Source organism: Magnetospirillum gryphiswaldense MSR-1 v2, from assembly GCF_000513295.1.
In the GTDB taxonomy this organism is placed as follows: domain Bacteria; phylum Pseudomonadota; class Alphaproteobacteria; order Rhodospirillales; family Magnetospirillaceae; genus Magnetospirillum; species Magnetospirillum gryphiswaldense.
The window spans coordinates 2,261,406-2,374,189 of the sequence record NC_023065.1 but is presented as its reverse complement, the minus strand read 5'-3'; the positions used below and the strand labels follow the sequence as shown (position 1 = coordinate 2,374,189).

105 protein-coding genes, 2 tRNA genes and 1 pseudogene (2 of these 108 cut by a window edge) are annotated in these 112,784 nt (G+C 64.4%); 54 read left to right on the top strand and 54 right to left on the bottom strand.

What is annotated here, in order from left to right; genetic code table 11:
* The 4 genes in view from terL to MGMSRV2_RS11140 are tightly spaced (at most 17 nt apart) and all read left to right on the top strand, a layout consistent with a single transcriptional unit that may run on beyond the window.
* Positions 1 to 1,013 carry the 3' portion of a phage terminase large subunit gene (gene terL, locus MGMSRV2_RS11155; RefSeq protein ID WP_024080467.1) on the top strand. Its footprint begins 475 nt before the window's first position, so the window shows 1,013 of its 1,488 coding nt (coding positions 476-1,488); its start codon lies off the left edge, out of view; it ends in the stop codon at positions 1,011 to 1,013.
* 17 nt (positions 1,014 to 1,030) lie between these two features.
* Positions 1,031 to 1,336 carry a hypothetical protein gene (locus tag MGMSRV2_RS11150; RefSeq protein WP_024080466.1) on the top strand — a complete coding sequence of 102 codons (306 nt, stop codon included), beginning with the start codon at positions 1,031 to 1,033 and terminating at the stop codon, positions 1,334 to 1,336.
* Complete coding sequence (locus MGMSRV2_RS11145) at positions 1,333 to 1,815, top strand: cell wall hydrolase (RefSeq protein WP_024080465.1); 483 nt, start codon at positions 1,333 to 1,335, stop codon at positions 1,813 to 1,815. Before MGMSRV2_RS11150 ends, MGMSRV2_RS11145 begins: the two co-directional genes overlap by 4 nt.
* 5 nt (positions 1,816 to 1,820) lie before the next feature.
* Positions 1,821 to 2,309 carry a 3TM-type holin gene (locus MGMSRV2_RS11140; RefSeq protein WP_024080464.1) on the top strand — a complete coding sequence of 163 codons (489 nt, stop codon included), beginning with the start codon at positions 1,821 to 1,823 and terminating at the stop codon, positions 2,307 to 2,309.
* On the opposite strand, the gene MGMSRV2_RS11135 is transcribed toward MGMSRV2_RS11140, so the two are convergent.
* The gene (locus tag MGMSRV2_RS11135) at positions 2,306 to 3,679 is read right to left on the bottom strand and encodes a tetratricopeptide repeat protein (protein WP_024080463.1); all 1,374 of its coding nucleotides are present in this window, start codon (positions 3,677 to 3,679) and stop codon (positions 2,306 to 2,308) included. The two genes, MGMSRV2_RS11140 and MGMSRV2_RS11135, sit on opposite strands and share 4 nt — an antisense overlap.
* 138 nt (positions 3,680 to 3,817) lie before the next feature.
* Between MGMSRV2_RS11135 and MGMSRV2_RS11130 the strand changes: the two genes are divergently transcribed.
* Positions 3,818 to 4,258: a hypothetical protein gene (locus tag MGMSRV2_RS11130; RefSeq protein ID WP_024080462.1), complete on the top strand. Its 441-nt coding sequence runs from the start codon at positions 3,818 to 3,820 to the stop codon at positions 4,256 to 4,258.
* A gap of 13 nt (positions 4,259 to 4,271) precedes the next feature.
* Here MGMSRV2_RS11130 and MGMSRV2_RS11125 read toward each other — a convergent pair whose 3' ends face one another.
* The 6 genes from MGMSRV2_RS11125 to MGMSRV2_RS11100 form a co-directional block, all read right to left on the bottom strand.
* Positions 4,272 to 4,754 carry a bactofilin family protein gene (locus tag MGMSRV2_RS11125; protein WP_024080461.1) on the bottom strand — a complete coding sequence of 161 codons (483 nt, stop codon included), beginning with the start codon at positions 4,752 to 4,754 and terminating at the stop codon, positions 4,272 to 4,274.
* On the bottom strand, positions 4,735 to 5,868 hold the full coding sequence (locus MGMSRV2_RS11120) for a M23 family metallopeptidase (protein ID WP_024080460.1): 1,134 nt from the start codon (positions 5,866 to 5,868) through the stop codon (positions 4,735 to 4,737). The genes MGMSRV2_RS11125 and MGMSRV2_RS11120 overlap by 20 nt, the downstream gene beginning before the upstream one ends.
* A 177-nt stretch (positions 5,869 to 6,045) precedes the next feature.
* Positions 6,046 to 8,067 carry a hypothetical protein gene (locus MGMSRV2_RS11115; protein ID WP_024080459.1) on the bottom strand — a complete coding sequence of 674 codons (2,022 nt, stop codon included), beginning with the start codon at positions 8,065 to 8,067 and terminating at the stop codon, positions 6,046 to 6,048.
* Positions 8,064 to 10,736, bottom strand: a complete 2,673-nt coding sequence (locus MGMSRV2_RS11110) for a DUF4159 domain-containing protein (protein ID WP_024080458.1) — start codon at positions 10,734 to 10,736, stop codon at positions 8,064 to 8,066. The genes MGMSRV2_RS11115 and MGMSRV2_RS11110 overlap by 4 nt, the downstream gene beginning before the upstream one ends.
* A complete protein-coding gene (locus tag MGMSRV2_RS11105) occupies positions 10,733 to 11,638 on the bottom strand; it encodes a DUF58 domain-containing protein (RefSeq protein ID WP_024080457.1) in 906 nt (301 codons plus the stop codon). Before MGMSRV2_RS11105 ends, MGMSRV2_RS11110 begins: the two co-directional genes overlap by 4 nt.
* Positions 11,635 to 12,630: an AAA family ATPase gene (locus tag MGMSRV2_RS11100; protein ID WP_024080456.1), complete on the bottom strand. Its 996-nt coding sequence runs from the start codon at positions 12,628 to 12,630 to the stop codon at positions 11,635 to 11,637. The genes MGMSRV2_RS11105 and MGMSRV2_RS11100 overlap by 4 nt, the downstream gene beginning before the upstream one ends.
* A 54-nt stretch (positions 12,631 to 12,684) precedes the next feature.
* Here MGMSRV2_RS11100 and MGMSRV2_RS11095 point away from each other — a divergent pair, with 54 nt between their 5' ends.
* Genes MGMSRV2_RS11095 through MGMSRV2_RS11085 form a run of 3 tightly spaced genes read left to right on the top strand, consistent with a single transcriptional unit; the run spans position 12,685 to position 15,124 of the window.
* Entirely contained in the window at positions 12,685 to 13,206 is a 522-nt protein-coding gene (locus MGMSRV2_RS11095) for a DUF1285 domain-containing protein (protein ID WP_052589108.1), read from the top strand.
* A complete protein-coding gene (locus MGMSRV2_RS11090) occupies positions 13,203 to 13,829 on the top strand; it encodes a CoA pyrophosphatase (protein WP_024080454.1) in 627 nt (208 codons plus the stop codon). The genes MGMSRV2_RS11095 and MGMSRV2_RS11090 overlap by 4 nt, the downstream gene beginning before the upstream one ends.
* Positions 13,826 to 15,124: a CCA tRNA nucleotidyltransferase gene (locus MGMSRV2_RS11085; protein WP_024080453.1), complete on the top strand. Its 1,299-nt coding sequence runs from the start codon at positions 13,826 to 13,828 to the stop codon at positions 15,122 to 15,124. The genes MGMSRV2_RS11090 and MGMSRV2_RS11085 overlap by 4 nt, the downstream gene beginning before the upstream one ends.
* Before the next feature lie 16 nt (positions 15,125 to 15,140).
* Here the strand turns inward: MGMSRV2_RS11085 and MGMSRV2_RS11080 are convergent, their stop codons facing one another.
* On the bottom strand, positions 15,141 to 15,575 hold the full coding sequence (locus MGMSRV2_RS11080; RefSeq protein WP_024080452.1) for a MaoC family dehydratase: 435 nt from the start codon (positions 15,573 to 15,575) through the stop codon (positions 15,141 to 15,143).
* A 166-nt stretch (positions 15,576 to 15,741) separates the two neighbouring features.
* On the opposite strand from MGMSRV2_RS11080, the gene MGMSRV2_RS11075 reads away from it, so the two are divergent.
* Genes MGMSRV2_RS11075 through MGMSRV2_RS11065 form a run of 3 tightly spaced genes read left to right on the top strand, consistent with a single transcriptional unit; the run spans position 15,742 to position 18,599 of the window.
* Positions 15,742 to 17,823 (top strand): methyl-accepting chemotaxis protein, encoded by a 2,082-nt coding sequence (locus MGMSRV2_RS11075; RefSeq protein ID WP_024080451.1) that lies wholly within the window; start codon positions 15,742 to 15,744, stop codon positions 17,821 to 17,823.
* Between the two features lie 51 nt (positions 17,824 to 17,874).
* Positions 17,875 to 18,153 (top strand): hypothetical protein, encoded by a 279-nt coding sequence (locus MGMSRV2_RS11070; protein ID WP_024080450.1) that lies wholly within the window; start codon positions 17,875 to 17,877, stop codon positions 18,151 to 18,153.
* A gap of 11 nt (positions 18,154 to 18,164) precedes the next feature.
* Positions 18,165 to 18,599, top strand: a complete 435-nt coding sequence (locus MGMSRV2_RS11065; RefSeq protein WP_041634388.1) for a hypothetical protein — start codon at positions 18,165 to 18,167, stop codon at positions 18,597 to 18,599.
* Between the two features lie 167 nt (positions 18,600 to 18,766).
* Here the strand turns inward: MGMSRV2_RS11065 and MGMSRV2_RS11060 are convergent, their stop codons facing one another.
* Entirely contained in the window at positions 18,767 to 19,393 is a 627-nt protein-coding gene (locus MGMSRV2_RS11060) for a LysE family translocator (RefSeq protein ID WP_024080448.1), read from the bottom strand.
* A 64-nt stretch (positions 19,394 to 19,457) separates the two neighbouring features.
* Positions 19,458 to 20,285 carry a pyridoxal kinase gene (gene pdxY / locus MGMSRV2_RS11055; RefSeq protein ID WP_024080447.1) on the bottom strand — a complete coding sequence of 276 codons (828 nt, stop codon included), beginning with the start codon at positions 20,283 to 20,285 and terminating at the stop codon, positions 19,458 to 19,460.
* Between the two features lie 103 nt (positions 20,286 to 20,388).
* On the opposite strand from pdxY, the gene MGMSRV2_RS11050 reads away from it, so the two are divergent.
* Entirely contained in the window at positions 20,389 to 21,276 is an 888-nt protein-coding gene (locus MGMSRV2_RS11050; protein ID WP_024080446.1) for an HpcH/HpaI aldolase/citrate lyase family protein, read from the top strand.
* A 10-nt stretch (positions 21,277 to 21,286) separates the two neighbouring features.
* Positions 21,287 to 22,342: a MaoC family dehydratase gene (locus MGMSRV2_RS11045; protein WP_024080445.1), complete on the top strand. Its 1,056-nt coding sequence runs from the start codon at positions 21,287 to 21,289 to the stop codon at positions 22,340 to 22,342.
* 50 nt (positions 22,343 to 22,392) lie between these two features.
* Here MGMSRV2_RS11045 and MGMSRV2_RS11040 read toward each other — a convergent pair whose 3' ends face one another.
* Both MGMSRV2_RS11040 and MGMSRV2_RS21070 read right to left on the bottom strand, forming a co-directional pair.
* Positions 22,393 to 22,848, bottom strand: a complete 456-nt coding sequence (locus MGMSRV2_RS11040) for a bacteriohemerythrin (RefSeq protein WP_024080444.1) — start codon at positions 22,846 to 22,848, stop codon at positions 22,393 to 22,395.
* Positions 22,849 to 22,865: 17 nt separating this feature from the next.
* A complete protein-coding gene (locus MGMSRV2_RS21070) occupies positions 22,866 to 23,204 on the bottom strand; it encodes a hypothetical protein (protein ID WP_024080443.1) in 339 nt (112 codons plus the stop codon).
* Positions 23,205 to 23,577: 373 nt separating this feature from the next.
* On the opposite strand from MGMSRV2_RS21070, the gene sdhC reads away from it, so the two are divergent.
* Genes sdhC through MGMSRV2_RS11015 form a run of 4 tightly spaced genes read left to right on the top strand, consistent with a single transcriptional unit; the run spans position 23,578 to position 26,948 of the window.
* Positions 23,578 to 23,958: a succinate dehydrogenase, cytochrome b556 subunit gene (gene sdhC / locus MGMSRV2_RS11030; protein ID WP_024080441.1), complete on the top strand. Its 381-nt coding sequence runs from the start codon at positions 23,578 to 23,580 to the stop codon at positions 23,956 to 23,958.
* 14 nt (positions 23,959 to 23,972) lie between these two features.
* The gene (gene sdhD / locus MGMSRV2_RS11025; RefSeq protein ID WP_024080440.1) at positions 23,973 to 24,356 is read left to right on the top strand and encodes a succinate dehydrogenase, hydrophobic membrane anchor protein; all 384 of its coding nucleotides are present in this window, start codon (positions 23,973 to 23,975) and stop codon (positions 24,354 to 24,356) included.
* A 5-nt stretch (positions 24,357 to 24,361) separates the two neighbouring features.
* On the top strand, positions 24,362 to 26,143 hold the full coding sequence (gene sdhA / locus MGMSRV2_RS11020) for a succinate dehydrogenase flavoprotein subunit (RefSeq protein WP_024080439.1): 1,782 nt from the start codon (positions 24,362 to 24,364) through the stop codon (positions 26,141 to 26,143).
* A 22-nt stretch (positions 26,144 to 26,165) separates the two neighbouring features.
* On the top strand, positions 26,166 to 26,948 hold the full coding sequence (locus MGMSRV2_RS11015; RefSeq protein WP_024080438.1) for a succinate dehydrogenase iron-sulfur subunit: 783 nt from the start codon (positions 26,166 to 26,168) through the stop codon (positions 26,946 to 26,948).
* A gap of 56 nt (positions 26,949 to 27,004) precedes the next feature.
* On the opposite strand, the gene MGMSRV2_RS11010 is transcribed toward MGMSRV2_RS11015, so the two are convergent.
* Entirely contained in the window at positions 27,005 to 27,700 is a 696-nt protein-coding gene (locus MGMSRV2_RS11010) for a hypothetical protein (protein ID WP_024080437.1), read from the bottom strand.
* Between the two features lie 147 nt (positions 27,701 to 27,847).
* Between MGMSRV2_RS11010 and MGMSRV2_RS11005 the strand changes: the two genes are divergently transcribed.
* Positions 27,848 to 28,780, top strand: a complete 933-nt coding sequence (locus MGMSRV2_RS11005; RefSeq protein ID WP_024080436.1) for a DHH family phosphoesterase — start codon at positions 27,848 to 27,850, stop codon at positions 28,778 to 28,780.
* Between the two features lie 85 nt (positions 28,781 to 28,865).
* Positions 28,866 to 30,020, top strand: a complete 1,155-nt coding sequence (gene zapE / locus MGMSRV2_RS11000; protein ID WP_024080435.1) for a cell division protein ZapE — start codon at positions 28,866 to 28,868, stop codon at positions 30,018 to 30,020.
* On the opposite strand, the gene MGMSRV2_RS10995 is transcribed toward zapE, so the two are convergent.
* Together MGMSRV2_RS10995 and MGMSRV2_RS10990 are read right to left on the bottom strand one after the other, a co-directional pair.
* Positions 30,013 to 31,329, bottom strand: a complete 1,317-nt coding sequence (locus MGMSRV2_RS10995; protein ID WP_024080434.1) for a sensor histidine kinase — start codon at positions 31,327 to 31,329, stop codon at positions 30,013 to 30,015. The genes zapE and MGMSRV2_RS10995 overlap by 8 nt on opposite strands.
* Entirely contained in the window at positions 31,329 to 32,759 is a 1,431-nt protein-coding gene (locus tag MGMSRV2_RS10990) for a sigma-54-dependent transcriptional regulator (protein ID WP_024080433.1), read from the bottom strand. The genes MGMSRV2_RS10995 and MGMSRV2_RS10990 overlap by 1 nt, the downstream gene beginning before the upstream one ends.
* A 170-nt stretch (positions 32,760 to 32,929) precedes the next feature.
* Between MGMSRV2_RS10990 and MGMSRV2_RS10985 the strand changes: the two genes are divergently transcribed.
* Positions 32,930 to 33,310: a hypothetical protein gene (locus MGMSRV2_RS10985; RefSeq protein ID WP_024080432.1), complete on the top strand. Its 381-nt coding sequence runs from the start codon at positions 32,930 to 32,932 to the stop codon at positions 33,308 to 33,310.
* Here the strand turns inward: MGMSRV2_RS10985 and MGMSRV2_RS22400 are convergent.
* A pseudogene (locus MGMSRV2_RS22400) lies at positions 33,291 to 34,355 on the bottom strand (methyl-accepting chemotaxis protein); the annotation flags it as partial. The gene MGMSRV2_RS10985 and the pseudogene MGMSRV2_RS22400 sit on opposite strands and share 20 nt — an antisense overlap.
* Positions 34,356 to 35,117: 762 nt before the next feature.
* Between MGMSRV2_RS22400 and MGMSRV2_RS10975 the strand changes: the two are divergent.
* Positions 35,118 to 36,079 (top strand): IS630 family transposase gene (locus MGMSRV2_RS10975; protein ID WP_144084247.1). Its coding sequence is split into 2 segments (ribosomal slippage): positions 35,118 to 35,466 and positions 35,466 to 36,079, totalling 963 coding nucleotides; the frame shifts between segments, so codons are not numbered across the junction.
* Positions 36,080 to 36,158: 79 nt separating this feature from the next.
* On the opposite strand, the gene MGMSRV2_RS10970 is transcribed toward MGMSRV2_RS10975, so the two are convergent.
* From MGMSRV2_RS10970 to MGMSRV2_RS10895, 16 genes are all read right to left on the bottom strand, one after another.
* Positions 36,159 to 38,027, bottom strand: a complete 1,869-nt coding sequence (locus MGMSRV2_RS10970) for an ATP-binding protein (protein ID WP_024080430.1) — start codon at positions 38,025 to 38,027, stop codon at positions 36,159 to 36,161.
* Between the two features lie 115 nt (positions 38,028 to 38,142).
* The gene (locus MGMSRV2_RS10965; protein WP_041633574.1) at positions 38,143 to 39,759 is read right to left on the bottom strand and encodes a hydrogenase maturation protein; all 1,617 of its coding nucleotides are present in this window, start codon (positions 39,757 to 39,759) and stop codon (positions 38,143 to 38,145) included.
* Positions 39,759 to 40,808 carry a hydrogenase expression/formation protein HypE gene (gene hypE / locus MGMSRV2_RS10960; RefSeq protein ID WP_024080428.1) on the bottom strand — a complete coding sequence of 350 codons (1,050 nt, stop codon included), beginning with the start codon at positions 40,806 to 40,808 and terminating at the stop codon, positions 39,759 to 39,761. Before hypE ends, MGMSRV2_RS10965 begins: the two co-directional genes overlap by 1 nt.
* The gene (gene hypD / locus MGMSRV2_RS10955) at positions 40,805 to 41,944 is read right to left on the bottom strand and encodes a hydrogenase formation protein HypD (protein ID WP_024080427.1); all 1,140 of its coding nucleotides are present in this window, start codon (positions 41,942 to 41,944) and stop codon (positions 40,805 to 40,807) included. Before hypD ends, hypE begins: the two co-directional genes overlap by 4 nt.
* Positions 41,941 to 42,171, bottom strand: coding sequence for a HypC/HybG/HupF family hydrogenase formation chaperone (locus MGMSRV2_RS10950; protein WP_024080426.1), 231 nt, complete (start codon positions 42,169 to 42,171; stop codon positions 41,941 to 41,943). The genes hypD and MGMSRV2_RS10950 overlap by 4 nt, the downstream gene beginning before the upstream one ends.
* A gap of 2 nt (positions 42,172 to 42,173) precedes the next feature.
* Positions 42,174 to 43,253 (bottom strand): Kae1-like domain-containing protein, encoded by a 1,080-nt coding sequence (locus MGMSRV2_RS10945; protein ID WP_024080425.1) that lies wholly within the window; start codon positions 43,251 to 43,253, stop codon positions 42,174 to 42,176.
* Between the two features lie 109 nt (positions 43,254 to 43,362).
* Entirely contained in the window at positions 43,363 to 44,262 is a 900-nt protein-coding gene (hypB, locus tag MGMSRV2_RS10940; protein WP_024080424.1) for a hydrogenase nickel incorporation protein HypB, read from the bottom strand.
* Complete coding sequence (hypA, locus tag MGMSRV2_RS10935; RefSeq protein WP_024080423.1) at positions 44,262 to 44,606, bottom strand: hydrogenase maturation nickel metallochaperone HypA; 345 nt, start codon at positions 44,604 to 44,606, stop codon at positions 44,262 to 44,264. The genes hypB and hypA overlap by 1 nt, the downstream gene beginning before the upstream one ends.
* A 3-nt stretch (positions 44,607 to 44,609) precedes the next feature.
* Positions 44,610 to 45,755, bottom strand: a complete 1,146-nt coding sequence (locus tag MGMSRV2_RS10930; protein ID WP_024080422.1) for a nickel-dependent hydrogenase large subunit — start codon at positions 45,753 to 45,755, stop codon at positions 44,610 to 44,612.
* Positions 45,755 to 45,988: a HypC/HybG/HupF family hydrogenase formation chaperone gene (locus MGMSRV2_RS10925; RefSeq protein WP_024080421.1), complete on the bottom strand. Its 234-nt coding sequence runs from the start codon at positions 45,986 to 45,988 to the stop codon at positions 45,755 to 45,757. The genes MGMSRV2_RS10930 and MGMSRV2_RS10925 overlap by 1 nt, the downstream gene beginning before the upstream one ends.
* A gap of 2 nt (positions 45,989 to 45,990) precedes the next feature.
* Positions 45,991 to 46,476 (bottom strand): HyaD/HybD family hydrogenase maturation endopeptidase, encoded by a 486-nt coding sequence (locus MGMSRV2_RS10920; RefSeq protein WP_024080420.1) that lies wholly within the window; start codon positions 46,474 to 46,476, stop codon positions 45,991 to 45,993.
* A 76-nt stretch (positions 46,477 to 46,552) separates the two neighbouring features.
* Positions 46,553 to 48,259, bottom strand: a complete 1,707-nt coding sequence (locus tag MGMSRV2_RS10915; protein ID WP_024080419.1) for a nickel-dependent hydrogenase large subunit — start codon at positions 48,257 to 48,259, stop codon at positions 46,553 to 46,555.
* A gap of 12 nt (positions 48,260 to 48,271) precedes the next feature.
* On the bottom strand, positions 48,272 to 49,456 hold the full coding sequence (hybB, locus tag MGMSRV2_RS10910; protein ID WP_024080418.1) for a Ni/Fe-hydrogenase cytochrome b subunit: 1,185 nt from the start codon (positions 49,454 to 49,456) through the stop codon (positions 48,272 to 48,274).
* A 6-nt stretch (positions 49,457 to 49,462) separates the two neighbouring features.
* Complete coding sequence (hybA, locus tag MGMSRV2_RS10905) at positions 49,463 to 50,446, bottom strand: hydrogenase 2 operon protein HybA (protein WP_024080417.1); 984 nt, start codon at positions 50,444 to 50,446, stop codon at positions 49,463 to 49,465.
* Between the two features lie 5 nt (positions 50,447 to 50,451).
* Positions 50,452 to 51,573 (bottom strand): hydrogenase small subunit, encoded by a 1,122-nt coding sequence (locus tag MGMSRV2_RS10900; protein ID WP_024080416.1) that lies wholly within the window; start codon positions 51,571 to 51,573, stop codon positions 50,452 to 50,454.
* A gap of 364 nt (positions 51,574 to 51,937) precedes the next feature.
* Entirely contained in the window at positions 51,938 to 52,291 is a 354-nt protein-coding gene (locus MGMSRV2_RS10895) for a hypothetical protein (RefSeq protein WP_024080415.1), read from the bottom strand.
* A gap of 201 nt (positions 52,292 to 52,492) precedes the next feature.
* On the opposite strand from MGMSRV2_RS10895, the gene MGMSRV2_RS10890 reads away from it, so the two are divergent.
* From MGMSRV2_RS10890 to MGMSRV2_RS10875, 4 genes are all read left to right on the top strand, one after another.
* A complete protein-coding gene (locus MGMSRV2_RS10890; RefSeq protein ID WP_024080414.1) occupies positions 52,493 to 54,607 on the top strand; it encodes a hypothetical protein in 2,115 nt (704 codons plus the stop codon).
* Between the two features lies 1 nt (position 54,608).
* Positions 54,609 to 55,913 (top strand): hemolysin family protein, encoded by a 1,305-nt coding sequence (locus MGMSRV2_RS10885; RefSeq protein ID WP_024080413.1) that lies wholly within the window; start codon positions 54,609 to 54,611, stop codon positions 55,911 to 55,913.
* A 148-nt stretch (positions 55,914 to 56,061) separates the two neighbouring features.
* Positions 56,062 to 56,493: a PAS domain-containing protein gene (locus MGMSRV2_RS10880; RefSeq protein WP_024080412.1), complete on the top strand. Its 432-nt coding sequence runs from the start codon at positions 56,062 to 56,064 to the stop codon at positions 56,491 to 56,493.
* Between the two features lies 1 nt (position 56,494).
* On the top strand, positions 56,495 to 58,423 hold the full coding sequence (locus MGMSRV2_RS10875; protein WP_024080411.1) for a DNA translocase FtsK: 1,929 nt from the start codon (positions 56,495 to 56,497) through the stop codon (positions 58,421 to 58,423).
* Between the two features lie 16 nt (positions 58,424 to 58,439).
* Here the strand turns inward: MGMSRV2_RS10875 and MGMSRV2_RS10870 are convergent, their stop codons facing one another.
* Genes MGMSRV2_RS10870 through MGMSRV2_RS10860 form a run of 3 tightly spaced genes read right to left on the bottom strand, consistent with a single transcriptional unit; the run spans position 58,440 to position 63,535 of the window.
* Positions 58,440 to 59,855: a nickel-dependent hydrogenase large subunit gene (locus tag MGMSRV2_RS10870; RefSeq protein ID WP_024080410.1), complete on the bottom strand. Its 1,416-nt coding sequence runs from the start codon at positions 59,853 to 59,855 to the stop codon at positions 58,440 to 58,442.
* Positions 59,852 to 60,847, bottom strand: coding sequence for an NADH-quinone oxidoreductase subunit B family protein (locus tag MGMSRV2_RS10865; RefSeq protein ID WP_041633573.1), 996 nt, complete (start codon positions 60,845 to 60,847; stop codon positions 59,852 to 59,854). Before MGMSRV2_RS10865 ends, MGMSRV2_RS10870 begins: the two co-directional genes overlap by 4 nt.
* 42 nt (positions 60,848 to 60,889) lie before the next feature.
* Positions 60,890 to 63,535: a glycosyltransferase gene (locus MGMSRV2_RS10860; RefSeq protein WP_024080408.1), complete on the bottom strand. Its 2,646-nt coding sequence runs from the start codon at positions 63,533 to 63,535 to the stop codon at positions 60,890 to 60,892.
* A gap of 184 nt (positions 63,536 to 63,719) precedes the next feature.
* Between MGMSRV2_RS10860 and MGMSRV2_RS10855 the strand changes: the two genes are divergently transcribed.
* Both MGMSRV2_RS10855 and MGMSRV2_RS10850 read left to right on the top strand, forming a co-directional pair.
* Complete coding sequence (locus MGMSRV2_RS10855) at positions 63,720 to 66,059, top strand: Tex family protein (protein WP_024080407.1); 2,340 nt, start codon at positions 63,720 to 63,722, stop codon at positions 66,057 to 66,059.
* Positions 66,060 to 66,063: 4 nt separating this feature from the next.
* Positions 66,064 to 67,293 carry an ABC transporter substrate-binding protein gene (locus MGMSRV2_RS10850; protein ID WP_024080406.1) on the top strand — a complete coding sequence of 410 codons (1,230 nt, stop codon included), beginning with the start codon at positions 66,064 to 66,066 and terminating at the stop codon, positions 67,291 to 67,293.
* 36 nt (positions 67,294 to 67,329) lie between these two features.
* Here the strand turns inward: MGMSRV2_RS10850 and MGMSRV2_RS10845 are convergent, their stop codons facing one another.
* From MGMSRV2_RS10845 to MGMSRV2_RS10825, 5 genes are all read right to left on the bottom strand, one after another.
* A complete protein-coding gene (locus MGMSRV2_RS10845) occupies positions 67,330 to 68,670 on the bottom strand; it encodes a DEAD/DEAH box helicase (protein WP_024080405.1) in 1,341 nt (446 codons plus the stop codon).
* 213 nt (positions 68,671 to 68,883) lie between these two features.
* Positions 68,884 to 70,443: a tetratricopeptide repeat protein gene (locus MGMSRV2_RS10840; RefSeq protein ID WP_024080404.1), complete on the bottom strand. Its 1,560-nt coding sequence runs from the start codon at positions 70,441 to 70,443 to the stop codon at positions 68,884 to 68,886.
* A gap of 76 nt (positions 70,444 to 70,519) precedes the next feature.
* Complete coding sequence (gene ligA, locus MGMSRV2_RS10835; protein ID WP_024080403.1) at positions 70,520 to 72,598, bottom strand: NAD-dependent DNA ligase LigA; 2,079 nt, start codon at positions 72,596 to 72,598, stop codon at positions 70,520 to 70,522.
* Between the two features lie 20 nt (positions 72,599 to 72,618).
* A complete protein-coding gene (locus MGMSRV2_RS10830) occupies positions 72,619 to 74,316 on the bottom strand; it encodes a sensor domain-containing phosphodiesterase (protein WP_024080402.1) in 1,698 nt (565 codons plus the stop codon).
* Between the two features lie 127 nt (positions 74,317 to 74,443).
* Complete coding sequence (locus MGMSRV2_RS10825; RefSeq protein ID WP_024080401.1) at positions 74,444 to 76,522, bottom strand: methyl-accepting chemotaxis protein; 2,079 nt, start codon at positions 76,520 to 76,522, stop codon at positions 74,444 to 74,446.
* 269 nt (positions 76,523 to 76,791) lie between these two features.
* Between MGMSRV2_RS10825 and MGMSRV2_RS10820 the strand changes: the two genes are divergently transcribed.
* The 8 genes from MGMSRV2_RS10820 to MGMSRV2_RS10785 all read left to right on the top strand — a co-directional run bounded on the left by MGMSRV2_RS10820 (position 76,792) and on the right by MGMSRV2_RS10785 (position 84,496).
* On the top strand, positions 76,792 to 77,937 hold the full coding sequence (locus MGMSRV2_RS10820) for an ABC transporter substrate-binding protein (protein WP_024080400.1): 1,146 nt from the start codon (positions 76,792 to 76,794) through the stop codon (positions 77,935 to 77,937).
* 65 nt (positions 77,938 to 78,002) lie between these two features.
* Complete coding sequence (locus MGMSRV2_RS10815) at positions 78,003 to 78,875, top strand: branched-chain amino acid ABC transporter permease (protein ID WP_024080399.1); 873 nt, start codon at positions 78,003 to 78,005, stop codon at positions 78,873 to 78,875.
* Between the two features lie 2 nt (positions 78,876 to 78,877).
* A complete protein-coding gene (locus MGMSRV2_RS10810; RefSeq protein ID WP_041634380.1) occupies positions 78,878 to 79,837 on the top strand; it encodes a branched-chain amino acid ABC transporter permease in 960 nt (319 codons plus the stop codon).
* Positions 79,834 to 80,595: an ABC transporter ATP-binding protein gene (locus tag MGMSRV2_RS10805; RefSeq protein WP_024080397.1), complete on the top strand. Its 762-nt coding sequence runs from the start codon at positions 79,834 to 79,836 to the stop codon at positions 80,593 to 80,595. Before MGMSRV2_RS10810 ends, MGMSRV2_RS10805 begins: the two co-directional genes overlap by 4 nt.
* Positions 80,595 to 81,299, top strand: coding sequence for an ABC transporter ATP-binding protein (locus tag MGMSRV2_RS10800; protein ID WP_024080396.1), 705 nt, complete (start codon positions 80,595 to 80,597; stop codon positions 81,297 to 81,299). Before MGMSRV2_RS10805 ends, MGMSRV2_RS10800 begins: the two co-directional genes overlap by 1 nt.
* 93 nt (positions 81,300 to 81,392) lie before the next feature.
* Complete coding sequence (locus tag MGMSRV2_RS10795) at positions 81,393 to 82,097, top strand: glutamine amidotransferase (protein ID WP_024080395.1); 705 nt, start codon at positions 81,393 to 81,395, stop codon at positions 82,095 to 82,097.
* Positions 82,098 to 82,174: 77 nt separating this feature from the next.
* Positions 82,175 to 83,290: a SpbR family protein gene (gene spbR / locus MGMSRV2_RS10790; protein ID WP_024080394.1), complete on the top strand. Its 1,116-nt coding sequence runs from the start codon at positions 82,175 to 82,177 to the stop codon at positions 83,288 to 83,290.
* A gap of 36 nt (positions 83,291 to 83,326) precedes the next feature.
* The gene (locus MGMSRV2_RS10785) at positions 83,327 to 84,496 is read left to right on the top strand and encodes a hypothetical protein (protein ID WP_024080393.1); all 1,170 of its coding nucleotides are present in this window, start codon (positions 83,327 to 83,329) and stop codon (positions 84,494 to 84,496) included.
* On the opposite strand, the gene MGMSRV2_RS10780 is transcribed toward MGMSRV2_RS10785, so the two are convergent.
* The 7 genes from MGMSRV2_RS10780 to MGMSRV2_RS10750 form a co-directional block, all read right to left on the bottom strand.
* Positions 84,497 to 85,450, bottom strand: a complete 954-nt coding sequence (locus MGMSRV2_RS10780) for a ChaN family lipoprotein (RefSeq protein ID WP_024080392.1) — start codon at positions 85,448 to 85,450, stop codon at positions 84,497 to 84,499.
* Positions 85,440 to 85,856: a DUF1850 domain-containing protein gene (locus MGMSRV2_RS10775; protein ID WP_041634378.1), complete on the bottom strand. Its 417-nt coding sequence runs from the start codon at positions 85,854 to 85,856 to the stop codon at positions 85,440 to 85,442. Before MGMSRV2_RS10775 ends, MGMSRV2_RS10780 begins: the two co-directional genes overlap by 11 nt.
* Complete coding sequence (locus MGMSRV2_RS10770; RefSeq protein WP_024080390.1) at positions 85,820 to 87,877, bottom strand: TRAP transporter permease; 2,058 nt, start codon at positions 87,875 to 87,877, stop codon at positions 85,820 to 85,822. The genes MGMSRV2_RS10775 and MGMSRV2_RS10770 overlap by 37 nt, the downstream gene beginning before the upstream one ends.
* 64 nt (positions 87,878 to 87,941) lie before the next feature.
* Positions 87,942 to 88,886, bottom strand: a complete 945-nt coding sequence (locus MGMSRV2_RS10765; RefSeq protein ID WP_024080389.1) for a TAXI family TRAP transporter solute-binding subunit — start codon at positions 88,884 to 88,886, stop codon at positions 87,942 to 87,944.
* Between the two features lie 155 nt (positions 88,887 to 89,041).
* Positions 89,042 to 90,325, bottom strand: a complete 1,284-nt coding sequence (locus MGMSRV2_RS10760) for a TRAP transporter large permease (RefSeq protein ID WP_024080388.1) — start codon at positions 90,323 to 90,325, stop codon at positions 89,042 to 89,044.
* Positions 90,322 to 91,023, bottom strand: coding sequence for a TRAP transporter small permease (locus MGMSRV2_RS10755; RefSeq protein ID WP_024080387.1), 702 nt, complete (start codon positions 91,021 to 91,023; stop codon positions 90,322 to 90,324). Before MGMSRV2_RS10755 ends, MGMSRV2_RS10760 begins: the two co-directional genes overlap by 4 nt.
* 62 nt (positions 91,024 to 91,085) lie before the next feature.
* A complete protein-coding gene (locus MGMSRV2_RS10750) occupies positions 91,086 to 92,093 on the bottom strand; it encodes a TRAP transporter substrate-binding protein (RefSeq protein WP_024080386.1) in 1,008 nt (335 codons plus the stop codon).
* Positions 92,094 to 92,260: 167 nt separating this feature from the next.
* Here MGMSRV2_RS10750 and MGMSRV2_RS10745 point away from each other — a divergent pair, with 167 nt between their 5' ends.
* The 6 genes from MGMSRV2_RS10745 to MGMSRV2_RS10720 all read left to right on the top strand — a co-directional run bounded on the left by MGMSRV2_RS10745 (position 92,261) and on the right by MGMSRV2_RS10720 (position 98,785).
* A complete protein-coding gene (locus tag MGMSRV2_RS10745) occupies positions 92,261 to 94,222 on the top strand; it encodes a PAS domain S-box protein (protein WP_242410667.1) in 1,962 nt (653 codons plus the stop codon).
* Positions 94,219 to 94,830, top strand: coding sequence for a response regulator transcription factor (locus tag MGMSRV2_RS10740; protein ID WP_024080384.1), 612 nt, complete (start codon positions 94,219 to 94,221; stop codon positions 94,828 to 94,830). The genes MGMSRV2_RS10745 and MGMSRV2_RS10740 overlap by 4 nt, the downstream gene beginning before the upstream one ends.
* A gap of 143 nt (positions 94,831 to 94,973) precedes the next feature.
* Positions 94,974 to 96,134, top strand: coding sequence for a Na+/H+ antiporter NhaA (gene nhaA / locus MGMSRV2_RS10735; protein WP_041634376.1), 1,161 nt, complete (start codon positions 94,974 to 94,976; stop codon positions 96,132 to 96,134).
* Between the two features lie 19 nt (positions 96,135 to 96,153).
* Entirely contained in the window at positions 96,154 to 96,603 is a 450-nt protein-coding gene (locus MGMSRV2_RS10730; protein ID WP_024080382.1) for a CBS domain-containing protein, read from the top strand.
* Positions 96,603 to 97,949 (top strand): ArsB/NhaD family transporter, encoded by a 1,347-nt coding sequence (locus MGMSRV2_RS10725; protein ID WP_024080381.1) that lies wholly within the window; start codon positions 96,603 to 96,605, stop codon positions 97,947 to 97,949. The genes MGMSRV2_RS10730 and MGMSRV2_RS10725 overlap by 1 nt, the downstream gene beginning before the upstream one ends.
* 365 nt (positions 97,950 to 98,314) lie before the next feature.
* Entirely contained in the window at positions 98,315 to 98,785 is a 471-nt protein-coding gene (locus MGMSRV2_RS10720) for a DUF192 domain-containing protein (RefSeq protein WP_024080380.1), read from the top strand.
* On the opposite strand, the gene MGMSRV2_RS10715 is transcribed toward MGMSRV2_RS10720, so the two are convergent.
* The 3 genes from MGMSRV2_RS10715 to MGMSRV2_RS10705 are packed head-to-tail and all read right to left on the bottom strand — an operon-like array spanning position 98,782 to position 100,120.
* A complete protein-coding gene (locus MGMSRV2_RS10715) occupies positions 98,782 to 99,261 on the bottom strand; it encodes a diheme cytochrome c (protein WP_024080379.1) in 480 nt (159 codons plus the stop codon). The two genes, MGMSRV2_RS10720 and MGMSRV2_RS10715, sit on opposite strands and share 4 nt — an antisense overlap.
* On the bottom strand, positions 99,258 to 99,665 hold the full coding sequence (locus tag MGMSRV2_RS10710) for a DUF1924 domain-containing protein (RefSeq protein ID WP_024080378.1): 408 nt from the start codon (positions 99,663 to 99,665) through the stop codon (positions 99,258 to 99,260). The genes MGMSRV2_RS10715 and MGMSRV2_RS10710 overlap by 4 nt, the downstream gene beginning before the upstream one ends.
* Complete coding sequence (locus MGMSRV2_RS10705; protein WP_024080377.1) at positions 99,662 to 100,120, bottom strand: cytochrome b561; 459 nt, start codon at positions 100,118 to 100,120, stop codon at positions 99,662 to 99,664. Before MGMSRV2_RS10705 ends, MGMSRV2_RS10710 begins: the two co-directional genes overlap by 4 nt.
* Before the next feature lie 192 nt (positions 100,121 to 100,312).
* Between MGMSRV2_RS10705 and MGMSRV2_RS10700 the strand changes: the two genes are divergently transcribed.
* The 12 genes from MGMSRV2_RS10700 to MGMSRV2_RS10650 all read left to right on the top strand — a co-directional run bounded on the left by MGMSRV2_RS10700 (position 100,313) and on the right by MGMSRV2_RS10650 (position 108,601).
* The gene (locus tag MGMSRV2_RS10700) at positions 100,313 to 100,609 is read left to right on the top strand and encodes a PepSY domain-containing protein (protein ID WP_024080376.1); all 297 of its coding nucleotides are present in this window, start codon (positions 100,313 to 100,315) and stop codon (positions 100,607 to 100,609) included.
* A complete protein-coding gene (locus tag MGMSRV2_RS10695; RefSeq protein ID WP_024080375.1) occupies positions 100,606 to 101,274 on the top strand; it encodes a response regulator transcription factor in 669 nt (222 codons plus the stop codon). The genes MGMSRV2_RS10700 and MGMSRV2_RS10695 overlap by 4 nt, the downstream gene beginning before the upstream one ends.
* The gene (locus MGMSRV2_RS10690; RefSeq protein ID WP_024080374.1) at positions 101,271 to 102,596 is read left to right on the top strand and encodes a sensor histidine kinase; all 1,326 of its coding nucleotides are present in this window, start codon (positions 101,271 to 101,273) and stop codon (positions 102,594 to 102,596) included. The genes MGMSRV2_RS10695 and MGMSRV2_RS10690 overlap by 4 nt, the downstream gene beginning before the upstream one ends.
* A 29-nt stretch (positions 102,597 to 102,625) precedes the next feature.
* A tRNA-Pro gene (locus tag MGMSRV2_RS10685) sits at positions 102,626 to 102,702 on the top strand.
* 36 nt (positions 102,703 to 102,738) lie between these two features.
* Positions 102,739 to 103,047: an ETC complex I subunit gene (locus MGMSRV2_RS10680; RefSeq protein WP_024080373.1), complete on the top strand. Its 309-nt coding sequence runs from the start codon at positions 102,739 to 102,741 to the stop codon at positions 103,045 to 103,047.
* 14 nt (positions 103,048 to 103,061) lie between these two features.
* Positions 103,062 to 103,138 (top strand) — tRNA-Arg (locus MGMSRV2_RS10675).
* Between the two features lie 176 nt (positions 103,139 to 103,314).
* Positions 103,315 to 103,458, top strand: coding sequence for a hypothetical protein (locus MGMSRV2_RS21430; RefSeq protein WP_024080372.1), 144 nt, complete (start codon positions 103,315 to 103,317; stop codon positions 103,456 to 103,458).
* 259 nt (positions 103,459 to 103,717) lie between these two features.
* Positions 103,718 to 104,740: an amino acid ABC transporter substrate-binding protein gene (locus MGMSRV2_RS10670; protein WP_024080370.1), complete on the top strand. Its 1,023-nt coding sequence runs from the start codon at positions 103,718 to 103,720 to the stop codon at positions 104,738 to 104,740.
* Positions 104,741 to 104,755: 15 nt separating this feature from the next.
* Positions 104,756 to 105,937, top strand: a complete 1,182-nt coding sequence (locus MGMSRV2_RS10665) for an amino acid ABC transporter permease (RefSeq protein WP_242410666.1) — start codon at positions 104,756 to 104,758, stop codon at positions 105,935 to 105,937.
* Positions 105,934 to 107,076, top strand: a complete 1,143-nt coding sequence (locus MGMSRV2_RS10660) for an amino acid ABC transporter permease (RefSeq protein WP_024080368.1) — start codon at positions 105,934 to 105,936, stop codon at positions 107,074 to 107,076. The genes MGMSRV2_RS10665 and MGMSRV2_RS10660 overlap by 4 nt, the downstream gene beginning before the upstream one ends.
* Positions 107,077 to 107,084: 8 nt before the next feature.
* Positions 107,085 to 107,828, top strand: a complete 744-nt coding sequence (locus tag MGMSRV2_RS10655) for an amino acid ABC transporter ATP-binding protein (protein ID WP_024080367.1) — start codon at positions 107,085 to 107,087, stop codon at positions 107,826 to 107,828.
* Between the two features lie 5 nt (positions 107,829 to 107,833).
* Positions 107,834 to 108,601, top strand: coding sequence for an alpha/beta fold hydrolase (locus MGMSRV2_RS10650; RefSeq protein WP_024080366.1), 768 nt, complete (start codon positions 107,834 to 107,836; stop codon positions 108,599 to 108,601).
* Here MGMSRV2_RS10650 and ugpB read toward each other — a convergent pair.
* From ugpB to MGMSRV2_RS10630, 4 genes are all read right to left on the bottom strand, one after another.
* Positions 108,591 to 109,925, bottom strand: a complete 1,335-nt coding sequence (ugpB, locus tag MGMSRV2_RS10645; protein ID WP_024080365.1) for a sn-glycerol-3-phosphate ABC transporter substrate-binding protein UgpB — start codon at positions 109,923 to 109,925, stop codon at positions 108,591 to 108,593. The two genes, MGMSRV2_RS10650 and ugpB, sit on opposite strands and share 11 nt — an antisense overlap.
* 225 nt (positions 109,926 to 110,150) lie before the next feature.
* Positions 110,151 to 111,188: a CobW family GTP-binding protein gene (locus MGMSRV2_RS10640; protein WP_024080364.1), complete on the bottom strand. Its 1,038-nt coding sequence runs from the start codon at positions 111,186 to 111,188 to the stop codon at positions 110,151 to 110,153.
* The gene (hisI, locus tag MGMSRV2_RS10635; protein ID WP_024080363.1) at positions 111,188 to 111,577 is read right to left on the bottom strand and encodes a phosphoribosyl-AMP cyclohydrolase; all 390 of its coding nucleotides are present in this window, start codon (positions 111,575 to 111,577) and stop codon (positions 111,188 to 111,190) included. The genes MGMSRV2_RS10640 and hisI overlap by 1 nt, the downstream gene beginning before the upstream one ends.
* Positions 111,578 to 111,608: 31 nt before the next feature.
* The gene (locus MGMSRV2_RS10630) at positions 111,609 to 112,541 is read right to left on the bottom strand and encodes a zinc ABC transporter substrate-binding protein (RefSeq protein ID WP_024080362.1); all 933 of its coding nucleotides are present in this window, start codon (positions 112,539 to 112,541) and stop codon (positions 111,609 to 111,611) included.
* Between the two features lie 70 nt (positions 112,542 to 112,611).
* On the opposite strand from MGMSRV2_RS10630, the gene MGMSRV2_RS10625 reads away from it, so the two are divergent.
* Positions 112,612 to 112,784: the 5' end (the start) of a Fur family transcriptional regulator gene (locus MGMSRV2_RS10625; protein ID WP_024080361.1), read on the top strand. It continues 292 nt past the right edge of the window; the window shows 173 of its 465 coding nt (coding positions 1-173); its start codon is at positions 112,612 to 112,614; the stop codon falls past the right edge of the window.

Below are 112,784 nucleotides of genomic sequence, written 5' to 3'. Positions count from 1 at the left end.
ACAGCGCGCCCAAACGCCAGGATCTGCGCGAACGCCTGGGCGAGATCGAATATGTGTTGGTCCCCGGCGGCTTGCAGCTTTACGTCGGCACGCCGCATTCGTTCTATACCATCTATGCCAGTCAGCCACGGCTGGAGGCGGGCGAGGAGAGACCCTTCCTCGACGGTTTCCATCGTCTGGAGCTGCCGCTTCTGGATAAGAACGGCGCCAGTGCCTGGCCGGAACGTTTTCCCGCCGACAAGATCGCCGGCATCCGCCGCCGCACCGGCCCCAACAAATTCGACAGCCAGATGATGCTGATGCCGGTCAACATCGCCGATGGCCGGCTGGACCCCGACCGTCTGCGCCTGTATCAGGCCGATCTAGTCTATGCCGAAGGCAACGGCCTGCCGGTGCTGAGCCTGGACGACAAACGGCTGGTCTCGGCGTCGTGCTGGTGGGACCCGGCCTATGGCGCGCCGGGCAAGGGCGATGCCTCGGTGGTCGCCGCCCTGTTCACCGATCAGGACGGCGGTTATTGGCTGCATCGGGTGCACTACCTGACCCACGACCCCGCCCGCGCCGATGAAGACGAAGCCACCCAGCTGTGTCGTCAGGTGGCCGGCTTCGTCCAAGATCTGCATCTGCCCTCTATCTGCCTGGAAACCAACGGCCTGGGCCGTTTCCTTCCCGGTCTGCTGCGGCGTGAACTGGCCAAGGCCGGCTATCCGTGCGCGGTGGTCGAGGTGGCCAGCCGCAAAGCCAAGGACCAGCGCATCATCGACGCTTTCGACGCGGTGCTGGCCGCCGGCGCCCTGTCGGTGCATCGCAGCGTATGGGCGACGCCGTTCGTGGCGGAAATGCGCGAATGGCAACCCGGCGGCAAATGCCGCGACGACGGCCTGGACGCGGTGGCCGGCTGCCTGCTGGCCCAACCGGTCCGCCTGGGCCGGCCCGGCGGCAAACTGGCCGAACGCGCCGATTGGCGCCCTGGTGGCGGCAATTTGCGGGCGGTCACCGAGTTTGAAGTGTAGTTTTTTGGAGAACAAAAATGGAACACTGGAGTATGAGCCCGCTGTGGTGGATCACTGCGGTGGAATTGCCTGTTCTGGGTGGTCTGTTCTGGCTGATCTGGCGCTCGCGCCAGGATGCCGATGACCGTCTGGACGATCTGGCCCATCGGCTGGAAGTGGGAGTGGGGCAGACGCGGGAATCCCTGGCCGCCTATAAGCTGGAAGTGGCGAAAAGCTATGCCACCACCGGCTATCTCAAGGACGTGGAGCGCCGTCTGACCGAGCATCTGGTCCGCATCGAGGCCAAGCTGGACAATGTGGGCGTGGCCGGAGGTCGGCCATGAACGCCCCGGTGATCCTGGTCGAGGCCGTCCCCGACGGCGAAAGCCAGACCCTGCCGGCGCCGCCTGGGTCCGCCGTCGATATCCTGGCCCGCACCTTGTGGGGTGAGGCGCGCGGCGAGCCGGTGCGCGGCATCGAGGCGGTGGCCGCCATCATCGTCAACCGGGTGCGCCATGCTCAGGCTCGGGGTGATCGCTATTGGTGGGGCAATTCCATCGAGCAGGTGTGCCAGAAGCCCTGGCAATTCAGCTGCTGGAACGAAGGCGACCCCAACCGGGCCAAGCTGCTGGCGGTGACGGAACGCGACCGCAGCTTCCGCATCTGCCTGCGCGTGGCGCGCCGTGCCGCCGCCGGCGTACTGGATGACCCCACTCGCGGCGCCACCCATTACCATACCCGCGCGGTGCTGCCGCCCTGGGCGCGTCACCGTCTGCCGTCGGCGGAAATCGGCAACCATCTGTTCTACAACGATGTGGAGTAACCATCATGATCCCAGCCCTGTTGGCCAGTATCGGCCTGCCCTTACTGGTCAAGGCGGTGGGCGGTGCCTTGGACAGTATCGACCATCCGGCGGCCAAGGTCGCCGCCGAGGCCCTTGGCCAGGTGGGCGGCGCCTTGCAGGCGGGTCAGGTCGCACCTGAACAGGTGGCCGAGGCCCACCGTCATCTGGAGCGCATGACCGAACTGGAAAGTACCGAGGCCAGTGCCGCCCTGGCCCAGATCAACGAATCGCTGCGCAGCGAAAGCCGGTCCGAGGATTGGTATGTACGGCGCTGGCGTCCCACCTTCGGCTATGCCATGGCCCTGACCTGGGTCGCCACCATGGGGGCGGTGGCGTGGGCGGTGGTCGCCGAGCCGGTGCAAGCCCCGATCATCATCGCCGCCTTGGTCAATACCAGCCCCATCTGGGGCGTGGCCCTGGGCGTCTTGGGCATCGCCGTGGTCAAACGCAGCCAGGACAAGCAGGGGCGTTAAGCCTTGGCTGCGCTCATCTTGTCGGCGGCCTGGGTCAGCATGATTTTCATCTGCGCCACCGGCGTGTCGAAATCGTCGGGATCGGGTTGGCGGAACAGGCGCATGGTCGGATACCACAGACAGGTGTCGCCCTGGTCCAGCCAGCGCCAATCCGACACATAGCGCAGCAACATCCAGGTGGGCTTGCCCAGGGCGCCGGCAAGATGGGCGGCCGAGGTGTCGATGGTCACCACCATGTCCAGCCCGTTCATCAGGGCCGCCGTATCGGCGAAGCTGGTGATGGCCGGCGACAGGTCACGCACCAAAGTGCCGATGCCGGTGGTTTTCAGGTCGCTGCTCCGTTCGCCCATTTGCAGGCTCCAAAACGCCATGCGCGGGTCTTCCATCAGCGGCAACAGCCGCTCCAATGGCCACGAACGGTCACGCGGCACCGTCTTGCCGGCCCAGATCAGCCCCACGTTCAAGACCGATCCAGGGGGGTGACCCAGGGGGCGGGCCAAGGCGCGCGGCGGGGTCAGATAGGGTACCGGGCCGGGCAGGCTGGCCGGATCAACCTCCAGCCAATGGGCCAGGCTCATGATCGGTATCCAGCAATCATGAGCCGGGGGTTGAGCCCCCTTGACGAAGACTTGAGCGATGCCGGGGATGGCGGCGAACAGCGATTGCAGTTCCGGCAGGCATTCCACCACCAGCAGGCCGCAGCGTTCGGCCAGCACCGGCAGGAAGCGGGCGAATTGCAATGCATCGCCAAAGCCCTGTTCGGCGGCGACCAGCACGGTCTTGCCGCGCAGATCCTGGCCGGGCAAGACCTGGGGCGTCGCAAAGGCCCGCTTGGGCGAGCGCGCCAGCCGCCACCGGGCTTCATAGCCGGCGAACCCACGCTGATAATCGGACAAATACAGGTCGGCCAAGGCCAGATCCCAGGCGTAATCGCCGCTTTCGGGCTGGGCTTCCACCAGATCGGCCATCATGGCCCGGGCTTCGCCGTGCTTGCGGCGGTCGCGCAGCAGCAGGGCCAGATTATAACGGAACGACAGATTGTCGGGCTGGGTTCGGGCGGCCCAGCGCAGGTGATCCTCGGCCTCGGCCAGTTGGCCCAGTTCACGCAGCGCATTGCCCAGATTGGAATGGGCCACCGCGTCGTCGGGGGCCAGGGCCAAGGCCCGGCGATGGCTGATCACGGCGGCGGCCACGTGGCCTTGCCGGCGCAGCGCCACCCCCAGATTGACATGGCCCAGCGGTACCCCCGGCGCCAGCAAGGCCGAGGTGGCGAACGCCGCCGCCGCCTGATCGGTCTTGCCCGCCGTCCACGCCTGGCTGCCCTCGGCCAGGGCGATCGCCGCCGCGTTCGGTTTTTTGTCCCCTTCCATCACGTCCCCCGTTCGGATGAGATCCGCATTGTGCCATCGCCGCCGATGGTTGCAAGCGGCCCCTTTTTTTGCCTAGCCCTTGACAATTAGAATTATTATCCAAATTAGAGCAATGTAATATTGATGTGGAGGTACTTCATGCTGATTCAAGGTTTTCCCGCCGATGGCGTCGTCACCGTCAACCGTGTGGTGCTGAAAGCGGGGTATGACGTGGACGATTTGCAGGAGCGGGTGGCGATGCTATGCGAGAACGTCAAAACCTATCATTCGGAAACCGGCTTCATCGGCGGCTTCGTCTGCTTGAATGCCGGCTTCATCTCGAATGAGGGCTCGACCATCGGCCAGACGGTTGAATCGCCCTTGAAGGATCGCGAAGCCCTGATCGTCACCTTCTGGAGCAGCTTCGCCGAGCATGAGCAATCGCACCGTTCCGCCACTTTCCAGCCCTTGTTCAAGGACGTGCTGGAATTGTGCGAGAACGGCAACGAAGAAACCGGCTATCACCTGTTGTGGCAGGGCAAGGCCTATGCGCCGGCGGAAGCCGTCGCTGCCCGCAAGGCTAAGGCGCAGTTTGCCTAGGCTTGCATCAAGCCTAGTTGACGGTGGCCGGAACCTCTTCGGCGGCGGCGATGGCTTCCGCCGCTTCGGCTGCCGCCATCACCTCCGCCGGCACGGCGGCGCCGTTGCCGGGCTTGGGTAAAGCCGCCTGTTCCACTGCCGGGGCGTGACCCTTGCGCAGGAAATGGCCTTCGACCTGGGCACCCGACTCGATTTCCAGGCTGTCATGCTGGATGTCGCCGGTCACATGGCCGGTGCGGCCGATGGTGATGTGGTCGGCGCTCAACTTGCCCGACACCTCGCCATGGATTCGCACCCGTTCAGCCTTGATTTCGCCGACGATGTGCCCGCCCGGTCCGATCACCAGGGTTTTACAGGTGATGTCGCCTTCGACGCGGCCATCGATCTGCATTTCGCCTTCGGTGATGATGTCGCCGACAATGCGGACATCCGCGCCGATGATGGAGACCACGTTCGCGGTGGCGGTGGGGGGGGTCTTACCGAGTTTTCGCAGCATCACGCCCTGCCGAAATGAATTTGATGGGATCACGGGGAACATCGTTGAGCCGCACTTCGTAGTGCAGATGCGGGCCGGTGGAACGCCCGGTATTGCCGACCAGACCGATGATGGTGGCCCGCGTCACCTTCTGCCCCGGCTGCACCTTGATGCGCGACAGGTGGGCATAGCGGGTTTCAAGGCCGTTGCCATGGTCGATGTCGACGGTCTGGCCATAGCGCGACTTTTCACCGGCATCGATCACCGTGCCGTCGCCGGTGGCATAGACCGGGGTGCCGATCGGAGCCCCCAGGTCGATGCCTTCATGAATGCCGGTACGATTGTTCAGCGGGTCGTTGCGGGTGCCGAAGCCACTGTTGAAGTCATAACCGCTGTGGATCGGCTCGGCCAGCGGCAGCCGCTGCAAGGTGGCCTTGACCCCGATCCAATGCTGGACCTTGGTGATCATCGTCCCCGCCGTGCCGTCGCCATCGACGGCGCCGCGGAACGGAATGAACGGGCCGCCCTGGCCGGGCGAACGCTTGCTGTCGGCGAACAGGCGCATGGGGTCCAGCCCCAGGCGGCTCAGGCGGGTTTCGGTTTCGCTGATACGGGCGCCGGCACTTTCCGCCACCTGCTGCGCCGCCTTGGCATAGGCCAATTGCAAGCGCGCCAGCGATGCTTCCAGATCGCGCACCTTTTGCCGGGTTTGGCGGGATTCGTCGGCCTCGGCCACCTGATCCTCGGTCGGGGCCAGGGACGGGCGCGGCGTTACCCGCACGCTGCGTTCGCGCGCCAGAACATCGGACGATTCGGCCAGGGTCTGCAAATTGGCGTGGACCGAGTCCACCTCGCGGGCGATGTCGCCCACCAGCTTTTCCGCCGCCACCAGCCGTTGCTGAGCGACGCGGTTGGTGGCCAGCATCTCGTCGAGCCGGCGTTCTTTTTCCGCCAGTTCTGTGGGGCGGTGGCTGAGCAGCGTGGTGCTGGTCCCGGCCCAGAACGCCAGTGCGGCAACGCCCACCAGCCCCAGCAATTGCAGGCGCCGACTGACGATGAAATGCTTGGCCTGGCCATCGGCATCGCGAACGAAAACCTGCCACTCAGGCAACAACCTGTGGACAATGTTATGCATCGCCCCCCGGCCTTGATCCCCGACTTTCAGGCCAAACGTCTTTTGCGGCACCAGCAGATTACCCCTATGTGGCGTGGCGGTTCGTCACATTCTGTCACCGGCGCAGTGTACTGGCGGAGACGGCGTTAATCTATAGGTAATGAGTCCGAATGATTGGTTAAATCGGTTTCGCCGATATCACCGGCTTTCCCGCTTCCATCCCAGCAATAGCGCCGCCGCCGCCAAGACCAGCAGCAGAGCCGGCGGCAGCAGGGGCGTTTGGTGGATGCCGTGAATGGCATAATCGCCCCTGCGCACCAGTCCCAGCCAGTGAGGTCCGGCCACGGCGCCGCCACCGCCCACCTGGCGCAGGTTGGGCAGGCCGTCGCTTTGGCCATAGCGGATCGAACCGCCATTGGCCTCGACCACCGGGGCCAGGATGTGGGGGGTGGCGGTGATTTCGGCCAGTTCGGGATTGGTCAGGCTGCCTTGAGCGGCCAGGGCGACATGGGTATCGGCCCGTGCCGTCCACAATCCGGGTTGGGGGGCGGCCAAGGTGGCGACCCAGGCGCCATCGCCGCGATCTTTCAGCGTCACCGCGACGACGGTGCCGTCGGGAGCGGTGATTTCGGCATGGCCGCCGCTGGTGGCCAGGGTGCGGCGGGTGACCTGCAATTGCCCGCCCTGGATGATCGCGCTCAGGGATTCGGCTTCCAGTTCGGGCTCGCGCATCAGCCAATGGGCCAGTCGGCGCAGCAATTCGTCGTGGGGGCCGCCGCCTTGATAGCCGCGCGCCCATAGCCAGATGGTGTCGGACAGAACCTGGGCCACCCGGCCCTGACCGACCTGATCCAGCACCAGAAGCGGCTTGCCGTCGGCGCCCTGCAACAGGGCGATACCGCGATTTTGCCGCACCGGAATTTGCCGCAGCCACGGCCCCCACAGCGCCGGCTCTGATAATCCGGCGGTGACCGGGTGGCGCCGTCCGGCCTCGGTCAGGGTGGGGACGAAGGGGGATTGGATCAACCCGCCTTCCGGGCTGGTGGGCAGGATGTCGCCCAAGGCGGACTCGACGATGCTGTCGGCTTCGGCGTATTCCGGCCCGGCGGCGGCGAGAAGGGCGCCGCCGCCATGGACGTATTGGGTCAGGAATTGATAATAAGGCGCCGCCATGATGCCGCGATGGCGATAGCGGTCGAACACCACCAGATCGAAATCCTTCAGTTTTTCCTCGAACAATTCCCGCACCGGAAAGGTGATCAGGGCCAGTTCGCGGATGGGGGTGCGGTCGTCCTTTTCCGGCGGGCGCAGGATAGTGAAATGCACCAGATCCACCGCCGCGTCCGATTTCAGCAGATTGCGCCATACCCGTTCGCCGGCATGGGGCTGGCCCGAGATCAGCAGCACTTTCAGGCGGTCGCGCACCGCGCCGATGGCGGCGGCATTGCGGTTGTTGGCCGGCATCAGGTCGCCATCGGTGACCGGTGTCGCCACTTCGACGATGACCGGACCGGCATGACGCACCGGGATGTCGATGGTGACGTCGCGGTTCAAGGGCAGGGTGGTGGACAGGAATTCGGCGCCGTCGATGCTTAGGGTGACCGGGGCGCTGCCCTTGCCGTGCGGGTCGTCCAGGCGCAGGCCGATCTGGGCGTTGCGCCCGACCAGGGCGAAGGCCGGGGTGCGGGTGATGATGGCGCGGCGGTCGCGTTCATCGGCGCTGCCGGTCAGCAGCACGTGCAACGGCGCCCCCAAGGCGGCGGCGGGCAGATCGTGGACGCGGCCGTCGCTGATCAGGATGATGCCCGCCAGACGGCGGCGCGGCAGATCGGCCAGGGCCGCTTGCATGGCGGCGAACACTTTGCTGTCGCCGTCGTGACGGCGGATTCGGACTTCAAGATTGGGCAGGGCGGCCAGCTTTTCCTGCACATGGGCCAGGGCTCGCGCGGTTTGTGCCGGGCGGTCGGCCAGACGTTGCGACGGGCTGTCATCGACCATCACCAGGACGATATCGGCAAGTGGCTGGCGTTGCTCGGCCACCAGACGCGGGTCGCTCAGGGCGAGCAGCACCAGGGCCATGGCCGCCAGCCGCCAGAAGCTGCCGGCAACCCGCCGCCACAGGCCGGCGGCGGTGGCCACAGCCGCCGTCAGCGCCAGGGCCAGCAGCCAGGGCAGCGGGATCAACGGCGAAAATTGCAGGTCGGCAAAGGCGTTCATCATTGGCCCAGGCGCTCCAGGATCGCCGGCAAATGCACTTGGTCGGCCTTGTAATTGCCGGTCAGCGCGTACATCACCAGATTGACGCCGAAGCGCCAGGCCAGTTCGCGCTGGCGTTCACCGCCGGGGACGCAGGGAAAGGACGGCCGCCCTTGGCCGTCCAAGGCCCAGGCGCCGGCCCAGTCGTTGCCGCCGACCACCACCGGCGAGACGCCGTCGGGGCCGTCGCCGCCGGTCTCCGCCACCCAGACGGCGCCGTCCCAGCGTCCGGGTAATTCCTTCAGCAGATAGAACGAGCGGGTCAGCACATGATTGCCGTCGACCATGATCAAAGGCGGCACCGCCAGACCTTGGGTCAGGTTGCGCAGGATGGCCGGATCGGCGGTATTGGCGCTTTCCACCCCGGTATCCAGGACGATCATGCCGCCCGAGCGCAGATAAGCGTTCAGTTTGTCCATGGCGGCGGCGGAGGGCGGCTTCTGCGCCGCACTCAGCGGCCAATAGACAATGGGGAAGAACAAGACCGGGTCGCGTTCCAGATCCACCGCCATGGGGGTGTCCAGCCGCGCGGTCGAGCGTTCCCCCACCAGCCGCGACAACGCTGTCAGCCCGGCCCGGGTCTTGCCGTCGACGAAGCCGTCGCCGGTATGGACGAAGGCCAGCCGGGTCGACAGCACCGCGCGCAGGGCGAAGGCGTCGTCGGTGTTCTCGTGCGGGGCGGCGCGGGCCTGGGGGGCGGCGATCAATCCCAGCATCAAAAGGACGGCGGCGGGACGGCGCCAGCCGCGCCAGACCACGGCGACCATCTGGTCGAGAACCAGCAGCACCAGGGCCGCCGCCAGCAGAGAACCGGACAGATCCAAGGCGGCGGCCCGCTGATCGATGGCGCGCACAGTGATGCCGGAAGGCAATGCCAGCGCCACCGGGTCGGCCAGACGCGGCCCCAGGTTGAAGGCGACACGGCCCTCATCGGGGCCGTACAGGCCGGGCGGATGCTGGGGCGAGGGGGCCAGGGCGGCATGATCCGCCGGCAGCGCCTCGACGACGCCGCTGGCCGGATGGCGGCGGCCGAAACCGTCGAGAACCTCGCTGGCGGCGAGAGTGCCGGAGGTGGTGCCGGCACTGTGCCCCAGGACGATCAACCGGCGCATCAGGTCGGGGAACACGCCCGACAGCGGCAGGTTGCTCCAGGCGGCGTTGGCGCTGGTATGGATCAGCACCAGCCAGCCCTGACCTCGGCGGGCGGCGGTGATCAGCGGTGTGCCGTCGCTGAGATGGGCCCAACCGCGCTCGGCCAGTTCCGGCGCCGGCTCGGCCAGAACCTGGGCGGAAATCCGGATTTCCGGGTCGAGGCGCAGGCCGGCCAGCGGCGCGTTTTCGGCAAAGCCGGCCAGGGCTTGCGGCTCGGTCCACGACATGGCCCCGCCCAGGGATCGCCCGCCGGCCCGCAAGCGCACCGGCAGCAAGCCGTCACCGGCCCCGCCCGCCGATACCATTCGCGCTGTTGCCGGTCCGGCGAAACGGACCAGCACACCGCCTTGCTCCACCCATTTCAGGATGTCGCCGGTGCCGTCGGGCAGCGGCAGGTCGGCGACGATCAAGGCGTCGGGGCGGCGCGACATCAGGGCGGACATTTCGCCTTTGATCAGTTCGGCATGGGGCGACAACGCCCGCTCGACGTAATAAAGCGGCGCCAGCAGCGGCGTGCTGTCATCGCCGCCGCCGGCCAGGGCGACCACGCGACGTTTCCAGTTTTCATCCAACAGCAAGGTGGTGGCGGCGCTGGTCTCGTTTTCGATGTCGACGCGGGTCAGGCGGTTGCGCACTTCCGCCGGCAGCCGCAACGGCACGGTGGCGCGGGTCTGGCCGGCGGCGATCAGCGCCTCTTCGCGCCCCAGCACTTGGTTGTTGCCATCCGTGGCGCGGATGGCCAGACGCTCGTCGCCCAGGCTGCCGGGCAGGCGACTGATGGTCAGCACCGGCGGGTCGCCGCCGCCCGCTTGTTGACGCAGGATGTGGCCCGTCGGCGCGGTCAGCACGGTGACGCCGCCGCCCAGGGATTGCAATGCCGTCGCCAGGGCCTTGCCGTGGCCGCTGTCGATGCCGTCGCCGATCCACATCACTTCGATGACGTGGTCGTGCCCCAGGGCCGACACCGCGCCGGCGGCGGCGGCATGGTCGGTGGGCCACGGCTTGGGCTCCAGCCCCTGGATCACGGCGCGGGCCGAGGTGGCGGTCATCGGCCCGAGGACGGCGATGGCCGCGCCATCGGTGGGCGGGGCGGTGGCCAGCAGATGAATGGGGCGGGCGCGGCGCCCGGCCTCGGCCAGGATGTCCAAGGCCGCTTGCCGCCGCTGGTCCCAGGCGCGGGCGGCGGCCCAGCCGTCATCGATCACCAGCAATAAAGGGGTGTCCGAGCGGGGCGGCGCCTCTGGGTGCAGGACGGGACCAGCGCTGCCGGCGACGATCAGAGCCAGGATGATCAGACGCAACAGCAACAGCCACCACGGCGTGCGGGCGGCGGTGTCGCGCTGGCCCTGCAGGCCGTACAGCCAGGTGATGGCGGGAAAGCGCACCAATCGGGGCGACGGCGGGATCAGCCGCAACAGCCACCACAGCACCGGCAAGGCCGCCAGGGCGGCGAGCAGCCAGGGAGTGGAAAAGCCGATCATCGGCCCAGGCCCCCCATACCATTACGCGGCAATGACAGCCGGCTATAAAGCGCCAGCAAGGCATGTTGCGGCGGCTGGTCGGTGTGGTGGATGGCGAAGCTCCAGCCGTGGGCGGCGGCGCTGGCGGCGATGGCATCGCGGTGGGCCCGCATTCTGTCGCCATAGGCTTGGCGCCAATCCTCGGCCCGGCGGCTGGTGATTTCGGCCTCGCCCTCGAGCCCGGCGAAGCGGACCGGCCCGGCATAGGGCAAGGTTTCCTCGGCCGGGTCCATGACCTGCAACAGATGACCGCTGGCGCCGTGCGCTGCCAAGGCGGCGATTTCGGCGGCGATGCTGTCGGCGGGGTGGAGAAAGTCGGAAATCAGCACGATTTCGCCATGACGCGGCGGGCGGTGCGGGCGGGGCAGGCCGGGGTGCGCCGGGGGGCTCAGCAGCGCCGTCGCCAGACGCGGCAGGATACCCGACCCTGAGGCGGGGGCGCTGCCGTCTTGCAGCAAGGCCACCCGTTCGCCGCCATTCAGCAGGCCGGCGGCCAGGGCCAGGGTCAGCAGGCGGGCGCGCTCGGCCTTGGTCGGCAATTGGGCCAGCGACCGCCACTCCATCGAGCCGGACGCATCGGCCCACAGCCAGATGCCTTGCGACGCCGCCCATTCGCTTTCCCGCACGTAAAGCCCCGGTCCCCGGGCCGAGCGCCGCCAGTCGATGGCGGTGGCGGCATCGCCGGGGATGGCGCGGCGATATTGCCAGAAGGTTTCGCCCGCTCCGGCCCGGCGGCGACCGTGGCTGCCACCGGTCAGCGACGCCGCCACCCGTTGCGCCGCCACCAGAAGCGGCGGCAGGCGGGCGGCCAGATCCTGGGCCTGGGCCTGGACAAGATGAGCGGGATCGGGGGTGGTGGTCACGCCACCGTCCCGATCAGGCGGGCGATGATGTGGTCCACCGACACGCCGTCGGCGCGGGCGGAATAAGACAGGGCCATGCGGTGGCGCAATACCGGCGGCGCCAGGGCGACGACGTCGTCCACCGATGGCGACAATCGTCCGTCCAACAGCGCGCGGGCGCGGGTGGCCAGCATCAGGGCCTGGGCGGCGCGCGGCCCCGGCCCCCAGGCGACATGGCGCTGCACCTCGGGCAGGGGGCTGGTTTCGTGGCGACCGGCGCGCACCAGGGTGAGGATGGCATCGACCACCGCCTCGCCCACCGGCAAGGTGCGGATCAACGCCTGCGCCGCCAGCAATTGCGCCGGCCCCATCACCGGCTGCGGTTGCGCCTCGGCGTTGCCGGTGGTGCTGACCAGCATGCGCTTTTCCGCCTCCCAATCGGGATAGCCGACATCGATCTGCATGAGGAAACGGTCCAGTTGCGCCTCGGGCAGCGGGTAGGTGCCTTCCTGTTCCAGCGGGTTCTGGGTGGCCAGCACATGAAACGGTGCCGGCAGATCGTGGTAATGGCCGGCGATGGACACCCGGCCTTCCTGCATGGCCTGCAACAACGCCGCCTGGGTGCGGGGGCTGGCGCGGTTGATCTCGTCGGCCATCAGCAACTGGCTGAACACCGGGCCCTGGATGAAGCGGAACGAGCGGCGGCCATCGGCGGCTTCCTCCATCACCTCCGAGCCCAGGATGTCGGCGGGCATCAGATCGGGGGTGAACTGCACCCGCTTTTCCGCCAGCCCCAGCACCGTGCCCAGGGTTTGCACCAGCCGGGTCTTGGCTAGGCCGGGGACGCCGATCAACAGGGCGTGACCCCCCGCCAGCAGCGTGATAAGACTTTCCTCGATGACCTGATCCTGACCGAAGATCACCTGGGCGACGGCGTCGCGGGCGCTGGCGATCAGGCGGTTGAGGTCGGCGGCCTCCTGCTCCGAATTAAGGCTGCTTCTGGGGCTGGTCACCGGGTTCTCCTGTCGGGGATGGCTCAAAACGGGCGGAAGAACGCCCAGGAGGTTGTGCACTTGGTCGAGAAACGGCTGAAAACCCGTCCCGAACCGGATCATTGCGGCGATCTGGGGATCCGCATCGACCGCGATGGCCGTTGGTTTTACCATGGCTCGCCGATCAATCGCAAAGAGATGGTCTGCCTGTTCGCGTCGGTTCTGCACAGGGACGAGGACGGCGCCTATTGGCTGGTGACGCCCGAGGAACAGGGCACCATCATCGTCGACGACGTGCCCTTCCTGGCGGTCGAGCTGTTCACCTGCCAATGCGGGCGCGATCTGGTGATCAGTTTTCGTACCAATGTGGATGAATTGGTGACCATGGATGCGGACCACCCGCTGCGCATCGCCGAATGCGCCAAAACCGGCGAGCCCATCCCCTATATCATGGTGCGTGACGGCCTTGAGGCGCGGTTGACCCGGGCGGTCTATTACGAACTGGTGGCCCTGGGCTACGAGGAAATCGTCAACGGCGAGAATATGTACGGATTATGGAGCAAGGGCACCTTCTTCCCCCTGGGTCGGCTGGAGTGACCCACGACGGGCTGCGCGCGCGTCTGGCCGCCGGCTTCAATCCGGCGGGGCGCGGCGATGCCATGCTGGAACGCCTGATCGACGGCGACGACGTGCCTGGCCGCACCGCCCTGGCGGAAGGGCCGCTGACCCCGGCCGCCGTGCTGGTGCCGCTGGTCGAACACGCCGATGGCATGACCGTGCTGCTGACCCAGCGCACGGCGCATCTGGCCCATCATCCCGGCCAGATCAGCTTTCCCGGTGGGCGGCTGGAACCGGCTGACGACGGCGATCCGGTGATCGCCGCCTTGCGCGAAACCGAGGAAGAGATCGGTCTGCCCCGCGACCGCGTCACCATCCTGGGCCGGCTCGACGATTACATCACCGGCACCGGTTTCATCGTCACCCCGGTGGTCGGGGTGATCGTGCCGCCGGTGGAAACCAACGCCGATCCGTTCGAGGTGGCCGAGGTGTTCGAGGTGCCGCTGAACTTCCTGCTCGACCCGGAAAACCACAAGCTGCACCGCCGGGTGATCGAGGGCCGCCACCGCCCGTTCTGGTCGATGACCTGGGACGAGCGGGTGATCTGGGGGGCCACCGCCGGTATCCTGGTCAATCTGTCGGAAGTCTTGGGGTCGTCATGAGAGCGCCCAATGACGGCAGCGAACCCATCGGCCAATTGTCGCCGCAGGCCTGGATGCAGGCGGCGGAAACCCAGGCGGTGATCAAAGCACTTACCGCCGACGGCGCCGAGGTGCGTTTTGTCGGCGGCTGCGTGCGCGATTCGGTGCTGAAACGGGCGATCAAGGATATCGACATCGCCACCCACGATCCGCCCGACCGGGTGATGGCACTGTTGGAGCGCGCCCATATCCGCGTCATCCCCACCGGTCTGGCCCATGGCACGGTGACGGCGGTGGTGGGCAAGGCCCATTACGAAATCACCACCTTGCGCGAGGACGTGGAGACCTTCGGCCGCCACGCCCGCGTCAGCTTCACCGACGACTGGACCGCCGACGCGGCCCGGCGCGACTTCACCATGAACGCCATGTTCGCCGACCCCCAGGGCCGCATCTACGACCCCTTCGGCGGCTTGGCCGATTTGGGCGCCGGCCATGTGCGCTTTGTCGGCGATCCCTTTCGCCGCATCGAGGAAGACCTGCTGCGGCTGCTGCGCTTCTTCCGTTTTTTCGCCCATTATGGCCGCACCTCGCTGGAGTCCCAGGCCATGGCCGCCTGCCGCAAGCTGGCGCCGCGTCTGGTGGAATTGTCGGGCGAACGGGTGGCGGGCGAGTTGATCCGGCTGTTGCAGGCGCCCGATCCGGCCCTGGTGCTGATGGTGATGAAGACCAACGGCATCCTGGCCCATGTCCTGCCGGAAGCGGTGGAGATCGGTCGGTTGAAGGTGCTGACCTGGCTGGAAAGCCGGGCCATGGTGCGCGACACCATCCACCCCGATCCGTTGCGCCGTTTGGCCGCCATGCTGTCCACCGATGCCGCCGGGGTCGCGGTCCTGGGCGAACGGCTGAAACTGTCGGCGGCGCAGACCGGGCGCATCCTGTCCATCGTCTGCCCCCAGGTGGACGTCCGCATGGACATGGATCGCCGCGCCGCCCGCCGGGCCTTGCGGCGGGTGGGGGCCGACACCTTCCGCGATCTGGTGCTGGTGGCCTGGGCCGAGCATCGCTCGCGCTCAGGTCTGCTGGATTCGCGCGAAAGCCGGATGTGGCAGGATTTGCTGGATCAGGCCGATCATTGGCAGCCGGTGGAACTGCCGGTGCGCGGTGCCGATTGCCTGGACTTGGGGGTTCCGCGCGGTCCGGCCATCGGTCAGTCCCTGGCCCAGGTCGAGGCATGGTGGGAAGAGGCCGATTACGCCCCCGACCGTGCCGCCTGTCTGGACCGGCTGCGACGGATCATAAAGGAAGGGGGCGCCTGAGCGCCCCCGCTGTTCATCAACCCTTGGACGGCACCATCAAGGTGGCTTCGCCGTCCAGCACGATCTTGCCGGCCACGGTGCAGGTGGTCTTGAAGGTGGCGAACTTCTTTTCCGGCACCAGGGTGGTCACTTCGACGCGGGCGGTGACGGTATCGCCGATCTTCACCGGCGCCTTGAACTTCAACAGCTGCGACACGTAGATGCAGCCCGGGCCGGGCAGCTTCATGCCGAACACGGTGGAGACGAAGGCCGCCGACAGCATGCCATGGGCGATGCGGCCCTTGAACATGGTCTGGCTGGCGAATTCCTCGTTCACGTGCACCGGGTTGAAGTCACCCGACACCCCGGCGAAAGCGGCGATGTCCGCCTCGGTGACGGTCTTGGCGAAAATGGCCGACTGGCCGACGCTCAGTTCCTCGAAATAATAGCCGTGCAGGGATTCGCCGCTCATGGTCATCTCCTAGGGGGTCATTGTGCGGTGCAGTCTAGTCCCCCGGCGGCAGGCTGACAATGCGTGGATCGGGACGAGATGGTTACAATTTATGACAAAATAGGTACTTTATATGCACATTAATATTTGATATAGATCAGTTACAAATTTTGGTGGTGGGGACCCCATGAGCATCCGTGCGATCATCAATGCCTTGCTGGGCTCGTTGGCGGTGGTGGCGATTTTGGCGGTGACCTTCATCGCCGTTGATTCCATGCATCAATGGCAGAGCGCCGAACGGGCGGCCCTGCAAGGTCGGTTGTCGGAACAATTGCTGAGCGCCGCCGGTCATTGGGCGGCGGAACGTGGCCTGACCGCCGGGGCCTTGGGGGGCGTCCAGCCGGCGACGGCGGACCAGCGCAAGGCCATCGACGAGCGCCGCCGGACCGGCGATGCCGCCATGACCGAGGCCTTGGCTGCCATGGGACAATTGGATTTCGCCGCCCGTGCCGATTTGACCACTCAGTTGACCGACCGCCGGCAGCGCCTGGACGAATTGCGCCGCAAGGTCGATGCCGCCTTGGCGGTCGAGGTCAGCGGGCGCGATGGCGCGGTGATCAAGGCCTGGTTCCCCACCGCTTCGGCGGCGATCGAAACCGGGCTGATGCTGCGGCTGGGACTGATTCAGGCCAATGCCCAGACGCCCTTGACCGCCATGACCGAGGATTTGCGTTCGCAACTGGCGGTGATGGGGGAATATGCCGGGCGTGAACGCGGCTATGCCAACGGCCTGATCGCCGCCGGTCGTCCCATGAATGGGGCGGACATGGCGGTGCTGGGGGAATTCCGCGGTCGGGTGCTGGGGGCATGGGAATTCGCCCGCATCCTGGCGCGGCAGGAAAACATGCGCGACGCCATGGGCGCCGCCACCGCCGATATCGAGGCCCGCTATTTCGGCGATTTCGAAAAGCTGCGCGCTTCAGTCTATGCCGCCGGGCAGGCCGGGCAGTCTTACCCGGTGGGGGGCAGCGACTGGTTCGCCGCCGCCAGCACCGCCATGACCACCATCGCCAAGGCCCAGGACGCCGCCGCCCGACTGGCGGTCAGCGTCACCGCCAGCCAGCAGGCCCAGGCCTCGCGCACCTTGATCCTGTCCATCATCGCCGCCCTGTTCGCCCTGGCCCTGTGCCTGATCGGGCTGGCGGTGACGCAGCGCCGGGTGATCGCGCCGGTGCGCGGCATGGAAAGCACCATGACCCGGCTGTCCGGCGGCGACCTCGACGCCCCGGTTCTGGGCGCCGACCGCCACGACGAAATCGGCGCCATGGCCCGCGCTCTGGCGGTGTTCCGCGATTCCATGCGTGAGGCCCAGGCCCTGCGCCGCGAACAGGAGCAGGCGCAGCAACGGCTGGCACAGGAACGCCGGCAGGCACTGCTCGACATGGCCGACACCCTGGAGGACAACGTTCAGGGCATCGTCGGCGAGGTGGTGAGCGCGGCGACCCAGTTGAACAGCCATTCCCTCAGCCTGTCGGCCTTGGCCCGTCAGGCGCAGGAGCAGACGCGGGCGGCGGCGGGGGCGTCGGAAGCGGCCTCGGGTAGCGTGCAGACGGTGGCCTCGGCCGCCGAGGAATTGTCGGCCTCCATCGCCGAGATCACCCGTCAGGTCGCCGATTCCGCCGGTTTCTCGCAGGCGGCGGTGGCTGAGTTGGCCCACACCAATGCCAGTATGGAAAGTCTGCTGGAAGCGGTGGGCCGGGTCGGCGAGGTGACCAGCCTGATCAGTCAGATCGCCAGCCAGACCAATCTGTTGGCGCTCAACGCTACCATCGAGGCGGCCCGCGCCGGCGAGGCCGGCAAGGGCTTCGCCGTCGTCGCCAACGAAGTCAAGGCCCTGGCCAACCAGACCGCCAAGGCCACCGATGAGATCGCCCAGCAGATCAGCGCCATCCAGGCCACCACCTCGGTGGCGGCAGGGGCCATGGATCAGGTCGGCGGCACCATCCGCCGCATCCATGAAACCGCCGCCGCCATCAGCGTGGCGGTGGAACAGCAAGGTGCCGCCACCGACGAGATCGCCCGCTCGGTCGCCCAGGCGGCCAGCGGTTCGCTCGAGGTCAGCGACAATATCGGCGGCATTTCCCAAGCCGCCAATGAAACCCATGCCCAGGCCGATCATGTTCACGACGCTTCGGATTCGCTGACGACGCAGGCGGAGCGGCTGCGCACGGCCTTGGGCCATTTCCTCGGCGGTTTGCGCGCGGCTTGACCTGACGGCGGGGCTGTGGCGCAATGCGCCCAGTTTCGCCGGAGGCCCGTTTTGTCACCCCGCATCATCGCCTGTCTGTGCTTGTCCCTGACCTTAGCCGGTTGTGCCGCCCCGGTGCCGTGGCAGCACCCGACCACGCCCAAGGACCGCTGGAAGTCCGAGTGGAATTATTGTGTCCGCTGGGCCGAGGAAGAGGTGGGCTATCGCGAAAGCGTAGTCGACAGCAATTTCCGCGATTACGACCGCGCCCAGGCGAAAAAGCGCATCAACGCCTATGTGGACATGTGCATGCGGGAACGCGGCTATGTGCCCGCCCGCCCCAGCCGATGAGGGACCTGTCCATGCGTTTCGCCGTTTTCGCCCTGTGCCTGTGCGCGGCCTTGCCCGCCGCCGCCGAGGATTTGCCGCAATTCCCGAAAATCGGCCCACCCGGCTCTCTGCCCGAGGCCATTTGCGATCAGTCCAAGGCCAGTGACGGGGCTTGGCTGCTCGGCCGCTGGGTCAGCCCGCAAAGCCGGTGGGAGTTCAGCCGCCAGGGCCAGGGGCTGGCCTGGGCACTGGACCGCAAGGGCAGTGTCGAGGACGGTATGGGCTGGAGCGCCGGTACCCGCATCGACGGCGGCGTCGAGCAGATCAGCCCGTGCACCTTCAAGCTGGATGCCGGTGGCGGTCAGTTCGCCCTGGATGGGGTGCTGACCGACGACGGCAAGATTTTCGCCGTCGCCGCCAATGCCAAGGGCAAGACCGCCCGTTTCATCCTGCGGCGCGAACGCTAGAGCCGCACGCCTGAAATCGGAACCACCTCCATAGGCAACACCCGTCACCCCCGCGCAGGCGGGGGTCCAGGAGTCACGCGCTGATGCCGACACGGTTCGCTGGATTCCCGCCTGCGCGGGAATGACGATTGAGACGTAGGGATGCATCGCATTTAAGGCTCGATGCTCTAAAACAATAACGACGCCAGGGTCAGGCCGCCCAGCCCCATCAGCAGGGCGCCGGAAATGTGGTTGAACAGCCGCATGCGTTCCGGCGTGAAGCGGGCGCGGATGGCGATGGTCATTTCGGTCAGCACCGCCCACCACAGGGCCGAGCCGGTGAAGATTCCGGCCACCAGTTGCAATTGTGTCGCCACGGTGGTGGCTTGGGCCGAGGCGCCCAGGGCGGCGAACACCCCGACCACGCCCAAGATGGTGCCGGGATTGCTGATGGTGATGACGAAGGTGGACAGGAAGTCCCGCGCCATGCCGGGGCCGCGCACGCCCTCGGGCGGGGCTTCCAGACTGGCGGCGGCGGCGCGCCAGGTGTGCAGGCCCAGACCCAGCATGAACAGGCCGCCGATGATTTTCAGCACATGGGTGTGGCCGTGGATGAATTCCGACACCACCCCCAAACCAAGGCCGACGACGGCGCCGAAGAAGGTGTCGGCCATGGCCGCGCCCAGGCCGGCGACGAAGGCGGCGATGCGACCGTCGGCCAGGGCCTTTCTGATGCACAGCAATCCCACCGGGCCGATGGGGGCGGCGATGGCGAAGCCGATGGCGATGCCGCGCAGGTACAGATAATCGCTCAAACCAGATGATCCTGGTGATGGAGTGTGGACGGCAGGAAAGCAGAAAGCGGCACGGCGAACAACCTTAGTATGGTTGCGATCCGAACCATTGCGGCGGGCTGACCACCGCGTCCTGCGCCGCCACCAGGGCCAGTTCCCGTTGCCCCAGCCGATGGGTGATGTCGAGCACCGCGAAAAGCCGCGACACCGCCGCCGCCAGCAGGTCCGGCGCCCCGGCATGGGTCAGGCTTTCGGCCAACAGCAAGCCGGCCAGCAGGTCGCCGGCGCCGTTGAGCGGCTGGGCGAAGTCCAGGCGCGGCGTCGTCACCAGCCAGGCGCCATCAGCGGTGACGCCGGCGCAGGCCATGCCGTCGGCCACCTCGAGGCTGGTGACCACCACCAGCCGTGGCCCTCGCGCCAACACGCTGCGGGCGGCGGTGATGGTCTGGTCGAGGCTGGCGACGGGCAGGCCGCTCAGGCTTTCCAGCTCGAAAAGATTGGGGGTGACGATCTGCGCCGCGTCCAGGATCGGGCCGGCCAGAACCTGGGCGATGCCGGGTCGCACATAGGAGCGGCCCTGGTCGCCCATCACAGGGTCGCACAGAAAGACGGCGCCGGGATTGGCGTTGACGGCGCGCAACAAGGCCGCGCCATTGGCGGCATCGCCCAGATAGCCCGACACGATACCGTCATGGCCGGTCAGGAAACCGGCATGGTCCAATCCGTCGATAATGCGGGCCACGTGTTCGGCGGCAAAGACGTCGCCGCCGAACACGCCATGGCCGGGATGGTTGGAAAACTGCACGGTGTTGACGGTGGTCACCTCGAAGCCCAGCCGCTGCAACGGCAGGGTCAGGGCCGAATTGCCCACATGGCCATGGGCCACGGATGAGGACAGCGAAAGAATCTTCATGAAAAAGGGGGCTCCGGCGACCTATTGTTGCGCTGCAACCTTGCCTAGCGTGGCGCAACTTGCTAGGTTCCCCAGCCTGATTTCTTTTGCAAGGGAATGTTCCATGGCCGCCACCGCCCGTCCTCGCCGTTCCGTCCTCTATATGCCCGGCTCCAACGCCCGTGCCCTGGAAAAGGCCCGTGGTCTTGCCGCCGACGGCCTGATCCTGGACCTGGAAGACGCCGTCTCCCCCGATGCCAAGGACGTGGCCCGCCAGCAGGTGTGCGACGCGGTCAAGGCCGGTGGGTACGGCGGTCGTGAATTGCTGGTCCGCGTCAACGGCCTGGGGACGCCGTGGGGCTATGCCGACGTCGCCGCCGCCGCCTCGTGCGGGGCCCACGGCATCCTGATTCCCAAGGTGGAAAGCGCCGACATGGTGCGTCAGGTCGAGGCCATCATGGTGGCCAACGGGGCGCCGGACGACATGGCCATCTGGTGCATGATGGAAACCCCCAAGGGTATGCTGCGGGCCGAGGAAATCGCCCTGGCCAGCCCCCGCATGGGTGGTTTCGTCATGGGCACCTCGGATCTGGCCAAGGATCTGCACTGTGCCCATACCGCCATGCGCCTGCCCATGATCACCTCCCTGGGTCTGTGCCTGCTGGCGGCGCGCGCCTATGGCCTGGCCGCCATCGACGGCGTCTATCTGGACCTCAACGACGATGCCGGTTTCGAGGCCCATTGCCTTCAGGGGCTGGAGCTGGGCTTCGACGGCAAGACCCTGATTCACCCCAAGACCATTCCCGTCGCCAATCAGGTGTTCGCGCCGTCGGCAAAAGAAGTGGCGTGGTCCGAGACCATCATCGCCGCCCATGCGGCGGCGGCGGCGGAAGGTAAGGGCGTGGTGGTGGTCGATGGCAAGCTGATCGAGAACCTGCACGTGGAAAACGCCAAGCGTCTGGTTGCCCTGGCCGCGCAGATCGCCCAACTCGACGCCGCTCTGGCCCAGTAAGGACATCGTCATGACCAAGACCAATTCCGGCAATTTCTTCGAGGATTTCCGCATCGGCCAGGAAATCCGCCACGCCACCCCGCGCACGGTGACCGAAGGCGACATGGCCCTTTACACCGCGCTCTACGGCTCGCGCTTCGCCTTCAATTCGTCGGCGGAATTCGCCCGCGATTGCGGCATGCCCGGCCAGCCGCTGGACGATCTGGCCGCCTTCCACGTGGTGTTCGGCAAGACCGTGCCCGACGTCTCCCTGAACGCGGTGGCCAATCTGGGCTATGCCGGCGGCAGCTTCGGCGCCCCGGTCTATGCCGGCGACACCATCACCACCACCTCGCAGGTGATCGGGCTCAAGGAAAATTCCAACAAGCAGACCGGCGTCGTTTATGTCCGCTCCACTGGCGTCAACCAAAAGGGCGAGATGGTGGTGGATTACATCCGCTGGGTGATGGTGAAGAAGCGCGATGTCAATGCCGCCGCCCCGGCGGAGCTGGTGCCCGATCTGCCCGATGCGGTGGCGGCCAGCGATCTGATCATTCCGCCGGGTCTGAACACCGGCAAGTATGACGACGTCCTGGCCGGGTCGCCCCATCGCTGGGACGATTACGCGGTGGGTGAAAAGATCGACCACGTGGACGGCATGACCATCGAGGAAGCCGAGCACATGATGGCCACCCGGTTGTGGCAGAACACCGCCAAGGTCCATTTCAACCAGCATACCGAGGGTCAGGGCCGTTTCGGTCGCCGGCTGATTTATGGCGGCCACATCATTTCGCTGGCCCGGGCGCTGTCGTTCAACGGGTTGGGCAATGCCTTCAAGATCGCAGCCATCAACGGCGGTCGTCACGTCAACCCGACCTTTGCCGGCGACACCATCTATGCCTGGTCGGAAGTGCTGGAAAAGTTCGAGATTCCGGGCCGTTCCACCCTCGGCGCCCTGCGCCTGCGCCTGGTCGCCCTGAAGAACCGCTCGGGCGCCGACTTCACCTTGAAGCTGGAAGACGGCAAAAGCTTCGACCCGGCGGTGGTGTTGGATTTCGATTACACCGTGCTGATGCCCCGCCGCTGAGGCTTGCGTGATGCAGCGGCCCGTCTGGCAACAGGCGGGCCGTCGGCGTTTCAGGCCCGCAGATAATCGCGCGCATCCATGTCCCAACTCAGCACATGGCCCATGACCAGCTTGCGGATGAAGCGCAGCAGGCGGGCTTCCAGCTTGGCGCTGCCCAAGGTGGTGAAGCTGGCGGTAATGGCCCGCAATTCCGCCTGCATCTGCCGGTGATCCTGGATGTGGTCGGTCAGGCTGGGGCAGTGGCGGCGGGTCATCAGTTCTTCTTCATTGGCGAAATGGGTGTCGACCAGTGCGCTCAGGTGGTGCAGTTCCTCTTCCACGTCCAGATGATGCCCGGCAGTGATCCAATCGGCATAAAACCGGTTGAGCACATGGATGATTTCCCGGTGTTCGTTGTCGATCATCGGATTGCCCACCGACAGCGTCTGGTCCCATTGGATCAGTTCGTCCACCGGGGACGGCACGGGTGGCTTGGCGCCCAGGTGCAAAAGGTCAAGCAGCGACATGGTCGCCTCCGCATGCTTCAGGTGGTCCAACTGGGGTGCGGTTGCAGATAGGGCACCTGATCGGGGTGAATCTCGCAATATTCGTGGCCGTCGCGGCTGACGAACTCGCTCCAGCCGCAGGCGGTGCATAGCAGCAATTCTCCCGCCTGCGCCCGGTGGTGGCTAAGCGGCGCGCCGCAATCATGACAATGGCGGCGGTCGGGCAGGGCCTCGGGGCTGTGGGGCGGCATGTGGGCGTTGACGTAGCGCACGATGTTCAGCAATTGGCGCCGCAGGTCGCGCACTTCCTGGCGCAACAACGCCACGTCACGATTGACGTTCACATTTGGCGCGGGGATGGGGTCGTTGCTGGTCATGGCGCTCTCCTGCTTTCTCTTTTTATTTGTTATCTATTATGCCACTTTCAATATTAGATTTGTGAGATTCTATTTTTGCGTGTTTTTCCTAAAATTTGATGCAAAAGCCGCGCATGGCGGAAATGCGTATGATTGGGCGGTTTTTCCTTTTGCTGCTGTGCACCGGGCAGTTCACGCATGTGCGCATGGCATGGCGGCGGGCGGCCGAGGGGCGACCCTACCCCCTTGGGCGGGGCATGGGTAGCTGGCCCTGCCAAAAAGTGTGGTCCTTTGCGTTGACTCGGGCGCGCCTAAACGCTAAACACGTGCCGCACATTGCCGCATGTAGGGGGCGTTTTTGCCCCGCACTTCAGAAGTCTCGGGGGCCCAATCCATGAGCACGCGCAACCGGCCGCTTTCTCCGCATCTCGACGTTTATCGCCTGCCTTTGCTGGCGATCATGTCCATCTCCCACCGCATTACCGGCGTCGGCTTGGCGATCGGTATGTTCGCCCTGGCCTGGTGGCTGTGCGCCGCCGCCTCGGGGCCCGCAGAATTCGCTGTCGCCCAAGCGGTGTTCGGCTCGTTCCTGGGCAAGCTGTTCCTGTTCGGTTGGACGGTCGCCCTGTTCTTCCATCTCAGCCACGGCATCCGCCACCTGTTGTGGGATTCGGGCTGGGGCTTTGAAATTCCGCAGGCGTATCTGTCGGCCAAGGTGGCGCTGGGCGCTACCGTGGTGTTGACGGTGATCGCCTGGATCATCGGTCTGGCCTAAGGGAGAACATTGACATGACCACCCTTCGCTCCCCCATCGGTCGCGCTCGCGGCCTTGGTTCGGCCAAGTCCGGCATGGGCCATCACTGGTCCACCATCGTCAGCGCCGTCGGTCTGATCCCGCTGTCTTTGTGGTTCGTGGTGTCCATCGCCCGTCTGGCCGGTGCCGACCACGCCGTCTTCACCGCCTGGATCGCCAAGGGGCCTAACGCCGCCCTGCTGATCCTGACCATCGGCCTGACCTGCTACCATGCGTCGCTGGGTCTTTCCATGGTCATCGAGGACTATGTGACCTGCAAGGCGAAGAAGTTCGCCGCCCTGCTGGCCACGCGCCTGATCGCCGCCCTGCTGGCGGTCGGCATGTCCGTTTCGATCCTCAAAGTCGCCATCGGAGGCTAACCGCAATGGCTGCGTACAAGATCATCGACCACACCTATGATGTCGTGGTCGTCGGCGCCGGCGGTGCCGGCCTGCGCGCCACCATGGGCATGGGTGCCGCCGGTCTGAAGACCGCCTGCATCACCAAGGTGTTCCCCACCCGCTCGCACACCGTGGCCGCCCAGGGCGGTATCGGCGCTTCTCTCGGCAACATGGCCGAGGACAATTGGAAGTGGCACATGTACGACACCGTCAAGGGGTCGGACTGGCTGGGCGACCAAGACGCCATCGAATACATGTGCCGCGAAGCGGTGCCGGCGGTGTACGAGCTTGAACATTTCGGCGTGCCGTTCTCGCGCACCCCGGAAGGCAAGATCTATCAGCGCCCGTTCGGCGGCCACATGTCCAATTTCGGTGAAAAGCCGGTGCAGCGCGCCTGCGCCGCCGCCGACCGTACCGGCCATGCCATCCTGCACACGCTGTATTCGCAGTCGCTGAAGCATTCGTGCGAATTCTTCGTCGAATATTTCGCTCTCGACCTGATCATGGAAGACGGCGCCTGCCGCGGCGTCGTCGCCTGGAACCTGGACGACGGTTCCCTGCATCGCTTCCGCGCCCACAAGGTGGTGCTGGCCTCGGGCGGCTATGGCCGCGCCTATTTCAGCTGCACCTCGGCCCATACCTGCACCGGCGACGGTCACGGCATGGTGTCGCGCGCCGGTCTGCCGTTGCAGGACATGGAATTCGTGCAGTTCCATCCCACCGGCATCTACGGCTCGGGCTGTCTGATCACCGAGGGTGCGCGCGGCGAAGGCGGCATCCTGCGCAATTCGGCGGGTGAACGCTTCATGGAGCGTTATGCCCCCACCGCCAAGGATCTGGCCTCGCGCGACGTCGTCTCGCGCGCCATGACCGTGGAAATCCGTGAAGGTCGCGGCGTCGGCGCCGGCAACGACCACATCTTCCTGCATCTGGATCACCTGGACCCGGCCGATCTGGAATTGCGTCTGCCCGGCATCTCCGAGACCTCGAAGATTTTCGCCGGTGTCGACGTGACCAAGCAGCCGATCCCGGTGCTGCCGACCGTGCACTACAACATGGGCGGTATCCCCACCAACGTGCATGGCGAAGTGCTGCGCCCGACCGCCGACAACCCCGACGCCACCGTCGAGGGCCTGATGGCCATCGGCGAGGCGGCCTGCGTGTCGGTGCACGGCGCCAACCGTCTGGGCACCAACTCGCTGTTGGACATCGTCGTCTTCGGTCGTGCCGCTGCCCTGCGCGCTGCCGAGACGCTGAAGCCCGGCACCACCCACAAGCCGCTGGCCAAGGATGCCGGCGACAACGCGGTGGCCCGCTTCGACCGTCTGCGCAACGCCAATGGTTCGCTGCATACCAGCGAAATCCGCTTGGCCATGCAAAAGACCATGCAGAACGACGCCGCCGTCTTCCGTACCTCGAAGACCCTGGCCGAAGGCTGCGCCAAGATGGAGCAGGTTGCCTCCACCTTGCCGCAGATCAAGATCAACGACCGTTCCACCGTGTGGAACTCGGATCTGGTCGAGGCCTTGGAGCTGGAAAACCTGATGGATTGTGCCCAGGCGACCATCGTGTCGGCGGAAGCCCGGCACGAATCGCGCGGCGCTCATGCCCACGAGGATTATCCGGATCGCGACGACGTCAACTGGCAGAAGCACTCGCTGGCCTGGGTCGAGAACGGCAAGGTGAAGCTGGACTATCGTCCGGTCCACACCTATACGCTGACCGACGAGGTCGAGTACATCAAGCCGCAGAAGCGCGTCTACTAAGGCCGGTCAAGGAGAGAAAGACATGGTCGAATTCGCCCTGCCCGCCAATTCCCGGGTACAGAACGGCAAGACCCACAAGGCTCCTGCCGGTGCCAAGAAGGTTAAGGCGTTCAAGATTTACCGCTACGATCCCGATTCGGGTGCCAACCCGCGTCTGGACACCTACGAGATCGATCTCGACGCCTGCGGCCCCATGGTTCTGGACGCCCTGCTGAAGATCAAGAACGAGATCGACTCGACGCTGACCTTCCGCCGCTCCTGCCGTGAAGGCATCTGCGGCTCCTGCGCCATGAACATCGACGGCGCCAACACCTTGGCCTGCCTGAAGCCCATCGAGGACATCAAGGGCGACGCCAAGATCTATCCGCTGCCGCATATGCCGGTGATCAAGGATCTGATTCCTGACCTGACCGTGCCCTATGCCCAGCTGGCGTCGATCAAGCCGTGGATGCAGACCCAGACCCCGCCGCCGCCCGATGGCGAACGGCTGCAATCGCCGGAAGAGCGGGAAAAGCTCGACGGCATGTGGGAATGCATCCTGTGCTTCTGCTGCCAGACCAGCTGCCCCAGCTACTGGTGGAACGGCGATCGTTATCTCGGTCCGGCAGTGCTGTTGCAGGCTGCCCGCTGGATCCACGATTCCCGCGATGAAATGACCGGTGAACGCCTCGATGCGCTGGAAGACCCCTTCAAGCTGTATCGCTGCCACACCATCATGAACTGCACCAAGACCTGCCCCAAGGGGCTGAACCCGGCCAAGGCCATCGGTTCGATCAAGACCAAGCTGTTGCAGCGCGGCGTCTGATCCGGTCTGAAACAATCAACCCCGCCAGAGTATCTCTGGCGGGGTTTTTTGTGTGCTCATTCCTCGAAGTGCTGGCCCCAGCTTCCCGGTGGCAGGGTGTACGAGCCACCCGACGGGTACAACGGCGCCTGGGATGGGGGCGCGGTCAGGATGGGAGCGGGAGCCATGTCCGGCTTGCCGGCGATGTCGGCGGGGGTCAGTGGGCGATAGGGGGCGACAGGGGGCGTCGCCGCCGGCGCGGCCATGGTCGGGGCGGCGGTACCCGTTGAAGTGCCATCGACCGGGTTTGCCGCCGGTGCCATCGGACCGGAGGGCAGGGTGGTGGGGACCGCCTGCTGCTGGGATTGCGGCAGGGCGATGCGCGGCTTCGGCTTCATCTTGCCGGTGCGCTTTTGCCATTCGGCGATCGCCTTTTCGTCGGCGGGGTTGATCAATCGGCCTTTGGCATCGGTCATTTCCGGGTGATAGCAGGTAAAGGTGGATTGATGCGGTGCGGTGATCCGGCACTGATAGCGCAGGGTCTTTTGGAACTGGCTGAAATACCCATATTCACCACAGGCATAGGCGGCTTCCGCTTCCACCTCGGCCCAAGGCGCGCTGTCGGCATGGCATATGGTGACAGTGCCGTTGGTGGTGATGGTGTTGGCCCGCTTGTCGATCAGGCTCTCAATCTCATGATCGACGAACGGCGCTTCGGCGCAGGAGGCAAGCATGGCGGCGATGGCAAACAGGGCAAATGGGGCGGCGCGCATGGCTGGCTCGCTGGGTATGGGATGGACGCCTCTCTTGTTTATCCCACCCCCGCCCGTGGGGAAAGAGGATATAGGGTCCAGACCTTGTTGTTCTAAAACGTTCGGCAGGGTAAGATTTGGACCTTGGTTGCGGGAAGGAGGAACAACATGTCCGACGGCAAGAAATTCCGTTTGGTCACGCGCAGTGATTTCGACGGCTTGGTGTGCGCCGTCCTATTGAAGCAATTGGACATCATCGACGATATCAAGTTCGTCCATCCCAAGGATATGCAGGACGGGGTCATCGATATCGGCCCCAACGACATCAGCACCAATCTTCCCTATGTGGATGGCGTGCACATCGCCTTCGACCACCATCTGTCGGAAACCATCCGCGTCGGCCAGAAGGACAACCACATCATCGACCCCAAGGCGCCGTCGGCGGCCCGCGTGGTCTATGATTATTACGGCGGTGCCGTGCGCTTCCCGGCGGCCTGGGACAAAATGATGGAAGAGGTCGACAAGGCCGACAGCGCCCAATACTCGCTGGATGACATCATTTCGCCCACTGGCTGGACGGTGTTGAATTACATCATGGATGCCCGCACCGGTCTGGGCCGCTTCCGTGATTTCCGTATCTCCAATTATCAGTTGATGATGGAGCTGATCGATTATTGCCGCAATCACAGCATCGAGCAGATCATGGCTCTGCCCGATGTCAAGGAACGGACCGATCTGTTCTTCGAACACGAGGAAAAGGCCAAGGAACAGCTGTTGCGCTGCTCCAAGGTGTACAAGAACCTGATCGTTCTTGATCTTCGCAACGAAGAGACCATCTACGCCTGCAACCGCTTCATGATTTATGCGCTCTATCCGCAGTGCAACATCTCCATCCACATTTTGTGGGGGCTGAAGCAGCAGAACACCGTGTTCGCCATCGGTCGGTCCATCGTCAATCGCTCGGCCAAGACCAATGTGGGCGAGTTGTGTCTGACCTATGGCGGCGGTGGCCACGAAAAGGCCGGTACCTGTCAGGTTGGCAACGATGTCGCCCCCAAGGTGTTGGAAGATCTGATCGCCAAGATCAACGCCGACGGCTGATCGCGTCGCATAAAAGCTGGAAAAGGGCGCGGGCACCCACCCGCGCCCTTTTCCTTTGCCCCCCTTTGGGGTAGGCTGCGCGGCCATGAATGAAGGCCCACTTTTTGAATATCGCAGCCGCCTGCGCGCGGGTCAGGTTCGTCCCGATCCGGCCCAAGAACTGGCGGTGGAAAAACTGCAAAGCCTGTCCAAGGCTGTTCGCGGCTATCGCCCCAGCGCCGGTGAAAAGGGCTGGCTGGCCCGCTTCGGCCTGGGCGGCAAGGCCGCGGTGCCGGCGGGTCTGCAATGGCATCCTGGCGATTGCGAGGACGGCAACCCGCGCCAGGGCCTGTACATCTTCGGCGAGGTCGGGCGCGGCAAATCCATGCTGATGGATTTGTTCTACGAATTCACCAACATGCCCGGCAAGCGGCGGGTGCATTTCCACGAATTCATGCGTGACGTTCACGCAGCCATGCACGAATGGCGCAAATCCGGCGGTGCCGATCCTATCCCGGCCTTGGCCAAGCAACTGGCCGACAATGCCTGGCTGCTGTGTCTGGATGAATTGCAGGTCACCGACATCGCCGATGCCATGATCGTCGGGCGTTTGTTCCAGCATCTGCTGGATAACGGCGTGGTGGTGGTCATCACCTCCAATCGGGCGCCCCAGGATCTGTACAAGGATGGCTTGCAGCGCCAGCGCTTCGTGCCCTTCATCGAGCTGATGGGGCAGCGTCTGGATTTGCTGGAGCTGAATTCGGAGCGGGATTATCGCCTGGGGCGCAAGCGCGGCCTGCAGGTTTATCACTTCCCCAATGGTCCCGCGGCCGAGGCGGAGTTGGACAAAAACTTCGCCCGCCTGACCGAGGGGGCGGCGGCGCGGCCCGATCAGTTGATGGTCAATGGCCGGGTGCTGGACATCCCGCGCGCCGCCATCGGCGTCGCCCGCTTCAGTTTCCGCGAATTGTGCGGGCGCCCCCTGGGGCCGTCCGATTACCTGGAGCTGGCCAGCCACTTCCATACCCTGGTGCTGTCGGGCATCCCGCTGCTGTCGCCGGAAAACAAGGACGAGGCCCGGCGCTTCGTCACCCTGGTCGATGCCCTTTACGAACATAAGGTGACGCTGATCTGTTCGGCGGCGGCGCCACCGGAAAGCCTGTACCCCACCGGTATCGGCGCCTTCGAGTTCCAGCGCACGGTATCGCGGCTGATGGAGATGCAGGCGGACGACTACATCACCCGCCAGCACATCAGCTGAAGCCGGGCAGGGTCAGGCGGAAGCGGGCGCCGCCGCTGGCGACATTCTCCGCGCTCAACTCGCCGCCATGGTCGCGGACGATGCCATAGCTGATCCATAGCCCGAGGCCGGTGCCTTGGCCCACCGGCTTGGTGGTGAAGAACGGGTCGAACACCTTGCCCAGGTTTTCCGTGGCGATGCCGGGACCGGAATCGGTGATCTCCACCACCACCGTACCGCTGGTGAACCGACCGCTGACGGTGATGCGGGCATCGTTGCCCTGGCCCTCCACCGCGTCGAGGGCGTTTTCCATCAGATTGACCATGACCTGATGCAATTGCCCGGCATGACCGGGCACCAGCAGGATTTCGGGCAGTTCGAGATGGGGAACCGGCGGCGCCTTGCGGCCCTTGATCACCCACTGAACGGCATTTTCGGCGATCTCGGCCAGATTGACCGGTTGGGCGGCGCCGCTTTGGCTGAACGACAGGCGCTTCAGCGACTTGACGATGTCGGCGACCCGCTGCGCCCCTTCCTGGGTGCCGGCGATCAGCGCCGGCAGATCGGCCATCAGCGTGTCGATGCGCAAGGATCGGCGCAAGGCCTCGCGTTCGGTTTCGTCGACGCCTTGGTGGATCACCCCCAGATAGGCCTCCAGCCGTTCGCGGTACTTGGTCAGCACGTGGACATTGCCGACGATGAAGCTGATGGGGTTGTTGAGCTCGTGCGCGACACCGGCGATCAGACGGCCCAGCGACGCCATCTTTTCCTGCTGCACCAATTGCGCCTGGGCTTGCTTCAACGCCTCGTAGGCGCGGCGCAACTCGCCTACCGGCCGTCCGGTCAGCACGGTGCCCGCGGGCAGGCCGCGATGGTCCAAAAGCGTGGCGCAGGTCAGCGCCACCGGGTCGGTGGTGCCGGTACTGCCGTGGACGAAGCGGATTTCGCGGTCCTCGCCGCTGGCCGCCTCCAGCCAATGGCTGACCGGGCCGGCGCCGGCGGCCAGCAGGGCGTCGATGGGTTGGCCGATCAGGTCGATCTCGGCCATGTCGGTGAGGCGGAGAAAGGCCAGGTTGACCTGTTGGATGCGGCCCTTGGAATCGCAGACCACCAGGATGTCCGATACCGACGACAGCACCGAGGTGATGAAGCGCTGGGCTTCCTCCAGCGCCGTATTTTTTTCCTCCAGTTCGATTTCATACTGGATCAGGTCGGAATAGACTTCCTCCATCTTGCGGATCACTTCGATCCACGCCGCCTCTTGGGCCTGGGCGATGTCGCCGTCGGCCAGTTCCGGCGCCACGGGAAGGGGAGGCTGTCGTCCGGCCATCAGTCCGGGCGCTCCAGCCCGTGGCGGGCCAACTTGGCCCGCAGCCCCACCCGGCTCAGGCCCAGTTCCTCGGCGACGCGGCTGATGTTCCAGTGATGGCGTTGCAGGGTTTCGGCCAGGATGCGGGCTTCGAGCAAATCCACCTGTTCGCGTAGGCTCTGGCCCTGGGGCTGACTGGCGCTGGCCGTCGGCTGGCGGTGGCGGATGCGCGGGCTGAGCAGTTCCGGGCCGATGATCGGGGCCTCGGCCAGGGCGACCATGCGCTGCATTTCGTTCATCAGCTCGCGCACATTGCCGGGCCAGTCATAGGCCGACAGCAGGGCCATGGCGGCAGGCGACAGATGGGTGACGGTCTTGCCGAAATTGCGCGCGGTGTCGGCCAGCAGCCGTTTGGTCAAGATGGTGATGTCGTCGGGACGGTCGCGCAGCGGCGGGATGTGGATGGGAAAGGCGGCCAGACGGTAATACAGGTCACGGCGAAAGTGCTTGTCGTGGACGTCCTGTTCCAGGTTGCGGTTGGTGGCGGCGATGACCCGCACATCCACCTTGCGGGTCAGGCGCGCGCCTAAGGGCCTGATTTCGCCTTCTTGCAGCACACGCAGCAATTTGACCTGGAAGGCGGGCGAGGTTTCGCCGATTTCGTCCAAAAAGATGGTGCCGCCATCGGCCTGCTCGAACAGGCCGATACGGTCCTCGTAGGCGCCGGTGAAGGCCCCTTTCTTGCAGCCGAACAATTCGGATTCCAGCAACTGGTCGGGCAGGGCGCCGCAATTCTCGACGACGAAAGGCTTGGTCCCGCGCGGCGAGTTGTAATGGATGGCGCGGGCCAGCAATTCCTTGCCGGTGCCCGATTCGCCGGTGATCAGCACCGAGATGTCAAAGGCGGCGACCCGGCTGGCCATGTCGATGGCCTCGGTCAGGGGCGAGTGCGGCGCATGGGCGATGCGGTCGAAATGGTGGGCGCGTTTCAACCGGCTGGTCTTTTGCGCCACCTGGCTTTCCAGCATGGCCGGCGCCACCTTCAGGTCCAGCGACGCCTGGGCCGAGGCGTTTTGCAACTGCCACAGCCGTAATCCCTCGCGGATGGTGCGGATCAGCTCGTCCGGTTCCCACGGCTTGGTGATGTACTGGTAGATGCCGGCCTCGTTGATGCCGGCGATGATGTCTTCCGACGCGGTATAGCCGGAAATGATCATGCGTACCGGATCGGGCCAGCGCTCGCGCACATTGCGCAGGAAATCGACGCCCTGCATCCCCGGCATGCGCTGGTCGCACAAGATGGCATGGACCATTTCCTGGTCCAGCACGTTCTCGGCCTCTTCGGCATTGGAGGCGGTCAACACCTGGAATTCGTCGCCGAGAACCCGGCGCAAGGCCTCTTGTGACTGCCGTTCGTCGTCGATAACCAGGATGATCGGCAGCTTGCTCAACGTCAGGGCCTTGCCAGGGTGGAACCACGGGCATTGTGGGTGGGAAGCGGCGCCCGAATCAAGGGGCCGTTGGCGAAAACGGGTCGGATGTTCATACCTCGTTCAAACTGGGCGCGAATGATTATCACATACCTTTGGTATGAGGAGTGTGCGGCTAAGACGAGGCACTCATGGGATCGGTCGGCAGCATCAGCAAGAACAATGGCGCCATGAGCGAACGGCGGCGCTACACCCGTTATGCCGGCGACGGCCTGATGGTGTGGGTGGATGGGCGGATTTATCCGGCCATCGACGTCTCGCTGGGTGGCGTCAGGCTGTCCGGGGTACAGCCGGTCAAGCGCGGTGCGGTGGTGAGCTTGAAGCTGATCCCCTGTCACGGCGAGGTGATGATGCTGGGTCTGGCCGCCATCGCCCAAGGCCAAGTCCTGGCGGTGGGGCCGTCGGGAACCCGCCTAGCCTTCGTCTCCCCCCGTTATTCGCTGGCCAAGACGGTGGTGCGCCATACCCGCACTCAGCACCTGGATGGCGTGTTCAGCCAGCCTGTTGGCTGACCTGGGCCAGGGACGTTCGCACCGATGCGACCAGGGATTGCCGTAAGTGGGCGATGCCGTCGGCAACTTGGGCCGACACCCCCGACACGTCGTCGGCAAGCGAGCCGGTGGTCGAGGCTTCTTGCGACACTTCATGGATGCGGGTGGCCACTTCCTGCGCCGCCACCGTGGTCTGGGTGACATTGCGGGCGATTTCCGCCGTGGCCGCGCCTTGCTGGTCGACAGCGGCGGCAACGGCGGTGGACAGGGTCTCCACCGAGCCGATGGCGCCGACGATGGCCTTGACGGCGGCCACCGCCTCACGGGTGATGGCCATGATCTGGGTGATCTGGGTGCCGATCTCATCGGTGGCCCGGGTGGTCTGGTTGGCCAGGGACTTGACTTCGTTGGCGACGACGGCGAAGCCCTTGCCGGCATCGCCGGCGCGCGCCGCCTCGATGGTGGCGTTGAGCGCCAGCAAATTGGTCTGGCTGGCGATGTCGTTGATCAACTGGGTCACTTCACTGATGCGACCGACGGTTTCCGACAAGCGGCCGATGGTGTTCTGGGCGGTGTCGGCGGTCTGGCTGGCTTCGGTTGCCGCCAGATGGGCGGTGTGGATGGAGTGGCGGATTTCGTCGATGGAGGCGCTCAGCTGTTCCGATGCCGCCGCCACCGTCTGGGCGTTGGCCAGGGCTTGGGCCGCCGCCGCCGCCACCCCTTGGGCATTGGCGTGAACGCTGCCGGCCGAATGCGCCATGCTGTCGGCATTGCCGGTCAGCCGCTGGGTGAATTGCGACACCTGGGTCACCGCCTGATCCGCCTGGGTTTCGATGCTGTCGGCCATGCGTGAAAGCGCTTGCTGCTTTTGCCGCTCCGCTTCCGCTTCCTGCTGCCGTTGAGCCTGGCGCAGCCGCTCGGCCTCGATGGCGTTGGCCTTGAACACCGCCACCGCCTTGGCCATTGCCCCCACTTCATCGGTGCGCCCGGTATAGGGGATGGTGCTGTCCATGGCGCCACCGGCCAGGGCGTGCATGATGCCGGTCATGCGGGTGACCGGACGGATCACCCCCAGGGCCATGGCGCTGACGCCGGCGACCACCAGGGCGATGCCCAGGCCGGCCACGCTCCAGGCCAGACTCATCAGGCTGGTCTCGCGTTCGCCGGCCAGCTTTTCGGTGGCGGCGTTCATGGCCTCGGCGGCGGTGACGATGGCATCGACCTCGGTGCGGTGGCCGGCATAGGCGCGGCTGAGGCGGTCATAGGATTGCCGCGCCGCCGCCATGTCGCCGGCCTTCAGCGCCGGCAGGAATGCGGAATCGGTCTCGGCGAAGAAAGCGGCGGCGAAATCATGGGAGTTCTTGGTCAGTTTGTCGCGGATCGGCCCGTCCAGCGGCGCATTCAGCCAGAACTGGTGGCGCAGGTCGTAATCGGCGCGCAGCTTGGCCAGACGGGCGGTGCGGGTTTCGGCGCTGGCCGGGTCGTTCAGGGCCAGGGTCGCTTCCAGATAGGCTTCGATGATGTATTCGGGCGGCGGCAGGATGTCGGCCACCAGATCCTTGCCCAGCACGATGCGTTCGTACAGCGGTCCGCCGACCTTCAACTCGTTGATGGCTCGCATGCCGGTGGCGGCAATGGCGATGATGCTGGCCAGGACGATGACGGCGAACAGATGAGTCAGGACCGAAATACGCAGGCGGGGCATCGACGATCTCCGACTTATGACTGATTAGAGCGGTTTCACGCCGAGCGGAATCGGTAGAGGATTCCCCCTGAGGTCATTTTGTGATTCAACATCTTCGGTAACAACGCTCCCGAGGATGATGCGATGACGTGGCGCTCAGGGCAGTCCTATTCTCAGGACTTGCGCGATAGAGTTTTGGCGGCTGTGGACAGCGGCATGAGCGCCTACGAGGTGGCGCCGCTGTTCCGGGTGAGCGTTTCGTACATCTACAAGGCCCAAGGCCGCCGCCGGGCCACCGGCGAGACGACGGTGAAGCCACGGCCTGGGCGGCCAGGACAGAAGCTGGCGGCTCACCTTGAGGCGTTGCAGGCGCAGATCAAGGTCGAGCCCGATGCCACGCTGGCTGAGTTGCGCGCCTGGGTTCTGGCCGAATTGGGCGTGTCGATCAGCGTCGGCGGCCTGTGGAACACGCTTGAGCGGCTCGACCTCAGTCTGAAAAAAAGAGTGCGCATGCTGCCGAGCAGGAACGTCCCGACGTAGCCGAAGGACGCATCGCCTGGCGAGCCGAGCAGCCGGCGCTGGACCCAACCCGCTTGGTCTTCCTTGATGAAACCGGGGCATCGACCAACATGACCCGGCGCTACGGACGGGCGCCGCGCGGTCAGCGGCTGCTGGCTGCGGTGCCGCACGGTCATTGGAAAATGACCACCTTCGTCGGGGCGCTCCGGCATGACGGAATCTCCGCCCCCTTCGTCATCGACAAGGCGATGAATGGCGCGATCTTCCTGGCCTATGTCGAGCAGGTCCTGGCTCCGACCTTGCGGCCCGGCGACATCGTCGTAATGGACAATCTGCCCGCCCACAAGGTGGCAGGGGTCAAGCAACTCATCGAAGCCCGAGGGGCCACCCTGCGGTATCTGCCGCCCTACTCCCCAGACCTCAATCCCATCGAGCTCGCCTTCGCCAAGCTCAAGAGCCTGCTGCGAAAGGCGCAAGCCCGCACCATCAACACCTTATGGGACGTGATCGGAAAACTCATCGACCTGTTTCCGCCCGAGGAATGCGCCAATTTCTTCGCCCACGACGGATATGGACGCTCGATGTGAAAATGCTCTAGTGAGCATGCGAAAGACGGTGCTCACAAAGCGTGCATAATCGCAAGATCACCAATGTGCAACATTATTGTCATGCGGAAGGCCGCGCGGCTCCGGCGGGTAGGGTGAAGTGGATGGTGGTGCCGTGACCCAGTTGGGATTGCAATCCGATGGTGCCGCCATGGCGTTCGACGATGCGCTTGGCGATGGTCAGGCCCAGGCCGTTGCCGGGATAGTCTTCCGGGCCGTGCAGGCGGCGGAACAGGTCGAAGACGCCGTCCTGAAACGGGGCATCGATGCCGATGCCGTTATCGGCGATGGCGATGTCCCAAAAATTCTGGGCGGCTTTGGCCGAAATGGAAAGCTGTGCCTGATTGCCGTGCGGCTGGAATTTCAGGCCGTTGCTGATCAGGTTGCTGAACAACTGGCGCAATTGTGCCGGATCGCCACGGACGACGGGCAGGGGCTGGCGGTGAATGGCGGCCTGATGTTCGCTCAGGCTGGTCCGCAACTCGTCCAGCACCCAATCCAGCACCTGATCGAGGTCGACCGACTGAAACGGGGCCGGGCTGGTGGCGGCGCGGGAATAATCCAGCAGACCCTGAATTTGTTCGCGCATGCGGATGGCGCCACGGCTGAGAAAGCCCAGATATTCCCGCCCTTCCGCCGACAGCACCGCACCATCGCTGCGGTCAAGCAATTGCGAGAAGCTGCAAATGGTGCGGCAAGGCTCTTGCAGGTCGTGGGCGGCCACATGGGCGAAGCGTTCCAACTCGCGGTTCGAGCGTTCCAATTCGGCCAATGATCGGCGCAGCAATTCTTCTTGATGTTTGAACTGGGTGATGTCGCGGGCGACGAAGATCATGCAATCCTTGTCGTCGACGCGGAATTGTTCGACCGAGACCAGGGCGTCGAAAATTTCACCATTCTTGCGCTTGGCCCGGCTTTGGAAATTGACCAGCCGGCCTTGCTGCATCAGGGCGGTGACCAGGGCGGCGCGGTCGTCGGGGCTGGCCCAGATGCCGAACTCGAACGACGAGTGCCCGATGACGTCTTCGCGTTTGTGCCCCAGATAGGTTTCAAAGCCGCCATTGACGTCGAGGAAGCGACCGGTGTCGCGTTCGCTGATGGTGACGATGTCGGGGCTGGCTTCGAAGATGGTGGCAAATTTCAACTGGGTCCGGCGTTTTTCCCAGGCTTCCTGCTTCAAGAGTTCCAGATCGCGGGCCATATCGCCGATTTCGTCGCTGCGCTCGGTATCGGGTATGACGCTTGTCGGGTCGCCTTCGTTGATGTGGTGCATGGCGCTGCGCAGCCGGGCCAGCGGTGCCGTAATCGCCACGGTCAGGATCGCGGAGATGAGCCCGCCTGAAATCAGTGCCACGGCAATGACGGCGATAACGGTTTCGCGCAATTCCTGGCGCAGGGTTTCCGAGGTGCCGACCCGTTCACTGGCCAGGGCGTTGGCGGCGATCATCACGTCGGTGATGGTTTCGACCACGTGGTCGAACACCCAATTACCATGGCGATGGAAGAAATCGTGGCCGGCGTCGATGTTGCCACTGCTGATGGCATCGACATTCTTGTCGATGAAGGTTTTCAGCGGCGGCCAGGCGGCCTGCACCGCCTGCAAATCCAGGCCGGGGGCGTCATCCCCGGCGGTGGCGGCGAGGTTCTGTTCGATGATCTCTTGGTGACGCCTGACCTCGGTGATCCAATAATCGGGCTCGGATTGGCCGGGGAAGGCCATATTGTGGGCCAGGATGCTCTTGATCTCGAAGATGCGGTTGCGCACCTCGCCCAGAGCGTGGCTGGTGGTGTAGGCATGGCGGTACAACTCGGCGGTGCCTTGGGCGGCGCGGTCGATGAAGATGACGCTCAACACCCCCAGCCCCGCCAACAGCAATTGCAGGACGACGAAGCCCAAGGCGATGCGATGCTTCAGGCGAATCAACGGCACGCGGATACCCCTTACCCATCCAGCCGGTCAGCATAAGGGCGATGGCGTCGCCACCCTAACTATCCTGAGTATAGGGGATAATACCTTGGTATTGTAAACTTCTTCGTGAGAAAATCTACTTTTGGCGATGACGGGCCAGATAGAGCGGGGTGCGTGACTTTGGCACACGGCGGATGAAGTTCCAGCGGGCGACATGATAGCTGGGGTCGAAGCCGTAGAAATTCAGCTTCATCCGTTCCAATTCCTCGGCCCGATAGTCAGCCAGCGGCTTTTCCGCCTCGTCGGCGATGCGGGCCAGCCGTTTCGCCGCCAGCTTGGCATCCATGTCGATGGCGGTGGCCAGGCTTTCCGCCTGGGCCACCACCCGGGCGCGGAACTCCTGCGGCGTGCCGGGGAAAATGCCATCGATCAGCCCCAGTTCCATGGCCTGGACGGTGCCCATGGGCAGGCGGGCCTGAACCACCTGTTCCGCCTTCAGCCGACCGCAACGCTTGGGCAGCAGATAGGTCCAGTATTCGGACCCGTACAGATTGCCCATGCCCTTGTAATGCGGGTTCAAGATGATGCCGGCACGGGCCAGCACCATGTCGGCGGCCAAGGCCATGAACACGCCGCCGGCCCCGGCATTGCCGTGCAAGGCGGCGATGGTCAGATGGCTGCCGCAGGTGATGATGGCCTGGCACAGATCGTTCATGGCGTTGATGTTGCGCCATGATTCGTCGGCGGGGCTGAGGGCGGCCTCGATGGTCGACAGATGGATGCCGTTGGACCAGAAATCCAGGCCGCCCATCAGGCAGATCACCTTGGTCGGGCGGCTGGTGGCGGTGACGAAGGCCTGATGCAGGCGCTGGCACTGATCGGTGCTCATGGCGCCGTTGTGGAAGGGGAAGTGCAGATAGCCGACCCCATGGCGTTCGTCGTACCAGATGTCGTGATGGCCGGGGATCACCGGCAAATCCGCTGCCCCGGGCAACACCTGGGCGGCGGGCAGTTTCAGCGAGGCTTTTTCCGCCCGTCGCATCCGCCCGATCCATACGGCGCCATCATTGGTGGCGCGCGCCAGTCGTCCATCCTGCTGGCCGATCCAGGTGCCGGGCGGACCCGACAGACCGTCGGCGGGGTGGCCGTCGAACAGGTAATACTCGCCGTCCAACACGCCTGGGCTGCCATCGGCGGCGCGCAGCTTGCGCAAGACCGTGGTGGTGTCGTCGCTTTGCCAGTCAATGGCGCGGTCGGCTTGGGTCATGGCCGGGCGCCAGAGGGTTTGGCCGGGGCGGTGGGGTGTTGGCTTGCCCAGGGCTTCCAGCACCGCTTCCACCGCCGCCTCGGTCACTTCGTTGCGGTACAGGCTGGACTTGGTCGCAGGGCGCAGGGGAAAGGTGCGGCTGGCCCAGACCGGGCCGGCATCCATCTCGGCCTCGGCCTGCAACACGGTCACCCCCCAGCTTTCGGCGCCATTCATGACGGCCCAGTCCAGGGCGGCGGGGCCGCGGTCGCCCACCGGGCCGGGATGGACCACCAGACAGGTGTGGTTTTTCCACACCGCCTCGGGGATGGCGCGTTTCAGGAACGGGGCGATGATGATGTCGGGCTGGGCCAATTCCACCGCCTCGAGGGTCACCGCGTCGTTGACGTCAAGCTCCAGGCTGACGGCGTGGCCGGCGGCTTCCAGTTCCACCCACAGACGTTGGGTCAGGCTGTTGAAGGAATGGGCCAATAACAGGATGCGCATCAGCAAATCCTCGGCAATTGCTCGCCCGCCAGCCAATCGACCACACGGGTGCCGCCCATGGCGGTCTTCATGCGGACGAAATGGTGGGGGTCGGCATCGCATCGGCCGATGATGGCGGCATCCACGCCCAACGGATGGGCGCGCATGGCCGCCAGCACCGCATCGGCGTCGGCGGGGCCACAGATGCAGATCAGCTTGCCTTCATTGGCCACATAAAGCGGGTCCAGGCCCAGCAGTTCGCAGGCGCCCAGCACCTGCGGCTTGATGGGGATGGCTTGTTCGCCGATCTCCATGCCTACCCCCGATTGGGCGGCGATTTCGTTCAAGGTGGCGGCCAGTCCGCCGCGTGTCGGGTCGCGCAACACCCGGATGCCCGGCGCGGCGGCGATCATGGCGGCGACCAGATGATGCAGCGCCGCCGAATCCGACAGGATTTCGGTGTCGAAGCCCAAGGATTCACGCTGGCTCATCACCGCGACACCGTGGTCGCCCATGCTGCCCGACACCAAAATGACGTCGCCGGGCCGCGCCAGATCGCCGGAAATATGGATGCCGGGCGGCACCATGCCCACTCCGGCGGTGGTGATGAAAATGCCGTCGCCCTTGCCCTTTTCGACCACCTTGGTGTCGCCGGTCATCACCGGCACACCGGCGGCTTTCGACGCGGCGGCCATGGATATGACGATGCGCTCCAGATCGGCCAGGGCGAAGCCTTCCTCGATGATGAAGCCCGCCGACAGGCCGATGGGGCGGGCACCGGCCATGGCCACGTCGTTGATGGTGCCGTGCACCGCCAAGCTGCCGATATCGCCACCGGGGAAAAACAGCGGCGAAATGACGTAGCCGTCAGTGCTCATGACCATGCGTCCGGCGGTGACGTCGAAGGCGCCCTGGTCGTTGCCCTGGGACAGCACCTCGTTGTCGAAGGCGGCGACGAACAACTCATCCACCAACTGGGCCATGGCCCGCCCGCCGCCGCCATGGGTCAAGTCGACACGGCCATGCTTGAGGTCGAGCGGGCGGGGATGGGAACGGCGGGGCAAGGTCATGGGGCGGGGGCTTTCGTGTCGCGGAAACGGCCATAGGTCCAGTGGGCGGCGCAGGCGCCCTCGGCGGAGACCATGCACGAGCCCATGGGGTTTTCGGGTGTGCAGATGGTGCCGAACAATTTGCAGTCGATGGGCTTTTTCACGCCTCGGAGGATGGCGCCGCATTCACACGCCTTGTTGTCGGCGACGCTGTCTTGGGGGACGTCCCAATGGCGCTCGGCGTCGAAGGCGGCATAGCTTTCCTTGAGGCGCAGGGCCGAATAGGGCACCAGCCCCAGGCCGCGCCATTCAAAGCTTTTGCGCAGCTCGAACATGTCGGCGACCAGGGATTTGGCCTTGGCATTGCCGTCGCGGGTGACGGCGCGGGAAAATTCGTTTTCCACCGCGAAGCGGCCATCATTGATCTGGCGCACCAGCATGCGCACCGCTTGCAGCACGTCCAACGGTTCGAAGCCGGCGATGACCACCGGGCGCTGGTATTCTTCGGCGAAATATTCGTAAGGCTGCGAGCCGATGATGGTCGACACATGGGCCGGGCCGATGAAGCCGTCCAGTTTGACCGTGCCAAGCTCGCGCACTTCCGGGCTGTCGAGAATCTGGGCGATGGCCGACGGCGTCAGCACGTGGTTGCAAAAGACGAAGAAATTGCCAAGGCCCAAGGCCTGGGCCTGTTTGATGGCGACGGCGGTGGGCGGGGTGGTGGTCTCGAAGCCGATGGCGAAGAACACCACCTTACGGTCCGGGTTGGCTTGCGCCAGCTTGACCGCGTCGAGCGTCGAATAGACCATGCGGATGTCGCGGCCTTCGGCCTTGGCCTTCAGCAGGGACAGGCGCTTGGAGCCGGGCACCCGCAGCATGTCGCCATAGGTGCACAAAATGACGTCGGGCTGACCGGCCAGCCAGATGGCGGCGTCGATGCGGCCCACCGGCAGCACGCAGACCGGACAGCCGGGGCCATGGACCATGCGCACATTGGCGGGCAAAATGTCTTCCAGGCCATAGCGGGAAATGGCGTGGGTGTGACCGCCGCAAAATTCCATCAGGTGATAGGTGCGGGAGGGGTCGGCCTCGGCCCTGATGCTGTCCGCCAGTTGGCGGGCCAGATCGCCGTCGCGGTATTCCTCGATATATTTCATGCGCTTGTCCCCGCCGCTTCCATCTGGGCGAACAGGGCCAGGGTCTTTTCCGCCTCGGCCGGGTCGACCTTGGTCAGGGCATAGCCCACATGGACGATGACGTAATCGCCCACGGCCACGTCTTCCACCAGGGCCAGCGAGATGGCCTTGGTGACGCCGCCCAAATCGACCTTGGCCTGATCGTCGTCCAGCAAGGCGACCACACGCGACGGCAGGGCAAGACACATGGCTAAATCTCCGTTCGGGCGGCGATCCACGCTTGGCCCAATGACAAGCCGGGATCGCCCGGCGACACATTGATGGCGGTCAACGCGGTCAGGCCGCGCTGATCCAGCGCCGTCACCAGACCGGTGACCAGCACTTTATTGAAGAAACAGCCGCCGCCCAAGACAATGGTGCGGCACTGGCTTTGATGCGCAGCCTGTTCCGCCCAGTGGGCCAGCCCGGCGATCAAGGTGCCGTGGAACAGATCGGCCCCGGTCCCCGGCTCGGGGTGATCGGCCAGATGGGCCAACAGCGGGGCGAAATCCAGCACGCCCTCGGCCAAAACCCAGCCGTCGGCCAGGATTCGCGGATCGGTGACCAGGGCTTCCAACGCCATGGGGGCTTGGCCTTCGAATTCGGCCAGCGGGTGGATGTCAAGCAGCCCGCAGGCGGCATCGAACAGCCGTCCGGCGGACGAGGTGGGCGGGCTGTTCAGGCCTTTGTCCAAAATGCTCGACAGCAGGCCAGCGGGTTTGATGTGCGGCCAGCGTCCGGTGATTTCGGCCCCGCGCCCCAGCTTGTGTAGCGCCGCGGCGGCCATGCGCCAGGGCTCGCGTGCGGCCCGATCGCCGCCGGGCTGACGCAAGGGGGCCAGATGACCCAGGCGCTGATAGGTGGCGCCGTGGCAATACAGCAATTCGCCGCCCCAGGCCTGGTTGCCGGGGCCAAGGCCGAAGCCGTCGAGTGCCAGGGCCAGCACCGGCGCATTGATGCCGTGTTCGGCGGCGATGCTGGCAGCGTGGGCATGGTGGTGCTGCACCGGGACGTGCGGCAGGTCCAGGGCTTGGGCGAAGCGGGTGGAGTGGAAATCGGGGTGCAGATCGTGGGCGACGCGGGTCGGGGTGGCGTCCAGTTCGGCCAGGATGGTGGTGACCGAATGGTCGAAGGCGTTGATGGCCTCGGGCGTGCCCAAATCGCCATGCACCACCGACAAATAAGCGCGGTCGTCCTTGGTGACGCAGATGGTGTTTTTCAGGAAGGCGCCCACCGCCAAGGTGCACGGTACCGGGGCGGGCAGGGCGATGGTCTGGGCGATGGCGGTCAAAGCCTGGGTATCCAGGATTCAATGACACGGATGGACACGGATGGACACGGATGGACGCCGATCAGAAAAACATCATCCGTGTTTATCCGTGTCCATCCGTGTCTCATTTCTATTGCCCCAGCGCCGCTTCCGCCGCCGCCAGCTTGGCTTTCAGGGCGGTGACCTTGGCGGCGATGGCGCGGCGGCGGCCTTCGTTGACCCAGGCCAGCCATTCGTCCATGCCCTGGCCGGACCGGGCCGAGACCTGCAACACCACGATGTCCGGGTTGACCCGACGCGCATAGTCGATGCACTGGGCCACGTCGAAATCCAGGTAAGGCAGCAGGTCCACCTTGTTGAGGATCATCATGGACGCGGCGGCGAACATGTCGGGGTATTTCAGCGGCTTGTCCTCGCCCTCGGTCACCGACAGGATGGCCACCTTATAGGCCTCGCCCAGGTCGAAGGCGGCGGGACAGACCAGATTGCCGACGTTTTCGATGAACAGTACCGAATCCTCGGCTGGCTTCAGCCGCTCGAAGGCGGTGGCGACCATGTGGGCGTCCAGGTGACAGCCCTTGCCGGTATTGACCTGGATGGCCGGGGCGCCGGTGGCGCGGATGCGGTCGGCGTCGTTGCTGGTCTGCTGGTCGCCCTCGATCACCGCCAGCGGATAGCGCCCGGCCAGGGCTTCCACCGTTTTGCACAACAGTGTGGTTTTACCAGAGCCGGGGCTGGATACCAGATTAAGGGCGAAGATGCCGCGCTCGGCCAGCCAGGCGCGGTTGACATCAGCCAGAGACTTGTTGTGGCCCAGGATGTCCTGTTCGATCTGGATGATGCGGCTTTGCGACAGGCCCGGCACATGCACGCCGGCAATGCCTTCACCAAAATGCACGTCGTCACCGTGATGGTGGTGATGGTGGCCGTGATCGTGGTGATGATCATGGGGATGGTCATGATCGTGGGGGTGGTCGTGATCGTGGGTGTGTTCCACCTGGGCGTCGCCGCAGCCGCAAACCGTGCACATCACTCCACCTCCAATTCCTTGATCCGCATGTCGCCGCCGCCGGTGACCTGCAAGCCCCAACCGCCGCAGATGGGGCAGGCCTCGCCCCGGCGGGGCAGGGTCACCGTCTTGGCGCAATCCAGGCAATAAGCTTGGCCGGGAATGGTGACGATTTCCAGCTTTGCCTCGGCGGCCACCTGCGATCCGCGGGCGATGGCGTCGAAGCAGAACAGCATGGATTCGGGATCGACCTGGGAAAGTTCGCCGATTTCCAGCCATACCGTCTTGACCTTGGCAAAGCCGTGGGTGGCGGCCTGTTCCTCCAGGATGCGCACCACGCCTTCGGTCAGGGACATTTCATGCATGGCTTACTCCAAGGTGATGGCGCAGGCCACGCACGGGTCGAGGGCGTTGATCAGCAGGCGGACCTTCCACTCCAGGTCCGGGTCGGCGGGCAGGCCGTGCAGCGCACGTACCAGCGGGCCTTCGGGGTGGAAGTTCCATTCGGTCGGCGCCAATATCTGATATTGGCTGATCTTGCCGTCGTTCAACACCACCCGATGGGCCAGCAGGCCACGTGCCGCCTCGGTCAGGGTCAGCCCCTCGCCGCTCAGGCCGGGCAGCGAACAGGCGGGCTCGGGTTTCAGGTCGCGCACCAGCTCTTCCATTTCGCGCAGACCTTCGGCCAGGGCGACCAGACGGGCCGCCAGTCGCGGCAGCAGGCCGGCACCGAAGCGATCCATCAGGTCGCTGATCAGCGGATGCCACGACCAATGGGCCAGCGAACCGGTCTCGAACACCCGACCGGCGCAATCGGGGCGGGCCAGATACTGGCCATCGCGGTCGGTGGCCATGCGGGCGGCCAGATCGGGCGGTCCCATTTCCGGCATGGGCAGGAAGGGGGCGGCACCGATACCGGCCCAACCCTTGGCCTGGACCAGACCGGGCAGGTGGGTGGGGTCGCGTTCCAGCCAAGCCTGGAAGGCGATGGGCAGGACCAGTTCGTCGATATCGTGTCCCATCAACTGGGTGATGGCCTGACGGGCCTGATCGATGGCGGCGCAGATGCGGCCGCAATCGGCGGTCAGGGTGCCGCCGCCGGGGCTCAGCCAGTCGCCTTGTGGATAAAGCGTGCCACGCAGGCCGGCCAGGGCGCCACGAATACGCTTGGCGTGGTCCAGGCGTGGCTGGCCGCCTGCCAGGGCCGGCCAGTCACGGGCAATGGTCAGGCTGTGTTCGGTCACCGTCTCGGCCAGCACCAGCAAGGTGCGGGCGGCTTTTTGCGCGGGACTGGCGGTGATGGCGGCGGCCTTTTCCATGGCATTCAGGCCGGTCACCGCCTGGGCGGTGCCGCACAGCGAAAACACCGTCGGCAGCAAGTGCAGAACTTCCGTCGGCGGGCGCTTGGCGAACAGGCGGGCGGCCTGGACCATGCGGGTCGAGCGGATCAGCACCGCCGCCACCGCGCCGTCGCGGACACGCAAGCTGACGGAAATGCCGGCTTCGGAAAACATCAGGCCAAGCCGTCCTCGAGCACCTGGGACAAATAGTCGATGGCGGCCAGGGCGGTTTCCTCTGGTACCTTCTCGGCGGCGAAATTGCCGCCGGCGCCCAGGATCAGGTAATCGCCGACCGCCACCGGCTCGTCCAGCATCATCAGGCTGGTCTGGCGGGTCTGGCCGAAGGCCTCGACCACGGCCATCTGTCCATCGATGGAGACCACCCGTGACGGTACCGCCATGCACATGGTCAGGCGGCCTTGGCCGTGGCGGTGATGCCGAACGCCGCCAACTCGGCCAGCAAGTCGTCGATCACCCGCGGCAGCACGGCGGCGATGGCCGGGGTCAGTTCCATGCTTGTCTCAAACGATGCCGGCTGTACTCCGATCAGCACCACCTTCTTGGGCGAGATGCCATGGAAACAACAGGCCGCCAGCACGTCGGACAGGCCGACCTGATGGGGTGAAATCTTGGTCTTGAACCAGGCGTTGATCTGGTCGTCGGCCAGCCGGGTGATGTCGCCCGGCTGCTTGCCGGGGCTGCGCATGCAATCGGCGATCAGCAGCAGGTCGGCATCGGCGATGCGGTCCAGGCAATCCATGCCCGAGGTGCCACCGTCGATGATCTCGACGCAATCGGGCAGGTCGTAACCATCGGCCAAAGCGGTGACCGCGTGAACCCCGATTCCTTCATCGGACATCAGGATATTGCCCACACCCAGAACGACCAGCCGCATTTATGCTTCCCTTGGTAAAGACTGCCGCCCCGGGGGGCGGGGCGGCAGCCAATCATACATCACTCAGGCAGGTTGATTACAAGGCCTTGACCTGCACGATTTCGCGCTTTTCGTCGTCGTGGACGTGCACGGCGCAAGCCAGGCAGGGGTCGAACGAGTGGACGGTGCGCAGCACTTCCAGGGGCTGTTCGGGATCGGCGATGGGGTTGTCCATCAACGAAGCCTCGTACGGGCCGATGGCGTCGTTTTCGTCGCGCGGGCCGGCGTTCCAGGTGCTGGGCACCACGCACTGGTAATTGGCGATCTTGCCGTCCTTGATGACGGTCCAGTGCGACAACAGACCGCGCGGCGCCTCGTGCATGCCGAAGCCCATGACTTCGCCCTTGGGGAAGACCGGCTTGTTGAAGGTGGTGTGATCGCCCTTGCCGATATTCTCGATCAGCATGGACCAGTTTTGCGCCAGCACCTCGGCCATGACGCCCGAGCGGATAGCGCGGGCGGCGTGACGACCGATGGTGGAATGCAGGATTTCCGGTCCCACCTTGCTGCCCAGCAGGGTCGAGACGGTGTTCAGCATCTGGGTGGCGTAGGTGGCGGTGGGCTGATGGCCGGCGGCCAGACCACACAGCACGTTGGCCAGCGGGCCGACCTGGGCGCGCTTGCCATAGAAGGTCGGCGCCTTCAGCCAGGAATACTTGCCGTCATCCTGGAAGTCGGTGTAGTGCGGCGTGGTTTCGCCCTTATAGGGGTGCAGCGCGCCGGGCTTGGAATAGGTGTACCAGGCGTGCTTGACCGATTCCTCGACGCCGTCGCGCAGGTACTGGTCGCCGAAGGCGGTGAACGGCTTGTACTGGGCCAGATCGGCGTCGGGGATGTGACCACCGGGGACCATGAACTGGGTGCCCTTGGAATCGGTGGGGAATTCCGGCGACGAGATGTAGTTGGTGATGCCCTTGCCGTACTTGGTCCAATCGGCATAGAAGGCGCCGATGGCGGCGACGTCGGGCAGATAGACCTTGCGGGTGAATTCGGACAGGGCGTCGATGTGTTCCTTGACCGCCAGCAGGCGCTCCACCGTCAGCACCGATTGCGAATCGGTGGCGATGGGATTGGCGACGCCGCCCACCGCCAGATTCTGGATGTGCGGCGACTTCGAGCCCAAGATGGTGACGATCTTGGAGGCATGGCGCTGGGCTTCCAGCGCTTGCAGATAGTGGGCGACGGCCAGCAGATTGACCTCGGGGGTCAGTTTCATGGCCGGGTGGCCCCAATAGCCGTTGGCGAACGGACCCAACTGGCCCGAGCCCACGAAGGTGGCCAGCTTTTCCTTGGTCTGGGCCATGACGTGGCGCGAGTTCATCGGCCAGTCGGACAGCGATTCGGCCAGCTTCGAGGTGGCTTCCGGATCGGCCTTCAAGGCCGAGACCACGTCGACGAAATCCAGCGCCGACAGGTGATAGAAGTGAACGATGTGATCATGCAGCGCATGGGCGCTGGCGATCATGTTGCGGATGAACTGGGCGTTGACCGGAACTTCCAGATTGAGGGCGTTTTCCACCGCGCGCACCGAGGTGATGGCGTGGACGGTGGTGCAGACGCCGCAGATGCGCTGGGTGATGGCCCAGGCGTCGCGCGGGTCGCGACCCAACAGGATCAGCTCGACGCCGCGCCACATCTGGCCGGAGGACCAAGCCTTGGTCACCTTGCCGTTATCGACTTCGACGTCGATGCGCAGATGGCCTTCGATCCGGGTGATGGGGTCGATGGTGATACGCTTTGACACGGGCGTGGCTCCTTACTTGGTGTGCGCCGCGGCCAGTTCGGCCGGCGTAAGCTTGTGGGTGTAGAAAACCGGGAACTTCCGGACGAAGACGATGTACAGCAGGATCTCGGCGGCGATGATGCCGATGGTCACCAGCAATTCCTGCACCGAGGGGAAGTAGCTCCAGCCGGCCCCGGTCTGGTAGGCGACCAGGAAGGCGTCCAGGCGGTAAAGCGCGCCGGCCAGCAACAGGCAGCAGGCGCCGATCCACAGGAACTTCTTGCTGGCGCGCTTTTGCGCCGACGAGAACAGCACCACCGGGGTGGCGAACAGGGCGATTTCGATCAGGAACATCACCGACTTGAGGCCCGAGGTGAAGATCGCCCCCAAGGCACCGCGCACGGCGAGGTCGCCGAAGCGGACCACCAGATAGACGATCATCATGGTGCGGATGATGGCGGCCAGCTTGCCCAGCTGCGGCATCTCGTGCTTGACCGAACGCTGGAAACCGCCGGACCCCAGCAGGGCCTCGAACACGACGATGGAAAAGCCCATGGTGATGGCGCTCATCAGGAACAACAGCGGCAGGATCGGGGTCTGCCACAATTCATGGATCTGATAGCCCATGACCACCAAGAGCGTGCCGAGCGAGCTTTGGTGCATGCTGGGCAGCAGCACGCCCAAGGCGATGAACACGAACAAAACCTTGTCCAGCTTCTTGCGCAGATGCAGCAGCTTGAAACGGGTCAGGATGGCCGGGGCGAACTCGACCCACAGCACCAGGATATAGGCCATGACGCACAGGGCGACTTCGAACATCACCGAATTGGTCTGCATGTAGCCGGGCACCAGGATGTGCCAGGCGTTCCACCAGCGGCCCAGATCGAAGATGATGGAAATACCGCCGAGCGTGTAGCCGAAGCACGAGGCCAGCAGGGCCGGACGCACCAGCGGGTGGTATTCGCCCTTGTTGAGGATGTAGGTCAACACCGCCATGGCATAGCCGCCGCAGGCGAAGGCGGTGCCGATGACCACGTCGTAGACGATCCACAATCCCCAAGGGTAGCCGTTGTTCAGATTGGTGACCGAGCCCAGGCCCAGGACCATGCGCTTGGCCAGCAGCACCACGGCGATGAAGGCCAGGATGCCGCAGATGATGGTGGTCTTGGAAAGGATCGAACCGCCCAGGGGTTCGTGCTCGTTATGGAATCCAGCCATGTCCGCTCACTCCTCCGGGTGTTCGTCGTCGATGTGGGACGCCCGCTTGGCCGCCCACACCAGTCCGCCCAGCACCACCGCCGGGGCGATCAGCCCCTTGTACAGGGTGTGCTGGATGCCTTCGGATTCCGAGGCGAACGATTTTTCGCGCAAATTGGGATAGCCCAGCTTGTCGAAGGGCACGCCGGCCATGTGGCGGAACTGGGTGCCGCCCACTTCGGTCTCGCCATAGACGTGGTTGACGTATTGGGCGGCGGGACGTTCATGGGTGTCGCCGGAACCGATGGTGCGGCGTTCGAACACATTGGCCTCGCCCGCCTTCATGGCGCGGCGGCGCGCGATTTCCTCGTTGATGGCGGTCAATGGCCCGAAGATGGTGGCGCCGGTCGGGCACACCTCGGCGCAGGCCGGGATCTTGCCCTCGGCCTGACGATGACGGCACATCTCGCACTTCTTGATCTTGGGCGTCGGCGTGTCGAATTCCGATTGCGGCACGCCGAACGGGCACGAGGCGACGCAATAGCGGCAGCCGATGCAGATATCGGCGTTATAGCCGACGATGCCGGTCTGCTTGTCCTTGGTCATGGCCGAAACCGGGCAGACCGAGACGCAAGAGGGATCGACGCAATGCATGCACGACTTCTTGATGAAGGCGAAGCCGTCCTTTTCCTGGTCCTTGTGATCGGCGGTGCCGTCGGCGTACAGCTTGATGACGTTGTAGGTCTTGGGGCCGATATCCAACGGCGTGTCCCACAGGGCGTCGCTGGTGTTCACGTCCGCCGGCAGGCCGTTGGCCTCCTTGCAGCCGGAAACGCAGGCCTTGCAGCCGACGCACAGAGTGGAATCGAACAACAGCCCCACCGCGTTGGGTGACATTTCCAGATTGGGCCGGGCTTGGGCGGGGGACGGAACCGACACCACCGCCGCTGTCGCCAGCGCGGCGCCGCCTCCGGCAGCCCCCTTGATGAAGTCTCGACGGTTGACACTCATGTCGATTACTCGCCGTCCTTGGTTTCGCTCTTGCCCAGATTGCCGGCGATCTTCATGCCGGCACCGATGGCCAGACCGGCCACACCGGCGACCACCGCCGCCGCCGCCACACTGGCACCGGCGCCCTGTTCCTCGACGATGCGGGGATAGCTGGTGGGCGGGTTGGTCTTGAGCGTCGCCAAAGCGTGGATGGGCTTCTCGAAGCCGATATGCTTTTCCGTGCAGCCGATGCAGGGGTGGCCGGTGCCCACCGGCCACGAGCCGGTGCCGACGTCGTTGAACAGGATGGACGGGCAATTGGCATAGGTTTCCGGGCCCTTGCAGCCCAGCTTGTACAGGCAATAGCCCTTGCGGTGGCCGGGATCGCCGAATTCCAGGGCGAAGCGACCGGCGTCGAAATGGCTGCGGCGCTCGCAATTGTCGTGGATCAGGCGGCCATAGGCGAAGGTCGGGCGGCCCAGTTCATCCACCTTGGGCAGGGCGCCGAAGGTGAGGAAGTGAACGATGGTGGCCAGGATGTTATAGGGGTTGGGCGGGCAGCCGGGGATGGTGACCACGTCCTTGCGGCCCAGGGCCTCGGCCACGCCGGTGGACCCGGTGGGGTTGGGCGGCGTCGACGGCATGCCGCCCCACGAGGCGCAGGAGCCGACGGCGACGATGGCGGCGGCGTGGGCGGCCACTTCCTTGGTCAACTCGTACGAGGTCTGGCCGCCGATCTTGCAGTAGATGCCGCCATCCTTCATGGGGATGGCGCCTTCCACCACCAGGATGTACTTGCCCTTGTTCTTCTCCATGGCCGCCTTGCGGGCGGCTTCGGCCTGATGGCCGGCAGCGGCGAACAGGGTCTCGTGGTAGTCCAGCGAGATGATGTCGAGGATCAGCTTTTCCAGGGTCGGGTGTTCGGACCGCAGCAGCGATTCGGAACAGCCGGTGCATTCCTGGTGATGCAGCCAGATCACCGAGGGGCGTTCCTTCTTGGTGATGGCGGCGGCGATCTGCGCGTCGGCGCCCTTAGGCAAGCCCATGGTGGCGGCCATGGCGGCGCAGAACTTGAGAAAATCACGGCGCGAGACGCCAAAGCGGGTCTCGACATCGGTTTCGAATTTGGCGGCGCTGTCGTCGTACATCCTAATCCCCACCTCTCCAAGGGCTCATCCGGCGCGAAGAGCGGGGGGCAGGGGACGGCCCTTTTGGGGTCGTTCCGCGTCGTTTGCCTCCCGCCATTCTTCTTCTCATTTGGCTGGAGGATAGTTCCGCAAGGACCGTGCCAACTCCATCGGGTAGGAAATGCTGCATTGCGGGGGAGGGTTTAGGCGGCGGAATCCCTGGATATCCGCATTGTTCAGGGGGCTTGCCGCGAGGGTGGGGTGGTTTTCCGAAGTGAAAGAAATTTATCCACACGTGGAAAGTTGGTTGCCATTTCGCCGATTCTCGCACAAACAAATCGCCGGGCCGGGGTGTCCCCAGGCCCGGCGATCCTGCGGTGGAAGGTCAGAGAGGCTTGCCGTTGCCATCCCGGCGGTCGTCGCGATTTTCCCTGCGGTCATCGCGGCGGTCTTCGCGGCGCTCCTTGCGCTCGTCCAGACGTTCCTTGTGGTCGTCGCGGCGTTGATCCACATGCGGCTTGCGGTCGTCGCGGCGATCCTCGGCGCGGTCCTTACGATCGTCGCGGCGATTCTCGGCACGGTCCTTACGATCATCGCGGCGTTGCTCCAGGCGATCCTTGCGGTCCTCGACACGCTGCTGGCGGTCCGGTGGCGCCGAAGAATCCTGCGCCAGGGCGACGGAACCCAGGCTCAGGCCGGCGGCCATGGCCAAGACCAGGGTGCGGGAAACTGACGGCATGGTTTTATCCTCTTCATCAATGGGTGAACGGGGCGAACCCGGCTTTCACGTTCAGGCGTCAAGATGCCTGCGCGGAATGGCGAAATTTGGATGAGATCGTGGCGGCGCCAAGGCAGCCTCATGTCAAATTTTCGTTGCCGTATGGACGCTGCCTTCTGTCCGGGTTAGCCTCTGTTCACCACTTTCGGATGGAGACCGCCCGTGACTGCACCTACCGCGCCGCATGTCTGGAGGTTCTTTCGGGCCGGAGGCTTTGATCAGGTTCGCATCGAGACCGGCGCCGACCTGCTGGCCTTGGACCAGTTGGACCAGAAATTGTGGGTGGCGCTGGCCTGCCCGACCACAGGTATCGAATTTGACCGCCGCGCCCTGGAATTGCTGGACACCGATGCCGACGGGCGTATCCGCGCCAACGAGATTCTGGCGGCGGTGCGCTGGCTTGGGCAGGTGCTGAAGCATGGCGACGAACTGGTCGAGCCGGGCAGTGCCGTCAGCCTGGACAGTATCGACGACACCACCGAGGAAGGCGCACGGGTGCTGGCCTCGGCCCGGCGCATCCTGGCCAATCTGGGCAAGGCCGACGCAATGTCCATCGATCTGGAGGACACCCGCGATACCGGGCGCATCTTCGCCCAGACCCGTTTCAACGGCGACGGCATCATCCCGGTCGAGGCCGCCGATACCCCGGATTTGCGTGCCGTCATCACCGACATCATGACGACCATGGGGGCGGAAAGCGACCGCTCGGGCCAGCTCGGCATCAGTCAGGACAAGGTGGACGCCTTTTTCGCCGAGATCGAGGCCTACAGCGATTGGCTGGGCGCCGGCGGCGACATCGCCGTCGCGCCCGAGGCTGGCGCCGCCCTGGAAGCGGTGCGCGACAAGATCGACGGCTTCTTTTTACGGTGCCGCATGGCGGTCTATTCCGATGCCGCCGCCCTGACCGTCAATCCGGCGGTGGAAACCTTTTTGCCACTGACCGCCGCTGCCACCAGCGATGCCCTGGCGGCATTGCGACCGCTGCCGCTGGCGGCGGTGTCGCCCCAGGCCGATCTGCCGTTGTTGCGCGGCATCAATCCAGCCTGGGAAGCCGAGATCACCGCCTTCCGCCGACTGGTCGCCAATGACCGCTTGTCGTTGTCGGAAAACGAGTGGCTGGAAATGAAGGCGCGGTTCGCCGCCCATGGTCAATGGCTGGCGAAAAAGCCGCAGACCCAGGTGGAGAGACTGGGCGACGAGCGCATCCGCGCCATGCGCTTTTCCGACACCAAAGCGGCTTTGGATGCGCTGGTGGCCGAAGACAAGGCGTTGGAGGGCGAGGCCAATGCCATCGACGCGGTCGAGCGTCTGGTGGTCTACCGCACGTACCTGTTCCGTCTGGTCAACAATTTCGTCAGCTTCAAGGAATTCTATGCGCGCCAGGACCGCGCCGTGTTCCAGGCCGGCACGCTTTATCTGGATGGCCGCAGCGCCGATCTGTGCCTCCACGTCACCGATGCCGCCAAGCACGCCAGCTTGGCGACGCTGTCGCGCATCTATCTGGTCTATTGCGATTGCGTCCGTCGCGGCACCAACGAGAAGATGACGGTCATGGCCGGCTTTACCTCGGGCGATTCCGACCAGTTGATGGTGGGCAGGAACGGCGTGTTCTACGACCGCCAGGGCCGCGACTGGGACGCCACCATCACCAAGCTGGTCGAGCACCCGATCAGCATGCGCCAGGCCTTCTGGTCGCCCTACAAGCAATTGGGCCGCTTCATCGGCGGTCAGATCGAGAAGCTGGCGGCGGCCAAGGCCCGAGCGACGGAAACCAATCTGCAAACCAAGGTGGCCGGTCAGGTGTTGGCCCCCGGCGCTGTTCCCCCGCCCAAGGAAAACTTCGACGCCGGCAAATTCGCCGGCATCTTCGCCGCCCTCGGGCTGGCGGTGGGGGCCATCGGCACCGCCATCGCCTCGGTGGTCACCGGCTTCCTCAATCTGACCTGGTGGCAGATGCCGCTGGCCCTGTTCGGCCTGATCATGGCGGTGTCCGGCCCCAGCATGGTCATCGCCTACATGAAGTTGCGCCAACGCAATCTGGCCCCTATCTTGGATGCCGCCGGCTGGGCGGTGAACGCCCGGGCCACCGTCAACATCCCCTTCGGCGGCTCGCTGACCGCCTTGGCGCAATTGCCGGCGGGGGCGGAACGCTCGCTGGTCGATCCCTTCGCCGAGAAAAAGCGGCCGTGGGGGGAATATCTCGTGTTGCTGGCGCTGATCGCCGGCGGAGCCGTCGCCGCTTGGCGTTTCGGCATGTTCAACAGGTTCATGGGCTGATATGTCACTCGCCTTCGAGATTGCGGTCATTGTTTTCCTGGTCGTGTTGAACGGCTGTTTCGCCATGTCGGAAATGGCCATCGTCTCGTCGCGTAAGGCCCGCTTGGCGGCACGGGCCGCCGATGGCAGCAAGGGTGCCCAGGCGGCCATGGAACTGGCGGAAAACCCCGGTCGCTTTCTGTCATCGGTGCAGATCGGCATCACCTTGGTCGGTATCCTGGCCGGCGCCTATTCCGGCGCCACCTTGGCCGGACATCTGGAAATCTGGCTGAACGGCTTTCCCATCCTCGATCCGGTGGCGGAAATCCTGTCCATCGCCCTGGTGGTCGGCGCCATCACCTACGCGTCCTTGATCGTCGGTGAGCTGGTGCCCAAGCAGATCGCCCTGGCCAACCCCGAGGCGGTGGCCATCGCCGTGGCCCGGCCCATGGCCGTGGTGGCGCGGGTCGCCCTGCCGCTGGTGTGGCTGCTGGAAGGCTCGAGCAAACTGGCCTTGCGCCTCTTGCGCATCAAGAAGTCCGACGACCAGACGGTGACCGAGGAAGAGGTCAAGGCGATGATCGCCGAGGGCACCCAATCGGGTGTCTTCGAACCCGAGGAACAGGAATTGCTGGCCGGTGTCCTGCGTTTCGGCGACCGCCGCATCAGAGGCATCATGACGCCCAGGAACGAGATGATGTCCATCGACCTGGACTGGGATCAGGATCGCATCATCCAGGCGCTGCGCGACAGCCCACATTCGCGTCTGCCGGTCTATCGCGGCAGTTCCGACGATATTTTAGGCGTGGTCCAGGCCAAGGATTTGCTCAACCGCTTCCTCGCTGGCCAGACGTTGGACTTGGCCGAGGCGATCAGGCCGGTGGACGTGGTCCACGACAATTCCCCGGCGTTGCAGGTGCTGGACACGCTCAAGCGGTCGTCCATCCATCTGGCCCTGGTGGTGGACGAATACGGCAGCGTCGAAGGCATTGTCACCGCCGCCGACATCCTGTCAGCCATCTTGGGCGGCCTGTCGGAACATGGCGAGGAATACGAAGGCGCCGTTACCCTGCGTCAGGACGGGTCGTGGCTGGTGGACGGTTCGGTTGCCGTCGATGTCGCCCGCGACCGCCTGGGCTGCCGGGTGATGGAAGGCGAGGACGGCGATTACGACACCGTGGCCGGTTTCGTCCTGTCGCGGTCGCGCAGCATCCCCAGCGCCGGCGATTTCTTCGTCTGGCAGGGCTGGCGCTTCGAGGTGGTGGACATGGATGGCCGCCGCATCGACAAGGTGCTGGTCAGCCGCCAGGACGAAGACGGCGGCTGATCTTCTGCCGTTGTCACGGGTTGATCGTCTGCCGTTGTCACGGCGGTTGATTCTTCGCCATTGTCATTGAGCCCGGAGGCAAGGTCGGCTACTCTCCCCCCAACAGCGATGTTCACGACCTGTTTCCACTCTTTCACGGTGCGAGGACATGAGTAGCGAACCCCTTCGTCACCCCGAACTGATCGCCCTTTATCAATTCTGGCTTTATCGCGGCGGCACCGAGGGCGTGCCCTCGGCGGCCGATCTCGAGCCGGCGCAATTGCGCCGCTGGCTGGACAATCTGGTGGTCATCGACACCCCGGAAGGCGGGCAATTGCGCTATGCCTATTATGGCGCCAATTTGACCAAGGCCTTCGGCATCGACATGGTCGGCAAGTCCATCGACCAGTTGGCGGCGCCGCAGCGTTCCATCCTGGCGCAGGAATACGAAGCGGTGCGCAGCCAGTCGAAGCCGGCGGCGCGCACCTACAGCGCCGATTTCGACGGCGACAACCAGACCTGGGAGCGTTTGTTGCTGCCGTTTTTCAACCCGGAAGGCGCGGTCGAGAAAATCCTGGTCGCCGTCTACAGACTGAGCTGAGATGACCAAAACCGCAGAAGACAGCATGAGCGCCGCCGATTTCAATTTCTGGTGCGCGGTCAATTCCAAGCCCTTCCGCTTGGTCCGCCACACCTGGGACGATGGCGCGACGGAATGGGACATCGAGGTGTTTCCCGGCCGGCCCGAGGCGACCACCGCCTATGGCACCGGCCAGACCGACGAGAAACTGGCGGCCATCGCCGCTTTCGCCTTCATCGCCGGGGTGGAATGGGGCGAATGCTTCGCCCGTGACCAGGACGTGCCGCAAGACGAATTGTCGCTGACCGCGCCGGATATGGCTGCGGACGACGATGACGACGAAGAAGAAGAAGAAGAAGAAGAAGAAGAAGATGGGGACGTTGACGAGCCGCCGGTGTCGGCGCTGCCCGTCGTCGTCGCCCCGCGCGGCGCCGGACCCTATCGCCTGCCGGCGGTGGACCTGCTGCAAGCGCCGCCGCCCCGGACCGAGGCGGTGGATGACGAGGAATCCCTGGCCGTCAATGCTCGCGCGCTGGAAACGGTTTTGCGCAATTTCAAGGTGCGCGGCGAAATCATGGAGGTCCACCAAGGCCCGGTGGTCACCTTGTACGAGTTCGAGCCGCTGCCGGGGACCAAGTCGTCCACCGTCATCAATCTGGCCGACGACATCGCCCGCTCCATGCGTTCGATCACCACCCGCATCGCCATCGTGCCGGGGCGTAGCGTCATCGGCATCGAGCTGCCCAACCCGGTGCGGGAAAAGGTGTTTTTCCGCGAAATCCTGGAAAGCAAGGCCTTCACCGAATTTTCCGGCCATCTGCCCTTGGCCTTGGGCAAGGACATCGCTGGTGAGGCGGTGGTCGCCGACCTCGCCCGCATGCCGCATCTGCTGATCGCCGGCACCACCGGTTCGGGCAAGTCGGTGGGGGTCAATTCCATGATCCTGTCGCTGCTCTATCGCTTCAAGCCCGAGGAATGCCGGCTGATCCTGGTCGATCCCAAGATGCTGGAGCTGTCCATCTATGACGGCATCCCCCATCTGCTGACTCCGGTGGTCACCGCGCCGGACAAGGCGGTGCGCACGCTGAAATGGGCGGTGCGCGAGATGGAAACCCGCTATCGCGCCATGTCGCTTTTGGGCGTGCGCAATATCGAGGGCTTCAACGCCCGCCTGCTGGAACTGGCGCGGACCGGGCAAAAGATGACCCACCGCATCCAGGTCGGCTTCGACAAGGGCACGCGTGAACCGGTCTACGAAGAACAGCCCATCGACCTGCGCCGGCTGCCCCATATCGTCATCGTCGTCGACGAAATGGCCGATCTGATGATGGTGGCCGGGCGCGAGCTGGAAGCGGCCATCCAGCGTCTGGCGCAGATGGCCCGCGCCGCCGGCATCCATCTGATCATGGCGACGCAGCGCCCGTCGGTGGATGTGATCACCGGCACCATCAAGGCCAATTTCCCCACCCGCATCTCGTTCCAGGTGACCAGCCGCATCGACAGCCGGACCATCTTGGGCGAATCGGGGGCGGAACAATTGGTCGGCCAGGGCGACATGCTGTACATGGCTGCCGGCGGTCGCATCACCCGTGTGCACGGCCCGTTCGTGTCGGATGCCGAGGTCGAACAGGTGGTCAACCATCTGAAGGCCCAGGGCGAGCCGGAATATCTGGACTCGATCACCGATGACGACGAGGCCGAGATGGAGGGCGGCGGCGCCGACAGCGACGGTGGCGGTTTCACCACCGGCGACGATCTTTATGATCAGGCGGTGGCCCTGGTGCTGCGCGAACGCAAGGTGTCCATCAGCTTCGTCCAGCGTCACCTTCAGGTCGGCTACAACCGCTCGGCCCGGCTGGTCGAGCGCATGGAGGACGAAGGCATCGTCACCCCGGCCAACCACCAGGGCAAGCGCGAGGTGCTGGGCCGGCGCGGCGGCGATTTCGACTGATAGCCCCTGGGGACTATCAATGCACCGTGCACACCATGCACGGGTCGAAGCTGCGGACGATATGCTGCACCATGACCGGGCTGGTTTCGCCGTCGCGCACTTGGGCGCCGACCAGCGCCTGTTCCAGCGGGCCGGGATTGCCGTCCTGGTCGCGCGGGCTGAAATTCCAGGTGGTCGGCGCGATGATGGCGTAGTCGCGGATGATGCCGCCATCGCAGCCCAAGCGATGCGACAGCGCCCCGCGCGCCGCTTCCACCAGCCCCAGGCCGGTGCCGCGCAAGGGCAGGGGGGATTCGACGCAAAACGGTTGGCCGGGGCGCAGATCGCGGACCCAGCCTTCCATGGCCACGACCAGCCGGGCCAGCTCCACCAGTCGCAGCACCACGCGGGCGGCGACGGTGCCGCCCGCGGGCGCCAGCGACCACGCCAACGGATCGCCGGCTACCAGATGGCGGGCCAAGGCGCCGGTTTCCATGCTGGCGCCGTCCAGGCGCGGCGCCTTGCACCACGAATAAGCCCCCGGCTTGTCGGCATCGGGGCGGGTGGGGGCGTCCATCCAGGCATGGCTCAAATCTTCGCTGACCAGGGTCGGGTCGAAGGCGGCTTTGTTGCCATTGATGACGATGCCGGCGGGCCACAGGCCGAAACTGCCGTATGAGATAAAGCGCGTCGGTCCCAGGCCCAGGCGGCCCAATTCCAGATCGCGGGCGATGTGCAGGAACAGGCGGAAATCACCTTGCTCCATGGGAGCGGCATCGGCCCAGGCGTTCAGGCTTTCAGCGCTGTCGAGGCTGGCGATATGTTCCAGCCGGTCGGCGAACAATGTGGTTTCCAGGGCGGCGCGGAAATCAGCGAGAATGCCCAGCAGGCGGATACGTTCACTGGTGTCGACGCCCTTGGTGACGCCGCCGGGCTGCAAGGCCAGGGAATGCGGCCATTTTCCGGCCAACAAGCCCATCAGATGCAGGAAACGGGCGCGCGCCGGCACCAGACTTTGCCCCGCTTGTCCACCTTGGGCGGCGAAGCGTCTTTGCGCCGCCTCGAACCACGGGCGGTCGGCATAAACCGGGCGGGCGAAATCGGGCATGAAGAACAAGACGAAATGGGTCAGGTGGTCGGCGGCGTTTTCCGCCGCCAGTACCAGATCGGTGACCAGCCGGCCATTGTCGGGCATGGCGATGCCGGCGATCTGGGCCAGGGCACGGGCCGCCGCCACCGATTGCGACACCGAACAGATGCCGCAGATGCGCGGCGCGATGACCAGGGCGTCTTCCGGCGGGCGCCCGGCCAGGATCTGCTCGAAGCCGCGATACAAGGGCGCGGTGACCTGGGCCGATTGCACCTGACCGGCGGAAATGTCCAGGCTGACTTCCAGATCACCTTCGACCCGGTTGAACGGGCCCATGATCAAGCGGGTGGGTTTGGCATTCATGACGATTGTTTCGGCGGCAGGCGGGCGGGGGGGATGATGACATGGTCGGCATGGGCGTTGGCGCGCACCCGTTTGGGCGTCGCCGATTTCGACAACGCCGCCAGGGCGACGAACCACGCCTTGGGCATGTCCACCGGCAGGCCGACCGGGATGCCGGCGATCTTGGCGGTTTCCTGGAACGGCGCGCCGGGGTCCTGGAAGCCGGGCGAAGTGCAGTTGATGCAGGTATAGCCGCCATCGGTGCACGAACCGAAGCCGTTCCAGCGGCGGATGTTGCAATCGCCCGGCGCCTGGGTTGCCTTGCAGCCCAGGTTTTCCATCAGACAACCGCGATCCGACGACCGCGCCGCCGACGCCTTGAACTCATAGAACTCGTTGCGGCTACAGCCATGATGGGCCAGGTGGTCGGCGAAACTGCGCGGGCGGCCCAGGCTGTCAAGCGCGCAAGCGCCCGACAACGCCAGCTCGGCCAGGGTTTCGATCAGCCAGCCGGGATGGGGGGCGCAGCCGGCGATGTTGATCACCGGCAGACCGGCGCGCCCGCGAAAATCCGGCCCCAGCAGGCCATGATCGCCATATTGCAGGCCGACCGCGTCGGTGGGGTTGGCCTCGGTCGCCGGAATGCCGCCGAAGGCGGCGCATGATCCCACTGCCACCACGTGCTCGGCCTGGGCGGCGATGGCCTTGATCCAATGGGTCATGGGCAAGCCGGTGCCCGACATCATCTGAAAGCGCCCCGATCCATGCGGGCCGGTCAGCGCCGCCCCTTCCACGCAAAGCGCATCGACCTTGGTCGTGCCGCTGGCGCACTCGGCCAGGATGGCAAGGGCATCGGCGCCGGTTTCCTCCGACAGTGACGGGTGCCACAGCAGGTGGATGCCGAAACGGGCCAGCGCCTGCACCAGCCCGACATCGTCGGCGGCCAGGGCCGACATGGTGCAGCCGCCGCAGGAACCGGCTTGAAGCCAAAGGATGGAGAAAGGGGTGCTCATGAAGGCCAGCTTAGGCTGGCCTTCATGAACCATGCAACAGCGCTATTCGGCGGCGGCGGGTGTGGGGGCGTCGGGCGCCTTTTCCACCGGAGCCGGGCGCGAGGGCAGGGTCGAGATGACCGAGCTGACCAGGGCCGCCAGGAACGGCATGGATTGCACCACCAGCACCACCGCCCACAGCCGGATTTCCGGGTCTTGGGCATTGGGGCCGGGGATCAGCACCGCCACCGCCGCCGCCCAATGGGCCAGCATCAGGGTGGTTTCCTCGGCGGTCATCTTCACCGCGTCCTTCAGGCCGACCTTTTCCGCCATCTTGGGCGTGCGCATGAACGGCGTGTGCTTGGTGAAGATACCCTGCCACATGGCCCAGGCGATGGCATAGGTCAGGCCCATGCCGGCCACCGCCGACAGCAGACGCTGTTTCCAGCCGCATTTCACCCGAGTGGTGTAGAGGAAGATGTGGTGGATGATCTTGGCGATGAACACGCCGACCGTGGGCAGGATGAAGAAGGCCAAGGGCGTGTCGAAATAACGCGGCGCCAGCACCATGCCCGCCGTCCAGAACAGGCTGGTCAGGCAGAACATCAGATAGAAGCCGTCGGCAAACCACGGCAGCCAGCCCGAGACGAAGTGGTATTTCTGTCCCGCCGTCAGGCCGGTTTCCTTGAACGGAATCAGGCTCTTCCAATGGGCCTTCAAGATCTGCACGGCGCCGTAAGCCCAGCGGAAACGCTGCTTCTTGTAGGCCATGAAGCTGTCGGGCACGAGGCCGTGGCCCATGCGTTCCTGGATATAAACCGATTCGTAGCCCAGCTTCATCATCCTGAGGCCCAGCTCAGCGTCCTCGACGATGCACCATTCGGCCCATTTGCCGGCGTCGTCCATGGCCTTCTTGCGCACCAGGGTCATGGTGCCGTGCTGGATGATGGCGTTGGCTTCGTTCCTGAACACCATGCCGATATCGAAGAAACCGGCATATTCCCAGTTGATCATTTCCTTGAACAGGTCGCGTTCCCAGTCGCGGTGATCTTGCGGCGCCTGCACGTGGCCGACCTTGGGATCCTCGAAATAGGGCACCAGCGACGACAGCCAGTCGCGGCGGACCTGATAATCGGAATCGACGACACCGATGATCTCGGCTTCCGGGTCGGTGACCGACAGGCCGAAATTAAGGGCACCGGCCTTGGCTCCGGGCCAGGGTGCCAGATGATAGAACTTCACCTTGTCGGGGAACTGGGCGCAATAGGCCTCGACCGGCTTCCACACCTCTTCCTTCTTCGTGTTGTTGTCCAACACGATGACTTCAAAGTTGGGGTAGTCGAGCGCCAACAGACTGTCGAGGGTCAGCTTGACCATCTCGGGCGGCTCGTTATAGCAAGGCAGATGCAGCGACACCTTGGGATAGCGCTTGATGACGTCGCGCGGATGCGGTTTGAAGCCGCGCTTGAGCCGCCCTGACCATGTCAGCTCGGTCACTTCGATGCCGTTGATCAGCACCACCACCAGCAACAGCAATTGCGCCGGCAGCAGGACGAAGATCATCAACTCGGTGGCCGGAGCCAGATCGCGCACCACCGGCGTCGACATGGTCCAGATCACCAAGGTGGCGGCGAACTGCACCAGCATGCCGAAGAACACCTTGCCGGCGAGGCGCAAATCCTTCCAGCGCATCAGGAACCACACCACCGGCAAGAAGGCGATCAAGGTGGCGGCGGCGGCCTGGAACGGCCATTCCTGGAACTCGATGACCGGGCCGATCCAGTCGAATTTGGGCGTGCGTTCGACGCTGAAGATGCCCCAATGCTTTTCCGACGCGGTCCCGTCCAGGTTCACTTTCCACGGCTGGTCGAAGGCCTCGACCACGTTGTAATCAAGCCCTTCCTCATTGGCCCAGTTGAGGAAGCGGCGCAGGAACAGGGCCTGGTTGACCAGACTGGGCTCGGCCCGACCATAGGACCGGCCCGCCGACGGCCAGCCCACTTCGCCGATGAACAAGGGCTTGTCGGGATAGGCGGCCTTGACCTCGTGTACCATGCGCTGGGTGAAGGGCAGGGCTTCGTCGATATTGACCCGCTCCCAGAACGGCAGGGTGTGGATGGTGATGTAATCCACTTCCTGGGCCAGTTCAGGGTGTTCCAGCCAGATCGACCACGCTTCCGCCGTGCTGATCTTGACGCGGGCCGGCACTTCGGCGCGGACGCGGCGGATATAGCGGATCATCTGCTCCGGCGTCAGGCGGTGCAGGGTCAGGTTTTCGTTGCCGACAATGATGCGTTCGACGTTGGGATTGTCGCGCGCGATGCGGATGATGTTGGCGATCTCGCGCTCGTTGCGGCCCAGACGTTCGTCCAGCCAAGCGCCGGGCAGCGCCTTCAGGCCGTGCTTGCCGGCCAGTTCGGGCACCTGGTCCAACCCTTCCAAGGTGGAATAGGTGCGGACCATCTGCACCGTGCCCGACAGCATGGCCAAGTCTTCGTCCATCTCCTCGCGGGTGGCGAGTAGGGTGTCTTCCATATGCGGCATCAGCCGGGCGATGGTCGGATCGTCGTCGGCGCGCGACGGCGAGAATGATACCGACTGGATGGTGCCGGACCACGGCAGCCCGGTCTTGGGCTGGTTGAGCGCGGACCAAAAGCCCAGATTGGCGAGCATGATGACGAGAAGGACCAGAAAGCCGGAAAAACGCATGGAATCTGCAATCCGCCAAGGAGGAATATATCACCCGGACAGTATTCCCTATGGAATCGGCTGTCCAGAGACCACGATGGCAGCACGGGCATGCGGCAAAATTGGGGCGGGGTGATTAGACTTCCCCCCACGGGCTGGGCGCGCTAAACAACACGGTTCAAGCTGAACCATCAATGGATGCTCGATGACCGCTCTTCCCTCCATCGCCGCCCGTATCGCCCAGGAACTGGGGGTGCGCGAAGCCCAGGTGACCGCCACCATCGCCCTGCTGGACGAAGGCGCCACCGTTCCCTTCGTCGCCCGTTACCGCAAGGAAGTCACCGGCGGCCTGGATGATACCCAGTTGCGCACCTTGGACGAGCGGCTGATCTATTTGCGTGAGTTGGAAGACCGCCGCGCCGCCATCATCAAATCCATCGACGAACAGGGCAAGCTGACACCTGAACTGGCTGCGCAGATCGTCACCGCCGACAGCAAGGCGCGGCTGGAAGACCTGTACCTGCCCTATAAGCAAAAGCGCCGGACCAAGGCCCAGATCGCCCGCGAGAACGGGCTGGAGCCGCTGGCCGATGCCCTGCTGGGCGATCCCAATCTGTCACCCGAGGCGGAAGCCGCCAAGTTCGTCACCGAAGCCGTGGCCGATGTCAAAGCCGCGCTGGACGGCGCCCGCCAGATCCTGATGGAACGCATGGCCGAGGACGCCGATCTGCTGGCCGCCCTGCGCGACCTGCTGTGGGACAAGGGCGTGGTGTTTTCCACCCTGGCCGAGGGCATGGCGGAAAAGGGCGCCAAGTTCAGCGACTATTTCGATTACCGCGAAGCGATCAAGGCCATCCCGTCCCATCGCGCCTTGGCCCTGTTGCGGGGGCGCAACGAAAACGTTTTGAACCTGAAACTGTTGCCCGGCGACGAAGCCGCCACCCCGGAAGGCCAGGTTTTCAAAGGCCCGGGCGAGTGCGAGTTGAAGATCGCGCGCGCCTTCAACGTCGCCGACCGGGGCCGCGCCGCCGATTCCTGGCTGGTGGAAACCGTGCGTTGGGCCTGGCGGGTGAAGATTCATCTGCATTTGGAGTTGGAGCTGACCGGGCGCCTGCGTGAAGCGGCGGAAGAGGAAGCCATCAGCGTCTTCGCCCGCAATCTGCGCGCGCTTCTGTTGCAGGCCCCCGCCGGCCTGCGCCCGACCCTGGGGCTTGATCCCGGCATCCGTACCGGCGTCAAGGTGGCGGTGGTCGACCAGACCGGCAAGGTGGTGGACACCAACACCGTCTATCCGTTCCCGCCCAAGCAGGACGTCATGGGCTCGCTGCTGACGCTGGCGGCTTTGTGTCGCAAGCATAAGGTGGAGTTGGTGGCCATCGGCAACGGCACCGCCAGCCGCGAGACCGAGCGGCTGGTGGTCGAGCTGATGAAGCGTCACCCGGAACTGAATTTGCAAAAACTGGTGGTGTCGGAAGCCGGCGCCTCGGTCTATTCGGCATCGGAACTGGCGGCCAAGGAATTCCCCGGCCTCGACGTCAGCTTGCGCGGTGCCGTCTCCATCGCCCGGCGCTTGCAAGACCCGCTGGCCGAACTGGTCAAGATCGACCCCAAATCCATCGGCGTCGGCCAGTACCAGCACGACGTCAACCAGTCCCGCCTGGGCCGGCAATTGGATGCGGTGGTGGAAGATTGCGTCAACGCCGTCGGCGTCGAGGTCAATACCGCCTCGGCCCCGCTGTTGGCCCGTGTCGCCGGCCTCAGCCCCGCCGTCGCCGCCAATATCGTCGCCTTCCGCGATGCCAACGGTCCGTTCGACAGCCGCTCCGGCCTGAAGCAGGTGGACCGGCTGGGGCCGAAGGCGTTCGAGCAGGCCGCCGGCTTCCTGCGCGTGGCCAACGGCAACAACCCGCTGGATGCCTCGGCCGTCCACCCGGAAGCCTATGATGTGGTCAAGCGCATGGCCACCGCCACCGGCCGCAATCTGGCGGCGATGATCGGCGACGTCACCTTCCTGCGCGGGCTGAAGGCGGCTCAGTTCACCGATGACCGCTTCGGCGAGCCCACGATCAAGGACATCCTCAAGGAACTGGAAAAGCCGGGCCGCGATCCCCGCCCCGAATTCAAGACCGCCTCGTTCAAGGACGGGGTGGAAACCATGCAGGATTTGCAGCCGGGCATGATCCTGGAAGGGGTGGTCACCAACGTCACCAATTTCGGCGCCTTCGTCGATATCGGCGTGCATCAGGACGGGCTGGTCCACGTGTCGGCCCTGGCCGACCGCTTTGTCAAGGACCCGCACGAGGTGGTCAAGCCCGGCGACGTGGTCAGCGTCAAGGTGTTGGAAGTGGATTTGAAGCGCAAGCGCATCGCGCTGACCATGCGCAAGAACGACGCCCCAGCCCAGGCGCGACCGCAGGAACAGCAGCGCGATGCCCGTCCGGCGCCCAAGGCGCGGATGGAAGCGAAGCCCGCCGGCAATGGCGGTGGCGGTCTGGGCGGCGGTGCCTTTGCCGAGGCCTTCGCCCGTGCCAAGAAAAAGGGGTAAGCCCATGCGGCCGTTGGCGATCCTGGCCCTGATGCTGTGTGCCGCCGCTCCGGCACGGGCGGCAGGCCCTGCCGGGGCCAGTGATCCGTCCATCGTTATTGGCTTCGTCGCCACCCGCTCGGGCGGTGGGGCGGTGGCCGGGCTGGACGGCGTCGACGGCTTTACCCTGGCCTTGCGGCAATTGGGTGGACGCTTCAGCAATCAGGAAGTGCGGGTGGTGGCGGTGGACGACAAGGGTTCGCCCGATATCGCCCGCAAGCAGGCGGCGCGCCTGATCCAAAGCGAACGGTTGGACATGATCGTCACCGCCGTGTCCATGCCGTCGCTGGCGGCCATGCAGCCGGTGCTGGCGCAATCAAGGCTGTTCGTGCTGAACCTGGAGATGCCGCCGCCGGCGGTGGCCGGGGCCGAGTGCAATGCCAACATGTTCACCTTGGCGCCGCCCTTGGATGCCGCCCATGTGCTGCTGGGCCAGCATCTCAACGCCGATGGAATCCGCAAGCTGGTCGTTGTTGCCCCCGAAGCCGGTATGGCCGATCTGGCGGTGACGGCGCTGAAATCCAGCTTTCCCTTTGACGTCACGGTTCTGCACGCCAAACGTGGCGCCGCCACCTTTGATCGGGAATTGCGGCGTATCGGCGAAATCAGGCCGGATGCGGTCTATTCCCTGTTGGCGGGCGGCATGGGGGGGGCGTTCATCCGTGCCTACGATGCCGCCGGTGGCAAAGAGATGGCGCCACTTTATGTCTCCTCCGACGCGGTGGCCCGGCCCTTGTTGCCGGCCATGGGCGACGCGGCGCTGGATGTGCGCGCCGTCGCCAATTGGACGCCCGATCTGGACAGTCCCGGCAATAAGCGTCTGGTTGGCGATTTCGACGGTGAATTCGGCAGGCCGGCATCGGAGCGGGCGGCGCGGGGCTTTGACGCTGCCTTGTTGTTGGACGCGGCAGTCAAGGCCAATAACGGCAAGACCCATGATTCCGAGGCCATGCGGGCGGCTCTTCGGCGGGCCGAATTCCCCTCGGTGCGCGGATTGTTTCACTTCAACCACAATCATCAGCCGATCATGCCCTATCACCTGATCAAGGTGGGGCGCGACGCCAAGGGGCGGTTGACGCATGAAACCATGGCCACCTTGTCGCGGGAATGGCGTGATCCGCATACGGCGTCCTGCGGATTGCACTGGCCGGAAGAATACGTGACACCGGTCCCCAAGCCGACCAAAAAGAATTAGGGCGCGAACCGCTGGGGTTCGCGCCCTTTTCTTTACTTAGCCACGCTTGCTGTGGCCGTGGCCGCCGGGGCCGGCAGCATGACGGCGCTGGCCGCCGTTGCCGCCGCCGGGGGCGCCACCGCCACCCGGACGACCCGCGGACGGGCCCTTGGGGCGGTTGCCGCCGACGAACGGACGGGCACCGCCGCCGCCACGCTTGGGCGGGTTGCCCTTGCCGCTGGCGAACAGACGGGCCACCGGCTCGGCATGGTATTCGTGTTCGATATCCACCGGCACCGGCTGCTGGATGATCTTTTCGATCTGGCGTAAGTAAGCCACTTCCTCGGCGTCGCAGAACGACACGGCGATGCCTTCGGCACCGGCGCGCGCGGTGCGGCCGATACGGTGGACATAGCTTTCCGGCTCGTTCGGCAGCTCGAAATTGATGACGTGGGTGACGTTGTCGATGTCGATGCCGCGGGCGGCGATGTCGGTGGCGACCAGAGCCTGCACTTCACCCGAGCGGAAGGCGTCCAGCGCCCGCTGGCGGGCATTCTGGCTCTTGTTGCCGTGGATGGCGTCGGCGGTGACCCCGTCCTTCATCAGCTGCTCGGCGACGCGGTTGGCGCCGTGCTTGGTGCGGGTGAAGACGATGGCACGCCCCACGCCCTTGCCGCGCAGCAGGTCCAACAGCAGGTTGCGCTTGTTCTCGCGGGTGACGAACAGCACCTTCTGTTCGATACGTTCAGCCGTCGACGACACCGGGGTGACCTCGACGCGCACCGGGTCGCGCAGCAGGAAGCTGGCCAGATCAGCCACCGCCTTGGGCATGGTGGCCGAGAACAGCAGGGTCTGACGACCGGTGGGCAGCAGGGCGGCGATCTTGCGCACCGGCTGGATGAAGCCCATGTCGAGCATGCGGTCGGCTTCGTCCAAGACCAGGGTCTGGATGCCCGACAGGTTGACGAAGCCTTGGTCCATCAGGTCGAGCAGGCGACCGGGAGTGGCGACCAGCACGTCGACGCCGCCATTGAGGGCGCGGACCTGCGGGCCCTGGCCGACACCGCCGAACACGCAGGCGCGGCGGAAACGGATGTTGCGGCCATAGGTGGCGAAACCGTCATTGATCTGCACGGCCAGTTCGCGGGTCGGCGTCAAAATCAGGTTGCGCACGGTCCGGGGCGCAGCGCGACGCTTGTCGCTGGCGATGCGGTGCAGGATGGGCAGGGCGAAGGCGGCGGTCTTGCCGGTGCCGGTCTGGGCGATGCCCAGCATGTCGTGGCCGGCCAGCAGATGCGGGATGGCCTGTTCCTGAATCGGGGTCGGCGTGGTGTAACCCTCGGCGTCGAGGGCAAAGGTCAATTCTTCGGCCAGGCCGAGGTCTTTGAACGAAGTCATAAGGCTCTTTCACAATGGATCGCGCGCCACCGGTCGATCCGGCGGCGGGATTTTTGGCGCCCGAAGGGTGCGCGACCAGCGGGAGGGGGGCCTATTTTTGCGGAAATGGCGCCCGGAAACATGTCCGGCGCCAGCGCACAGGCGCAAAAAAGGCTGACTGCTTATAACAGGATCAGTCGCTGCATTGCAACACATGCTTTGGCGATGGTTGGGTCACCGCCAATCCGGGTCGATGACGGCACGGCCCTTGCGTTCTTCCAGCAGTTTCTGCACATGGCCCAGATTGCGCGCGGCCACCTGGGCCGGGCCTTTCGAGCCATGGGCCTTGAACACCGCGTGCGCGTCCTCGAAGGCCTTGGCCGCCTCGTCCAGATGGGCGACGCCGCCGCCGTGGCGATCCATCAGGAACAGGGCCGAACCCAGGGTGTTGAGCGTCGAGGCCCAGGCCAGCGGGGTGCGGTCGCGGGTGCGCACTTCAAGCACCAGATGGCAGGCGTCGATGGCCCGTTGCAGAACCTCGGGGTTCTTCAGTTGCTCGCCATAGACTTCCAGCACCTGGGCAATGGAATTCATGATGTCGGCCCAGCGGGTCGGTGCCTCGGCCCGGCTATGAACCTGAAGCGCCGCCTGCAGGCAACCCAGGGCCTCGCGCAGCAAGTCGCTGTCGCCGGTCAGCAGGTCAAGACGGTGCAGCGCCACCCCCAGCCGGGTCTGGGCCGCCGCCCATTCCTGCGGCAAGGTGGCTCGGGGCAGGTTTTCCGCGGCTATGCGCCAATGCTTGACCGCCAGTTGCAGATAGGTCAGCGCCTTGTCCTTGATGCGTTCGGCCCGTGCGGTCAGCGAAGCGGCCAGATATTTGTGCAACAGGCCGTTTTCCCAAGCCGGGTCGTTGCGGCCCTGGCGCTTTTCCGCCGCCAGATAGGCGTTGAGCGCTTTTTCAAACCATTCATCCGCCTGTGACGGCGGTACCGCCAGGGCGGTGGCGGTACAGACATGGGCATGGGTCAGCAGGATGCTGCGCTGCTGGCCCATGGACAAGGACACCGGCGGCTTGACCGCCAGGGCTTCCAGCGGCTGGGTTGCCGGCGGCAGCAGGCGGCGGATGGCGGCGCGCTGCATTTCGTTGGCCGGGTCGGCGGCGGCCAGGGTGGCGGCATAGAGCATATGGATTTGCGGCTCGCCCAGATTGAGCGGCAGTTCCAGGCGAAATTGCGGGCCGAACACCGCTGGCTTTTCCTCGTCCGGCAGGTTGCTGCCGGCGAAGCGCAGCACATAACCGTCCTTGGAGACGTCGCCCCACACCAGCAAATCGGCATTCTCGTCGACCAGGACATGGCGGGTATTGATCAGAAGGGCGCTGACTTGGGCCGGGTCTTGGGCATTTTCCAGCAGGAACGGGCGCGGCAGCGGCTTGACCTTGAGCGTCTGGCGCAAATCCAGCGCCTTATAGATCTGCTGCGAGGCGGCGCCATCGGGATTGTCGCCGTTCATGGCGGCGACGATGATGGTGAACACGGCAGGCTCGGCCCGTGGCGTCGGAACCGGGTCGGGGTTTTCCTTGGCCGGAACCTTGGGGTGCAGCATCTTGGCCACCGCGTCGAGCAGGCGGGCCAGACCGCCGCTGCCGCCGGGGATGTCCTCGGACGCGGGCGGTTCGGGCTGGGCTTGCGGCTGTGGTTCGATGCGCGCCGGCAGGTTGCGCGTGGGCGCACCGGCCCCAGGCCGGGTCAGCGGCTTGGTGAACTTGGTCCGGGGATCCTCGGGCGTGCTCATCGGGGCGGGTTCAGGCTATCACAGTCCAATTCGTCAGACTGCCCGTTTGTGGTTACCAAGCGGTGAAGATGCGGGCTTAACTGATCAGTTCCAGCCATTGCTGTTCACTGAGCACGGTCAGGCCCAGCTTTTCCGCCTCGGCCAGTTTCGAGCCGGCGCCGGGGCCGGCGACGACGTAATCGGTCTTCTTCGACACGCTGCCCACCACCTTGGCCCCCAGCATCTCGGCCCTGGCCTTGGCCTCGGCCCGGGTCATGGCCACCAATTCGCCGGTGAACACCACCGACTTGCCCGAAACCGGGGAATTGCCGGCTTCGATCTTCTGGGCGTCGTTGATGGTCAGTTGCGCGGCCAGATCGTCGAGCGCGGCCACATTATGATCCTCGGCGAAAAAGGCCAGGATGTCGTTGGCCACCGCCGGGCCGATATCTTCAATGGAAATCAGGTCGTGATAGCTGTCGTTCTCGCGCGGTACCGCCGCCAGCATGGATTCGCGCCAGACGGCAAAGCTGCCGTAATGCCGGGCCAGCCGCTTGGCCGTGGCCTCGCCCACCTGACGGATGCCCAACGCATAGATCAGCCGTTCCAGCGCGATGGTGCGCCGGGCGGTGATGGCGGCAAACAGCTTGGTGACTTTCTTCTCGCCCCAGCCCTTGTAGTTTTGCAGCCGCTGCAGCCGCCCGGCATTGGCGGCTTCCAGGCGGAAGATGTCGGCCGGCTTGTTGATCCATTCGCCTTCACACAAAAAGTCGATGTTCTCGTCGCCCAATCCCTCGATGTCGAAGGCGTTGCGGGAAACGAAATGGCGCAGCCGTTCCTTCACCTGGGCCTTGCACGCCAAGCCGCCGGAACAGCGGCGGATGACCTCGTCGCCGGTTCTGACTGCATGGCTGCCGCAGACCGGGCAGGTGTCGGGGAAGATGAATTCAGCGGCGCCGCGCGGCTTGTCCATGACCACGCCGACCACTTGCGGGATGACGTCGCCGGCGCGCTGGATGATGACGGTGTCACCCTCGCGCACGCCCTTGCGGATGATCTCGTCTTCGTTGTGCAAGGAGGCGCGGCTGACCACCACACCGCCCACATTGACCGGGGTGAGATGCGCCACCGGGGTCAAGGCCCCGGTGCGGCCCACCTGGATTTCGATGCGCTCCAGCAGAGTGGTGGCCTGTTCCGCCGGGAATTTGTGGGCGATGGCCCAGCGGGGCGAGCGGCTGACGAAACCCAGGCGTTGCTGCCAGTCGAAGCGGTCGACCTTATAGACCACACCGTCGATGTCGTAATCGAGGTCCGCGCGGGCCGTGCCGATGGCGGCGTAGCGGGCCAGCAAGTCCTCGGCCCCGTGGCAGGTCTGGATGCGGTCGTTGACGGGAAAACCCCAGGCGCGCAGGCGGTCGAGAAAGGCGGAATGGCTGTCGCCCACCTCGCCGATCACCTCGCCCTGGGCATAGGCGAACAGCGACAAGGGCCGCGACGCAGTGATGGTTGGGTCCAATTGACGCAAGCTGCCGGCGGCGGCGTTGCGGGGATTGGCGAAGGGCTTGTCGCCCGCCGCTTCCTGGCGCTGGTTCAGCGCCAAAAAGTCGGCCTTGGTCATATAGATTTCGCCGCGCACCTCGATGAGGGCGGGGGCGTCGTTGAAGCGTTCGGGGATTTTGCCGCTATCGATCAGGGTGCGGATATTGGCGGTGACGTCCTCGCCCTCGCTGCCGTCGCCACGGGTGGCGGCACGGACGAAGTGGCCGTTCTCATAGCGCAGGCTGATGGACAGGCCGTCGATCTTGGGTTCGGCGACAAAGGCGATGGGCAGGTCGGGGGGCAGGGCGAGAAAGCGGCGGATGCGGCCCTCGAACTCGCGCACATCGTCTTCGGAAAAAGCGTTGTCCAAGGACAGCATGGGCACGCCGTGGCGGACCTTGCCGAAACCGTCGGCGGCCGGGGCGCCGATCTTGGCGGTGGGGCTGCCCGCCGCCAGTTCGGGAAAGCGCGCCTCGATGGCCAGCAGGCGCAGCTTGGCCGCGTCATAGGTGGCGTCGTCCACCTCGGGGGCATCGGCCTGGTGATAGGCCAGATCCCAACGGATCAGCTTTTCCCGCAGGGCGCTGGCCTCGATGCGGGCTTCAAACGGGGTCAAGGCGTCGATTTCTATGGTCATGGGCCAGGGTTATAGCGCCGTCAGACCGCATTCATCAACCCGGGTTCATTGGTGCCGGCTTGCTTGATATGTTCGGTGAAGTATTTGATACGCTTGGCCGCATCGACAGCCGGCTGGCCGAAATAATAGCCCTGGGCATAATCGATGCCGACGGAACACAGATTGGCCAAGGTGGCGGCGTCTTCCACGCACTCGCCGACGGTGACGATGCCCAGATCGTGGCACAGGCCGGTCATCGCCTTCAGCACCGATCGGCCCTTGGGGTCGGCGGCATCGAGGATGAAGTCGCGGTCGAACTTGGCGAAATCCACCGGCAGGTTGCGCAGCAATTCAAACGCCGCCCCGCCCGAGCCGAAATCGTCGAGCGAGATACGGGCGCCCAGCTTGCGGATACGGGCCAGCAGGCGCTTGGCTTCGTGCAGATTGTAAATCTGCGCCGCATCGGTGATTTCCAGCACCAAGCGACCCAGCACCGGGCGGTTCTCCTCCAGCATTTTCAGCAAGGCCTGGTAGAAGCCGGGATTACCCAGCGAATGGCCGGAAATGTTGATGGAAAGATGGGCCAAGGTGGAAACCGTGCCGGTCTCCTTCATCAGTTTCAAAGCCTTGGCCACGGTGATCAGGTCGAACTCGCCGATCAGGCCGACATCGGTGGCGAAGGGGATGATCTGCGGCGGCGAGAACATGGTGCCGTTATAGGTGATGCGGCTGAAGGCTTCGTATTTCAACACGGCGCCGGTGCGGACGTTGACGATGGGCTGGAACAGGAAGACCAGCTTGTCGTCGCCCTTGATCATCTTGCGGAAATTGCGCACCCGGGTCAGGGTGTCGCTGACCGCCAGTTGTGCGCCTTCGGCCAGCGATTTCAGGCTGAAGGCGGTGCTGTCCTTGACGAAATTGTTGATGATATAGCCAAGCGCCTTGGCGATATCGTCGTCGGACAGGGTGGAATCCTCCATCTCCAAGGTGGCCGAGCGCATCTTGACGGTGGCGCCCTTGTTCTTGTCGATGAAGCGGTCGGCGACCATGGTGACGCGCTTGTGGATTTCCGCCGCCGGCATCTTGTCGTCATGCACCAGCCCGAACGAGGTGGAACTGAGCGAGCCCGACGAGGCGCCGCGGAGCGAGCATTCCTCGATGGTGTTGTGCATGGTCGACAGAAAGCTTTGCGCCACCTTGGGATCGAGCGCCCGCAGATTGCTGCCCGACAGGTCGAACAGGGTCATGGTGTAGTCGGTGCCGATGCGATTGGCTTCGTTCAGGCGACCGCGCACCATGTCGATGAACTGGCTTTTGTGGTCGATCTCGCCCGAGATGCGTTCGACCTCGACCGAGGCCATGGGCGGAACACGCGACAGCACCAGATGGAAGGTGTTGGGCAGATGCGGCAGGCGGATGCCGGCCAGCCGCATGCGGGTGACCGCACCGCCCGATCCCATCAGGGTGAACGGCGTGTGGTCCAGGCGCGAGGTATTCTTCAGGCGCAAGATGCAATCGTCGAAACGCTTGCGGTCGCGGGGGAAGATGAATTCCGACAGCGACCGGCCCATCATGTCGTTGTCGGACAGGCCGTACATGGCCTCGCCGGCACCGGTGGAAAAACCGATGATGCCATCACTGTCTATTTCCAGCAGCAAATCTGCGCCGGCAAACGCGAAGGCGATGAAGCGGTCACGCTGTGCCTTCAGTTTGTCGACGAGCGACGAATCGACGCCCATCTCACCCCTCCCAACCCCAGATTAGGTAGTCCCACCCCACCTAATGCTGAAATTTAAAGGAATCTTAACGTGTGCGCAAGGAGTGCGCATCAGGGGCGCACCCGATTCGTCATATTTTGTCTAAAATTCAGGCGGCGCGGATGCGATCCATGAAATCGGTGAATTCGCGCCGTAATTGATCCGCCTGGGCCGACAAATCCTCGACCGCACCCAACACCTGCGAGGCGGCGTGGTCGGTCTCGGTGGCGGCTTCGGCCACGCGGTCGACATTGTCGACCACCGCCGCGCTGCCGGCGGCGGCTTCCTGCAGATTGCCGGCGATGCGGCGGGTGGCGGCATCTTGCTGGGTCATGGCGGCGCTGACCGCCAGACTGATTTCCTCGACCTGATGGACGATTTCGCCCACCTGATGCAGCGAGCGCACCGAGTCCTGGGTGGCTTGCTGGATGGCGCCGATCTGGCGGATGATCTCGTCGGTGGCCTTGGCGGTCTGGGTGGCCAGCATCTTCACTTCGTTGGCGACGACGGCAAAGCCCTTGCCGGCCTCGCCGGCACGGGCTGCCTCGATGGTGGCGTTCAAGGCCAACAGGTTGGTCTGGCCGGCGATGGCGCTGATCATCTTGACGATGTCGCCGATCTGATCGGCGGCGGTGACCAGTCCCTGGACCTGGGAATCGGTGTTACCGACCACCCGCACCGCTTCTTCGGTGATCTGGCTGGTCTGGCCGGTGCGTTCGCGGATGGCGGAAATGGACGACGACAATTCCTCGCCCGCCTGGGCGGCTTCCTGCACGCCCCGGGTCGAGGCCTCGGTGGCGGCGGCGGCGGTGGTCACCTGTTCCGAGGTCTGGCGCGAAATGCGCATCATGCTCTCGGCGGTGCCGCGCAAGGTGGTGGCGGCGCGGCTCAGGCGTTCCAGGATGTTGATGACCTGCTGGTCCAAGCCGGCGACCAGGGATTCGACGATCTCCTGGCGCCGCGCCCGCTCGGCGGCGGTGCGTTCCTGGTCGGCCTGCAATTGGGCATTGGCCTGACCATTTTCACGAAATACCACCACGGCGCGGGCCATGTGGCCGATTTCGTCGGCATTGTCGGTGTGGGGCACCGACGTGTGCCACAGCCCGCGGGCCAGCGAGGCCATGGCCTCGGTCAGGCTGCGGGCGGGTTGGGAAATGCCGTGGCCCAGGCGCCAGGCGACGATGCCGCCGATGATCAGGCACAGGACACCGATGCCCATGGTCCAGCGGGTCAGGTGGTTGACCTCGGCCAGGATGCTGGATTCGGGGACCGACACCAGGAACGACCATGTTTGGTCGGCGGCGGAGAAATGAATGGGAACGATGTGCAGATAATGGCTGACCCCGCCCACCTGGGCCATGCCGCTGAACGGCTTGCCGGCGATCAGGGCGGCGCGGGCGTCTTCCGGCAGGTCGGTGGCGGCCTGCGACGTCTTGGTTTGATCGGGATGGGCGATGTAATGGCCCTGGGGGGACAGGATGGCGGCCAGGCCGTCGCCATAGGGTTTGATGCTGGTGACCAGTTCCGACAGCCGGTCCAGCGTCAGGTCGATGCCGGCGACGCCGATGACCTTGCCGTCCTTGAGGATGGGGAAGGCGGCGGTGGTCATGGTCTTGTTGGTATATTTGTCCAAATAGGGCTCGACCACCGCTTCCTTCTTGGCTTGGGCGGCGACGCGGTAATAATCCTCCTTGGCGATGGCCTCGAAGGTCTCGCCCTCGCTCATATTGGGCTCGACGCCCTTTTCGCCTTTCACCCACAACAGGCTGACCCGACCGGTCACCGGCAGGCCCAGGCGTTCGCCGGTGCCGGTATCGACGTATTGCGCATCCATGCCGTCGAAGGCGTTGTCGGCCATGTCGATCCAGGCGGCGGAATAAAGCGGATTGTGGCTGACCACTTGGGCCAGATAACGGTTCAGCGCCCGGCGATCCAGGTTTTGCGCCAGCTGCTGGGCACGGACCAGGGCAGCGCTGCCGCGCGCGCTTTCCATGGCGGCGGTGACGTTGGCGGCGATGGAGGCGCCGTGACGGTTGGCGATTTCGCTGGTCAGGGCGATGGCGCCGTCATAGGCGGTCTTGCGGCTGAGCCACAGGGTCGAGGCGATGATGGCGGCGGCACTGAAGACCAGGATACCCAGCGTGCTGGCGATGATCTTGCCCTTCAGGCTTTGCGTGACCTTGACCACCCCGGTCCTCCCCTAAATGTATGATTGTGTCTAACGCTAAAGTGTTAGACGGGGTTTTGCCACCATACGAAGGCTAGGGATACATATTTTGTTGATTCTAAAATCGCCCCGCAATCTTCTGCATTTGCTGAACTATCGCCGACCAAGTCCGCTCAGGCTTGTTGGTTCGATTCCACAAAGTGCGGGTAAGTCATTGCTCTTCGTCGCTTTAGCCTTTTAAATCCAGGGGCGGCAAACATAAGCCGTGCAAAAACGGGAGGAGATTACTCATGCGCAACCTCGTGAAATGGGGTGTTGCGGCTGTTGCCGCGTTTGGATTTGCCGCCACCGCCCAGGCCGCCGATCCGGTGAAGATCGGTGCGTTCCTGTCGGTGACCGGCCCGGCGTCGTTTCTGGGCGAGCCGGAAAAGAAGACCCTGGAAATGTATGTGGACCGGCTGAACAAGCAAGGCGGCGTCCAGGGTCGCAAGATCGAACTGACCGTCTATGACGACGGCGGCGCCCCGGACAAGGCGGCGACCTTCGCCAAGCGTCTGATCCAAAGCGACAATGTCGACATCCTGATCGGCGGCACCACCACCGGCACCTCCATGGCGGCGATCAAGATCGCCGACCCGGCCGGGGTTCCGTTCATTTCCTTGGCCGGCGGCATCGACATCGTCGATCCGGTGAAGAAATGGGTGTTCAAGACCCCGCACACCGACCGCATGGCGGCTGAGAAGGTGTTCTCGGACATGAAGAAGCGCGGCCTGACCAAGGTGGCGCTGATTTCGGAAAATGCCGGCTTCGGCAAGTCGGGCCATGACCAGTCGCTGCTGGTCGCCCCCCAATACGGCATCGAGATCGTCGCCGACGAGGTCTATTCGCCCAAGGACCCCGACGTCACCGCCCAGCTGACCAAGATCAAGAACACCGCCGGTGTCCAGGCCATCTTCAATTTCGGCTTCGGCCAGGGCCCGGCCATCGTCACCAAGAACTACAAGCAATTGGGCATCACCCAGCCGCTGTACCAGTCCCATGGTGTCGCCTCCAAGGACTTCATCCGTCTGGCCGGCGATGCCTCGGAAGGCGTGCGTCTGCCCGCCGCCGGTCTGGTCATCGCCGAGCAGTTGGCCGCCACCGACCCGCAAAAGCCGGTGGTCACCGCCTTCAAGAAGGATTACGAGGCGGCGTTCAAGTCGGAAGTCTCGACCTTCGCCGGTCATGCCTATGACGGTTTGCAGATCGCCTTGGCGGCGATTCAGCGCGCCGGCACCAGCGACAAGGCCAAGGTCCGCGACGAGATCGAGAAGACCTCGGGCTATGTGGGTACCGGCGGCATCGTTTCCATGTCGGCCACCGACCACATGGGTCTGAACCTGTCGGCCTTCCACATGGTGGAAATCGTCAAAGGCGACTGGAAGATGGTCGATTAAAGGTTGAATGACGGCGCCCGCCGGCGCGGGCGCCGTTTTTTGCCTTCTTGTTCAAGGGATGTTTCATGGCGGAACTGCTGCAATATCTGTTTGCCGGACTGACCTCGGGGGCCATCTATGCCTTGGCCGGCTTGGGTTTCGCCATCATCTACAACGCCAGTCACGTGATCAATTTCGCCCAGGGCGAATTCATCATGATCGGCGGCATGGCCACCGCCACCCTGACCGCCGCCGGCGTGCCGCTGCCGGCGGCCATTCTGGCGGCCATGGCCCTGACCATGCTGGTGGGCGTGGCCTTGGAAAAATTCGCCATCGAGCCGGCACGCAATGCCGACGTGGTCACCATCATCATCATCACCATCGGCGCCTCGATCTTTCTGCGCGGTGCCGCCCAGGTGGTGTGGGACAAGGAATTCCACGCTCTCGCCCCGTTTTCCGGTGAAACCCCCATCCGCATCCTGGGCGCCACCCTGATGCCGCAAAGCCTGTGGGTCTTCGGCGTGTCCATGGCCGCCATCGCCGCCCTGTGGTGGTTCTTCAACCACACGCTTTTCGGCAAGGCCATGCTGGCCACCTCGTTCAACCGGCTGGCGGCGCAGTTGATGGGCATCGGCGTGAAAAAGGTGCTGCTGGTCAGTTTCGCCCTGTCGGCGCTGCTAGGCGCGGTGGGCGGCATCGTCGTCACCCCCATCGCCTTCACCAATTACGAAGCCGGCATCATGTTGGGACTGAAGGGGTTTTCGGCGGCGGTGCTGGGTGGTTTGGGCAACGGCATGGGGGCGGTGGTCGGCGGTCTGATCGTCGGCATCGCCGAGGCCTTGGGCGCCGGTTATGTGTCGTCGGCCTATAAGGACGCCATCGCCTTCGTCATCATCTTGTTCGTGCTGTTCTTCATGCCCAACGGGCTGTTCGGCAAGAAGGGCGTCGATCGGGTATGAGCATGACCAAGTCTTCCCTGCTGACCGCCCGTGTCGGCGGCATGGCGCTGCTGTCGGCGGTTCTGGCCCTGGCCCCCCTGGGTTTCGCCAACGCCTATTATTACGACGTGGCGGTGGGGGCGCTGTTCAACGCCATCATCTGTGTCGGCCTTAATCTTTTGATCGGTTATGGCGGTCAGATCAGTCTGGGCCACGGCGCCTTTTTCGCCCTGGGGGCCTATGGCAGCGCCATTGCCACCAGCCGGTGGGGGGTGCCGCCTTTGGCCGCCATGGTTGCCTCGGCCACCCTGGTCGGGCTGATGGCCTTTGTCATCGCCCGCCCCATCCTGCGTTTGAAAGGCCATTACCTGGCCATGGCCACCTTGGGTATCGGCATGATTATCTACATCGTCCTGAAGACCGAGGCCCAGTGGACCGGCGGCCCCGACGGCATGGGCGTCGATCCGCTGGCGGTGGCCGGGCTGGCGCTGAGTACCGACCGGCAATGGTACTGGCTGAGTGCCGCTTTGCTGCTGCTGGCGGTGTGGCTGTCGCTCAATCTGGTGCAGTCGCCGGTGGGCCGGGCGCTGCGCGCCGGTCACGGGGCCGAGATCGGCGCCCAGGTGGTCGGCGTCGATACCAGTCATTATAAGGTGCTGATGTTCGTGGTCTCGGCGGTGTTCGCGTCCGTCGTCGGTTCGCTGTTTGCCCACAAGAACGGTTTCATCACCCCGGACATCGCCAGTTTCCACCGCTCCATCGAATTGGTGACCATGGTGGTGCTGGGCGGCATGGCCTCCATCTTCGGCTCGGTCCTCGGCGCCTTCATCCTGACCGTGCTGCCGCAGATGCTGACCGCCTTCGACGATTACGAGGCGATGATCTTCGGCGCCATCATGATGGGCACCATGATCTTCCTGCCCAAGGGCTTGCTGCCCAGCCTGATCCTGCTGATCAGGAAGCGCATGGGGGGACGGTCATGAGCCTGCTGGCGGTGGACGGCCTGTCCAAGGAATTCGGCGGTGTGCATGCGGTGCAGGATCTGTCCTTCTCCGTCGAGGCCGGCACCATCCATTCCATCATCGGCCCCAACGGCGCCGGCAAGACCACATTGTTCAACCTGATCACCGGCATCTATACCCCGAGCGCCGGGCGCATCACGCTGGACGGCACCGACATCGCCGGCAAAAGTCCCAGCCAATTGGCTCGCCTGGGCATGAGCCGGACCTTCCAGAACCTGCAAATCTTCTTCAACATGAGTGCGGCGGAAAACGTCATGGTCGGCGCCCATCTGCATGTGGATCGCCGCTTTTGGCCGTCCCTGTTGCGGCTGCCGTCCATGGTTCGCGGCGATCGCGCCTGTCGTCAGGAATGTCTGCGCCTGCTCGACTTCGTCGGTCTTGCTCACTATGCCGAGGCCGAGGCTTCGGCCATGCCCTATGGCGCCTTGAAGCGGCTGGAGATCGCCCGCGCTCTGGCGGCACGGCCGAAGCTTCTGCTGCTGGACGAACCGGCGGCGGGGCTGAACGCGACCGAAAGCCGCGAGATCGACGAGGTGATCAAGAAGGTGGCCGGCCAAGGCATCACCGTGGTGCTGGTGGAACACGACATGAAGATGGTGATGGGCATTTCCGACCATATCCTGGCGCTGGATTACGGTCGCAAACTGGCCGAGGGCACGCCCGCCCAGGTGCGCGCCAATGCCGACGTCATCGCCGCCTATCTGGGAGCCCATGCCTGATGCTGTTGGAAATCTGCGGCCTGACCAGCCATTACGGGCGCATCCAGGCGTTGGACGATATCTCGGTGACGGTGGAGCAAGGTGAACTGGTCGCCCTGGTCGGCGCCAACGGCGCCGGCAAGACCACTTTGTTGCGTTGCCTGTCCGGGGTGCAGCCGATCAGCGGCGGCTCCATCCGCTTCGACGGTGCCGACATCACCCGGGCCTCGCCGGAAAAGCGGGTGGCCTTGGGCATCGCCCAGGTGCCGGAAGGGCGCCAGGTGTTCGGCCCCATGAGCGTCGAGGACAATCTGCGCCTGGGCGCCTATCTGCGTCAGGGTCGGCAGGTGGCCGACGATCTCGAGCGCATGTACACGCTGTTCCCGGTTTTGTTCAAGAAACGGGAATTGCCCGCCGGCACGCTGTCGGGCGGGCAACAGCAGATGCTGGCCATCGCCCGCGCCCTGATGAGCCGCCCGCGCCTGCTGCTGCTGGACGAGCCCAGCATGGGGTTGGCGCCCTTGCTGGTGGCGGAAATTTTCGACGTGGTGCAGAGCTTGCGCGGCGACGGTGTCACCATTTTCCTGGTCGAGCAAAACGCCCATGCCGCGCTGACCCTGGCCGATCGCGGCTATGTGCTGGAAACCGGATCGGTGGTGATGACCGATCAGGGCCACGCCCTGTTGGCCGATGAACGGATCAAACAAGCTTATCTCGGTCTGTAATCGGCAATACTTTTACGTGTTCTGTGTGCGTAAAAACGCGTGGCGGGACGGCTGTGATCATGGTTCAATACGGCTTGCTTGGACCGAGGGGCCATGAAGACCTGTATTGCCATTCGTCACGTCGCCTTCGAGGATCTGGATCTGCTGGAGCCGGTGCTGCGCCAGCGCGGCTTCCAAATTCAGGTGATTGATGCCCCCTTGGGTGGTCTGGATGACGTCGACCCGCTGGCCGGCGATCTGCTGGTGGTGCTGGGCGGTCCCATCGGTGTTTACGATCATGGCGCGTTTCCCTTCCTCACCGCGGAAATCGAGATGGTCCGTCGTCGTCTCGACGCCGACCGCCCGACCTTGGGTCTGTGTCTAGGGGCGCAGATCATGGCCGCGGCCCTAGGGGCGCGGGTTTTCCCCAATCCCAACGGCAAGGAAATCGGCTGGTCTTCCCTGTCGCTGACGCCCGAGGCCGCCACCTCGCCCTTCTCCCAGTTGGGCACGGCGCCGGTGCTGCACTGGCATGGTGACACCTTCGATCTGCCCCATGGGGCGGTGCGTCTGGCCTCGACGCCGCAGACGCTCAACCAGGCCTTTGCCGTCGGTCAATGCGGGCTGGCCTTGCAGTTCCATGTGGAGGCCTCGACCATGGGGCTGGAACGTTGGTATGTGGGGCATGTGGGGGAAATCGCGGCCACCGATGGCGTGTCCGTCACCGGTTTGCGCGCCGCCGCCCAGACGGAAGGGGCGGCCATGCAAAGGATCGGGCCGGCCATGTTCGGCGCTTGGTTGGATCAGGTCTGCGCATAGCTGTTCAGTGGTCGGTAACCAATGTATATTATAAGCAAGGGTATCGGCGCAGGCCAAGAAAGCGGAAGAAGACGGCAGTGGAAGAAAAGCTAAGAGAGGAAGACGTCGCCCGGCTGCTGGCCAATCCTTCGGCCGACATCCGTGCCGAGATCGCCGACAAGATCGCCGGGCAGCACCAGGGGTTGAGCCAGACCCAGCGCAAGCTGGCGGAGGACATCTTCCGCCTGATGGCCAAGGACGCCGAGGTGCGCGTGCGGGAGGCGCTGGCCCGTCAGCTCAAGGAAAATCCCACCGTTCCCCACGACATCGCCGCCAGTCTGGCCCGCGACGTGGAATCTGTGTCGCTGCCCATGCTGCAGTTTTCCGAGGTGCTGACCGACGAAGATTTGATCGAAATCGTCAAAAGCCAAGGGGCCGAAAAGCAGGTGGCGGTGGCCAAGCGCGCCCATGTGTCGGCGGGATTGGCCGATGCCCTGGTCGACACCCACAACGAAAGCGTCGTCGCCACCTTGGTCGGCAATGACGGTGCGGAAATCGCCGAGGCGACGTTGCAGCGCGTGGTCGACGAATTCGCCCAATCCGACGCGGTGGGTGGTCCCTTGGTGTCGCGCCGTACCCTGCCGGTGACGGTGGCCGAGCGGCTGATGACCCGGGTGTCGGAAAACCTGCGTCAGGCATTGATGGCCCGGCCCGACATGTCGCCGGAAACCGCCACCAATCTGATGTTGCAGGCGCGTGAACTGGCAGTGCTGGGATTGGCCGATGCCGATACCGACGTGCTCAAGCTGGTCGATCACCTGTATCGCAATGCCCGCCTGACGCCCTCCATCATTCTGCGCGCGGTGTGCATGGGCGACATGACCTTCTTTGAAGCGGCCATGGCCAAGCTGGCCCGCATCAAGCTGGAAAACGCCCGCACCCTGATCCACGATGCCGGTAAGCGCGGCTTCGAGGCCCTGTTCGACAAAGCCGGCCTACCCAAGGCGTTTTATGCCGCCATGCGTGCCGCCATCGACGTATCCTATGAAATGGAATATGACGGTGGTCCCAATGATCGGGAACGCTTTTCACGCCGCATGATCGAACGTATCCTGACCCAATACGGCGATTTGGGTGTCGATTTTGAAAACGACGATCTGGAATATCTGCTGGCCAAGATGAACCAATTGCCAGCGACCACTTTAAGCGAATAATCATTCCGGAAGGAATGCAGGGGAACTGGGACGGGCATGGCGGACAAGGGCAAGCCAGCGGCGAGCAAGCCGGTGGACAAGGATGCTGAGCAGCGCAAGGACATCATCCGTACCATCAAGGGGCCGGTCATGGCCCGTTTGCTGGAGATGGTGCCGGCCTTCGCCGCCTATGACGACCCCTATGGCACGATCATGAGCACCCCCGACCTGTTGAGCGCCTGCCTGCAATTGGTGCGCACCCGGCGGGAAAAGTTTCAGGAATTCCTGGTCGACATCGCCGGCAACCCGGTCAGCACCGATGACGTGCCGTTGCGCTGCGGTCGTTCGCTTGATCAGATCGTCGGCATGGTGGTGCGTTCAGGCACCAAGGCCTATTCCGACAAGCGCTGGGGTTCGAACACCAGTGCGGTGCACAAGGTGCCCGTCAATCCCGTCCAAAAAGGCCTGCTGGACAAGCTGAAGGAACTGGTTGGCGGCAAGTGGAGCGATTCCGAGGTTCCCAAGCCCAGCCCGACCCAGGGCGACAGATTCTATGTGGCCATCAAGGACCATCTGGATTTCGACTGGCAGGTACCGCTGATCCCCTATTTCGCTGAATTGCCGGTCAAGCTGATCAACGAATTGGGCCGTGGCGTCACCTCGTTGCGGACTCCTGATGGCATCGCCGCCTTGGCCGATATCGGTCGCCATTCCATGGACCAGGCGCGCAAGATCATGTCGGATTCCATGATGCGCGAAATGCTGGATACCCAACCGCTGGCGGCCAAGGGCGTGGCCTTCCTGGGCAAGGATCGCTACGAATTCCTGCATGGTGCCGTCTACGAGAAGATGGGCGAGAATTTCTGGGAAATGTGCGTCGATTGCGACCGCCTGGAAGCCATGGAAATCCAGAACGCCAAGGATCTGGAGCAGATGGCCGAGTGGCTGCATCTGATTTCCGGCGATACCATCACCCAGATCGTCACCTATTTGCAGTTCCACCAGATTCCCATTTTCCTGGGGGTGGCGCAGGAGCGTCTGGGCGAACAGATCTTCTCTGAAATCTTCGGCCCGCCCGGCAACAAGAAGCTGATCAAGATGTTCTGCGAGAAGGTGGCGCGTACGCCGCTGGATCTGGCCGATCCGCTGGAAGACCTGAAGCGGCGCCTGCCCGACGTCTTCAACGCTTATCTGCGCTCGCCGGTGGATTTCGAAAAGGGGCTTTAATCAGTCCTTTTTCTTGTCCAGATGCCGCTTGAACGCTTCGCACTGGTCGGTGCGTTCGGCCTTGGGCGTGAACCACACCGCATCGAACGGCAGATGGTCGGTGTCATAGACTTCCGCGTGTTGCGCCGGTTCGGTTTTGCCGGGCTGGACCTCCAGGAAGGCCAGCGCCAGCACGTGCTTCCCTTTGGCCATGCTCGCCAGATGCACTGGCACCGCCCGATCGTTCCGCACGTGCCCGGCTCCGGCGATCAGCACGGCGCGTGGCGCCTGGGCCATGGTCCAGGCCATGGCGGCATCACGGGCGCGTTGGACCCGGACCATGGCCGGCAGCGCCCGCTCGGGCAGCATGTTGCAATGGCCGGCCTGGATGTCGGCCTCCATGGCTTGGCGCTGGCCGGGATCTTGCGGTGTTTCCAGGCCCAGCTTGTCGCGCCAGGGGGTGGGGATGTCGCCCTTGGCGATGGCACGGCTGTCGTCCTTGGATAGATTGGCCGTTGCCACGGCGGCACCTTCTTCCAGTGCCGCCTTTGCGATGGGGCGATAAAGTGCCCAGTCGGGCCAGCCCGATTTGTCCCAGCCCACCGCCGCCCCCAGGCCGTCGGCATCCTTGGGGTGGGCTGCCAGATGGGCCTCTAGCGCAGGGCCTTGGCTGCGGTCGAGCATCTCGAAGGCGAGCAGCGGTTTGGGCGAGGATGGCACCATCAACCGCCCCACCATCCAGGCCTGTAAGGCGTGGTGGTCGGCATTGTCGTGGGTTTCCCCCAGCAGCACCATGTCCGCCGCTGCCGCCTGTGCCGCCAGTGCGTCGGCGGTGATGAAGGCCTTGCTGGCTGGCTGCCATATCCTGCCGACCAGCGGATGGTCGCGTTCCAACGGTGCGGTGGGGGCGGGTGGTTCCGCCGCTTGAACCGGCAGGGCAAGCAACAGGGCGACGGCAACGGTACTAAGGCGCATGGCAGGGTTCCAAGGTGACCGGGTTGGTGCCGGCAATGTACGCCCATAAGGGCCGACAGTCGCCCCCGATGCACAGGACATGATCGGCCACCGCGTCCGATCGGCCCAGGATCAGCCGGGGCAGGGGGGGCACGCCGGGCCGCCATTCATACCAGCCGTCGCGCAAACGGGCGCCCTCGGGCGGCTCCATGCCGGCGCCGCTGCCCTTGATGCGGGCCAGGGTCAGGCTCAGGCCGGTGCCATCGGCCCGCCAGTCTTCCTGCCATTCCACCTTTTCGATGGAATGGACCCAGCGCAGACCGAAGCGCCCGTCGGGCAGGTCCAACCGCACAATGTTCACCCCCGCAGCCAGCATCAGGCACAATCCGATCACGCCGTCACCACCGCCTTGCGGCTTTTGCGCCATTGCCACACCACGAAAGCAGCGGAGACGGCGAAGCCCAATTCGTCGGTGATGGGCAGGGCGGCCACCAGCAGGCCAGCACCCAGCGTTGCCCACAGGCGCTCAGGCCAGTTCAGGTCGGTGAAGAAATGGCCGATGGCCGCCCCGCCCCACAGGGCGATACCGACCAAGGCCTTGAACACCATATAAGCCACCAGCAAAACCGAGGGATCGCCTTGCAGCATCAGCGCCGGTTCATAGACGGCCATGAACGGCACCACATAGCCGGCGGCGGCGATGCGGGTGGCCAGCCAGCCGATTTCCATGTGACCGGCCCGGGCGATGGAACTGGCGGCCAAGGCCGCCAGGGCCACCGGCGGGGTCAGATCGGCCATGATGCCGAAATAGAACACGAACATGTGCGAGACGATCAGCGGCACCCCCATTTGCAGCAAAGCGGGCGCGGCGATGGAGGCGGTGATGATGTAATTGGGAATGGTCGGCAGGCCGGTGCCCAGGATGATGCAGGCGATCATGGTCAGCACCAGGGCCAGGAACAGATTGCCGTCGGCCAGGGCGACGATGGCGCCGGCGAAGCTCGACGCGATGCCGGTCAGGGTGGTGACGCCGATCAGCACGCCGACCAGGGCACAGGCAACGCCGACGCCGACGGCATTGCGGGCGCCGTCGGCCAGCGAGCCCATGATGGTCCCCAGCACGGCGCGGCCCTTGACGAAGAACAGGCAGGGCAGGGCCAACCCCAGCACCAGGATGGAAATCAGAATCTCGGCCCTGAAGCCGGCCTTGTTCAAGGCGGCGGCGCTCAAGGCCAGGCCCAGCCAGAACACCCAGCGCAAGAGCCCGGTGGGGATCGAGCCGGCAAGCGCATGGCCGATGATCAGCAAGGCCGTGCAGCCCAGGCCGATGACACCGGCGAATAATGGCGTGTAGCCGGAAAACAGCAAGGTCACCAGGGCGATCAACGGCAGGAACAGATACCAGCCCTCGCGCACCGCCTTCAAGGCGCTGGGGCATTCGGCCTTGGACAGGCCCAGCAATCCCTGTTTGCCCGCTTCCAGGTGCACCATCCAGAAGGCACTGGCGTAATAAAGAACGGCGGGGATGATGGCGGCCAGGGCGATCTCGGCATAAGGCACGCCGATGGTCTCGGCCATGATGAAGGCGACGGCGCCCATCACCGGCGGCATGATCTGCCCGCCCATGGAGGCGGTGGCCTCGACCGCGCCGGCGAAGGCCGGGCGATAGCCGAACTTGGTCATCAGCGGAATGGTGAACTGGCCGGTGGTCAGCACGTTGGCGACGCCCGAGCCGTTGATGGTGCCCATGAAGCCGGACGAGATGACGCTGACCTTGGCCGGTCCGCCCTTGGCCCAGCCCACCAGCCCCAGCGACACGTCGTTGAACAGCCGGATCATGCCGGCATGTTCCAGGAACGAGCCGAACAGGATGAACAGGAAAATATAGGTGGCGGAAACGAAGGTGGGGGTGCCGTAAATACCTTCCGGCCCCAGGAATAACTGGTCGATCAACTGGTCGAAGCCGAAGCCGCGATGGGCCAGCGGCCCCGGCAGCAACGGCCCCAACAGGGCATAGGGGATGAATACCCCGCACATGATCGGCAGGGCTAGGCCCATGATCCGCCGCGCCGCCTCGAACACCAGGGCGATGACCACCACGCCGACCACCAGATCGGCGGTGGTGGGGTCGCCCGAACGCACGATCAGATCTTCCTCGAACACCCAGTGGTACAGCCCCAGGGCAAAGCTCGTCGCCGCCAGTACCCAGTCGTACCACGGGATATGGTCGCGGGCGTGGGACTTGCGCAGGCCGAACAGCAAAAAGCTGGTCAGCAGCAAAAAGCCCACATGGACCGAGCGCACCACCTGGGTCGACAAGGGGGTGAAGGTCGCCGTCCAAATCTGGAACAGCGAGAAGACGATGCCGACGATGAACACGGCGCGGGCGGCGTTACCCTGCAAGAAACCATGGGCGCCCTGGTCGTCGGTGATGGCGGTGCCGGTCATGAAGAACCCCGCGAAAAGTCAAGAAAAGAGCGGCGCCGGACCACCGGTCCGACGCCGTCCAGGCCTACTTCAGCAAGCCTTTTTCGCGGTAATACTTGGCGGCGCCCGGATGCAGCGGCACCGGGCTTTTCACCGCCGCTTCGCTTAGGGTAATGGCCTTGGCGGCGGCGTGGGCGGCCTGAAGCTGATCCAGGTTCTCGAACAGGCCCTTGGTCATGTCATAGGCCAGTTGGTCGGACACGCCGGCATGGGTGACCAGGAAGTTCTGCACGGCGGCGGTGGGCACATCGGCGGTCTGGCCGCCATAGGTGCCGGCGGGGATGGTGGCGGTGATGTAGGCGGGGTCGCCGACCTTGGCGATGGTTTCCATCGGGATGGGGACGATGACGATGGGCACCGAATTGGACAGGTCGCGGATGGAGGCGACGCCCAGGCCGGCGGATTGCAAGGTGGCGTCGATCTGGCGGTTTTTCATCAGATCGACCGATTCGCCGAAGGGCAGGTATTCGACCCGGGCGAAATCCTTATAGGTCATGCCGGCGGCGGCGAAGATGGCCCTCGCGTTCAGCTCGGTCCCCGATTTCGGTGCCCCTACCGAGATCTTCTTGCCCTTGAGATCGGCCAAGGTCTTGATGCCGGAATCGGCGGCGGCGACGATCTGGATGTAATTGGGATAGATGCCGGCGATGGACCGCAACTTGTCCTGCTTGGCCTTGAACCCCACTTCCTCGTTGCCGTCCCAGGCCTGCGACAGCGAATCGCCCAAGGTGAAGCCGATCTCGCCCCGGCCCTGGCTGAGCAGGTTCAGGTTTTCCACCGACGCCTTGGTCGCCTGCACCGACGCCTTCACGTCGGGGATTTTGCCGTAGATGTTGGAAAGCGCCACGCCGAGCGGGTAATAGACGCCGCTGGTGCCGCCGGTCAGGACATTGACGAATTGTTCGGCCCGAGCGGGCAGGGAGATGGACAGCGACACCGCGACAAGGGCGGCGGGAATGATCCTGCGCATGAAATCCTCCGTGTTCGATTTTTCAGAATTATTTTCGAATACGGTAACCCGAGTACGGGGCTCAGGCAAGTCACTGGTAAGACCACGTTTGAATGCGCAAGAAAAAGGGCCGGTTCCAAGAACCGGCCCGGTAAATATTGCAGTGCAATACTGGGTTACATCATGCCCAGGGTCTTGGGCAGCCAGATGGACACCGCCGGCACATAGGTGACCAGCATCAGGAAGCCCAGCATGGCCAGCAGCCATGGCATGACCGCCACGGTCAACTCGGAGATACCCATCTTGGTGATGCCCGAGGCGACGTAGAGGTTGAGGCCCACCGGCGGGTGGCACATGCCGACCTCCATGTTGACGACGATCAGGATGCCGAAATGGATGGGGTCGATGCCCAGCTTCATGGCCACCGGGAACAGGATGGGGGCCATGATCAGGACGATGGACGACGGTTCCATGAAATTGCCGGCGGCCAGCAACAGCACGTTGGTGACCAGCAGGAAGGCGATGATGCCCAATTCCTTGCCGACGATCCAATCGGCGATGGCTTGGGGGATGTTCTCGTTGGCGAGGACGAAGGAAAACAGCACGGCGTTGGTGATGATGTACAGCAGCATGGCCGACATGGACGCCGACGACAGCAGGATCTTGGGCACGCCGCGAAGCGGCATGTCCTTATAGACGAACACGGCGACGAAGAAGGCGTAGACCGCGCTCATGGCCGCCGCTTCGGTCGGGGTGAAGATGCCGGAATAGATGCCGCCGATGACGACGACGATCAGCATCAGCCCCCACGAGGCGTCCTTGAAGGTACGCAGACGCTCGCCCCAGCCGGCCTTGGGCAGACGGGGATAGCCGTTCTTCCAGGCGCGGTACCAAGTGACCACGCCCAAAAGGGTGGCCAGCATCAGGCCGGGAACGACGCCGGCCATGAACAGGGCGCCCACCGACGAATTGGTGGCGACCGCGTACATGACCATGACGATGGACGGCGGGATCAGGATGCCCAGCGCGCCCGAGGTGGTGATGACGCCGGCGCCGAACGAACGGGGGAAGCCCTGCTTGATCATGGCCGGCAGAATGACCGAGCCGATGGCGACGACGGTGGCCGGCGACGAGCCGGAGACGGCGGCGAACAAGGCGCAGGCGATGACGCCGGCCAGACCCAGACCACCATGCCAGTGGCCGACCATGGAGGTGGCGAAGGCGATCATTCGTCGCGCCACGCCCCCGTGGGTCAGGAAGTTACCGGCCAGGATGAAGAACGGGATCGCCATGATCTCGAACTTTTCGATACCGGTGAACAGCTTCAGCGCCACCGATTCGATCGGCACGTTGGTCATGGTGAACAGGAAGGTCAGAACGGTCAGACCCAGCGAGATGGAGATGGGCATGCCGGTCAGCATCAGGACCAGCAACAGCCCGAAAATTACCAAGGCGCTCATTCGCCCTTCTCCTTCTTCTCGCCTTCATGGTGGGCGATGTCCTTGGGATGCAGGCCGTCGTCCATCTCGAACCAGTTGATATCCTGCGCCGCGCGCTGTTCGTCGGTGGTGTCCTCTTCCAGCCCTTCCACGTGACCGTGGTCGTGGTGCGGCAATTCGCCGGTCTTCAGGAAGGAAACGCAGACCTGGACGAAGCGGAAGCACATCAGGGCCGAGCCCAGCGGAATGGCGGAATAGACGATCCAGGTCGGCCATTCCAGATCGGGGGTGGTCGGGCCTTCATACATGTCCTCGGGGGCGATGCCGAAGAAATTGAAGATGCTGTAATGGGCGCCGTTTTCCCAGACGAAGGTACCGCCCAAGGTGGCGACGGTGCCGGTGAACAAGGCCCCGGCGAGCAGGCCGAAAACGATGAACTTGCCGCGCATGCGGGCGTCGAGCCGGTTGATCACCACGTCCACGCCCACGTGAATGCCGGTGCGCACGCCATAGGCGGCGCCGAACTTGGCCATCCACACGAACATGATGATGCACAATTCCTGCGCCCAGGCGAAGTTCCAGCGACCGACGAAATCGTACAGGAAGGACACGCCCGAGGCGTATCGGTGCATCACCGCGGCGAAGATGATGGTGGTCGCCGCGGCCATGAGGAAGGCGATCAAGACCTCCTCAAGGTGATCTAGGGCTTTGTTGAACATGCTTGCTCCGCACAAAAGAAGGGGGGCGCCTTCCCCAAGGCTCCCCCCTGTTACTTAGATGATCAGTTCTTGAAGCCCAGCTTGGCGGCTTCGGCATAGACGGCCTGGATGATGTCCTTGCCGACGCGGCCTTCCATCTCGGCATGAACCGGCAGCAGGGCCTTGCGCCAGGCTTCCAGTTCTTCCTTGGTCGGCTGATAGAACTCGGTCTTGCCCGAGGCCTTCATGGCGGCCAGGGCGTCGTCGTTTTCCTGCTGGGCGATGGCATTGGCGAAACGCGAGGCTTCGTTCATGGCGCCTTCAAGCACGGCGCGAGTGTCGGTCGGCAGGCCGTCCCAGAACTTCTTGTTCACGATCACCGCATAGCCCAGATAGCCATGATTGGTGACGGTGGCGTGCTTCTGCACTTCGTGCATCTTCTGGGTGTACATGTTGCTGGGCGGATTTTCGGTGCCGTCGACGACGCCGGTCTGCAGAGCCTGATAGACTTCCGAGAAGGCCATGGATTGCGGCAGGGCGGCCAGGGCGCGCATCTGCGCGTCGAGAACCTTGGACGACTGAATGCGCAGCTTGACGCCCTTCAGGTCGGCAGGGGTCTTGATCGGCTTGTTGGCGGACAAAACCTTGAAGCCGTTATCCCAATAAGCCAGACCGCGGATGCCCTTGGTTTCCAGCTTCTTCAACAGGCCCTGGCCGACGGGACCATCGGTGACGGCGCGCAGCACTTCCTTCGACGGGAAGATATAGGGCAGGTCGAAAACCTCGAATTCCTTGACGCCCAGCGGGCCGAACTTGGCGAGCGAGGGGGCCAGCATCTGGACGGCGCCCAGTTGCAGGGCTTCCATCTCTTCCTTGTCCTTGTAAAGCTGGCTGTTGGGATAAACCTCGACCTTGACCGCACCCTTGGTGCGCTCTTCGGCCAGCTTCTTGAACATCTCGGCGGCCTTGCCCTTGGGCGTGTCCGGCGCCACCACGTGGCTGAACTTGATGACGATGGGATCGGCGGCCAGGGCGCTGCCCGAGGCGACGACACCGGCGACCAGACAGCCAAGCAGGGTACGGAATTTCATGGGGATTCTCCTCCCGAGAAGTTTTGGTAAGCTTTATCCGGCGGATTGTCAGAAACTTTCGTTCACTGAGCTATTGTGGATATCCGTCAAATGAGCATCATGCAGGGATGAAACGGCGGCGATCCGCCAACTTTCCCTTGAATTTCCTTGCTGAAACCGGAGCCCGCGTGCCCAACGGACTGCCTTCCCGCCCCGCTTTTCAGGCCATGCCGTCCATCGCCATGGTGCTGGTGGTCATGCTGCTGGGCGTTCTGCTTTGGTTGCTGCACCGCAGCGATCAGGAGGAAGAGCGGCTGACCCTGATCAAGGACATCTTGTGGGTCGAGCAGAACATCCATTTCCACTTGACCTCGGACGAGGAAAAACTGGCCCAACTGGCCGGTGATCTGGGCCGCCGTTCGTTGTCGCTGGAGATCTTGGAAAATTCCGCCCGCGCCCTGATCGCCAACAACCCGGAATTCGAGCGCCTGCTGCTGCGGGACATCGATGGTCAATTGGCGGTGGCGGTGCCGCCCAGCCTGGGCGAGCCGTCGGGGGTGGCGGCGGGCGAGGCGGCGCCGTGGTGGCCAGCCTTCCTGCTGGCGCGCTCCACCGGTCGGGTGGCGTGGAGTCCGCCTTACATCGTGCCTGGGCGCGGCGCCGCCTTCGAGGCGCATGTACCGGTCTATCAGGACCATGCCTTCGTCGGCATGCTGGTGGCGGTGGTGTCGGTGGATGCGGTGTTGACCCATCACGTGCCATGGTGGGTGGCGGAAAAGTACAAGATCGAGATCGTCGATTCCGGCGGTGTCGTGCTGGGGGCCAAAACCGGGGTGGAACTGGCCCAGCCCGGCACCAGCCATCAGGTGCGGCTGGAGCCGCCGGGTCAGGGACTGGCGGTGGTGGCCACCGTCTATACCGCCGAGGGCAAGCTGGTCCGCAACGTCCTGGCCGCCGCCATCTTCATCCTGGCGCTGCTGGCCCTGTCCAGCTTGGCCCTGGCGCGCCGCCACGTGCGCCGGCGGCTGGCGGCGGAAAAGGCGTTGGGTGAGGAACACGCCTTCCGGAAGGCGATGGAGGATTCGCTGACCGTGGGCATGCGGGCCCGCGATCTGGATGGCCGCGTCACCTATGTCAATCCGGCCTTTTGCCGCATGGTCGGCTGGCAGCCCGAGGAATTGGTCGGCATCGTCCCGCCCATGCCCTATTGGGTGCCGGAACTGCTGGATGAAACCATGCGCATGCACCATAAGGTGCTGGCCGGCAACGCCCCCCGGGACGGTTTCGAAATCCAGTTCCGCCGCCGTTCGGGCGAGGTGTTCTGGGCCCTTATTTACGAGGCGCCGCTGATCGATGCGGGCGGCCAGCACACCGGCTGGATGGCCTCGGTGGTGGATATCACCGAACGTAAGGCGGCGGAGGAACTGGCCCATCAGCAACAGGAAAAGCTGCAACGCACCTCGCGCCTGATCACCATGGGCGAGATGGCCTCGACCCTGGCGCATGAATTGAACCAGCCGCTGTCGGCCATCGCCTCTTACGCCACCGGCTGCCTCAATCGGCTGGGGGCGGCGGGGTTCAGCCCCGAGGAATTGCGGGCCCCCTTATCCAAGCTGGTGGCCCAGGCCCAGCGCGCCGGCCAGATCATCCGCCGTGTCCACGATTTCGTCCGCAAGTCGGAACCGCAATTGCGCCGCTGCTCTTTGCAAGAATTATTGACCGATTCGGTGGCCTTCATCGAACTGGACGCCAAGAAAAACGGCGTCGGCATCGCCCTTGATCTGCCGGTGGGGGCGCTTGAGGTGGACGGCGACAAGGTGTTGCTGGAGCAGGTGGTGATGAATTTGGCCCGGAACGGCATCGAGGCCATGAACCAGATGAAGGGCGGCAAGCGCCGGCTGGACGTGACCTTGCAGGAGCAGGATGGCCAGGCCCTGGTGCGCATCCGCGATTTCGGCAGCGGCATCGCCGCCGAGGTCGAGGCCAGTCTGTTCCAACCCTTCTTCACCACCAAGGAAGAGGGCATGGGCATGGGGCTCAACATCTGCCGCTCCATCATCGAATTCCATCGCGGTCGCCTGTGGTTCGAACCACATCCGCAAGGCGGCAGCGTCTTCGTCTTCTCGTTGCCACTCAGGAGTCCGGCATGAGTATCGACAGCGTCTTTATCGTCGATGATGACGAGGCCATCCGCGACGCCCTGTCGTGGCTGTTCCAGTCGCGCGGGGTGCCGGTGCGGGCCTTCGACTCGGCCGAGGCCTTCCTGACCCATTGGCGCACCGGCATGTCGGGCTGTCTGCTGTTGGACATCCGCATGAGCGGCATGAGCGGGCTGGACCTGTTCGACCGCCTGCGCGACGCACAATCATCGTTGCAGGTGATCTTTCTGACCGGTCATGGCGACGTGCCCATGGCGGTGTCGGCGTTGAAGAAGGGGGCGCTGGATTTCGTCGAGAAGCCGTTCAACGACAATGAACTGGTCGACCGGGTGATCGAGGCGCTGGCGGTGGCGGCACAGCGGCGCGAGCGCGAGGCGGACAGCGCCGGTATCGCCAGCCGTCTGGCTGCCCTGACCGCGCGTGAGCGTCAGGTGATGGATCTGGTTTTGGCCGGCAAACTCAACAAGGTGATCGCCGACGATCTGGGCATCACCATGCGCACGGTCGAGGTTCATCGCGCCCATGTGTTCGAGAAAATGGGGGTGAAGACGGCGGTGGAACTGGCGCAATTGCTGTCGTCGTTCCGGGCGGAACGCTAAAAAAGGCGCCAGCTTCGGATATCCGACATTTCCAGTCGGGCGATACGCACTTATCTGTGGGGCGGCCTTTGGCCCAAGCACCAGACAGGCGAGGACGAATGAGCCAGGAAAAACATAGTCACGATCACGCTGCCGGGGGCGGCATGTTGGCGGCGCTGCACGCGTTCCTGCGGCTGGAATCCGCCGGTGGCATCATTTTGGTGGCAACCATGCTGTTGGCCCTGGTGGCGGTCAACTCGCCGCTGGCCATGCTGTATCAAGGTCTCCTTGACGCGCGGGTCATCATCGGCTTTGGCCCCTTGGTCATCGACAAGGCGTTTCTGCTTTGGATCAACGATGGTTTGATGGCCGTGTTCTTCCTGCTGGTGGCGCTGGAAATCAAGCGCGAGGTGTTGGAAGGCGAATTGTCGACACCGCAGCAGATCGCCCTGCCGGCCTTCGCCGCCGTTGGCGGCATGGCGGTGCCGGCGCTCCTCTATGCTGGCTTCACCTGGCATGATCCGCTGGCCTTGCGCGGCTGGGCCATTCCCTCGGCCACCGACATCGCCTTTTCCCTGGGCGTATTGTCGTTGCTGGGGCGCCGGGTACCGCTGTCCTTGCGCATCTTTCTCACCGCCTTGGCCATCATCGACGATCTGGGCGCCATTCTGATCATCGCTTTCTTCTATTCCCACGATCTGTCGGTGGCTGCCCTGGGTGGGGGGGGCGCGGCGGTGGCGGTACTGATCTTGTTCAACCGCTATCGCGTGGTCAGGCTGACGCCCTATCTGCTGGTCGGTGCCGTGCTGTGGGTCTGCCTGCTGAAATCGGGAATCCATGCCACCATTGCCGGGGTTGTGGTTGGTCTGTGCATTCCGCTGCGCGGTGCGGGCGCGCCGTTGCACCGGCTTGAGCACGGGCTGCATCCGTGGGTCGCCTATGGCATTCTGCCCCTCTTCGCCTTCGCCAATTCCGGCCTGTCCTTCGCCGGCATGAACGTGGCCGCTCTGGTCGATCCGGTGTTTTTGGGGATTGCCGTCGGCCTGTTCGTGGGCAAGCAGGTGGGCGTGTTCGGCCTGTCGTGGCTGGCCATTCGGCTGCGTCTGGGGGCCATGCCGACGGGCGCCACGTGGCGGCAAATGTACGGTGTGTGCATTTTGACCGGTATCGGCTTCACCATGAGCCTGTTTATCGGCGGCTTGGCCTTTCCCGACGGAAATGCCATGGTGGAAACGAAATTGGGGGTGATTGCCGGTTCGGTGGCCTCGGCCCTGACCGGATGGGCATTGCTGGCCTCCGCCCCCGGCAAAGATAACCAAGCATGACAGGGCAAGGAGCGTGGCCATGAGTTGCCAAGCCATCATTTCAAATCCGCCGGCGATCTTGGAGAAATCCACCACCGTGGCCGAGGCCTTGGCCATCCTGCGGGAAAAGGGCGTCAACGCCTTGCCGGTGACCGATGCCAAGGGGCATTTCCTCGGGGTGTTCGGCCTGCGCGAACTGATCGTGCTGCTGCTGCCCCGCGCCGTCCGCCTGGGGGTGGAAATGGGCGAGTTGGGTTTTGTCTCCGATACGCTTGACGATCTGCGACACCGTCTGGGCGCCTTCGCCAAGGACAGCATCGGCAAGCACATGGCGCCGCACCGGGCGGTGCGGGCGGAAACGCCGTTGGTCGAGGCGCTGATGCTGCTGTACCGGGGTGATTCCTATCTGCCGGTGGTCGATGGTGCCGGCAAGCTGATCGGTATCGTCAGCGCCAATGATGCCATGACCCGTGTGGTGGAGGGGATCTGATGCACGGTGAAGCGCATGCCTGGGTGCCCCAGGTGCTGTTCGGCTTGAATGCCATGTGGGTGTCCACCCTGGTGCTGGTGGCCACCTATGCGGTGATCATGAGCGAAAAGATGAATCGCGCCATCGCCGCCCTGCTGGGGGCGGGCGCCATGATTCTGCTGGGGGTACTGAACCAGGAAGCCGCCATCCGCGGCGTCGATTTCAACACCATCGCGCTTTTGATCGGTATGATGCTGGTGGTGGCCATCACCCGCCGCTCCGGTGTGTTCCAGTATGTGGCCATCTGGGCGGCCAAGAAGGTGCAGGCCAATCCCGCCGGCATCTTGTTCATGTTGCAGATCGTCACCGCCTTGTTCTCGGCGCTCTTGGACAACGTCACCACCGTGCTGCTGGTGGTGCCGGTCACCTTGGTCATCACCGAGGAGCTGAAGCTGAAGCCGTGGCCGTTCCTGGTGGCCTTGATCTTCGCCTCCAATATCGGCGGCACCTCGACCCTGATCGGTGACCCGCCCAATATCCTGATCGGGTCGGCCACCGGCCTGACCTTCAATCAATTCGTCCTCAATCTGGCGCCGGTGGTGGTGGTCATCCAAGTGCTGACCGCTGCGCTGTTCCACCTGATGTGGGGGCGCAAGCTGCATGCCACCAAGGAAAACCGCGCCCGCGTCATGAGCTTCTCCGAAGCCGAGGCCATCACTGATGTCCGTCTGCTCAAGCAATCCCTGGGCGTGCTGGCCTTGATCATCGGCGGCTTCATTGGTGCCCATTCCCTGGGGCTGGAGCCGGGTACCATCGCCATGTTCGGTGCTGCCCTGTTGCTGTTGCTGTATTGCCTGGGCCGCAATGCCGAGGAACAATCGCACGAAGTCCATCACCTGTTCGGTGAAGTGGAATGGGTGACCATCTTCTTCTTCGTCGGTCTGTTCATCGTCGTCAGCGGCGTGGAAAAGGCCGGGGTATTGGGCATGCTGGCGGAAATGCTGGTATCCATGACCGGCGGCGACATGAAGGTGACGGCCATCGCCATCTTGTGGGCTTCGGCCATCCTGTCGGCGGTGGTCGACAACATTCCCTTCGTCGCCACCATGATCCCGCTGATCAAGAGCATGGCCCCGGTGTTCGGGGGCGAGCAAGCCATCGAGCCCTTGTGGTGGGCCTTGTCCCTGGGGGCCTGTCTGGGCGGCAACGGCACTTTGGTCGGTGCCTCGGCCAACCTGACGGTGGCCGGGCTGGCCGAGCGGGCCGGTCACCCCATCCGCTTCATTCCGTTCATGAAGGTGGCGTTCGGCCTGATGCTGTTGTCCGTTGCCATTTCCAACGTCTATCTGGTGCTGCGCTATCTGTGACCGGGTGCCCGAGCAAGAAAAAGCCGCCCCTGATCGGGCGGCTTTTTCATTTGGGGATGGCCCAAAAGGAAACGCCGCCCATGAAGAGCGGCGTTTCCCTGCGGGGGGGTGGGGATGGGCGGGAAGGCCCCCCCGACAAATTGCCATCTGGAGCCGAAGTCTCGCCCCCGTTTGACAAAGTGAAATATAGCAACAAATCTTCTTAGGGAAAACAGTAAATATCTTGTCCATTGGTATTATGAATACTTAGTTATAACTCTATGTGTTTTGTTGGTAAAACTCCTTAAAATTTTAGGCAAAATCCCCTGGCGCCTGCATGTAAACGGCGGCACCATTATCACCGTCCGGTCGAAAGGGATGTCACCATGGTGCGCGTGTTACATCGTTTGATGCTGTTATTGGTTCTGGTCGCGGTCCAACCCATGGGTGCCGCCTTGGCCCAGGTCCAATTTCCGCAAACGCCGTTACAGGTGATTGCCGCCGATGGCCGTCGCCACGACTTCACCGTCGAGGTGGCGTCTTCCGCCGATCAACTGGCCCAGGGGCTGATGTATCGGACCAAGCTGGCCGCCGCTGCCGGCATGCTGTTCGATTTCGGCGCGCCACGCTCTGTGGCCATGTGGATGAAGAACACGCTGATCCCGCTGGACATGCTGTTCATCACTGACAATGGCCGTATCGCCGGCATTAGCCAACGGGCGGTGCCCCATTCCACCGTCACCATTTCATCGCCGGGCGACGTCAAGGCGGTGCTGGAACTGAACGGCGGCACCGCCTCGCGTCTGGGTATCAAGGTTGGCGATCGGGTGGTTCACCCTATTTTTTCCAGTCATTAATCGTCTTCGTAAAATCCCCGATCCGCCCCCACATGGCAGGCGGGGCAATTGGACTTGGTCACCACCTTGGGATCTTTCCAAACCCGCTCGGGCAGTTGGTGCTTGCGGATGAAGTCGGGGTTTTCGGTGATGCGCTGCGGCGCGTCGCCGCCGGCAACGTGGCGCATGTATTTGCGCGCCCGGCCCTGACCGACCACGTCGCCGGCGTTTTGGGTCAGATAGGCGCGGATGGCGGCCGCCTTGTCGGCAGGCAGGCTGGCATCCTCGCCGAAATGGTCGGCCAGAGTGTCCATCATCTTGTTCCACGACCGTGCCGGCAGAAAGGCTGGTTGAAAGGCCATGTGGCAGGTGCCGCATTCCTTTTTCACCAAAGGATCAGTGACCGGCGGGACCCAATCATCGCCGGCCCGGGCCGCTGAGGCGAAGGGCAGGGCCAGCAAAGTGGCCAGCAAAAGCGTGCGCAGGATCATGGTCATTGTCCCATCATGAAGGTGATGTAGTCGCCTTTTTCGCGGGCGGTGCATTCGCGCCCCAGGACGTTCTTGCAGTCGCGGCTGAACTGCTTTTCCACTTCGCCGGCATCGGTGAAACGCTTGGCATTGACCGAAACCGCCACCGGATCGATGGGGCGCCCGGTCTTGGCATTGCGGCCCGGCTGGCGCGGATTATCGGTGTGGCAGGCGGTACACGACGGCGTGCGCTCGTCGCCGCCTTTCCACTGGGTGCGGAACAGGGTTTCACCGCGCTGGGCGGAAAAGCCCGCATGCCCCGCATCGGCCTTGGCGTAATCGGCGACGATGGCATCGCGGCGGGCATCGCCGGCAAAGGCCAGACTGGGGCCCAGCAGCAGGGCGATGGTGAGGATCAGAGGGCGGATCACGGCATTTTCTCCTTCAGCAGGGGCATGCTGTTCAGAAGCCGCTTGCCGCCGAACAGGTAAAGGACGAAGCCCACATGGGCGAAGATCACCCATAGGGTCAGTTCCGACGCCGCCTCGTGCGGGTCTTCCATCCAGGTGGCGACATCGGCGAGGGCGCCAGTCAGCGCCGCCAGGCCGACGCCCGCCAGCAATGCGGCGGCGAACCACCCCAGCAGTGGGTTGCGGCCCTTGGCCGACAGGTTCAGCCGGGGACGCGGCAGCCGCCACGGGCTGCCCTTGGGGGCGATCAGCGCCACCAGCAGGCGGACGACGATCGCCGCCAGCACGGCATAGCCGGCGAATTGATGCATGGCGTAGGTGTCTTCGTCGGCGGTGATCCAGGCGACGACGAAGCCGCCGGACAGCCAGGCGTGCCACGCCCGCAGCAAGGTGAATTGCAGTTTGGGGGCGATCACGACACCAATCCTTGGAACAGGACGGCACCCGACCCGATCAGCACGGTCGCCAGCAGCGCATGAACCAGCATTTTTCCCAACATGACCGTTCTCCTTGGCTTTCCATGGCTGCTACCTTAACTATCCTTGGCTGAACCATGCCTGACCGGCTTGTTCATCCTGGGTTCAGCCTGCGGGGCTTAAACTGTTGCCATGATCTGGAAAACCTCAGCACTTCTGGTCTTGTTGGCCCTGTCCTTTCCCGCCTGGGCGGGCGAGGCCGACCACGACCGCGCCCGCCGCGCCTTGGAAGAGGGGCGCATCCTGCCGCTTGGCCAAATTCTGGCGCGGGCCGAGGCCGCCTATCCCGGCCAATTGATTGAAGCCGAACTGGAAGACGAGCGCGGCACGCTGGTCTATGAGTTGAAGGTGCTGGCCAAGGATGGCCGGTTGCTGAAACTTTATTATGACGCGGCCACCGGCGAGGTGCTGAAGGTGCGGCAGAAATGAGGATTTTGATCGTCGAGGACGAGCCGGCCTTGGCCTTTCGCCTGCAACAGGCCTTGGAGGCGGCGGGTTTTGCCGTCGACACGGCCTATGACGGTGAAAACGGCTGGCATCTGGGCGACACCGAACCCTATGACGCGGCGGTACTGGATTTGGGCCTGCCCAAGTTGGACGGTATCAGCGTGCTGTCGCGCTGGCGTGAAGCCGGACGCGACCTGCCGGTGCTGATCCTGACCGCACGCGGACGCTGGTCGGAAAAGATGCAGGGCTTCAACGCTGGAGCCGACGATTACGTCACCAAACCGTTCGAGATGGATGAGATCGTCTATCGCCTGCGGGCGCTGATCCGCCGGGCCTCGGGTCATTCCCAGCCGGAACTGGCCTGCGGTCCGGTACGGCTGGATACCAATGGCGGTCGGGTCAGCCTGGACGGCCAACCGCTGCAACTGACGGCGCAGGAATTCCGCATCCTGTCCTATCTGATGCATCACCCCGGCAAGGTGGTCAGCCGCACGGAGTTGATGGAACATGTCTATGACCGCAATTTCGACAGCGATTCCAATGTCTTGGAAGTGATGATCGGGCGCCTGCGCAAGAAAATCGGGGCCGAGATGATCCAGACCGTGCGCGGCCAGGGCTATGTTCTGTCCGCCCCGGAAACGCCATGAGCCGTCCGCTGCCCAGCCTGTCGGGGCGTCTGGTGGCGGCGGCGCTGTTGTGGATGTTGGCCTTGCTGCTGATTGGCGGGGCCGTGCTGGCCTGGGCTTTCCGCGACAGTGTCGAGCGGGAGTTCGGCCAGCGCCTCGACGCCATGCTGCGGGCGATCATCGCCGGCACCGAGGTGATGCCCGATGGTGCCCTGGTGGTCAACCGGCCCCTGGGCGATCCGCGTTTCGACCAGATTTATTCGGGCTGGTACTGGCAGGTTTCGTCGCCCGGCGGACGGCTTTTGCGCTCGCGCTCGCTGTGGGATCAGACCCTGACCACCATGCCCGGCGGTGACGAGGTTTTCTTCCATCAGCACCAGGGCCCCAAGGGGGAAAACCTGCTGGTGGCCGAACGTGATTTTCTGCTGCCCGACGGTGATGGTCGCGTCCACGTGCTGATCGCCGCCGATCTGGCCGAAGTGGCGGCGGGGGCGCGGCGCTTCAATCTGCTGCTGGCCTCGGCTCTGGGGTTGCTGGGCTTGGGCATGGCGGTGGCGGTGCTGATCCAGGTGCGCTACGGCCTGGGGCCGCTGCGGCGGATGATGGCCGACCTGGATGCGGTGGGGCAGGGCGAGCGCCCGCGCCTGTCGGGCGCCTATCCGCGTGAAGTGGCCCCCCTGGCGGCGGCCATGAACGCAGTGCTGGACAAGGACGCCGAGCTGATCGAGCGGGCGCGGACCCATGTGGGCAATCTGGCCCATGGGTTGAAGACTCCCCTGGCGGTGATCGGCGCCGAAATGGCCGCCAGCCCTGATGCCGGGGTGATCAAGACCCAACTGGATGCCATGCGCCGGCTGATCGAGCATCATTTGGGCCGGGCGGCGGCGGTGGCCGGGGCCGGACGCAATCCGGGCGAAAGGGTGGCGGTGGCACCGGTGGCCAGCGATATCGCCGCCGCTTTGGCTAAGATATTCGCCGAGCGCGGCCTGGATGTGCGGGTGACGGTGCCCGATGCCGCCTGCTTCCACGGCCACGCCGAGGATCTGGCCGAGATGCTGGGCAACCTGATGGAAAACGCCTGCAAATGGGCGCGTAGCCGGGTGCGGGTGTCGGCCGAAGGGATCGGTGACGGCGTGGTGATCGTGGTCGAGGATGACGGCCCCGGCCTGTCACCGCAACAGGCGGCTTCAGCGGCGGGGCGGGGCAAACGCCTGGACGAGATGACCGAAGGCTGGGGCCTGGGCCTGTCCATCGTCGCCGATCTGGTGGCGGTGAATGGCGGTACCCTGAATTTCGGCACCTCGGATTTGGGTGGGCTGGCGGTTCGTCTGCACTTGCCTTGACGGGCGAAAACCCTTAGAACCAGCGCACTCGGGGTGTAGCTCAGCCTGGTAGAGCGCCAGCTTTGGGAGCTGGATGCCGGAGGTTCGAATCCTCTCGCCCCGACCAAACCGGTTGGTTCAGAAGTCCCAAGGAGACACGTCCATGCAGGTTCGCATCTATCGTCCGGCCAAGACCGCCATGCAATCGGGCAAGGGCAACACCAAGGCTTGGGTGCTGGAATATGAACCGGCGGCGCGCAAGGACGCCGACCCGTTGATGGGCTGGCTGGGGTCCGACGACACCACCCAGCAGGTGCGCATCAAGTTTGATTCGCAGGAAGAAGCGGTGGCCTATGCCAAGCGCAAGGGCCTGGACTTCCAGGTGTTCGCCGAAGCCGTCAAGAAGCCGGTCGGCGGCAAGAATTATTCCGACAATTTCCGCTTCGACAAGCTGGAATTCGGTCGCTTCTAAGCCCCCACGCACGGGCGCCCTTAGCTCAGTCGGATAGAGCAACCGCCTTCTAAGCGGTAGGTCGCTGGTTCGAATCCAGCAGGGCGCGCCATGGGCTGTCTGCGTTTTGGCCAATATCCTCTCCATTTACCGGGGCGGGAGCCAGCGCAATGACGGAAATCCACAAGCTCTTGCAATCCGCACATGCCTCCGATGCATTGGCGGTGGTGGTCGGACCATTGCACTTCCATGTATGCTGCGCCGCAACAATCTGGAGGTTGTTGAATTATGTTGGAAGAATGGATCCGTAACCTGTCCCTGGAAGAGCTGCGCCAGATCGCCAGCGATGCCAAGGCCGAAGGTACCCGTATCTGGCAGTTGGCCGTGGTCGAACTGCTGTTGCGCCAAAATCAGGCGGCCATGGCCGCGTAAGCTGTGTGCCGCTGTCCGCAGCGGTTTTGATCAAGGAAAACGGGGTCGCGCCGTCGATCCCGTCCTTTGATACGGTCGTCTCGACCTGCCCCCCCCATTCGCCGCTACCGGTCTGTGCGTTCCCTGCCAGGGTGCTCTGGTAATGGCGATGTCGGCTCCCTACCTGTAATGAAACTTGCACGGTCATGGTGATACCACCTGGACCTTCGCCGTTTTACGGCTTAGCCTGTTTCATCCATCAGTCAATGGGGGAGAACCTATGAAAGCGTTCAAGGCATGTGCCATCGCCGCCGCTCTGGCCGTTACCTCGATGCCCGCTTGGGCCGGTCCGACCGTGGATGCGGTCAAGGCCAAGGGTTTCGTGCAATGCGGTGTGAACCTGGGTCTGTACGGCTTCTCCGCCCCTGACGACAAGGGTAATTGGAGCGGTCTGGATGTGGATGCCTGTCGCGCCGTCGCGGCGGCGGTGTTCGGCGACGCATCCAAGGTCAAGTACACGCCGCTGTCGGCCCAGCAACGCCTGCCGGCGCTGCAATCGGGCGAAATCGACCTGCTGGCCCGCAACACCACCTGGACCCTGTCGCGCGACACCGCCAACGGGCTCAATTTCACCGTCACCAATTACTATGACGGCCAGGGCTTCATGGTTCCCACCAAGCTGGGGGTCAAGGCGGCCAAGGAACTGAACGGCGCCACCGTCTGCGTCTTGCCCGGCACCACCACCGAACAGAATCTGGCCGACTGGTTCCGCGCCAACAAGATGACCTACAAGCCGGTGGTCATCGAAAAGAACGAGGAACTGGCCTCGGCCTTCATCGCCGGGCGCTGCGACGTCTACACGTCCGACGCTTCGCAGTTGGCGGCCATCCGCGCCAACGAAATGCCCAATCCCGCCGATTACCTCATCCTGCCGGAACTGATTTCCAAGGAACCGCTGGCGGTGGCCGTGCGCCATGGTGACGACCAGTGGATGGATGTGGTGCGCTGGTCCATCTATGCCATGATCGCCGCCGAGGAAAAGGGCGTGACCATGGCCAATGTGGACCAGATGGCGGCGTCGTCGCCCGACCCGGAAATCAAGCGCCTGCTGGGCGTGACCGCCGGCAACGGCAAGGCCCTGGGCCTGGACGAGGCCTGGGCCAAGACCATCATCAAGCAGGTGGGTAATTACGGCGAAAGCTTCGACCGCAATGTCGGTTCGGGGTCCAAGCTGAAGATCGCCCGCGGTCAGAACGCCCTTTATACCCAGGGCGGACTGATGTACGCCCCGCCGTTCAAGTAAGGCGGGGTACTGGTGTTGAGCGGGCGGCAGGTGAAGCAGCCGGCCACGTTGCGGGCGCTGGTCTACAGCGCCCGCTTTCGCGGCATCGTCTATCAGGTGGCGGTGGTGGCCGGGGTCTTGGCCTTGGGCTGGTATCTGGTTCATAACACCCTGGCCAATTTGGCCGCCCGCGGCATCGCCACCGGCTTCGGCTTCATGGGCCAGGAAGCCGGTTTCGATATCGGCGAGGGTTTGATCGCCTATTCCGCCGCCGACACCTATCTGCGTGCCTTGGTCGTCGGCGTGCTCAATACCTTGAAAGTGGCGGTGCTGGGCATTGCCCTGGCCTCGCTGCTGGGGCTGGTGGTGGGCATTGCCCGGCTGTCGCGCAACTGGCTGGTCGCCCGTCTCGCCACCTTTTATGTGGAGACGGTGCGCAACGTTCCCCTGCTTTTGCAATTGTTCGTCTGGTACGGCATCGTCACCGCCTTGCCGGGACCGCGCCAAGCCTTGGATTTGGGCTTGGGAGTGTTCATCTCCAATCGCGGGCTGAAGGTGCCGGTGCCGGAATGGCATGACAGCTATTGGCTGGCCATGCTGCTGTTGGCGGCGGCTTTCATCGGTCTGTTCGTGCTGCGGCGCTGGGCCATCAACCGTCTGTACCGCACCGGTCGTCCGTTTCCCTGGCTGTCGGTGGGCTTGGCCGGTCTGGTGGTTCTGCCCTGGCTCGGCTTCCTGGTGACCGGCACGCCCCTGGTGTGGAGCATCCCCGAGCTTAAGGGCTTCAATTTCCAAGGCGGCGCCGATCTGTCGCCGGAATTCGCCGCCCTGCTGGCCGGTCTGACCGTCTATACCGCCAGCTTCATCGCCGAGATCGTGCGGTCCGGCATCCTGGCGGTGCCCCATGGCCAAACCGAGGCGGCGTTGTCCCTGGGCCTGTCGCGGGCCAAGACCCTGCGGCTGGTGGTGTTGCCCCAGGCGCTTCGGGTGATCGTGCCGCCGCTGACCAGTCAATATCTCAACCTGTTGAAGAATTCCTCGCTGGCGGTGGCCATCGGCTACCCCGATCTGGTCAGCGTCGCCAACACCGCCATCAACCAGACCGGTCAGGCGGTCGAGGGCGTGGCCCTGACCATGGCGGTGTTCCTGGTCATTTCCCTGGCGCTGTCCCTGCTGATGAACTGGTACAACGCGAAAGTGGCGCTGGTGAGCCGATGATCAAACCCGAAGACGACATCCACAACGCCATTGCCGCCGCCGACGTGGAAGAGCCATCCATGGCGGTGGCGCCGGCCAATTCAGTGTGGAAACCGCTGTCTTGGGCCAAAAGCAATCTGTTCGACAGCGTGCCCAACACTATCCTGACCCTGCTGGCCCTGCTGCTGCTGTGGGAAACGGTGCCGCCCCTGCTGTCGTGGGGGCTGTTCAACGCCACCTGGAGCGTGGCCGACGGCACCGCCGCCGCCTGTCGCGACAGCACCGGCGCCTGCTGGGCGCTGATGGGGGAAAAGAACCGACTGATGCTGTTCGGGGTCTATCCCTATGATCAGCATTGGCGCCCGCTGCTGGCCACGGCCATCGTCATCGCCATGCTGGCCACCAGCGCGCTTCGGCGCTTTTGGCGACCGGCCCTGGGCTATGCCTGGCTGGGTACGGTGGTGGTGGTGGCGTGGCTGATGTGGGGCGGCTTTTTCGGCCTGACCTATGTGGAAACGGCGCAATGGGGTGGCTTGCCGCTGACCTTGGGGCTGGCGCTTCTGGGCATCGTCCTGGCCTTCCCGCTGTCCATCGTGCTGGCCTTGGGCCGGCGCTCGAACCTGCCGGCGATCAAGGCCATCTGCACCGGCTATATCGAGTTGGTGCGCGGCGTGCCGCTGGTCAGCGTGCTGTTCATGGCGTCGGTCATGTTCCCGCTGTTTCTGCCCGAGGGCGTGACCATCGACAAACTGCTGCGGGCTCTGGCCGGCATGACCCTGTTCACCGCCGCCTATCTGGCGGAAGCGGTGCGCGGCGGTCTTCAGGCCATTCCGCGCGGTCAGGAAGAGGCCGCCGACGCCCTGGGGCTGTCGTACTGGCGCAAGATGCGGCTGATCGTGCTGCCGCAGGCGTTGCGGCTGGTGATTCCGCCCATCGTCAACCAGTTCATTTCCTGCTTCAAGGATACCTCGCTGGTGACCATCGTCGGCCTGTACGACCTGCTGGCGGCGACCAAGGCCGCCCTGGCCGACCCGGAATGGCGCCCGTTCTTCGTCGAGGGTTATGTGGCCGCCGCCCTGGTCTATTGGGCCTTTTGCTTCTTCATGTCCCGTTATAGCCAGTGGCTCGAGCGCGAGCTTGCCACCGGCACCCGCCGATAGGAGCCTCCATGTCTGAAGCCCCCGTTGTGGAATTGATCGATGTGCAGAAATGGTACGGCGCCTTCCATGTGCTGAAGGACGTCAACCTGTCGGTGAAGAAGGGCGAGAAGGTGGTGGTGTGCGGGCCGTCGGGTTCGGGCAAGTCGACCATGATCCGCTGCGTCAACCGGCTGGAAGAACATCAGGGCGGGCGCATCGTCGTCGGCGGCATCGAACTGGCCGATGATCTGAAAGCCATCGAGGCCATCCGCAAGGATGTCGGCATGGTGTTTCAAAGCTTCAACCTGTTCCCGCACCTGACCGTACTGGAAAACCTGACCCTGGCGCCGTTGTGGGTGAAGCACATCCCCAAGGCCGAGGCCGAGGATCTGGCCATGCAATTGCTGAAGCGGGTGCGCATCCCCGATCAGGCGAAAAAGTATCCCGGCCAGTTGTCGGGCGGCCAGCAGCAGCGCGTGGCCATCGCCCGCGCTTTGGCCATGAAACCCAGCATCATGCTGTTCGACGAGCCGACCAGCGCCCTTGACCCGGAAATGGTCAAGGAAGTCCTCGACGTGATGATCGAACTGGCCGGCGAGGGCATGACCATGATCTGCGTCACCCACGAAATGGGCTTCGCCCGTGCCGTGGCCGACACCATGGTGTTCATGGCCGAAGGACGGGTGATCGAAACCGCACCGCCGCAGCAATTCTTCTCCGACCCCAAAAGCGAGCGCACCCGCCAGTTCCTCGGCCAGATCATCGGGCATTGAATTCCATGAACCTCTCCGTCATCGAAGCCGGCAGCGGCGCACCGCTGGTCATTTTGCATGGATTGCTGGGCTCGGCCCGCAACTGGGGCGGCATCGCCACCAAATTGGGTGAAAGTCGTCGTGTCATGGCCGTCGACATGCCCAATCACGGCGCCTCGCCGTGGTCGGAGAGCATGGATTATCCGTTCATGGCCCGTCAGATCGCCGCGTTCATCAAGGCCCGATGCGGCGGACGGGCGGCGGTGATCGGCCATTCCATGGGCGGCAAGGCGGCGATGATGCTGGCCTTGACCCAGCCGCAACTGGTCGAGCGTCTGGTGGTGGTCGACATCGCCCCGGTCAAGTACACCCACACCTTCGCCCCCTATATCAAGGCCATGCGCGCCGCCCCCATTGCCACCGCCCAGCGGCGCGGCGATGTGGAACTGGCCATGCACGGGGTGATCGACGATGCGCGTGTGCGCGCGTTCCTGATGCAAAATCTGGACGGTCAGCCCGGTTCGTACCGCTGGCGCCCCAATCTGGCGGTGTTGGGGGCGGCCATGGACGATATTCTGGGTTTCCCCCACGTGGCCGATGGGACGCATTACGATGGCCCGGCGCTGTTCCTGCACGGGGCACAATCGGATTACGTGCTGCCCAGCCATGAGGATGTCATCACCGGCTTCTTCCCCCGGGCCAAATGGCAGGCGGTGGAGGGCGCGGGCCATTGGGTCCATGCCGACAAGCCGGCGGAGTTCACCCAGGCGGTGATCGACTTCCTCAGCGTTTGACGGTGACGTCGCGGGCGAAGGCTTTCAGCAATTCATTACCCCTGCGCACGGCTTCGTCCAGGCCTTGCTGGGCGGTGACCTTGCCGGCCCAGATGGCGTCCAGTTGCTGGTCGATGACGGCGCGAATGGCGACGAAATTGCCCAGGCGGACCCCGCGCGAGTTTTCCGTCGGCCAGTGCAAGGTGATCTGCTTGATGGCCATCTCCGCCTCGGGATTGCCTTCATAAAACCCCTGGCGCCGCGACAGTGAATAGGCGGCGCGGGTGATGGGCAGATAGCCGGTGCGTTGATGCGACGCCGCCTGCACCTCGGGGGTCGACAGATACTGGAAGAATTGGGCGATGCCGGTGTAATCGCCAGGCGGATGGCCGTTCATCACCCAAAGGGTGGCGCCGCCGATGATGGAATTGCGCGGCGCCCACTGGATTTCCGGCCAATAGGGCAGCATGCCGATGGCGAAATCCCGGTTCGTGCTCGCCTTCAATTCACCATAGGAGGCCGAGGTGGCCAGCAGCATGGGGCAGGTGCCGTCCAGGAACTTGGCCAAGGCTTCGTCGCGCCGCCCGATGGGCACGAACACCTTGTCCTTGACCCAGGATGCCAGCTTTTCCACATGGTGGACGTGGAAGGGGGAGTTGAACTTCAACTCGATATCGATGCCGCCGATGCCGTTCTGCTTGCTGGCGAAGGGCACGTCGTGCCAGGCCGACATGTTTTCCAGCAAGATCCACGATTGCCACTGGCTGGTGAAACCGCATTCATAGCCGGATTTCAGCAGGCTGCGGGCCATGGTTTCCACCTCGGGCCAAGTGGTCGGCACCTGGCCGGGGGGCACGCCGGCCTGAGCCAGTGCCTTGCGGCTGACCACCAGCACCGGGGTGGAGGAATTGAGCGGCAGCGACAGTAATTTGCCGTCCAGACTGGAATAATAAAGCTGCACCGCCGGCAGATAAGCGTTGTCGAGAAAATCCAGCCCGGCCTGGGCCATCACCTCATAGACCGGGCGGATGACGTCGCGTGCCGCCATCATGGTGGCGGTGCCGACCTCGAACACCTGTACCATATGCGGCGCCTTGCCCTGGCCGTGGGCGGCCAAGGCCGCCTGCATACTGGCATCGTAGCTGCCCTGGTACTTGGGGACGATGCGATAGTCGGGATTTTGGCTGTTGAAACCGTTGGCCAGATCGTCGATCCACGCCCCCAGGGCGCCGGGCATGGAATGCCACCAGATCAGGTCGGTCTTGGCCCAGGCTCGTCCGCTGCCGACGGTCAACAAGGCGCAGCAGGCCAGGATGTACCCAATACGAACAAAAGGCTTCATCATCCCTCTCTCCCTCTTCTGGATAGCAGAGTTGAAGAGGGAAGGCAAATCCACCAAGAGTTACAAGACGGTGACGGCGGGGCCAAGAAAAAGCCGCCCGCCAAGGGGGGGAGGCGGGCGGCGAAGGAGTTGTCTTAGAGAGGGAGGCTGACCTCGGAGAGGCCAACATCTGAGTGGAACGCTAGACCATTCGCAGATGCAAATCAATAACAATTCTAATGTGGATTCTTAATTGACTCCGGTTTCCTCGGCGATGGTCAACACCCCGCCCAGCATGCGCTCGATGGCTTCGCGGCCGAAATCGCGGGTGATGAAGACGATGCGGGTGCGCTGGTCGGCATCGGGCCAGCATTCCAGGGCGGCGGGTGGGTGAAACACGTGCTGGACGCCGTGGATGGCCAGCGGTTTGTCGTGGCCGATGGCGTTGACGATGCCCTTGACCCGCAAGATGTTCTCGCCCTTGTTGGAAATCAGCAATTCCAGGGCGAAGGACAGCGCCGGCCAACTGACCGGGGTATCGGTGGTGAAGACGAAGGCGGCCACCCGATCGTCATGGCGGTTGACGTCGTGGTGGTGGTGGTCGTGGTGATTTTCGTCGGCATAGGCCTCGGCGTTCAGCCATTTGCGCACGTCGGGGATCTTGTCGCGGTCGTTGAACAGGCCGGCATCCAGGATTTCCGCCGGGTCGAGCTTGCCGTTATCGGCGCGTAGGATGGGAGCGGCGGGGTTCAACTGGCGCAGACGGGCGTGCAGTACCTCGATGGCGGTATAATCGGCGATGTCGGTCTTGGTCAGCACCAGCCGGTCGGCGATGGCCGCCTGTTTGACCGCTTCGGCGTGGTTGTCCAGCGTCCGTGCGCCGTTGACGCCATCCACGGTGGCGACGATGCCGTCCAGGCGATAGCGGCTGGCCAGCAGCGGGTCGGTCATCAGGGTATGGATGATCGGGGCAGGGTCGGCCAGACCGGTGGTTTCGATGATGACGCGGGTGAAGTCCGGCACCTCGCCCTTGACCCGTTTCAGGAACAGGTCGCGCAGCGCGTTGACCATGTCGCCGCGCACGGTGCAGCACAGGCAGCCGGAATTGAGCAGGACGATATCCTCGGCCACGTGCTTGACCAGCAGATGGTCCAGGCCGATTTCGCCGAATTCGTTGATCAGCACGGCGGTCTGGGCCAAGCCGGGATGGGCGAGAAGATGGTTGAGCAGCGTGGTCTTGCCGCTGCCCAAAAAGCCGGTCAGCACGGTGACGGGGATGGTATCCATTATTTGTAGAGTTCCTTGGGGTCGATCCTGACCTGTTCCACTTCCACCAGATCATCGCCGCGGGCGGCGGTATAAAAGCAGGTGCGCCGACCGGTATGGCAGGCGACGCCATCCTGATCGACCTTGACTAGCAAGGTGTCGCCGTCGCAATCGATCAGCAATTCCTTCAGGCGTTGCTGCTGGCCCGAGGTCTCGCCCTTGCGCCACAATCCCTGGCGCGAGCGCGACCAATAGCAGACGCGACCGGTTTCCAGCGTCTCGCGCACCGCTTCGGCGTTCATCCACGCCATCATCAGCACTTCGCCGCTGTCGTGCTGCTGGGCGATGGCTGGGACCAGACCGTCTTCATTGAACTTGATGGCGGCCAGGGCGGCGTCGAACTGGGTCATGATCGTCTCCGGGGAATGCTGTCCCCTGGTATTAAGGTGCCGACAGGCACTTGGTCAAGGAATCGGCCAGATTGGTCATGAGTGCCGGGTACAGATCGGGGCCGGGCGGCAGCGCCGCGCCTTGCGGGTCGAGCAGGCCGGTCTTGGCGTTGGCCGCCTTGGCCAGGGTTTCGACGATGGGGGCAGGGAATTGCGGCTCGCGGAACACACAGGCCGCCTTGGCTTGCACCAGCTTGTCCTTCAGCGCCGCCAGACGCTTGGGCGGCGGCGGGCGGTCGGGGTCGACGGTGATGGAACCGGCGGGCGACAGGCCGTAACGCGCCTCGAAATATTGATAGGCATCATGGAACACCACATAGGGGCGGTCCTTGATCGGGGCCAGAGTGTCGCGCAATTGGGCATCCAGGGCGGCCAAGCGGGTCTTGGCGGTGTCAGCGTTGCGGCGATAGGCAAGGGCGTTGGCCGGATCCTTTTCCGCCAGCATTTCGGTCAGCGCCGTCACCAGAATTTGGGCATTGCTGGTGTTCAGCCACAGATGGCCGTCCAATTGGTCATGGTGGTCGTGACCATGACTGTCGTGGTCGTGCTTTTCGTGGTGGCCGTCCCACAGACCGCCTGCACGCGGCTCCAGCACGGTCATGCCGGGCAGATCGGCCATGGCCACCACGTCGATCTTCTTGCCCCGGGATTTCAGCGGCTTGGCCAGAAATGTTTCATAGCCGGTATCGACGATCACCGCGATTTCGGCCTGTTCCAGCACCCGCATGTCCGACGGCTTCAGCGTATAGCCGTGTTCCGACGCCGTGCCGCTGACCAGCAAGGTCGGCTGGCCGATGCCGTCCATGACCATGGCGGCCAGCGAGTGCAACGGCTGGATCGACGCCACCACCTTGGGCACCTCGGCCAAGACCGGGGCCGAGGACAGGGCCAGCAGCGGCACACATAGCGCCAGGGACTTCCACATGGGATTGCTCCGTGCAATGATGGATCACGAACCGGACGCTATAATATAACATCAAGCCCTGGCAAGCCTCATGAGTTTTCCCCAGCCGCAGCACGATCACGACCGTTGCATCACCCAAGCCCTGGCCGCCGCCGAGGAGGAGTGCCGCCGCCGCGGCGCCCGCCTGACCGATATCCGCCGTCGGGTGCTGGAACTGGTATGGCGCAGCCATGCTCCCATCGGTGCCTATGCCCTGTTGCAGGC

Bases quoted from the DNA above. Each gene is read 5' to 3' on its own strand.
- MGMSRV2_RS11085 (WP_024080453.1), top strand. From the start codon at position 13,826: ATGAGAGCGCCCAATGACGGCAGCGAACCCATCGGCCAATTGTCGCCG.
- MGMSRV2_RS11075 (WP_024080451.1), top strand. From the start codon at position 15,742: ATGAGCATCCGTGCGATCATCAATGCCTTGCTGGGCTCGTTGGCGGTG.
- hypB (WP_024080424.1), bottom strand. From the start codon at position 44,262: ATGTGCACGGTTTGCGGCTGCGGCGACGCCCAGGTGGAACACACCCAC.
- MGMSRV2_RS11120 (WP_024080460.1), bottom strand. From the start codon at position 5,868: ATGCATAACATTGTCCACAGGTTGTTGCCTGAGTGGCAGGTTTTCGTT.
- MGMSRV2_RS10695 (WP_024080375.1), top strand. From the start codon at position 100,606: ATGAGGATTTTGATCGTCGAGGACGAGCCGGCCTTGGCCTTTCGCCTG.
- hypE (WP_024080428.1), bottom strand. From the start codon at position 40,808: ATGACCTTGCCCCGCCGTTCCCATCCCCGCCCGCTCGACCTCAAGCAT.
- MGMSRV2_RS10950 (WP_024080426.1), bottom strand. From the start codon at position 42,171: ATGTGTCTTGCCCTGCCGTCGCGTGTGGTCGCCTTGCTGGACGACGAT.
- ligA (WP_024080403.1), bottom strand. From the start codon at position 72,598: ATGACCATAGAAATCGACGCCTTGACCCCGTTTGAAGCCCGCATCGAG.
- MGMSRV2_RS10875 (WP_024080411.1), top strand. From the start codon at position 56,495: ATGACCAAAACCGCAGAAGACAGCATGAGCGCCGCCGATTTCAATTTC.
- hybB (WP_024080418.1), bottom strand. From the start codon at position 49,456: ATGGCTGGATTCCATAACGAGCACGAACCCCTGGGCGGTTCGATCCTT.
- sdhC (WP_024080441.1), top strand. From the start codon at position 23,578: ATGAGCACGCGCAACCGGCCGCTTTCTCCGCATCTCGACGTTTATCGC.
- pdxY (WP_024080447.1), bottom strand. From the start codon at position 20,285: ATGAAGATTCTTTCGCTGTCCTCATCCGTGGCCCATGGCCATGTGGGC.
- MGMSRV2_RS11130 (WP_024080462.1), top strand. From the start codon at position 3,818: ATGCTGATTCAAGGTTTTCCCGCCGATGGCGTCGTCACCGTCAACCGT.
- MGMSRV2_RS11045 (WP_024080445.1), top strand. From the start codon at position 21,287: ATGACCAAGACCAATTCCGGCAATTTCTTCGAGGATTTCCGCATCGGC.
- MGMSRV2_RS11145 (WP_024080465.1), top strand. From the start codon at position 1,333: ATGAACGCCCCGGTGATCCTGGTCGAGGCCGTCCCCGACGGCGAAAGC.
- MGMSRV2_RS21430 (WP_024080372.1), top strand. From the start codon at position 103,315: ATGTTGGAAGAATGGATCCGTAACCTGTCCCTGGAAGAGCTGCGCCAG.
- MGMSRV2_RS11135 (WP_024080463.1), bottom strand. From the start codon at position 3,679: ATGGAAGGGGACAAAAAACCGAACGCGGCGGCGATCGCCCTGGCCGAG.
- MGMSRV2_RS10755 (WP_024080387.1), bottom strand. From the start codon at position 91,023: ATGTTCAACAAAGCCCTAGATCACCTTGAGGAGGTCTTGATCGCCTTC.
- MGMSRV2_RS10925 (WP_024080421.1), bottom strand. From the start codon at position 45,988: ATGTGCATGGCGGTACCGTCACGGGTGGTCTCCATCGATGGACAGATG.
- MGMSRV2_RS10870 (WP_024080410.1), bottom strand. From the start codon at position 59,855: ATGAATGCCAAACCCACCCGCTTGATCATGGGCCCGTTCAACCGGGTC.
- MGMSRV2_RS11115 (WP_024080459.1), bottom strand. From the start codon at position 8,067: ATGATGAACGCCTTTGCCGACCTGCAATTTTCGCCGTTGATCCCGCTG.
- MGMSRV2_RS10785 (WP_024080393.1), top strand. From the start codon at position 83,327: ATGGCGGACAAGGGCAAGCCAGCGGCGAGCAAGCCGGTGGACAAGGAT.
- MGMSRV2_RS10775 (WP_041634378.1), bottom strand. From the start codon at position 85,856: ATGGCGCAAAAGCCGCAAGGCGGTGGTGACGGCGTGATCGGATTGTGC.
- nhaA (WP_041634376.1), top strand. From the start codon at position 94,974: ATGTTGGCGGCGCTGCACGCGTTCCTGCGGCTGGAATCCGCCGGTGGC.
- MGMSRV2_RS10715 (WP_024080379.1), bottom strand. From the start codon at position 99,261: ATGACCATGATCCTGCGCACGCTTTTGCTGGCCACTTTGCTGGCCCTG.
- MGMSRV2_RS11010 (WP_024080437.1), bottom strand. From the start codon at position 27,700: ATGCGCGCCGCCCCATTTGCCCTGTTTGCCATCGCCGCCATGCTTGCC.
- MGMSRV2_RS10700 (WP_024080376.1), top strand. From the start codon at position 100,313: ATGATCTGGAAAACCTCAGCACTTCTGGTCTTGTTGGCCCTGTCCTTT.
- MGMSRV2_RS11015 (WP_024080438.1), top strand. From the start codon at position 26,166: ATGGTCGAATTCGCCCTGCCCGCCAATTCCCGGGTACAGAACGGCAAG.
- MGMSRV2_RS10795 (WP_024080395.1), top strand. From the start codon at position 81,393: ATGAAGACCTGTATTGCCATTCGTCACGTCGCCTTCGAGGATCTGGAT.
- MGMSRV2_RS10680 (WP_024080373.1), top strand. From the start codon at position 102,739: ATGCAGGTTCGCATCTATCGTCCGGCCAAGACCGCCATGCAATCGGGC.
- MGMSRV2_RS10845 (WP_024080405.1), bottom strand. From the start codon at position 68,670: ATGACTTCGTTCAAAGACCTCGGCCTGGCCGAAGAATTGACCTTTGCC.
- MGMSRV2_RS10780 (WP_024080392.1), bottom strand. From the start codon at position 85,450: ATGCGCCTTAGTACCGTTGCCGTCGCCCTGTTGCTTGCCCTGCCGGTT.
- MGMSRV2_RS10720 (WP_024080380.1), top strand. From the start codon at position 98,315: ATGGTGCGCGTGTTACATCGTTTGATGCTGTTATTGGTTCTGGTCGCG.
- MGMSRV2_RS10820 (WP_024080400.1), top strand. From the start codon at position 76,792: ATGCGCAACCTCGTGAAATGGGGTGTTGCGGCTGTTGCCGCGTTTGGA.
- sdhD (WP_024080440.1), top strand. From the start codon at position 23,973: ATGACCACCCTTCGCTCCCCCATCGGTCGCGCTCGCGGCCTTGGTTCG.
- hypD (WP_024080427.1), bottom strand. From the start codon at position 41,944: ATGAAATATATCGAGGAATACCGCGACGGCGATCTGGCCCGCCAACTG.
- MGMSRV2_RS11065 (WP_041634388.1), top strand. From the start codon at position 18,165: ATGCGTTTCGCCGTTTTCGCCCTGTGCCTGTGCGCGGCCTTGCCCGCC.
- MGMSRV2_RS10740 (WP_024080384.1), top strand. From the start codon at position 94,219: ATGAGTATCGACAGCGTCTTTATCGTCGATGATGACGAGGCCATCCGC.
- MGMSRV2_RS10965 (WP_041633574.1), bottom strand. From the start codon at position 39,759: ATGCGCATCCTGTTATTGGCCCATTCCTTCAACAGCCTGACCCAACGT.
- MGMSRV2_RS10760 (WP_024080388.1), bottom strand. From the start codon at position 90,325: ATGAGCGCCTTGGTAATTTTCGGGCTGTTGCTGGTCCTGATGCTGACC.
- ugpB (WP_024080365.1), bottom strand. From the start codon at position 109,925: ATGATGAAGCCTTTTGTTCGTATTGGGTACATCCTGGCCTGCTGCGCC.
- MGMSRV2_RS10770 (WP_024080390.1), bottom strand. From the start codon at position 87,877: ATGACCGGCACCGCCATCACCGACGACCAGGGCGCCCATGGTTTCTTG.
- hybA (WP_024080417.1), bottom strand. From the start codon at position 50,446: ATGAGTGTCAACCGTCGAGACTTCATCAAGGGGGCTGCCGGAGGCGGC.
- MGMSRV2_RS10805 (WP_024080397.1), top strand. From the start codon at position 79,834: ATGAGCCTGCTGGCGGTGGACGGCCTGTCCAAGGAATTCGGCGGTGTG.
- zapE (WP_024080435.1), top strand. From the start codon at position 28,866: ATGAATGAAGGCCCACTTTTTGAATATCGCAGCCGCCTGCGCGCGGGT.
- MGMSRV2_RS10670 (WP_024080370.1), top strand. From the start codon at position 103,718: ATGAAAGCGTTCAAGGCATGTGCCATCGCCGCCGCTCTGGCCGTTACC.
- MGMSRV2_RS10725 (WP_024080381.1), top strand. From the start codon at position 96,603: ATGCACGGTGAAGCGCATGCCTGGGTGCCCCAGGTGCTGTTCGGCTTG.
- MGMSRV2_RS10995 (WP_024080434.1), bottom strand. From the start codon at position 31,329: ATGGCCGGACGACAGCCTCCCCTTCCCGTGGCGCCGGAACTGGCCGAC.
- MGMSRV2_RS10655 (WP_024080367.1), top strand. From the start codon at position 107,085: ATGTCTGAAGCCCCCGTTGTGGAATTGATCGATGTGCAGAAATGGTAC.
- sdhA (WP_024080439.1), top strand. From the start codon at position 24,362: ATGGCTGCGTACAAGATCATCGACCACACCTATGATGTCGTGGTCGTC.
- MGMSRV2_RS10865 (WP_041633573.1), bottom strand. From the start codon at position 60,847: ATGAGCACCCCTTTCTCCATCCTTTGGCTTCAAGCCGGTTCCTGCGGC.
- MGMSRV2_RS10855 (WP_024080407.1), top strand. From the start codon at position 63,720: ATGACCGCTCTTCCCTCCATCGCCGCCCGTATCGCCCAGGAACTGGGG.
- MGMSRV2_RS10860 (WP_024080408.1), bottom strand. From the start codon at position 63,535: ATGCGTTTTTCCGGCTTTCTGGTCCTTCTCGTCATCATGCTCGCCAAT.
- MGMSRV2_RS11005 (WP_024080436.1), top strand. From the start codon at position 27,848: ATGTCCGACGGCAAGAAATTCCGTTTGGTCACGCGCAGTGATTTCGAC.
- MGMSRV2_RS10810 (WP_041634380.1), top strand. From the start codon at position 78,878: ATGACCAAGTCTTCCCTGCTGACCGCCCGTGTCGGCGGCATGGCGCTG.
- MGMSRV2_RS11140 (WP_024080464.1), top strand. From the start codon at position 1,821: ATGATCCCAGCCCTGTTGGCCAGTATCGGCCTGCCCTTACTGGTCAAG.
- hisI (WP_024080363.1), bottom strand. From the start codon at position 111,577: ATGACCCAGTTCGACGCCGCCCTGGCCGCCATCAAGTTCAATGAAGAC.
- MGMSRV2_RS10900 (WP_024080416.1), bottom strand. From the start codon at position 51,573: ATGTACGACGACAGCGCCGCCAAATTCGAAACCGATGTCGAGACCCGC.
- MGMSRV2_RS10880 (WP_024080412.1), top strand. From the start codon at position 56,062: ATGAGTAGCGAACCCCTTCGTCACCCCGAACTGATCGCCCTTTATCAA.
- MGMSRV2_RS21070 (WP_024080443.1), bottom strand. From the start codon at position 23,204: ATGACCAGCAACGACCCCATCCCCGCGCCAAATGTGAACGTCAATCGT.
- MGMSRV2_RS11125 (WP_024080461.1), bottom strand. From the start codon at position 4,754: ATGCTGCGAAAACTCGGTAAGACCCCCCCCACCGCCACCGCGAACGTG.
- MGMSRV2_RS10985 (WP_024080432.1), top strand. From the start codon at position 32,930: ATGGGATCGGTCGGCAGCATCAGCAAGAACAATGGCGCCATGAGCGAA.
- MGMSRV2_RS10840 (WP_024080404.1), bottom strand. From the start codon at position 70,443: ATGAGCACGCCCGAGGATCCCCGGACCAAGTTCACCAAGCCGCTGACC.
- MGMSRV2_RS10730 (WP_024080382.1), top strand. From the start codon at position 96,154: ATGAGTTGCCAAGCCATCATTTCAAATCCGCCGGCGATCTTGGAGAAA.
- MGMSRV2_RS11080 (WP_024080452.1), bottom strand. From the start codon at position 15,575: ATGAGCGGCGAATCCCTGCACGGCTATTATTTCGAGGAACTGAGCGTC.
- hypA (WP_024080423.1), bottom strand. From the start codon at position 44,606: ATGCATGAAATGTCCCTGACCGAAGGCGTGGTGCGCATCCTGGAGGAA.
- MGMSRV2_RS10630 (WP_024080362.1), bottom strand. From the start codon at position 112,541: ATGTGGAAGTCCCTGGCGCTATGTGTGCCGCTGCTGGCCCTGTCCTCG.
- MGMSRV2_RS11110 (WP_024080458.1), bottom strand. From the start codon at position 10,736: ATGATCGGCTTTTCCACTCCCTGGCTGCTCGCCGCCCTGGCGGCCTTG.
- MGMSRV2_RS10815 (WP_024080399.1), top strand. From the start codon at position 78,003: ATGGCGGAACTGCTGCAATATCTGTTTGCCGGACTGACCTCGGGGGCC.
- MGMSRV2_RS10850 (WP_024080406.1), top strand. From the start codon at position 66,064: ATGCGGCCGTTGGCGATCCTGGCCCTGATGCTGTGTGCCGCCGCTCCG.
- MGMSRV2_RS10800 (WP_024080396.1), top strand. From the start codon at position 80,595: ATGCTGTTGGAAATCTGCGGCCTGACCAGCCATTACGGGCGCATCCAG.
- MGMSRV2_RS10930 (WP_024080422.1), bottom strand. From the start codon at position 45,755: ATGTTTTCCGAAGCCGGCATTTCCGTCAGCTTGCGTGTCCGCGACGGC.
- MGMSRV2_RS10690 (WP_024080374.1), top strand. From the start codon at position 101,271: ATGAGCCGTCCGCTGCCCAGCCTGTCGGGGCGTCTGGTGGCGGCGGCG.
- MGMSRV2_RS10830 (WP_024080402.1), bottom strand. From the start codon at position 74,316: ATGGGCGTCGATTCGTCGCTCGTCGACAAACTGAAGGCACAGCGTGAC.
- MGMSRV2_RS10640 (WP_024080364.1), bottom strand. From the start codon at position 111,188: ATGGATACCATCCCCGTCACCGTGCTGACCGGCTTTTTGGGCAGCGGC.
- MGMSRV2_RS10885 (WP_024080413.1), top strand. From the start codon at position 54,609: ATGTCACTCGCCTTCGAGATTGCGGTCATTGTTTTCCTGGTCGTGTTG.
- MGMSRV2_RS11050 (WP_024080446.1), top strand. From the start codon at position 20,389: ATGGCCGCCACCGCCCGTCCTCGCCGTTCCGTCCTCTATATGCCCGGC.
- MGMSRV2_RS10895 (WP_024080415.1), bottom strand. From the start codon at position 52,291: ATGCCGTCAGTTTCCCGCACCCTGGTCTTGGCCATGGCCGCCGGCCTG.
- MGMSRV2_RS10650 (WP_024080366.1), top strand. From the start codon at position 107,834: ATGAACCTCTCCGTCATCGAAGCCGGCAGCGGCGCACCGCTGGTCATT.
- MGMSRV2_RS10750 (WP_024080386.1), bottom strand. From the start codon at position 92,093: ATGAAATTCCGTACCCTGCTTGGCTGTCTGGTCGCCGGTGTCGTCGCC.
- MGMSRV2_RS10765 (WP_024080389.1), bottom strand. From the start codon at position 88,886: ATGCGCAGGATCATTCCCGCCGCCCTTGTCGCGGTGTCGCTGTCCATC.
- MGMSRV2_RS10660 (WP_024080368.1), top strand. From the start codon at position 105,934: ATGATCAAACCCGAAGACGACATCCACAACGCCATTGCCGCCGCCGAC.
- MGMSRV2_RS11040 (WP_024080444.1), bottom strand. From the start codon at position 22,848: ATGTCGCTGCTTGACCTTTTGCACCTGGGCGCCAAGCCACCCGTGCCG.
- MGMSRV2_RS11150 (WP_024080466.1), top strand. From the start codon at position 1,031: ATGGAACACTGGAGTATGAGCCCGCTGTGGTGGATCACTGCGGTGGAA.
- MGMSRV2_RS10920 (WP_024080420.1), bottom strand. From the start codon at position 46,476: ATGCGGCTGGTCGTTCTGGGTGTGGGCAATATCCTGATGTCCGATGAA.